Origin of the sequence: Sphingomicrobium aestuariivivum (assembly GCF_024721585.1) — a bacterium.
Taxonomy (GTDB): domain Bacteria; phylum Pseudomonadota; class Alphaproteobacteria; order Sphingomonadales; family Sphingomonadaceae; genus Sphingomicrobium; species Sphingomicrobium aestuariivivum.
Map to the genome: position 1 here is coordinate 226,257 of NZ_CP102629.1, position 112,698 is coordinate 338,954.

General features: G+C 66.1%; 102 protein-coding genes, 3 tRNA genes and 1 other RNA gene (1 of these 106 cut by a window edge). 47 read left to right on the forward strand and 59 right to left on the reverse strand.

Annotated features, from left to right (window positions below; all coding sequences use genetic code 11):
• The 3 genes in view from NUW81_RS01050 to NUW81_RS01060 are tightly spaced (at most 60 nt apart) and all read left to right on the forward strand, a layout consistent with a single transcriptional unit that may run on beyond the window.
• Positions 1 to 163 carry the 3' end of an NYN domain-containing protein gene (locus NUW81_RS01050; protein WP_245109436.1) on the forward strand. The gene continues 569 nt to the left of window position 1, outside the view, so the window shows 163 of its 732 coding nt (coding positions 570-732); the start codon falls outside the window, past its left edge; the stop codon is at positions 161 to 163.
• 60 nt (positions 164 to 223) lie between these two features.
• Positions 224 to 751, forward strand: a complete 528-nt coding sequence (locus NUW81_RS01055) for a pyridoxamine 5'-phosphate oxidase family protein (protein WP_245109438.1) — start codon at positions 224 to 226, stop codon at positions 749 to 751.
• Positions 752 to 762: 11 nt separating this feature from the next.
• Positions 763 to 1,020, forward strand: a complete 258-nt coding sequence (locus NUW81_RS01060; RefSeq protein ID WP_245109440.1) for a hypothetical protein — start codon at positions 763 to 765, stop codon at positions 1,018 to 1,020.
• Between the two features lie 56 nt (positions 1,021 to 1,076).
• Here the strand turns inward: NUW81_RS01060 and NUW81_RS01065 are convergent, their stop codons facing one another.
• Both NUW81_RS01065 and NUW81_RS01070 read right to left on the reverse strand, forming a co-directional pair.
• Entirely contained in the window at positions 1,077 to 1,364 is a 288-nt protein-coding gene (locus NUW81_RS01065; RefSeq protein WP_245109443.1) for a DUF1905 domain-containing protein, read from the reverse strand.
• Positions 1,361 to 1,696 (reverse strand): hypothetical protein, encoded by a 336-nt coding sequence (locus tag NUW81_RS01070; protein WP_245109445.1) that lies wholly within the window; start codon positions 1,694 to 1,696, stop codon positions 1,361 to 1,363. Before NUW81_RS01070 ends, NUW81_RS01065 begins: the two co-directional genes overlap by 4 nt.
• Positions 1,697 to 1,767: 71 nt before the next feature.
• Between NUW81_RS01070 and NUW81_RS01075 the strand changes: the two genes are divergently transcribed.
• The 4 genes from NUW81_RS01075 to NUW81_RS01090 all read left to right on the forward strand — a co-directional run bounded on the left by NUW81_RS01075 (position 1,768) and on the right by NUW81_RS01090 (position 4,472).
• Entirely contained in the window at positions 1,768 to 2,352 is a 585-nt protein-coding gene (locus NUW81_RS01075) for a pyridoxamine 5'-phosphate oxidase family protein (RefSeq protein ID WP_245109448.1), read from the forward strand.
• 138 nt (positions 2,353 to 2,490) lie between these two features.
• Positions 2,491 to 2,988 (forward strand): hypothetical protein, encoded by a 498-nt coding sequence (locus NUW81_RS01080; protein WP_245109451.1) that lies wholly within the window; start codon positions 2,491 to 2,493, stop codon positions 2,986 to 2,988.
• Between the two features lie 129 nt (positions 2,989 to 3,117).
• A complete protein-coding gene (locus NUW81_RS01085; RefSeq protein ID WP_245109454.1) occupies positions 3,118 to 3,882 on the forward strand; it encodes a transporter in 765 nt (254 codons plus the stop codon).
• Positions 3,883 to 4,034: 152 nt separating this feature from the next.
• A complete protein-coding gene (locus tag NUW81_RS01090) occupies positions 4,035 to 4,472 on the forward strand; it encodes a hypothetical protein (RefSeq protein WP_245109458.1) in 438 nt (145 codons plus the stop codon).
• Between the two features lie 6 nt (positions 4,473 to 4,478).
• Here NUW81_RS01090 and NUW81_RS01095 read toward each other — a convergent pair whose 3' ends face one another.
• From NUW81_RS01095 to NUW81_RS01120, 6 genes are all read right to left on the reverse strand, one after another.
• Complete coding sequence (locus NUW81_RS01095) at positions 4,479 to 5,894, reverse strand: GGDEF domain-containing protein (RefSeq protein WP_245109461.1); 1,416 nt, start codon at positions 5,892 to 5,894, stop codon at positions 4,479 to 4,481.
• 174 nt (positions 5,895 to 6,068) lie between these two features.
• Complete coding sequence (gene ettA, locus NUW81_RS01100) at positions 6,069 to 7,748, reverse strand: energy-dependent translational throttle protein EttA (RefSeq protein WP_245109463.1); 1,680 nt, start codon at positions 7,746 to 7,748, stop codon at positions 6,069 to 6,071.
• A gap of 246 nt (positions 7,749 to 7,994) precedes the next feature.
• Positions 7,995 to 9,629, reverse strand: a complete 1,635-nt coding sequence (locus tag NUW81_RS01105) for a long-chain fatty acid--CoA ligase (protein ID WP_245109465.1) — start codon at positions 9,627 to 9,629, stop codon at positions 7,995 to 7,997.
• Positions 9,630 to 9,697: 68 nt separating this feature from the next.
• Complete coding sequence (locus NUW81_RS01110; RefSeq protein ID WP_260508518.1) at positions 9,698 to 9,823, reverse strand: hypothetical protein; 126 nt, start codon at positions 9,821 to 9,823, stop codon at positions 9,698 to 9,700.
• A 9-nt stretch (positions 9,824 to 9,832) separates the two neighbouring features.
• Complete coding sequence (locus tag NUW81_RS01115; RefSeq protein ID WP_245113608.1) at positions 9,833 to 10,156, reverse strand: YbaB/EbfC family nucleoid-associated protein; 324 nt, start codon at positions 10,154 to 10,156, stop codon at positions 9,833 to 9,835.
• Between the two features lie 8 nt (positions 10,157 to 10,164).
• Entirely contained in the window at positions 10,165 to 11,949 is a 1,785-nt protein-coding gene (locus tag NUW81_RS01120; RefSeq protein WP_376741963.1) for a DNA polymerase III subunit gamma/tau, read from the reverse strand.
• A gap of 142 nt (positions 11,950 to 12,091) precedes the next feature.
• On the opposite strand from NUW81_RS01120, the gene NUW81_RS01125 reads away from it, so the two are divergent.
• Positions 12,092 to 12,976, forward strand: a complete 885-nt coding sequence (locus NUW81_RS01125; protein ID WP_245109471.1) for a hypothetical protein — start codon at positions 12,092 to 12,094, stop codon at positions 12,974 to 12,976.
• Between the two features lie 85 nt (positions 12,977 to 13,061).
• Here the strand turns inward: NUW81_RS01125 and ffs are convergent.
• From ffs to NUW81_RS01150, 5 genes are all read right to left on the reverse strand, one after another.
• An RNA gene (gene ffs, locus NUW81_RS01130) (signal recognition particle sRNA small type) lies at positions 13,062 to 13,155 on the reverse strand.
• Positions 13,156 to 13,192: 37 nt separating this feature from the next.
• Positions 13,193 to 14,080, reverse strand: coding sequence for a serine hydrolase (locus NUW81_RS01135; protein WP_245109474.1), 888 nt, complete (start codon positions 14,078 to 14,080; stop codon positions 13,193 to 13,195).
• A complete protein-coding gene (locus NUW81_RS01140; RefSeq protein ID WP_245109477.1) occupies positions 14,077 to 14,406 on the reverse strand; it encodes a 2Fe-2S iron-sulfur cluster-binding protein in 330 nt (109 codons plus the stop codon). Before NUW81_RS01140 ends, NUW81_RS01135 begins: the two co-directional genes overlap by 4 nt.
• Positions 14,403 to 15,494, reverse strand: coding sequence for a cysteine desulfurase family protein (locus tag NUW81_RS01145; protein ID WP_245109480.1), 1,092 nt, complete (start codon positions 15,492 to 15,494; stop codon positions 14,403 to 14,405). The genes NUW81_RS01140 and NUW81_RS01145 overlap by 4 nt, the downstream gene beginning before the upstream one ends.
• Positions 15,491 to 16,564: a cysteine desulfurase family protein gene (locus tag NUW81_RS01150; RefSeq protein ID WP_245109482.1), complete on the reverse strand. Its 1,074-nt coding sequence runs from the start codon at positions 16,562 to 16,564 to the stop codon at positions 15,491 to 15,493. Before NUW81_RS01150 ends, NUW81_RS01145 begins: the two co-directional genes overlap by 4 nt.
• A 114-nt stretch (positions 16,565 to 16,678) precedes the next feature.
• On the opposite strand from NUW81_RS01150, the gene NUW81_RS01155 reads away from it, so the two are divergent.
• Positions 16,679 to 17,335 carry an alpha/beta hydrolase gene (locus NUW81_RS01155; RefSeq protein ID WP_245109484.1) on the forward strand — a complete coding sequence of 219 codons (657 nt, stop codon included), beginning with the start codon at positions 16,679 to 16,681 and terminating at the stop codon, positions 17,333 to 17,335.
• Positions 17,336 to 17,351: 16 nt separating this feature from the next.
• On the opposite strand, the gene NUW81_RS01160 is transcribed toward NUW81_RS01155, so the two are convergent.
• Complete coding sequence (locus tag NUW81_RS01160) at positions 17,352 to 17,525, reverse strand: hypothetical protein (protein WP_245109486.1); 174 nt, start codon at positions 17,523 to 17,525, stop codon at positions 17,352 to 17,354.
• Positions 17,526 to 17,579: 54 nt separating this feature from the next.
• Here NUW81_RS01160 and NUW81_RS01165 point away from each other — a divergent pair, with 54 nt between their 5' ends.
• The gene (locus tag NUW81_RS01165; RefSeq protein WP_245109488.1) at positions 17,580 to 17,828 is read left to right on the forward strand and encodes a hypothetical protein; all 249 of its coding nucleotides are present in this window, start codon (positions 17,580 to 17,582) and stop codon (positions 17,826 to 17,828) included.
• On the opposite strand, the gene NUW81_RS01170 is transcribed toward NUW81_RS01165, so the two are convergent.
• Positions 17,825 to 18,763 carry a threonine ammonia-lyase gene (locus NUW81_RS01170; RefSeq protein ID WP_245109490.1) on the reverse strand — a complete coding sequence of 313 codons (939 nt, stop codon included), beginning with the start codon at positions 18,761 to 18,763 and terminating at the stop codon, positions 17,825 to 17,827. The two genes, NUW81_RS01165 and NUW81_RS01170, sit on opposite strands and share 4 nt — an antisense overlap.
• A 190-nt stretch (positions 18,764 to 18,953) precedes the next feature.
• On the opposite strand from NUW81_RS01170, the gene NUW81_RS01175 reads away from it, so the two are divergent.
• The 4 genes from NUW81_RS01175 to NUW81_RS01190 all read left to right on the forward strand — a co-directional run bounded on the left by NUW81_RS01175 (position 18,954) and on the right by NUW81_RS01190 (position 22,202).
• Complete coding sequence (locus NUW81_RS01175; protein WP_245109492.1) at positions 18,954 to 20,141, forward strand: type III PLP-dependent enzyme; 1,188 nt, start codon at positions 18,954 to 18,956, stop codon at positions 20,139 to 20,141.
• Positions 20,142 to 20,195: 54 nt separating this feature from the next.
• On the forward strand, positions 20,196 to 21,272 hold the full coding sequence (locus NUW81_RS01180) for a 1,9-bis(guanidino)-5-aza-nonane synthase (protein WP_245109494.1): 1,077 nt from the start codon (positions 20,196 to 20,198) through the stop codon (positions 21,270 to 21,272).
• Between the two features lie 61 nt (positions 21,273 to 21,333).
• Complete coding sequence (locus NUW81_RS01185) at positions 21,334 to 21,759, forward strand: MAPEG family protein (protein ID WP_245109497.1); 426 nt, start codon at positions 21,334 to 21,336, stop codon at positions 21,757 to 21,759.
• Between the two features lie 14 nt (positions 21,760 to 21,773).
• A complete protein-coding gene (locus NUW81_RS01190; protein ID WP_245109499.1) occupies positions 21,774 to 22,202 on the forward strand; it encodes an MAPEG family protein in 429 nt (142 codons plus the stop codon).
• Here NUW81_RS01190 and NUW81_RS01195 read toward each other — a convergent pair.
• The 5 genes from NUW81_RS01195 to NUW81_RS01215 form a co-directional block, all read right to left on the reverse strand.
• The gene (locus tag NUW81_RS01195; protein ID WP_245109502.1) at positions 22,199 to 23,386 is read right to left on the reverse strand and encodes a class I SAM-dependent RNA methyltransferase; all 1,188 of its coding nucleotides are present in this window, start codon (positions 23,384 to 23,386) and stop codon (positions 22,199 to 22,201) included. The genes NUW81_RS01190 and NUW81_RS01195 overlap by 4 nt on opposite strands.
• Complete coding sequence (locus NUW81_RS01200) at positions 23,383 to 24,732, reverse strand: NAD(P)H-hydrate dehydratase (protein WP_245109504.1); 1,350 nt, start codon at positions 24,730 to 24,732, stop codon at positions 23,383 to 23,385. Before NUW81_RS01200 ends, NUW81_RS01195 begins: the two co-directional genes overlap by 4 nt.
• Positions 24,733 to 24,742: 10 nt before the next feature.
• On the reverse strand, positions 24,743 to 25,558 hold the full coding sequence (locus tag NUW81_RS01205; protein WP_245109507.1) for a 4-(cytidine 5'-diphospho)-2-C-methyl-D-erythritol kinase: 816 nt from the start codon (positions 25,556 to 25,558) through the stop codon (positions 24,743 to 24,745).
• Positions 25,559 to 25,562: 4 nt separating this feature from the next.
• Complete coding sequence (locus NUW81_RS01210) at positions 25,563 to 27,047, reverse strand: tetratricopeptide repeat protein (protein WP_245109509.1); 1,485 nt, start codon at positions 27,045 to 27,047, stop codon at positions 25,563 to 25,565.
• A gap of 163 nt (positions 27,048 to 27,210) precedes the next feature.
• Positions 27,211 to 28,863, reverse strand: a complete 1,653-nt coding sequence (locus tag NUW81_RS01215; protein ID WP_245109513.1) for an electron transfer flavoprotein-ubiquinone oxidoreductase — start codon at positions 28,861 to 28,863, stop codon at positions 27,211 to 27,213.
• 338 nt (positions 28,864 to 29,201) lie between these two features.
• Between NUW81_RS01215 and NUW81_RS01220 the strand changes: the two genes are divergently transcribed.
• From NUW81_RS01220 to NUW81_RS01245, 6 genes are all read left to right on the forward strand, one after another.
• Positions 29,202 to 29,705 (forward strand): uracil-DNA glycosylase family protein, encoded by a 504-nt coding sequence (locus tag NUW81_RS01220; protein WP_260508519.1) that lies wholly within the window; start codon positions 29,202 to 29,204, stop codon positions 29,703 to 29,705.
• Complete coding sequence (locus NUW81_RS01225; protein WP_245109518.1) at positions 29,702 to 31,390, forward strand: lytic transglycosylase domain-containing protein; 1,689 nt, start codon at positions 29,702 to 29,704, stop codon at positions 31,388 to 31,390. The genes NUW81_RS01220 and NUW81_RS01225 overlap by 4 nt, the downstream gene beginning before the upstream one ends.
• Positions 31,391 to 31,431: 41 nt before the next feature.
• Positions 31,432 to 32,502 (forward strand): PA0069 family radical SAM protein, encoded by a 1,071-nt coding sequence (locus NUW81_RS01230; RefSeq protein ID WP_245109520.1) that lies wholly within the window; start codon positions 31,432 to 31,434, stop codon positions 32,500 to 32,502.
• Between the two features lie 43 nt (positions 32,503 to 32,545).
• Entirely contained in the window at positions 32,546 to 33,910 is a 1,365-nt protein-coding gene (locus NUW81_RS01235) for a M20/M25/M40 family metallo-hydrolase (protein ID WP_245109522.1), read from the forward strand.
• 43 nt (positions 33,911 to 33,953) lie between these two features.
• Positions 33,954 to 34,030, forward strand: a tRNA-Pro gene (locus tag NUW81_RS01240).
• A gap of 83 nt (positions 34,031 to 34,113) precedes the next feature.
• Positions 34,114 to 34,422 carry a hypothetical protein gene (locus tag NUW81_RS01245; RefSeq protein WP_245109524.1) on the forward strand — a complete coding sequence of 103 codons (309 nt, stop codon included), beginning with the start codon at positions 34,114 to 34,116 and terminating at the stop codon, positions 34,420 to 34,422.
• Positions 34,423 to 34,591: 169 nt separating this feature from the next.
• Here NUW81_RS01245 and NUW81_RS01250 read toward each other — a convergent pair whose 3' ends face one another.
• The 5 genes from NUW81_RS01250 to NUW81_RS01270 all read right to left on the reverse strand — a co-directional run bounded on the left by NUW81_RS01250 (position 34,592) and on the right by NUW81_RS01270 (position 39,628).
• Positions 34,592 to 35,131, reverse strand: coding sequence for a hypothetical protein (locus NUW81_RS01250; protein ID WP_245109526.1), 540 nt, complete (start codon positions 35,129 to 35,131; stop codon positions 34,592 to 34,594).
• A gap of 135 nt (positions 35,132 to 35,266) precedes the next feature.
• The gene (locus NUW81_RS01255; RefSeq protein WP_245109528.1) at positions 35,267 to 36,127 is read right to left on the reverse strand and encodes a DUF2971 domain-containing protein; all 861 of its coding nucleotides are present in this window, start codon (positions 36,125 to 36,127) and stop codon (positions 35,267 to 35,269) included.
• A gap of 382 nt (positions 36,128 to 36,509) precedes the next feature.
• Positions 36,510 to 36,586, reverse strand: a tRNA-Ile gene (locus tag NUW81_RS01260).
• A gap of 56 nt (positions 36,587 to 36,642) precedes the next feature.
• On the reverse strand, positions 36,643 to 38,223 hold the full coding sequence (locus tag NUW81_RS01265; RefSeq protein WP_245109532.1) for a histidine kinase dimerization/phospho-acceptor domain-containing protein: 1,581 nt from the start codon (positions 38,221 to 38,223) through the stop codon (positions 36,643 to 36,645).
• Positions 38,224 to 38,398: 175 nt separating this feature from the next.
• Positions 38,399 to 39,628 carry a hypothetical protein gene (locus tag NUW81_RS01270; protein ID WP_245109534.1) on the reverse strand — a complete coding sequence of 410 codons (1,230 nt, stop codon included), beginning with the start codon at positions 39,626 to 39,628 and terminating at the stop codon, positions 38,399 to 38,401.
• Positions 39,629 to 39,809: 181 nt separating this feature from the next.
• Here NUW81_RS01270 and NUW81_RS01275 point away from each other — a divergent pair, with 181 nt between their 5' ends.
• From NUW81_RS01275 to NUW81_RS01285, 3 genes are all read left to right on the forward strand, one after another.
• Positions 39,810 to 40,574: a YaaA family protein gene (locus NUW81_RS01275; RefSeq protein ID WP_245109536.1), complete on the forward strand. Its 765-nt coding sequence runs from the start codon at positions 39,810 to 39,812 to the stop codon at positions 40,572 to 40,574.
• Positions 40,575 to 40,706: 132 nt separating this feature from the next.
• A complete protein-coding gene (gyrA, locus tag NUW81_RS01280) occupies positions 40,707 to 43,493 on the forward strand; it encodes a DNA gyrase subunit A (protein ID WP_260508520.1) in 2,787 nt (928 codons plus the stop codon).
• A 59-nt stretch (positions 43,494 to 43,552) separates the two neighbouring features.
• Entirely contained in the window at positions 43,553 to 44,026 is a 474-nt protein-coding gene (locus NUW81_RS01285; protein WP_245109538.1) for a host attachment family protein, read from the forward strand.
• An 80-nt stretch (positions 44,027 to 44,106) separates the two neighbouring features.
• On the opposite strand, the gene NUW81_RS01290 is transcribed toward NUW81_RS01285, so the two are convergent.
• Together NUW81_RS01290 and NUW81_RS01295 are read right to left on the reverse strand one after the other, a co-directional pair.
• Positions 44,107 to 45,432, reverse strand: a complete 1,326-nt coding sequence (locus NUW81_RS01290) for a S41 family peptidase (RefSeq protein ID WP_245109540.1) — start codon at positions 45,430 to 45,432, stop codon at positions 44,107 to 44,109.
• 47 nt (positions 45,433 to 45,479) lie between these two features.
• Positions 45,480 to 46,979, reverse strand: a complete 1,500-nt coding sequence (locus NUW81_RS01295; RefSeq protein ID WP_245109542.1) for a S41 family peptidase — start codon at positions 46,977 to 46,979, stop codon at positions 45,480 to 45,482.
• Positions 46,980 to 47,084: 105 nt separating this feature from the next.
• Here NUW81_RS01295 and trmFO point away from each other — a divergent pair, with 105 nt between their 5' ends.
• A complete protein-coding gene (gene trmFO / locus NUW81_RS01300) occupies positions 47,085 to 48,452 on the forward strand; it encodes a methylenetetrahydrofolate--tRNA-(uracil(54)-C(5))-methyltransferase (FADH(2)-oxidizing) TrmFO (protein WP_245109544.1) in 1,368 nt (455 codons plus the stop codon).
• Here the strand turns inward: trmFO and NUW81_RS01305 are convergent, their stop codons facing one another.
• The 6 genes from NUW81_RS01305 to eno all read right to left on the reverse strand — a co-directional run bounded on the left by NUW81_RS01305 (position 48,453) and on the right by eno (position 53,879).
• A complete protein-coding gene (locus NUW81_RS01305; RefSeq protein WP_245109546.1) occupies positions 48,453 to 48,911 on the reverse strand; it encodes a CREC-EF hand family protein in 459 nt (152 codons plus the stop codon).
• Between the two features lie 59 nt (positions 48,912 to 48,970).
• On the reverse strand, positions 48,971 to 49,621 hold the full coding sequence (locus NUW81_RS01310; protein ID WP_312025064.1) for a squalene/phytoene synthase family protein: 651 nt from the start codon (positions 49,619 to 49,621) through the stop codon (positions 48,971 to 48,973).
• On the reverse strand, positions 49,614 to 51,005 hold the full coding sequence (locus NUW81_RS01315) for a pyruvate dehydrogenase complex E1 component subunit beta (protein ID WP_245109550.1): 1,392 nt from the start codon (positions 51,003 to 51,005) through the stop codon (positions 49,614 to 49,616). Before NUW81_RS01315 ends, NUW81_RS01310 begins: the two co-directional genes overlap by 8 nt.
• Positions 51,005 to 52,060, reverse strand: coding sequence for a pyruvate dehydrogenase (acetyl-transferring) E1 component subunit alpha (gene pdhA, locus NUW81_RS01320; RefSeq protein ID WP_245109552.1), 1,056 nt, complete (start codon positions 52,058 to 52,060; stop codon positions 51,005 to 51,007). Before pdhA ends, NUW81_RS01315 begins: the two co-directional genes overlap by 1 nt.
• 128 nt (positions 52,061 to 52,188) lie before the next feature.
• A complete protein-coding gene (locus tag NUW81_RS01325; protein WP_245109554.1) occupies positions 52,189 to 52,500 on the reverse strand; it encodes an FtsB family cell division protein in 312 nt (103 codons plus the stop codon).
• A gap of 89 nt (positions 52,501 to 52,589) precedes the next feature.
• Positions 52,590 to 53,879 carry a phosphopyruvate hydratase gene (gene eno, locus NUW81_RS01330; RefSeq protein WP_245109556.1) on the reverse strand — a complete coding sequence of 430 codons (1,290 nt, stop codon included), beginning with the start codon at positions 53,877 to 53,879 and terminating at the stop codon, positions 52,590 to 52,592.
• Between the two features lie 160 nt (positions 53,880 to 54,039).
• Here eno and NUW81_RS01335 point away from each other — a divergent pair, with 160 nt between their 5' ends.
• Genes NUW81_RS01335 through NUW81_RS01355 form a run of 5 tightly spaced genes read left to right on the forward strand, consistent with a single transcriptional unit; the run spans position 54,040 to position 56,254 of the window.
• Positions 54,040 to 54,588 (forward strand): hypothetical protein, encoded by a 549-nt coding sequence (locus tag NUW81_RS01335; RefSeq protein WP_245109558.1) that lies wholly within the window; start codon positions 54,040 to 54,042, stop codon positions 54,586 to 54,588.
• A 13-nt stretch (positions 54,589 to 54,601) separates the two neighbouring features.
• Positions 54,602 to 54,952, forward strand: a complete 351-nt coding sequence (locus NUW81_RS01340; RefSeq protein ID WP_245109560.1) for a phage holin family protein — start codon at positions 54,602 to 54,604, stop codon at positions 54,950 to 54,952.
• Positions 54,949 to 55,458 (forward strand): hypothetical protein, encoded by a 510-nt coding sequence (locus NUW81_RS01345; RefSeq protein ID WP_245109563.1) that lies wholly within the window; start codon positions 54,949 to 54,951, stop codon positions 55,456 to 55,458. Before NUW81_RS01340 ends, NUW81_RS01345 begins: the two co-directional genes overlap by 4 nt.
• A complete protein-coding gene (locus NUW81_RS01350; protein ID WP_245109565.1) occupies positions 55,458 to 55,967 on the forward strand; it encodes a hypothetical protein in 510 nt (169 codons plus the stop codon). Before NUW81_RS01345 ends, NUW81_RS01350 begins: the two co-directional genes overlap by 1 nt.
• Before the next feature lie 53 nt (positions 55,968 to 56,020).
• The gene (locus tag NUW81_RS01355) at positions 56,021 to 56,254 is read left to right on the forward strand and encodes a DUF4170 domain-containing protein (protein ID WP_245109568.1); all 234 of its coding nucleotides are present in this window, start codon (positions 56,021 to 56,023) and stop codon (positions 56,252 to 56,254) included.
• Between the two features lie 77 nt (positions 56,255 to 56,331).
• Here NUW81_RS01355 and NUW81_RS01360 read toward each other — a convergent pair whose 3' ends face one another.
• The 5 genes from NUW81_RS01360 to carA all read right to left on the reverse strand — a co-directional run bounded on the left by NUW81_RS01360 (position 56,332) and on the right by carA (position 62,500).
• On the reverse strand, positions 56,332 to 56,970 hold the full coding sequence (locus NUW81_RS01360; RefSeq protein ID WP_260508521.1) for a rhomboid family intramembrane serine protease: 639 nt from the start codon (positions 56,968 to 56,970) through the stop codon (positions 56,332 to 56,334).
• Positions 56,971 to 56,975: 5 nt separating this feature from the next.
• Complete coding sequence (greA, locus tag NUW81_RS01365) at positions 56,976 to 57,452, reverse strand: transcription elongation factor GreA (protein WP_245109573.1); 477 nt, start codon at positions 57,450 to 57,452, stop codon at positions 56,976 to 56,978.
• A gap of 76 nt (positions 57,453 to 57,528) precedes the next feature.
• A complete protein-coding gene (gene carB, locus NUW81_RS01370; protein ID WP_245109576.1) occupies positions 57,529 to 60,882 on the reverse strand; it encodes a carbamoyl-phosphate synthase large subunit in 3,354 nt (1,117 codons plus the stop codon).
• Positions 60,882 to 61,310 carry a hypothetical protein gene (locus NUW81_RS01375; protein WP_245109578.1) on the reverse strand — a complete coding sequence of 143 codons (429 nt, stop codon included), beginning with the start codon at positions 61,308 to 61,310 and terminating at the stop codon, positions 60,882 to 60,884. Before NUW81_RS01375 ends, carB begins: the two co-directional genes overlap by 1 nt.
• 32 nt (positions 61,311 to 61,342) lie before the next feature.
• Positions 61,343 to 62,500, reverse strand: coding sequence for a glutamine-hydrolyzing carbamoyl-phosphate synthase small subunit (carA, locus tag NUW81_RS01380; protein WP_245109580.1), 1,158 nt, complete (start codon positions 62,498 to 62,500; stop codon positions 61,343 to 61,345).
• 148 nt (positions 62,501 to 62,648) lie between these two features.
• Here carA and NUW81_RS01385 point away from each other — a divergent pair, with 148 nt between their 5' ends.
• The 8 genes from NUW81_RS01385 to NUW81_RS01420 all read left to right on the forward strand — a co-directional run bounded on the left by NUW81_RS01385 (position 62,649) and on the right by NUW81_RS01420 (position 71,017).
• Positions 62,649 to 63,107 (forward strand): GatB/YqeY domain-containing protein, encoded by a 459-nt coding sequence (locus NUW81_RS01385; protein ID WP_245109582.1) that lies wholly within the window; start codon positions 62,649 to 62,651, stop codon positions 63,105 to 63,107.
• Positions 63,108 to 63,113: 6 nt separating this feature from the next.
• The gene (gene dnaG, locus NUW81_RS01390) at positions 63,114 to 64,964 is read left to right on the forward strand and encodes a DNA primase (protein ID WP_245109585.1); all 1,851 of its coding nucleotides are present in this window, start codon (positions 63,114 to 63,116) and stop codon (positions 64,962 to 64,964) included.
• Between the two features lie 16 nt (positions 64,965 to 64,980).
• On the forward strand, positions 64,981 to 66,981 hold the full coding sequence (gene rpoD, locus NUW81_RS01395) for an RNA polymerase sigma factor RpoD (RefSeq protein ID WP_245109587.1): 2,001 nt from the start codon (positions 64,981 to 64,983) through the stop codon (positions 66,979 to 66,981).
• Between the two features lie 80 nt (positions 66,982 to 67,061).
• Positions 67,062 to 68,423, forward strand: coding sequence for a hypothetical protein (locus NUW81_RS01400; protein WP_245109590.1), 1,362 nt, complete (start codon positions 67,062 to 67,064; stop codon positions 68,421 to 68,423).
• Between the two features lie 280 nt (positions 68,424 to 68,703).
• Positions 68,704 to 68,991, forward strand: a complete 288-nt coding sequence (locus NUW81_RS01405; protein ID WP_245109592.1) for a PspC domain-containing protein — start codon at positions 68,704 to 68,706, stop codon at positions 68,989 to 68,991.
• A 172-nt stretch (positions 68,992 to 69,163) separates the two neighbouring features.
• Entirely contained in the window at positions 69,164 to 69,838 is a 675-nt protein-coding gene (locus tag NUW81_RS01410) for a DUF6975 family protein (RefSeq protein ID WP_245109594.1), read from the forward strand.
• Between the two features lie 11 nt (positions 69,839 to 69,849).
• On the forward strand, positions 69,850 to 70,116 hold the full coding sequence (locus NUW81_RS01415) for a hypothetical protein (RefSeq protein ID WP_245109596.1): 267 nt from the start codon (positions 69,850 to 69,852) through the stop codon (positions 70,114 to 70,116).
• Between the two features lie 55 nt (positions 70,117 to 70,171).
• Positions 70,172 to 71,017, forward strand: coding sequence for an AAA family ATPase (locus NUW81_RS01420; RefSeq protein ID WP_245109600.1), 846 nt, complete (start codon positions 70,172 to 70,174; stop codon positions 71,015 to 71,017).
• Here the strand turns inward: NUW81_RS01420 and NUW81_RS01425 are convergent.
• The 3 genes from NUW81_RS01425 to NUW81_RS01435 form a co-directional block, all read right to left on the reverse strand.
• Positions 71,014 to 71,235: a helix-turn-helix domain-containing protein gene (locus tag NUW81_RS01425; protein WP_245109615.1), complete on the reverse strand. Its 222-nt coding sequence runs from the start codon at positions 71,233 to 71,235 to the stop codon at positions 71,014 to 71,016. The two genes, NUW81_RS01420 and NUW81_RS01425, sit on opposite strands and share 4 nt — an antisense overlap.
• Entirely contained in the window at positions 71,235 to 71,678 is a 444-nt protein-coding gene (locus NUW81_RS01430; protein ID WP_245109617.1) for a DUF2975 domain-containing protein, read from the reverse strand. The genes NUW81_RS01425 and NUW81_RS01430 overlap by 1 nt, the downstream gene beginning before the upstream one ends.
• A 107-nt stretch (positions 71,679 to 71,785) precedes the next feature.
• Positions 71,786 to 73,192, reverse strand: a complete 1,407-nt coding sequence (locus NUW81_RS01435; RefSeq protein ID WP_245109619.1) for a methyl-accepting chemotaxis protein — start codon at positions 73,190 to 73,192, stop codon at positions 71,786 to 71,788.
• Positions 73,193 to 73,327: 135 nt separating this feature from the next.
• On the opposite strand from NUW81_RS01435, the gene NUW81_RS01440 reads away from it, so the two are divergent.
• The gene (locus tag NUW81_RS01440) at positions 73,328 to 74,509 is read left to right on the forward strand and encodes a vWA domain-containing protein (protein WP_245109621.1); all 1,182 of its coding nucleotides are present in this window, start codon (positions 73,328 to 73,330) and stop codon (positions 74,507 to 74,509) included.
• A gap of 3 nt (positions 74,510 to 74,512) precedes the next feature.
• Here NUW81_RS01440 and NUW81_RS01445 read toward each other — a convergent pair whose 3' ends face one another.
• Together NUW81_RS01445 and NUW81_RS01450 are read right to left on the reverse strand one after the other, a co-directional pair.
• Positions 74,513 to 75,718, reverse strand: a complete 1,206-nt coding sequence (locus NUW81_RS01445; protein ID WP_245109623.1) for an exo-beta-N-acetylmuramidase NamZ family protein — start codon at positions 75,716 to 75,718, stop codon at positions 74,513 to 74,515.
• Positions 75,715 to 76,227: a DOMON domain-containing protein gene (locus tag NUW81_RS01450; RefSeq protein WP_245109625.1), complete on the reverse strand. Its 513-nt coding sequence runs from the start codon at positions 76,225 to 76,227 to the stop codon at positions 75,715 to 75,717. The genes NUW81_RS01445 and NUW81_RS01450 overlap by 4 nt, the downstream gene beginning before the upstream one ends.
• Positions 76,228 to 76,292: 65 nt before the next feature.
• Here NUW81_RS01450 and tyrS point away from each other — a divergent pair, with 65 nt between their 5' ends.
• Positions 76,293 to 77,519, forward strand: coding sequence for a tyrosine--tRNA ligase (gene tyrS / locus NUW81_RS01455; protein ID WP_245109628.1), 1,227 nt, complete (start codon positions 76,293 to 76,295; stop codon positions 77,517 to 77,519).
• Here the strand turns inward: tyrS and recG are convergent.
• Positions 77,516 to 79,558, reverse strand: coding sequence for an ATP-dependent DNA helicase RecG (gene recG / locus NUW81_RS01460; RefSeq protein WP_245109630.1), 2,043 nt, complete (start codon positions 79,556 to 79,558; stop codon positions 77,516 to 77,518). The two genes, tyrS and recG, sit on opposite strands and share 4 nt — an antisense overlap.
• The gene (locus NUW81_RS01465) at positions 79,558 to 80,451 is read right to left on the reverse strand and encodes a LysR family transcriptional regulator (RefSeq protein WP_245109632.1); all 894 of its coding nucleotides are present in this window, start codon (positions 80,449 to 80,451) and stop codon (positions 79,558 to 79,560) included. Before NUW81_RS01465 ends, recG begins: the two co-directional genes overlap by 1 nt.
• A 121-nt stretch (positions 80,452 to 80,572) precedes the next feature.
• Between NUW81_RS01465 and NUW81_RS01470 the strand changes: the two genes are divergently transcribed.
• The 3 genes from NUW81_RS01470 (at position 80,573) to mfd (ending at position 85,086) form a co-directional block, all read left to right on the forward strand.
• A complete protein-coding gene (locus NUW81_RS01470; protein ID WP_245109652.1) occupies positions 80,573 to 81,181 on the forward strand; it encodes a hypothetical protein in 609 nt (202 codons plus the stop codon).
• A 135-nt stretch (positions 81,182 to 81,316) separates the two neighbouring features.
• Positions 81,317 to 81,589, forward strand: a complete 273-nt coding sequence (locus NUW81_RS01475; RefSeq protein ID WP_245109654.1) for a succinate dehydrogenase assembly factor 2 — start codon at positions 81,317 to 81,319, stop codon at positions 81,587 to 81,589.
• Entirely contained in the window at positions 81,586 to 85,086 is a 3,501-nt protein-coding gene (gene mfd / locus NUW81_RS01480; RefSeq protein WP_245109657.1) for a transcription-repair coupling factor, read from the forward strand. The genes NUW81_RS01475 and mfd overlap by 4 nt, the downstream gene beginning before the upstream one ends.
• Here the strand turns inward: mfd and NUW81_RS01485 are convergent.
• On the reverse strand, positions 85,083 to 85,889 hold the full coding sequence (locus NUW81_RS01485) for an EAL domain-containing protein (protein WP_245109659.1): 807 nt from the start codon (positions 85,887 to 85,889) through the stop codon (positions 85,083 to 85,085). The genes mfd and NUW81_RS01485 overlap by 4 nt on opposite strands.
• A gap of 133 nt (positions 85,890 to 86,022) precedes the next feature.
• Between NUW81_RS01485 and NUW81_RS01490 the strand changes: the two genes are divergently transcribed.
• The gene (locus NUW81_RS01490) at positions 86,023 to 86,805 is read left to right on the forward strand and encodes an NAD kinase (protein ID WP_245109662.1); all 783 of its coding nucleotides are present in this window, start codon (positions 86,023 to 86,025) and stop codon (positions 86,803 to 86,805) included.
• Positions 86,806 to 86,863: 58 nt separating this feature from the next.
• Positions 86,864 to 86,938, forward strand: a tRNA-Asn gene (locus NUW81_RS01495).
• Positions 86,939 to 87,078: 140 nt separating this feature from the next.
• Here NUW81_RS01495 and putA read toward each other — a convergent pair.
• The 4 genes from putA to addA form a co-directional block, all read right to left on the reverse strand.
• Positions 87,079 to 90,222: a bifunctional proline dehydrogenase/L-glutamate gamma-semialdehyde dehydrogenase PutA gene (gene putA, locus NUW81_RS01500; protein WP_245109665.1), complete on the reverse strand. Its 3,144-nt coding sequence runs from the start codon at positions 90,220 to 90,222 to the stop codon at positions 87,079 to 87,081.
• 8 nt (positions 90,223 to 90,230) lie between these two features.
• Positions 90,231 to 92,984 carry a preprotein translocase subunit SecA gene (gene secA, locus NUW81_RS01505; protein ID WP_245109667.1) on the reverse strand — a complete coding sequence of 918 codons (2,754 nt, stop codon included), beginning with the start codon at positions 92,982 to 92,984 and terminating at the stop codon, positions 90,231 to 90,233.
• Positions 92,985 to 93,103: 119 nt separating this feature from the next.
• On the reverse strand, positions 93,104 to 93,424 hold the full coding sequence (trxA, locus tag NUW81_RS01510; protein ID WP_245109670.1) for a thioredoxin TrxA: 321 nt from the start codon (positions 93,422 to 93,424) through the stop codon (positions 93,104 to 93,106).
• 72 nt (positions 93,425 to 93,496) lie between these two features.
• Complete coding sequence (gene addA / locus NUW81_RS01515; protein ID WP_245109672.1) at positions 93,497 to 96,898, reverse strand: double-strand break repair helicase AddA; 3,402 nt, start codon at positions 96,896 to 96,898, stop codon at positions 93,497 to 93,499.
• 59 nt (positions 96,899 to 96,957) lie between these two features.
• Here addA and NUW81_RS01520 point away from each other — a divergent pair, with 59 nt between their 5' ends.
• On the forward strand, positions 96,958 to 97,128 hold the full coding sequence (locus NUW81_RS01520) for a hypothetical protein (protein WP_245109674.1): 171 nt from the start codon (positions 96,958 to 96,960) through the stop codon (positions 97,126 to 97,128).
• A gap of 4 nt (positions 97,129 to 97,132) precedes the next feature.
• Here NUW81_RS01520 and addB read toward each other — a convergent pair whose 3' ends face one another.
• The 8 genes from addB to NUW81_RS01560 form a co-directional block, all read right to left on the reverse strand.
• On the reverse strand, positions 97,133 to 100,063 hold the full coding sequence (gene addB / locus NUW81_RS01525) for a double-strand break repair protein AddB (RefSeq protein WP_245109676.1): 2,931 nt from the start codon (positions 100,061 to 100,063) through the stop codon (positions 97,133 to 97,135).
• Complete coding sequence (locus tag NUW81_RS01530; protein ID WP_245109679.1) at positions 100,056 to 100,808, reverse strand: nucleotidyltransferase family protein; 753 nt, start codon at positions 100,806 to 100,808, stop codon at positions 100,056 to 100,058. The genes addB and NUW81_RS01530 overlap by 8 nt, the downstream gene beginning before the upstream one ends.
• Positions 100,808 to 101,797: an aminoglycoside phosphotransferase family protein gene (locus tag NUW81_RS01535; RefSeq protein ID WP_245113610.1), complete on the reverse strand. Its 990-nt coding sequence runs from the start codon at positions 101,795 to 101,797 to the stop codon at positions 100,808 to 100,810. The genes NUW81_RS01530 and NUW81_RS01535 overlap by 1 nt, the downstream gene beginning before the upstream one ends.
• Positions 101,794 to 102,225: a tRNA (adenosine(37)-N6)-threonylcarbamoyltransferase complex ATPase subunit type 1 TsaE gene (tsaE, locus tag NUW81_RS01540; protein WP_245109681.1), complete on the reverse strand. Its 432-nt coding sequence runs from the start codon at positions 102,223 to 102,225 to the stop codon at positions 101,794 to 101,796. Before tsaE ends, NUW81_RS01535 begins: the two co-directional genes overlap by 4 nt.
• Positions 102,222 to 104,561: a PAS domain-containing sensor histidine kinase gene (locus NUW81_RS01545; RefSeq protein ID WP_245109683.1), complete on the reverse strand. Its 2,340-nt coding sequence runs from the start codon at positions 104,559 to 104,561 to the stop codon at positions 102,222 to 102,224. The genes tsaE and NUW81_RS01545 overlap by 4 nt, the downstream gene beginning before the upstream one ends.
• A gap of 144 nt (positions 104,562 to 104,705) precedes the next feature.
• Positions 104,706 to 107,747, reverse strand: coding sequence for a TonB-dependent receptor plug domain-containing protein (locus tag NUW81_RS01550; RefSeq protein WP_245109685.1), 3,042 nt, complete (start codon positions 107,745 to 107,747; stop codon positions 104,706 to 104,708).
• A 183-nt stretch (positions 107,748 to 107,930) separates the two neighbouring features.
• Positions 107,931 to 109,328 (reverse strand): adenosylhomocysteinase, encoded by a 1,398-nt coding sequence (ahcY, locus tag NUW81_RS01555; RefSeq protein ID WP_245113611.1) that lies wholly within the window; start codon positions 109,326 to 109,328, stop codon positions 107,931 to 107,933.
• An 89-nt stretch (positions 109,329 to 109,417) separates the two neighbouring features.
• Positions 109,418 to 109,984 carry a YqgE/AlgH family protein gene (locus NUW81_RS01560; RefSeq protein WP_245109687.1) on the reverse strand — a complete coding sequence of 189 codons (567 nt, stop codon included), beginning with the start codon at positions 109,982 to 109,984 and terminating at the stop codon, positions 109,418 to 109,420.
• A gap of 111 nt (positions 109,985 to 110,095) precedes the next feature.
• Between NUW81_RS01560 and NUW81_RS01565 the strand changes: the two genes are divergently transcribed.
• Both NUW81_RS01565 and NUW81_RS01570 read left to right on the forward strand, forming a co-directional pair.
• Positions 110,096 to 110,575 carry a peroxiredoxin gene (locus tag NUW81_RS01565; RefSeq protein ID WP_245109689.1) on the forward strand — a complete coding sequence of 160 codons (480 nt, stop codon included), beginning with the start codon at positions 110,096 to 110,098 and terminating at the stop codon, positions 110,573 to 110,575.
• A gap of 98 nt (positions 110,576 to 110,673) precedes the next feature.
• On the forward strand, positions 110,674 to 111,030 hold the full coding sequence (locus tag NUW81_RS01570) for a hypothetical protein (RefSeq protein ID WP_245109692.1): 357 nt from the start codon (positions 110,674 to 110,676) through the stop codon (positions 111,028 to 111,030).
• Between the two features lie 67 nt (positions 111,031 to 111,097).
• On the opposite strand, the gene NUW81_RS01575 is transcribed toward NUW81_RS01570, so the two are convergent.
• Positions 111,098 to 112,669, reverse strand: coding sequence for a tetratricopeptide repeat-containing sulfotransferase family protein (locus tag NUW81_RS01575; RefSeq protein WP_245109694.1), 1,572 nt, complete (start codon positions 112,667 to 112,669; stop codon positions 111,098 to 111,100).
• Positions 112,670 to 112,698: the final 29 nt, after the last annotated feature.

Below are 112,698 nucleotides of genomic sequence, written 5' to 3' on the forward strand. Positions count from 1 at the left end.
CTATACCCCGCTCGCCGAACTGGGGCAGCGCGCCAAGGCGGTGTCGAGCTTTGCCGTGCGCAATTACGGCTTCACCCGCCTGTCCGATCTCGTCCGCAGCCTCGACCACTATGACGTGAAGAAAGGCGCCGACGGACGACTGGTGGTGAAACGGCTGCGGTAGGACGCGGAACGGCGCTCCTTTTCCACCCGTTTTAGGAGGGAATGGAAAAAGGAGCGTTTGATGTTTTTCAAGAATGACAAGAGCGACGCAGAAGTACGCCGCGACCTCGAGGCCAAGCTGTGGAAGGCGCTCGGCTCGTCGAGCCCGTTCGTCATGCTCGGCCTGCAGGGTGTCGAGGACAGCCGCACGCGCCCGATGACGGTGCAGATCGATGGCGAAGGCGCGGGCCGCAAGATCTATTTCTTCGCCGACAAGCGCGAGAGCCTCGTCGAAGGGCTTGGCCAGAGCCACCGTGCGATCGCCAGCTTCCAGGACAAGGGGCATGACCTGTTCGCCCATATCCACGGCAATCTCGTCGTCGATAACGACCGTGTGGTGATCGACCGCCTGTGGAACTCGATGATCGCGCCCTGGTATGAAGGCGGCAAGGATGATCCCAACCTCGTCCTCCTGCGCTTCGATACCGAGACCGCGAATGTCTGGGAAAATGCGGGTGCCGAACATCTCGTGCAGGCGGCCGTGGACTTCCTCGGCGGTGACCCCGAGCAGCCCGATTACGAGAACCACCGCGCCGACGTGAATTTGTAAGGAGAGCCAGGATGAGCGAGCAGGACCTCAATCGCCGCGCAGAGACGGCGAAACAGAATGACGACAGCGACATTCTCGAGCGTAGCCTCGAGACGCCCAGCTTCCAGGGTCGCTTCCAGGGCGACCTCAACACCGATGTGGGCACGCAGGCCGCGCTCGAGCGGGTCGATGACCCCGACGCCACCGAGGGTGTGACCAAGCAGGACGATATCAATCACGGCCTGCGCACGCCGGTGCAGGACGTGCCGGGCGGTCGTGGTAGCGGCTGAGCCGTTATCGCCATCTGATCGCGGAGGGGCTGGCATTTGCCGGCCCCTTTTTCGTGTCAGCCGCAGACCTCGAGGCTGATGGCGACCACGCTCCCCTCTCCCAGCCCCTCGGCGTCGCGGACGGCCTTTTTCAACGGCAGCAGGAAGCTTCCCGACTGGCGGTCGGGAAAGAGCGAGGTGCGCCAGACGCTGGCTCCCAGGCGGACGGCGACCTTGATGGAGCCGAAGCCGCCGCGGCGTCCTTCGGCCTCGAAGCGCGCTTCGGCGGCCGCCTCTTCGGGCAGCGTGACAAAATACCAGTTGCCGCCCGACCAGCGGTGCACGCGTGCCTCGAAGCCGATCATCGCGCGGCGCGCGGGGCGAACATCTGCGAGACGGTGCAGTCGGGATAGCGGTCGCGCGTCACCTCGAGCGCGGCAGTGTCGAGGAGGCGGTGGTCGAGGACATAGACGTGGCGTGGCAGCGCGCCTTCGCAGGCGATCCGCATGTGCGCATAATCCTCCGCCGCGAGCCGGTGGACCATGAAACGGGGCCAGAGCTCCTCACCGAGCCCGCGCCACTCGTAGGCGGGGATCGACAGGCGCGCGCCGAGCGCCTTGGCGCCGGGCACGGCCACCATCATGGCTGCGGCGGTCGCAACCGCGCCGCCGATCGTCTTGAGCGATCCGTCCATCATGGCGCGCTGCACTAGACGAAAAGGCGGCGCCAAGGCTAGTCCCGAGGACGCGCTGCTGACAGGAGACCCGCATGGCCCAGCCCGATACGCTCGACGCGGTCCTCGCCGACGCCCTCGACCGGCTCGAGGAAGGCGCGCGCAATCGCAAGAACGCCATGCACCTGCCGGTTGTCGCGACCGCCGATGCCGATGCGCGGGTGATGGTGCTCCGCCATGTCGACCGCGAGGCGCGGGCGCTGCGCTTCCACACCGACCTGCGCGCGCCCAAGGTGGCAGCGCTGGCCGCCGATCCGCGGATCGGGCTGCTCGCTTATGATCCCGAGGCGCATGTGCAGCTTCGCATGCGCGGGGAAGGACGGATCGAACGCGACGGCGCCGAGGTGGAGGAGGCCTGGGGCGCGAGCAGCAATTTCGCGCGGCGCTGCTATCTTGCCCCCCACCCGCCGAGCAGCGCGCATGGGGCCCCCCTCCCCAACCTTCCCGAGGATGTCCGCGATGCCGAACCCGACCCGGCGCGGCTCGAGGAGGAGGCGCGCGCCAATTTCGCGATCCTCAAGGTCCGGCTCGACGAGATCGACTGGTTCAGCCTCGCGCATGACGGCCATCGCCGCGCCCTGTGGCGGCGCGAGGGTCAGTCGACATGGTTAGCGCCCTAGCAAGTCCGATCAGTTCGTCGCGGCGCTAGCTTCGGTTCGCCGATAACCGTTCACCCCGCCTATACCCCCAGATTGACCCGGCACCCGCCTCGGGGCTCAACCTGCGGTCCTAGTAAGTATCCCGGGGAGTGGACGATTATGACCAAGAAGACGATGCTGGTGGCTGCGGCCGCCGCGATGTTCGCGATCACGCCCGTCATGGCACAGGATGCCGGCGGCGAGGATCCCGACACCGAAACCGACGGTGACACCGAAACCGACACCGACACCGAGGCGGACGAGGGCACCGAGCCCGACACCGATACCGAGGAAGGCGAAGCCACCGAAGGCGAAGAAGCCACCGAGGGTGAAGAGGTTGAAGACGTCGAGGACGGTGAGGAAACCGCCTCGAACGGCCTCGGCGCGACCGTTAAGGAAATGGCGCAGGGCGAACGCGACCCCGAGCGCAATGGTATCGGCTATGCCGTGCGCGAGCTCGCCCGTCCCGAGCATGTGAGCGAAGCGCGCGCCGCCGCCGAGGAAGCGCGTGCGCAGGCCCGCGTCGCCCGCGAGGAAGCCCGTGCTGCCCGCGAGGAAGCGCGCGAAGCTCGCCGGGCTGCCAAGGAAGCCCGCGAGAACGGTCGCGGTCGCCCGTAAGCTCTCACGTCATGAGACAAGGTCGGTCGCCTTCCCGAGCCTGGCTCACCGGAAGCCGACCGATCGCGAAGGGGCACCGCCTTAAGGGAGATGGCGGTGCCCCTTCCCTTTTTCAGAAAGACAGATTCGATGTTCCGACTTCTCACGCTTGCCGCGGGGGCGAGCATGATTGCCGCCGGCCCCGCTGCCGCCCAGCGCGTCACCGTGTCGACCGGGGTGGACTATTCCTCGGGCGACTATGGCACCGATACCGACACCAGCATCCTCGTCATCCCCTTCAGCCTGCGGGCCTCGAAGGACCGCTGGACCTTCGGCGCCTCCATGCCCTTCATCTCGATCGACGGGTCGGACAGCGTCGTCGGCGGCGGCGGCGGCCCGATCGTCGGTGGCGGTAACGATACGAGCTCGAGCCGTTCCGGGCTCGGCGACCTGTCGCTGCGCGGCGGCTATGAGATCTTCGACCGCAATGGCGCCGAATTCTCGGTCGGCGGCAAGGTCAAGCTGCCCACCGGGAGCGAGGAGGACAATCTGTCGACCGGCGAGGCCGACTTCTCGCTCGGCGGCGAATTTGCCCTGACGCGCGGCGATGTCACGCCCTTCGTCGAGCTCGGTTATCGCTGGCTTGGCGATCCCGAGGGCCGCAACCTGCGCAACGGCAGCTACGGCACGCTCGGCGCGAGCGTCATCCTGCCGTCCGACATGGTGGGTATTGTCAGCTATGACTATAGCGCGGCGAGCACCGGCGGCATCGACGACAGCCATTCGCTGTTCGGCGGGCTCGTGACGCGGCTCAACCGGCGCCTCAGCCTGACCGGCTATGGCACGGTCGGCCTGTCCGAAGGCGCGCCCGACTATGGCGTTGGCGTGCTGCTCAGCGTTCGCGCCAAGGACTGAGCGGGGCGGGGCCCGGGCCCCGTCCCCTTACCCCTCGCCTTTTCGCAGGCCATTCGTCGCTTCTACGAACGGCGGGTTGAACCCGCGCGTCAGCCTTCCCATTTCCACTGTATTGCTGTAACCATACAGCAGGTCGGAAAGGAAGGTCCATCATGAACGAACAGGCCGAGGCCCGCGAAAGGGCAAAGGAGCATATCGCGCGCTTCAAGGAGTTGGCGATGCAGGCGCGCGACGAGTTTCTCGCCGCGATCGGCGAGATGCGCGACATGTCGCAGGACGACTGGAAGTGCCGCGCCGAGCATGTCCGCGACAATATGCAGCACCAGGCCGCGCAGATGCGTGACCGGGCCGCGCGGCAGGCCGAACGGGCAGCGCATCAGGCGCGCAAGGCTGCGGAGCGTGCCGAGCGGCAGGCGCAGAAAGCCGCCGAACGTGCGGCGCGGGCCGCCGACATGCCCGATCCCGCCCAGCGTGCGGCGGAAAAGGCGCAGGCCCGGGTCGACCGGCTCGAGGCCAAGCTCGAGGCTGCGAAGCAGGCTGCGCGCGACGCCGCCGAGCGCGCGGGGCGCAACGAGGACGACAAGAGCTAGGGCGAGCTAGGGCGCTAGCGCGATGTTGACGCGGTCGCCCTCGTGGGGCGCTGCATCATCGTCGCTGAAAGCCGCGAGCTCGCAGCGGTTCCGGCCGCCATCCTTGGCGCGGTAGAGCGCGGCGTCCGCATCGCGCAGCATCTCGCCCGGAAGCCGGTGTTCGGGACCGAAATCGGCAAGCCCGATGCTCAACGTCACCGCGTCGGGACCGTCCGACGGCCACGGCGTGGCCGCCGCCGCCTCGCGCAGGAGTTCGCACAGGTCGAGGCGGTCGCGCGCGCTGACCCCTTCGAAGATGACGAGGAATTCCTCGCCGCCGAGCCGCCCGAGTTTGCCGATGGGGCCGAGCTGGTCGCGCATCAGCGAGGTGATGGTGGCGAGGATCTGGTCGCCTTTCTCGTGGCCGAAGCGGTCGTTGATGCGCTTGAAATGGTCGAGGTCGATCATCGCGATCGACAGCGGGCGCTTGGTCCGGCGCGCGGACTTCATCGCGGCATCGAGCTGCGTGAGGATCTTGCGTCGCGTCGCCAGCCCCGTGAGGGCGTCGGTCTCCGCCAGTTCGAGATTGGCTTCCGCTTCGGCCTCGCGCTGCGTCAGCAGCACCGCCAGCGGCAGGGTCGAGGCGATGAGGCAGAGCAGATAGGCCTGGAAATAGAGGACCTGGCTGACGATATTCTCGAAGGCGAGGCTGACCGGCCCCTCGCCCATCGCAGTGAATAGCGAGCCGATGGCGGTGACGATGACCATCGCCACGGCGGTGCCGCTGACCCCGATGGCAAAGGTAGCGAAGGCGAGCCCCGCCATCGGCAGGAACAGCAGCGGATAGTCGGTCTGGCCGAAGGCGGCGACCGATAATCCCGCGACCATCGCAAGCACGGCAAGCGCCTTGAAGCTGGCGAGGCGGCGGCGTCCGCGCCGGTCCTGCACGAGGAACATGATGGTGGGCGTGACCGTGGCCATGCCGAGGAGAACGGTGGTGGCCCAGCTCGACAGGAAGGTGGGCGACAGGTTCATCGACAGGCCCGCCGCCATGACCGTGCTGGCAGCAGTGCCGGCAGCCATGGCGATGAGGAAGCGGAGCAGCGTCTCGGGGGTGACGAAAGAGGTGCCGCGGCGCGGCCCCATGATGCGCCAGACGACGAGGCCCTCGATGATGTTGGCGATGGTGTAGCCGCCCGCCTCGAGCCAGCTGATGCCGCCCCAGAGGTTCGCGCCGAGGCTCGCGGTGGCGACGCCGGCGATGAGCGGGCCGCGATAGTCTCGGGAGGTAAGGAGGAGCCCGGCGATGAAGACGCCGCTGGCGGGCCAGATGGCCGCGATGCCGTCCTCGCCGCCCGTGACGTAGAGCGCGGCGATGGCACAGCCGAAATACAGCACCGAAAAGATGGCCACGCCGCCAAGGGCGCGATACCGATCCGTCATCAAATCCCCCAGATTGGCGGACGCCCCCGTCCGCGATTGTGCTCCTGTTTAGCGCGAACGAGGCGACTTGTCAGCCGCGTTGCGAAAGCTTGTTGTCATGCGTTGCAAAAGAGAAAGGCCCCCTTCCCGTGGAGGAAGGAGGCCTTTGCTTTTTGCGCTCGCGGCCGGTCGGGCCTAGCGCGTCAGCTTTTTGTAGGCGAGGCGCGTCGGGCGGTCGGCGGCGTCGCCGAGGCGGCGGCGCTTGTCTTCCTCATAGGCCTCGAAGTTCCCTTCGAACCATTCGACATGGCTGTCGCCCTCGAAAGCGAGGATGTGCGTGGCGAGACGGTCGAGGAAGAAGCGGTCGTGGCTGATGACCACGGCGCAACCCGCGAAATTCTCGATCGCTTCCTCGAGCGCGCCGAGCGTCTCGACGTCGAGGTCATTGGTCGGTTCGTCGAGCAGGAGGACGTTGCCACCCTCCTTGAGCATCTTGGCGATGTGGACGCGGTTACGCTCACCGCCCGACAGCTTGCCGACGTTCTTCTGCTGGTCCGCGCCCTTGAAGTTGAAGGCGCCGACATAGGCACGGGTCGAGGTGTCGTGGCCGTTGACCTGCATGTAGTCGAGGCCGTCGGAGATTTCTTCCCAGACGTTGTTCTTGGGATCGAGGTCATCGCGCGACTGGTCGACATAGCCGAGGCGGACGGTCTCGCCGACCTCGATCTTGCCGCTGTCGGGCGTTTCCTGGCCGGTGATGATCTTGAACAGCGTCGACTTACCCGCGCCGTTGGGGCCGATCACGCCGACGATGCCGCCGGGCGGCAGGGTGAAGCTGAGGTTCTCGAACAGGAGCTTGTCGCCATAGGCCTTGGAAATGTTCTCGGCCTCGATGACCTTGCCGCCGAGGCGCTCGGGCACCTGGATGACGATCTGCGCCTTGCCGGGCTTGCGATCGCCCTGCGCGTCCTGCAGTTCCTCGAACTTGCGGATACGCGCCTTGGACTTGGTCTGGCGCGCCTTCGGCGATTGGCGGATCCATTCGAGTTCGCGCGACAGGCTCTTCTGACGGCCGCTTTCCTCGCGGGCTTCCTGCTCGAGGCGCTTGGCCTTCTTCTCGAGATAGGTCGAGTAATTGCCCTCGTAGGGGAAGTATTTGCCGCGATCCAATTCGAGGATCCAGCCGACGACATTGTCGAGGAAGTAGCGGTCGTGGGTGATCATCAGCACCGCGCCGGCATATTCCTTGAGGTGATTTTCGAGCCACTCGACGCTCTCGGCATCGAGGTGGTTGGTCGGTTCGTCGAGGAGCAGGATGTCGGGCTTCTGGATGAGCAGGCGGGTGAGCGCGACACGGCGCTTTTCACCGCCCGACAGGTTCGACACCGAGGCATCGGACGGCGGGCAGCGCAGCGCTTCCATCGCGATCTCGAGCTGGTTGTCGAGGGTCCAGCCGTCGACCGCGTCGATCTCTTCCTGCAGCTCGCCCATCTCGGCCATCAGCGCGTCGAAATCGGCGTCGGCGGGCGGGTCGCCCATCAGCGTGGTGATCTCGTTGAAGCGGTCGACCTTGTCGGCGATCTCGCGCGCACCGTCCTTGACGTTCTCGAGCACGGTCTTGCTCTCGTCGAGCTGCGGCTCCTGCGGGAGATAGCCGACGGTGATGTTCTCGCCCGGCCAGGCCTCGCCCTGGAAGTCCTTGTCGATGCCGGCCATGATCTTCATGAGCGTCGACTTGCCCGCGCCGTTGGGGCCCACGATGCCGATCTTGGCACCCTGGTAGAATTGCAGGTTGATATTCTCGAGCACCGGCTTCTGGGCACCGGGGAAGGACTTGGTCATGTCCTTCATGACGAAAGCGTATTGAGCGGCCATGGGTCGCAAATGTCCTTGAATAGGAGTGGAAAATTCGAAGTGGCGGTTAGCCCAACTTAGCCGGAGACGCTACCCCTTAGTGATTGGGACAGTAGCCGTCCTCATAAAGCGGGGAGGCCGCCGGATTATCGAAGCACTCGAATATGAGCCGCTGACGTTCGAGGCGTTTGTAGTCTCGATACTCATACCCTGCCCCCACGAGTAACCCGCCGAGCACCATCCCGAGAGCGAGGTTTTTCCAGCGCATCAGTCGCGTCCCGTCATCGCCTCCACGCCCTCGAAGCGATAGTCCTTGAACTGCTCGCGCAGCGTCTTCTTGGACAGCTTGCCAGTGGCGGTGTGCGGGAGTTCGTCGACGAACTCGACGGCATCGGGCAGCCACCATTTGGCGACGTCGCCGCGGATGCCCTCGACCACGTCCTCGCCGGTGACGTGATGGCCTTCCTCGCGCACGCACACGAGCAGCGGGCGCTCGTCCCACTTGGGGTGGAAGATGCCGATGCAGGCGGCCTCGGCCACCCCGTCGACGCCGATGGCGGCATTTTCAAGCTCGATGGAGGAAATCCATTCGCCGCCCGACTTGATGACATCCTTCGAGCGGTCGGTGATCTGCATGGTGCCGTCGGGATGGAGCGCGGCGACATCGCCGGTCGAGAACCAGCCGTCGGCATCGATGGCGGGTTCGTCTTCCTTGAAATAGCGCTCGATCACCCAGGCGCCGCGCACCTGCAGGTCGCCGCTGGCCTTGCCGTCGCGGGGCAGCACATTGCCCTCGTCATCGACGATGCGCATTTCGATGCCGAAGGGCACCCTGCCCTGACGCGCGGTCCATTCGATCTGCTCTTCGTCGGACATGTCGTCCCAGCCTGCTGGCTTGCCGGCGAGGCTGCCGATGGGGCTGAGTTCGGTCATGCCCCACGCATGGCCAACCTCGATGCCATGCTCGCGGAACCACTTGATCATGGCGCGCGGTGCGGCCGAGCCGCCGATGGTGACGGTCTTCAGATTGTCGAGCGTGTCGCCGGTCTTCTCGATATGCGCGATCATGTCGACCCAGATGGTCGGCACGCCCGCCGAATGGGTCACCTTTTCGTCGCGGAACAGATCGACCATGCGCTTGGCGGTATAGTCGGCCGAGAGCACCATCTTGCAGCCAACGAGCGGCGCGGCCCAGGGCAGGCCCCAGGCATTGGCGTGGAACATGGGCACGATGGGGAGCGCGCAGTCGCGCTTGCCGAGATCGAAGCAGTCGGGCTGCACCTCGGCGAGGGCGTGGAGGACCATGCCGCGATGCTCGTAGATGACGCCCTTGGGATTGCCGGTGGTGCCAGAGGTGTAGCACAGGCCGATGGGATCGCGTTCGTCGGCCTCGACCCACTGGTAGTCGTCATCCTCGGCGCCGATCCATTCCTCGAACGAGGGGTCGCCTTCCCAGCCTTCGGGCGGATCGTAGACGATGTAATGCTCGATGGTCTTCCATGCGGGCTTCATCGCGTCGACGAGCGGTTTCATCATCGCATCGTAAAGAAGGACGCGGTCCTCGGCATGGTTGCCGATGTAGGCGAGCTGCTCGGGGAACAGGCGCGGGTTGATGGTGTGGAGCACCCCGCCCATGCCGATGGCGCCATACCAGCTGATCAGGTGGCGCTCGTGGTTCATCGCCAGCGTGGCGACGCGGTCACCCTTCTTGAGTCCGAGCTTTTCGAGCGCCTTTGCCATCTTGCGCGCCTTGGAGGCGATCTCGCCCCAGGTCGTGCGGGTCATCGAGCCGTCGGCCCAAGCCGAGACGACTTCGCGATCCCCATGTTCGCGCTCGGCGTGATCGACGAGCCGCATGACATTGAGCGGCCAGTCCTGTTGGGTTCCGAGGCGAATGGTCATCTTGCGTCTACTCCTGCTCCTGACAGGAATGTACGCTAAGCGGGATTTCCGTGGCCCGCAACGGGCCTTTAGGCGCTAGCGGGGATGGTCGCCCTGCCCCGCCGCGACAGGAACTGGGCATGCAGGAGCGGCAGCATCGTGCCGGCGAGAGTGGCGCGCGTCGCCTGCCGCCTCCGGCGGGCGACGCGCGCCATATGCTTGGCCTAGAAAGGCATCTTCATGCCGGGCGGAAGCGGAAAGCCCGACGTGGCCTTCTTCATTTCCTCGGCGGCGGCCATGTCGGCCTTGGCCTTGGCGTCGTTGAAGGCGGCGGCGACAAGGTCTTCCACCATGCCCTTTTCCTCGGGCTTCATCAGGCTCTCGTCGATCTCGACGCGGATGATGCGGCCTTTTGCCGAGGCGCGGACCTTGACGAGCCCGCCGCCCGCCTGACCCTCGACCTCGATTTCGTCGAGCTTGTTCTGGGCGTTGGCGAGGTCTTCCTGCGCCTTCTGGGCCATGGCGAGGATGTCGTTCATATCGGGCATGTCGGGCATTAGCTTGCGTCCTTGATCTCTTCGAGGCTGGCGTCGGGGAACGCCGTGGTGACGGCCTTGACCATCGGGTCGGCCAGCACGCGTTCGCGGTCGGCCTGTTGGCGCATTACCTCGGCTTCGGCAAGGCTCGGTGCGCCGCCATGTTCCTGTAGCACGATTTCCCAATTCTCGCCCGTTACCTGCTTGGCGGCGGCGGCGAGGTCGCGGGTGAAGTCGCTGTCGAGCGGCGCCTTGGGCTGCAGCACGAGGCGGCCGGGCGCATAGTCGACGAGCCCGATCTTGTCATGAAGGTCCACCCCGAGGCGCGGGCGCGCATCGTCGATGAGGTGATAAAGCTCCATGAAGTCGCCGGGCAACGAGGGCGCGAGTGGCTCGGGCTCGGGCGCGGCAGCCGGGGCCGTCGGGGTCGGTGCTGCTACTGCAGGCTCTGCCGCTTCGGCTTCCCACGGGGCCGGTTTGGGTGCCGGCTCCGGAGCGGGCGCTTCGGCTTCGACTGTCGGCGTCCGCGCGGCAGGGCTTTCTGCGGGCGCGGGCGTCGGCGCGGCGGCGGGCGCATTGCCTTGCTGCGGCTTGGGCGGTGCCTTGCCGCCGGCCAGCGCGTCGATGATCGCGCCGGGATCGGGCATGCCCGCGGCATGGATGACGCGCAGCAGCGCCATGTCGGCGGCCTCGCGCGGGTCGGGCGCGACCTCGACATCCTTCAGCCCCTTGAGAAGGAGCTGCCAGAGCATGTGAAGCTGCGGCCAGCCGAGCGTCCCGGCATCCCTCGCGATCGCTTCCTGCTCCTCGGCGGAGCGCAGGACATCGTCGCTGCCACTCGCCTTGCGGCGGCTGATGGCATGGAGGCTGTCGAGCAGGCCGCGCAGCAGCGCGCCGGGCTCGACGCCCAGTTCATGCGCGCGGTCGAGACCCTCAAGCATGGCACCCGCATCGCCCTCGAGGATGAGATCGAGCAGCTTGCGCACGCTGCCGCGGTCGGCGAGACCGAGCATGTCGCGCACGTCGGCGGCCTTCACCATGTCGCCGCCATGGGCGATCGCCTGGTCGAGCAGCGACAGGCCGTCGCGCACCGATCCTTCAGCGGCGCGCGCGATGATGGCGAGCGCATCGGGTTCGACGCCGATGCCTTCCTTCTCGGCGATGCCGGCGAAATGGTCGGCGAGCTGGTCGGCGGAGATGCGGCGCAAGTCAAAGCGCTGGCAGCGCGACAGCACCGTCACCGGCACCTTGTCGACCTCGGTCGTGGCGAACAGGAATTTGACGTGGGGCGGCGGCTCCTCGAGCGTCTTCAGGATCGCGTTGAAGGCGCTCTTGGAGAGCATGTGGACTTCGTCGATGATGTAAATCTTGTAGCGCGCCGAGACCGAGGCATAGCGCACCGCCTCGATGATCTCGCGCATGTCGTCGACGCCGGTGTGGCTGGCGGCGTCCATCTCCACGACGTCGATATGACGCCCCTCGGCGATCGCCTGGCAGGGCTCGCAGACGCCGCACGGGCTGATCGTCGGGCCGCCATTGCCGTCGGGACCGACGCAGTTCAGCGCCTTCGCCATGAGACGCGCGGTCGAGGTCTTGCCGACCCCGCGCACGCCGGTCATCAGGAAGGCATGGGCGATGCGGTCGGTCTCGATCGCATTGGCGAGCGTGCGGACCATCGCGTCCTGCCCGATCAGCTCGTTGAAGCTCTGCGGGCGGTATTTGCGCGCGAGGACGCGGTAGGCCTCGTCCTTCTTTGCCGGTTCGAGCGGCTGTTCGGGCTCGTCGAGGCCAAGGCCGGGGCCCATGTCGACTGGCGGCTCGTCCTGCGGCGATTCGTGATCGTTCATGGAGCGAGCCTAGGCAAAGGCGCGGTGGATTGCGAGTGGCTGTCTACGTCGTCGCAAGGGCTAAAGGATTTGGCAACATCCTATAGCCTAATCGTCAAACATGAACAGAAAATCGCTCTTTCCGGCGCTTGCCGCCGCTCTCGCTTTCGCTGCCACGCCTGCCCATGCGGCTGCGGCGCCCGTGGATTTCGGCGACGACGAAGGCGTCTTTGCCAATGACGACGAGTGTGACGATCCGCGTTTCACCGGCGAGGGGTCCTCGGACATCGCGCCGATGCGCGCGCTGGTCGGCCATGACGCGACCGACTGCAAGACGGCGTACGAGGCCGGCACCATCCGTCTTGCCACCGCCGAGGAACTGCTCGCGGCCGAAGCCGCCACCGGCTCGCGCGACCTGCCGGTCGGCGATTTCGGCGATGACAGCTCGACCTGGGCGAATGACGGCGAATGCGACGATCCGCGTTTCCGCGGCACCGGCATGGCCTCGACGCTGAGCGACGATGACAATGGCCGCGACGCGACCGATTGCTCGACGCTTCTCGAGGCGGGCAAGATCCGCTGGTTCGACGCCGAAGAGGAAGCGCGGCTCCAGGCCGTGCCGGGCCCCGGCGGTTTCTTCTTCGGGTCAGACGGCAGCTCGCTCGCGAACAACGGCATTTGCGACGACATGCGTTTCATCGGCGAAGGCACCCACCCGATCCAGCTCGGCGAGGACATCCGCGCCGATGCTTCCGACTGCCGCGCGGGCTTCGAGGCGGGAACGGTGCGCCACCGCGTGCTTGAGACGGGGCCGTTCACCGCGCGTCCCGACGTCGCGAGGATCGATTTCGGTGACGACAGCAGCGATTATGCCAAGAACGACAAGTGCGACGATGCGCGCTTTGCCGGCGCCGGCATGAACCCGCCGCTCCTGCAGGACGATATCGGCCGCGATGCGACCGATTGCCGCGCCCTGTTCGAGGCGGGCCGCGTCGAGCTGCACTAGACGCAGCAACAGGCGATGATGGAGGGGTCGGCGCGTCCGGCCCCTTTTTCATTGCGCGGCGATGTCGGGAAAAGTCGGGTCGGGAAAAGGTGGAAGCCGACGACCCGACCGAAACCGCTGTGGCTGCTCCCTTCCGGGCCTGACCAGGTTCACGGGCAAGTCGTCCGCCGACTTCCGAGAGGCCATATGGCGAGGAAGTCGCGGCGGTGCAAGACCCTAGTCGCCGATGGTCGCGGCGAAATGCGCGCCGATCTCGGCGATGATGGCCTTGGCCTCGCGGACCGGCACGCTCGGGCGCTGGGCCATCACCGCGAAATAGTAGCGATCGCGGCCGTTGGGATGGTCGATGAAGCCGACATCGTTGACCTGCTGGTCGGGGTGGCCATCGGGGTGGCAGGTGCCGGTCTTGTCGCCCGCGCTCCAGCCGTCGGGGAGCCCCGCGCGGACGCGGTCGAGCCCGGTGGTCGAGCGTTTTGCGAGGTCGAACAGGCGATCCCGCTGATCGTCGGTGAGCGCGCGGCTTGTCTCCAGCCGCCGCCAGAAGTCGGCCATCGCTTTGGGAGTGGACGTATCGCGCAGGTCGCCTTGCGCATTTTCGTTGAGCGCGGTCTCGCGCCGGTCGAGCCGCGCGCCGAGCTGCCAGCGCTCGAAGGTTTTGTTCACGGCGGCGGGCCCGCCGAGCGCGTCGATCATGAGATTGGTCGCGCCATTGTCGCTTGCCAGCATGGCGGCATCGAGCGCGGCGCCGAGGCTGGTCGTGCCCCTGCCCCGCGCCAGTACGGGGGAATGGCCCGGCAAGGCGCCAGGGTCGTAGCGGACGGGCTGGTCGAGGTGGACCGCTCCTGCGTTGCTTTCTGCCATGACCACCGCGGCGAGCATCGGCTTGAAAGAGGAGCAGAAGGCCATGCGCTCCTCGGCACGATGACCAAGCAACAGGCGGCCCGAACCGTCCATGAGGACGAGGCCGAGCGGCCCGCCGAGGCGCTCCTCGAAAGCGGGTATGGCGTCGATAAAGGCGGAAGGCTCTTCAGCGGGCGCCGTAGGGCCATCGCTCGCGGCCGAGGCGCAGGTGGCAAGGCCAAGGGCGAGAAACGCGGCCTTCATCGGCTCCAGTCCTTCGAGGCGCCCGGCATGCGGACGGTGAGCGTGCCGGTGTCGGGCACCTCGACCTGGCAGGCAAGCCGCGAGGTGGCGCGGACGTGCGGCGCAAAGTCGAGGAGGTCGTCCTCTTCCTCGCTCGCTTGCGGAAGGCGGTCGAAGTCCTCGCGGGCGAGGATGACGTGACAGGTCGAGCAGGCCATCGCGCCCTCGCAGGTGCCCTCGAGGGGCTGGCCGTTCTGCTGCGCGACATCGAGGAGACGCGCGCCCGGTTCGGCCTCGACCTCGCGGTCGACGCTGCCATCGGGGCGGAGGAAGCGGACGAGGGTCATTGCGCCTTCGCCGCCGTGTCGATGCGGTCGAGCGCCTCGGCGAGCTCGTCGGCGGTGGTGTAGCGACCGAAGCCGATCCGGATCGAGGAGCGGGCCTCGCGGTCGGACAGGCCGAGCGCGCGCAGGACATGGCTGGGGCGTCCTGAACCGCTGGCGCAAGCCGATCCCAGGGAGAAAGCCACTCCCCTCACCTCGCTCATGAGACGCGCGGCGTCGAGACCGTCGCGTCGCAGGTTGAGATTACCGTGATAGCGCTGCGCCGCGCTGCCGTTCAATGTCCAGTCGCGCATGCGCTCGTGCGCCATTTCCCACAGGGACTCGACATGGTCGTGGTCGGCGGGGGCGCGTTCGGCGATCAGGCTCGCCGCGGCGCCGAAACCGGCACAGAGCGCGGGGCTGAGCGTCCCCGAGCGCAAGCCGAGCTCTTGCCCGCCTCCGTGAATGAGCGGGGCGGGTTCAACGCTGTCGGCCATCCACAAGGCGCCGATCGCCTTGGGGCCGTGCACCTTGTGCGCGCTGATGGCGATCAGGTCGGCCTGCTCGGGCACGGCGATGCGGCCTAGCCCCTGCACGGCGTCGCACAGCATGAGTGCGCCAGCCTCATGGGCAATGGAGGCGATCTCGTCGACGGGCTGGAGCACGCCGATCTCGTTGTTGACGAGCATGGCCGCGACGAGCGCGGTGCGCGGGCCGACGGCGGCGCGCAGGGCGTCCAAGTCGACGATCCCTTCGTGATCGACCGGAAGGATATGCACCTTGTGGGTGCTGCCGAGAAACTGGACCGTGTCGAGGACGGCGGCATGTTCGGTGGCGATGGTGACGATCTCGTCGCGCCCCTCGCGCCCGACGCTACCCTTCAGCGCCCAGTTGAGCGCTTCGGTGGCGGAGCCGGTGAAGGCGAGCCTGCCCGAGGTCTTGCCGAGCGCCCGCATGACCTGCTTGCGCGCGACCTCCACCGTCGCGGCCGCCTCGCGCCCCGCCGTATAGGGAGCATGAGGGTTGGCGAATTTCTCGCCGAGCCAGGGCGCCATCGCCGCCTCGACCTCGGGGGCCAGCGGGGTGGTCGCCTGGTAGTCGAGATAGATCATGCGGCGCGGGCGCGGGCGAGGATCGTGTCGAGCCGTCCAAGCAGGGCGTCGACATCCGCTTCGCTGGTGTCAGGGCCGAAGCTGATGCGGACGAAGCCGCGGGTAACGTCCTCGGGAAGGCCCATTTCGCCGACGACGCGGCTGCCCTTCATCGCGCCCGAGGAGCAGGCCGAGCCCGCCGATACGGCAACGCCCGCGAGGTCGAGTTGCACGAGCAGCGTCGGTGCCTCGATGCCGGGGAAGCTGTAGCCGCCGATGGTGGCGGTGCGCGGCGCGTCCTTGGCGATGACGGTGCCGCCACGCGCCTCGATCGCGGCCTCGAGCTTCTCGCGCAGCGCGGCAAGGCGCGGATAGGCGTTGCGGTAGCGCTTGGCCTCGACCGCGGCGGCGAAGGCGGCGGCGGCAGGCACGTTCTGCGTCCCGCGACGATAGCCCTTCTCCTGCCCGCCCGCGGCGCGCAGGGTGGTGAGGTCTTTTACCAGCAGCGCGCCGACGCCGATGGGGCCGCCGAGCTTGTGGCCCGACAGTGCGATGAAATCGGCGTCGGGCAGGTCGATCTTGCCGGCGGCCTGTGCGGCGTCGACGAGGAGGAGCGAGCCCGCCTCGTGGACCTGCACGGCAATGGCGGCAATATCCTGGATGACGCCGGTCTCGTTGTTGACCTGCTGGATGGCGACGAGCGCGGGACCCTTGGCGAGGGCATCGGCCAGCGCGTCGCGGTCGATCGCGCCTTGCGCGTCGACAGGCAACTTGATGCTCCCCTCGCCCATCGAGGCACCGACGACATCATGCTCGGTTGCGCCGTGGATGCGTCCTTCGAGCGGACAGCGCGCGGCGCAGATGGCGATGGCTTCGGAGGCGCCGCCGGTGAAGACGAGGTCATGGCCCCAGCCGAGCTCGGCCTTGAGCGAGCGGCGGGCTTTTTCGAAGAGGGCGTTGCAGGCGCGGGCCTCGGCATAGGGGCTGTTCGGATTGGCCCAGCAATCGAAGGCGGCGACCATGGCCTCGCGCGCTTCGGGATGCAGCGGCGTGGCGGCAGCGTGATCGAAATAGAGTCGTGTCGCGTTCACCCTGTCAAATCTCCCGTTTCCAGCGATTGCACGTTGATACGCTTTGCCTATATAGGAGCCACGCCCGCACGGAAGCCCTTCCGTGCAACTTTATATCATAGAGATTGAGCGCGAATGCCCGAAGTCATTTTTCCCGGCCCCGAAGGACGTCTCGAAGGACGTTTCACCCCCGCCCCGCGCCCGCGCGCCCCGGCAGCGGTGATCCTCCACGCCCATCCGCAGGCCGGCGGGACCATGAACAACCGCATGGTCCAGATGCTGCACAAGGATTTCGTGCGCCGCGGCTTTGCCACGCTGCGCTTCAATTTCCGCGGTGTCGGACGCAGCCAGGGCACCTTCGACAATGGCATCGGCGAACTGTCGGACGCGGCCGCCGCATTGGACTGGATGCAGCAGATCCATCCCGAAGCCGAGGTGACCTGGGTTGCCGGCGTGAGCTTCGGTGCTTGGATCGGCATGCAGCTCCTGATGCGCCGCCCCGAAGTGCGCGGCTTCATCTCGATCTCGCCGCCCGCCAACATGTATGATTTCAGCTTCCTTGCCCCCTGCCCCGCCTCGGGCATCATCATCCAGGGGCTGGCGGACGAAGTGGTGACGCCGAGCGCGGTGCAGAAGCTTGTCGACAAGCTGCGCACCCAGAAGCACATCACCATCGAGCATAAGGAAATCCCGGGCGCGAACCATTTCTTCGAAAATGAAATGGACGACCTGTTCAAGGTGATCGACGAATATCTCGACTATCGCCTCGATCCGGACTGCCCGATCCGCTGAGGCAAGCGCTGCCGGCCTAGATCGTCCAGATTGCCACGTTCGCGACGAGGATGACGGCCATTGCGATCATCAGCCAGCCGCGCTGTTTGACGGCGCGGTCGGGCTTCCTGACCTGCGTGATGCCGACCCCTGCGAGCAGGAAGGCGGCGAGCATGGCGATCCCGAGGGCGGCGCTGGCAATTGGCGGCATTCGGCGAAAAATCCTTCATCTAATCTTTACCCATTGCGCGCTAGGGCAATGGGCATGGCAACGACTAGCCCCGAAAAACGGCTCGAGGAAGCCTTCGAACGGATCGAGGAAACGATCCTGCCGTGCATTTCCATGATGCTCGACACGCTGCTTGACGCCTCGGCGGGTCTCGAAGAGGCCGATCCGAAGGTGCTGGTGGCCGAATTGCAGATCCTCGCCGCCGAACTGGAAGAGCTGATCCAGGCGGTCGAAAAGTCGAGCCCCGCCAAGCTCGACGCCGGCCCCTATCGCGCCACCGCCTAGGCAATCAGCTGCGCGTGCAGCGCAGGGTCGACATTCCCGCCACTGACGATCGCGACATCGCCTTCGCGAGGGCTGACGACGCCGGACAATAGAGCCGCGAGTGCGGCCGAACCGCCCGGCTCGACGGTCTCGCCGCATTCCTCCCTTGCCCATTTTACCGCCTGCCTTACCGCGGCGTCGCCGACCTGTACCGCCGTTGCACCGGCATCGCGCAAGATGGCGACGGTGGCCTCGGCGGGCCGGAAGGTCTGGATCGCATCGCAGATGGTGGGCGGCGGGTTGTCGCCGACCGATTGCGGTGTGCCGACTTCGAGACTGCGGGCCATGTCGTCCCAGCCCTCGGGCTCGACGATAAGTATTTCGGCTTGCGGACAGGCCAGCGCGATCCCGCCCGACAGGCCGCCGCCACCGCAACAGGCGATGATCCGTTTCACCGGCTCTTCCGCCTGTTCGAGCAGTTCGAGCCCGACCGTGCCCTGCCCCGCGATGATGTACGGGTCATCGAAGCTGGGGACGAGCGTGGCGCCGCGTTCCTTGGCGAGCCGTGCGCCGATTTCCTCGCGGCTCTCGGTCATGCGATCGTAGAGGATGATCTCGGCGCCCTCGGCGCGGGTTGCCTCGATCTTCACCCCCGGCGCGTCGGCGGGCATGACGATCGCGGCCCGCATCCCGAGCCGCCGCGCGGCGATGGCGACACCGCGGGCATGATTGCCGCTCGAGAAAGCCACGACGCCGCGGGCGCGTTCTTCTTCGGTCATGGCAAGGAGGCGGTTGGAGGCGCCGCGCAGTTTGAAGGCGCCGCCTTCCTGCCGGTTCTCCCATTTGATGCCGATCCGCGTGCCGCCGAGCGCGGCATAGGTCAGCGGCGTGCGGCGAATCGCGCCACGAATACGCTCGGTCGCCGCCTCCACGGCCTTGAGATCGGGAACGTTCATCGCCAGCTAAGCCTTTCTAGAGTAAAGGAAGTTCCCGTATTGAAAGTGCCCGCGAAACGAGGCGCATTTTCACCTCTTTACAAGAGCGTCCAGACGGACATATAGCGCCGTCCGCTGCCCCATGGGACTTCCGCAAGGCAGCAAGTGTTGAACAGGCTGAAGAAGCCGGACATTTCGGAGGTCCCGTGAATTGCACGACCATCATTCTGCGCTTGGGCTAGTCAAGGCCCGCAAGCCCATTCTCCCGGTAACCCTGGTTCGTCCCCACGCGGCTTTCCGCGCGGCGCGTTTCTTCGTGGAGAATTTCCCCGGAAAGAGCCTCTATGCGGTGAAGGCCAATCCCGATCCGGACCTCCTGAAGGTCCTGTGGGACGCCGGCATCACCCATTATGACGTCGCCTCGATGGGCGAAGTGCGGCTCGTCGCCGAGACGCTGCCGGATGCGACCTTGTGCTTCATGCACCCGGTCAAGGCAGTGGAAGCGATCGAGGAAGCCTATTTCTGCCACGGGGTGAAGACCTTCAGCCTCGACAGCCTGCACGAGCTCGAGAAGATCCGCCGCGCCACCCGCGGGGCGACCGATCTCAACCTCCTCGTGCGCCTGCGCGTGTCGTCGGATCATTCGAAGCTCAGCCTCGCCACCAAGTTCGGTGCCGAGCCCGAGGAACTGCCGCAGCTTCTCATGGAAGCGCGCCAGATGGCCGATGCGCTCGGCATCTGTTTCCACGTCGGCAGCCAGGCGATGAGCCCGATGGCCTATGGCGAGGCGATGGAGCGCGTGCGCCAGGCGATCATCGACAGCTCGGTCACGCTCGATATCGTCGATGTCGGCGGCGGCTTCCCTTCGGCCTATCCCGACATGGAGCCCCCTGCCCTCGACGCCTTCTTCAAGATGATCCACGAGAAGTTCGAGGACCTGCCGATCAGCTATTCGGCGGAACTGTGGGCCGAACCCGGCCGTGCGCTGTGCGCCGAATATAGCTCGGTGCTGGCGCGCGTCGAACAGCGTCGCGGCAACACGCTCTACATCAACGAGGGCGCCTATGGCGCGCTGTTCGATGCCGCGCATATCGGTTGGCGCTACCCGACCCGCCTCGTGCGCGAGGAAGACAGCACCGCTGAACTCGCGCCGTTCCGCTTCTTCGGCCCGACCTGCGACGACATGGACAAGATGGAAGGCCCCTTCTTCCTGCCCGACGACGTGGGTCCCGGCGACTATATCGAGATCGGCATGCTCGGCGCCTATGGCTGCGCGATGCGCACCGGCTTCAACGGCTTCGGCATCGAGGACAAGGTCCGTGTGTCGGACGAGCCGATGCTCACCCTTTATGGCCAGCGTTCGGAACAGGACGAGGCCTCGAACGTGGTACGCCTGTAAGGCGCGTTCACCCGCCAATTTTGGCCGCTAATTTTTGGATTCCAGGAGACGACTATGAGCGAGGAACTCGCCACCCATCCGGCCGAGGAACAGATCGACCGCCAGCGCAAGGCGGAGCTGCTCCAGCACCAGGTCGAGCATATCGACATCACCTCGTTCGACGCGCGTCCGATCGTCGATGCGATGGGCAAGATGAGCTTCACCAGCCGCGACCTCGCCCGCGCCACGCGCATCTACAACCAGATGCTCGAGGACAAGGACTGCTCGATCATCCTCGTGGTCGCGGGTTCGACCTCGGCTGGCGGCTGCATGGACCTCTATGCAGAGCTGGTGCGCAACAACATGGTCGATGCCATCGTCGCAACCGGCGCGACCATCGTCGACATGGATTTCTTCGAGGGCCTCGGTCACAAGCATTACCAAGCGCTCGAGATCCCCGACGACAAGGTGCTGCGCTCGCTCTACATCGACCGCATCTACGACACCTATATCGACGAGGAAGCGCTTCAGGACACCGATCACACGATCGCCGAAATCGCCAATTCGCTCGAGCCCAAGGCCTATTCGAGCCGCGCCTTCATCCGCGAGATGGGCAAGTATCTCGTCGAGAACGGCAAGAAGGACAACAGCCTCGTCAAGCTCGCTTACGAGCATGACGTGCCGATCTTCTGCCCGGCCTTCGTCGACTCATCGGCGGGCTTTGGCCTCGTCAAGCACCAGGTCGACCGCGCCAAGGCGGGCGAGGACTATATGGTGCTCGACGCCATCGCCGACTTCCGCGAACTGACCGACATCAAGATCAAGGCTGGCACCACCGGCCTCCTGATGATCGGCGGCGGCGTGCCCAAGAACTTCGCGCAGGACACCGTCGTCTGCGCCGAGATCCTCGGTCACGAAGACGTCGAGATGCACAAATATGCGGTGCAGATCACCGTCGCCGACGTGCGTGACGGCGCCTGCTCCTCCTCCACGCTCCAGGAAGCCTGCAGCTGGGGCAAGGTCGACACCGCGCTCGAACAGATGGTCTATGCCGAGGCGACCTCGGTGCTGCCGCTGCTCGCCAGCGATGCCTATCATCGCGGCGCGTGGAAGGATCGCGCCAAGCGCGCCTTCGGCAAGATGTTCGACTAGTTTCCTTTTCGAAACCGAAACGATAAAAGCCCCTCACGAGAAACCGTGGGGGGCTTTTTTCTTGGCACTACTCGTTCAACCCGTGGCCGTGCTTGCGGCATGGACCATGATCGTCTGGCTGTGGCTCTATGCCACCCGACTGCCGGCGATGAAGCGGGCGGGCATCGATTTGTCGAAGCGGCGCGGGGGACGCGGCAAGGACCTCGACGGTGTGCTGCCCGACAAGGTCCAGTGGGTCAGCCACAATTACAATCACCTGCTCGAACAGCCGCCGCTCTTCTATGCGGTGGTGATCGCCCTCGCCCTGCTTGGCGATGCGAGTGCCACCTCGCTCGGGCTGGCGTGGGGCTATGTCGCCCTCCGCGTGGCGCACAGTCTTGTCCAGATCCTCAGTAACCGTGTCCCGCTGCGTTTCCTGTTGTTCGCGCTGTCATCGGCATGCCTGCTCGTGCTGGTCGTGCGACTGGTTGGCGCGGCATTCGCCTAATTCCCGGAGGTCATATGTTGGAAGTGCATCATCTTCTCGCGCCGCTGGTGGCGCTTGTCGCCTGGACGATCATCATGATGTTCGTCGCCGTCTACAAGATCCAGCGCGGCATCAAGGGCGCGGACCTTTCGGGCCTGCGCAAGGCGGCGCGAGCGCGCGATCTCGACGGCCATGTCGACGGGCGCATCCTTTATGCACGCGAGAATTACGAGCATCTCGTCGAGCAGCCGACGCTTTTTTACGCGATCGTGCTGGCGCTGGCGCTGATGGGCGCGACTCATCCGTTCAACGTCGGGCTCGCCTGGGCCTATGTGCTGCTGCGCATCGGCCATTCGGTCGTGCAGACGATGGGCAGGAGGCGCGGTTTCTTCTTCGTCACCTCGACGCTGGCGCTCCTGCTCCTAGTCATCCACGCTGGCATGGAGCTGGCGCACCACCTTTAGCGCGAGAAGCGGCTCACCAGCTCGACGTGGGTCGACCAGCGGAACTGGCCGACGGGGCGGACCCAGTCGAGGCTGTAGCCGCCCTCGATCAGGATGGCGGCATCGCGGGCGAAGGTGCCGGGGTTGCAGCTGACATAGGCGATGGTCGACACATCGCTCTTTGCCAATTCGCGGCACTGCGCCTCCGCGCCCGAGCGCGGCGGATCGAGTACGACCGCGCCGAAATCCTCGAGCTCCTTGGCATCATAGGGTCGGCGGTAGAGGTCGCGGTGGGTGGCCTCGACCGAGCGGCCCGAGCGGCGTGCCGCCTGCATCAGCGAGAGGATCGCCTCGCGCCCGGCTTCGGCGGCGATGACGGGGCATTCCAGCGCCAGCGCGAAAGTGCCGAGCCCCGCGAACAGGTCGAGCGTCTTGCCCGTGCCTCCCTCGAGCGCCTCGATGACCCCGGCGACGAGCGCCTGCTCGCCATCCTTGGTGGCCTGAAGAAAGGCACCTTGCGGGAAGGGCACGGCCACGTCGCCGAGCGTGATGGTCACGGGCTGCGGCTCGTAGCGCGCTTCGGCGCCATAACCATCGTCGATCGATAGCCGCGCGAGGCGATGCCGCTCGGCAAAGGCGGGAAGCGCCTCGGCCGCCTCGAGCCCGTCGGTCTCGACGCCGCCGAGGAGGAGGTCGACGCCTTGGTCGGTAAGCGTCATCTGGACGCGGCCCGTGCGGCGCTGCGGGAGCATCGTATCGAGAAGGTCGCGGAGCGGATCTAGGAGGGCGAACAATTCGGGCGCCAGCACGTGGCACTCGGCCATGTCCACGATCTGGTGCGATTTCTCGCGCGTGAAGCCGATCAGCCGTTTCCTGCCGAGGCGGAGCGCCTTGAGGTCGGCACGGCGACGACTGCGCGGCGGCGAGACATGCGCGGGGCGATAGTCGGTCGAAATGCCCTTCTGTGCCAGCGCACCGGCGATGCGGTCGCGGCAATAGTCGGCGAAGGCGGCGGCGGTGAGGTGCTGGAGCTGGCAGCCGCCGCACTGCGGGAAATGGCGGCAGGGCGGGTCCTGGTAGCCGGCGCCGCGCGCGACGACCTCTCCGTTTTCGACGCGGTCGCCGGGGGCGGCGAGCGCGACATAGGTGCCCGCATCGGTGACGCCGTCGCCGCGGCCGGCGATCTTGAGGACGGTCTCGGTCACATCACCACCGCGATGGCGGCGACCAGGTCGTCGGCGATGAAGGGCGCCTTGCAGGCTTCGGCCGCGCGGCCGTGGATCCAGACACCGGCGCAGGCGGCCTCGAACCGGTCGAGCCCGCGCGCTCGGCAAGCGGCGATGATGCCGGCGAGCACGTCCCCTGCCCCCGCGGTCGCAAGCGATGCGGGTGCCGGCGGCGCGAAACCGAGGCGTCCGTCGGGCGCGGCGACGAGCGTGTCGGCGCCCTTGTAGACGATGATGCACTGGCTCGCGGCGGCGGCCTGCAGAGCACGGTCGGCCTTCGAGCCTTCGAGGTCGCCGAACAGCTCGACGAATTCGCCTTCGTGCGGGGTGAGGATGGCGTCGTGGCCGTTGAGACGCTCGGGTTCGCCGACATGGCGAAGCGCGTCGGCATCGAGCACGAGCGGGTGCGTCTTGGTCAGTGCGACGGTCAGCAGCGGCGGGATGTCACCCATGCCGGGGCCGACGAGGAGGCAGCCGATGCGCTCGTCGTCGAGCGCGGTAGCGTCCTCGGTCTGGACGATTGAGGACGGGAGCCCGTCGATCATGCGGCTCGTCGAGACGCGGACATAGCCTGCACCCGCGCGAGCGGCGGCATGGGCGGACAAGGCGATGGCGCCGGGCATGGCGCCCGACAGGCAATGCACCATGCCGCGGTCGAACTTGTGGCCGTCGGGGTCGAGGGCGGGCAGCGCGGGCGCGGCGATCTCGTGCCAGTCGCCCTGCGCCCCGAGGCCGATGCCCGCGCTGGCGACGCGGCCGCAATGGTGGATGGCGGGGGCGAGGCGATGCGCGGGCTTGAGCGCGCCGAGCGCGAGCGTGAGATCGAAGCTACCGAGATCGGTCAGCACCTCGCCGCTGTCGGCCTCCACGCCACTCGGCAGGTCGCAGGCAACCGTGCGGCGCGCGGCGGTGAGGAGGCGACGCGCGGGGGTTGCGACCTCCTCGTCGATCGGGCGCGACAGGCCGGTGCCAAACAGGCAGTCGATCACGAGATCGGCCTCGGCCGTGTCTTCTCCGAGCGCCTCGACCTCGCCGGTCCAGTCGGCGCGGGCAGTCTTGGCGGCTTCGGTGCCGGGCTCGCCCAAGGCGGCGATACGGACGCTCGCGCCCGCTTCGGCGAGATGGCGCGCGGCGACATAGCCGTCACCTCCATTATTGCCCTTGCCGCACAGGATGAGCGTATCGCGCGGGCCGAACATGCGCAGGCTCGCGGTGGCGAGCGCCTTGCCGGCGCGCTCCATCAGTTCGCGTTCGGAGATGCCGGCCTGCATCGCCTCCTGTTCGAGGTGGCGGAGTTCGGCGGCGGGAAGGATGGGACGGGTCATGGCCGCGCCCTTAGCGCAGATGGGTCGCCAGATGCCACCATTTGTCGGGGCAGGCCGCAGCCGCCGTGTCACGCGATGCTTCGTCGGCGAACAGGGCGAAGCAGCTGGCGCCGCTTCCCGACATGCGGGCGATGTCTACGCCGGGCCGCGCGCCGAGCCATTCGAGCACCTCGCCGATGGCGGGCACGAGGTCGCGGGCGGGCGGTTCGAGGTCGTTGCGACCGCGACGCCAGTCCTCGCCCAGCGGCCCGCGATCGCCACCATCCCACGCCTTGAAGACGGCGGGCGTCGACAGGGGCACGAGCGGATTGACGAGCAGCACGGGGGCGCCTGCAAGTTCGGGGGTCGGGACCGGCGAGAGCTTCTCCCCTACCCCTTCGCCGCGCGCGCTCATCGACAGGAGGCAGGCAGGAACGTCGGCGCCGAGCGCGGGCGCGGCCTCCTGCGCGATGGCGGGATCGAGCTTCCACAGGCTGGTGAGCAGGCGCAGCGCGGCGGCGGCATCGGCCGAACCGCCACCAAGTCCGCTGGCGACCGGCAGTCGTTTGTCGAGGCCGAGCCGGACATGCGCGGGCGGCGCGGCGACCTTCAGCGCCTGCCAAGCACGTTCGACGAGGTTGCCCGCTGCGTCGAGGCCCGCGCCGAACGGCCCGGTGATGTCGAGAACGAGCCTGTGTTCGGCGGCTGCCTCGCTGCTCCCCGTCAGTACATCGCCATCGATGCAGAAGGCGAACAGCGTCTCCAGCTCGTGATAGCCGTCATCGCGGCGGCGACGGACGTGGAGCGCGAGATTGAGCTTGGCGGGCGCGGGCTCGCGCAGGGGCACCGGCTCAGGGCGCGGCGTTGGAAGGCTGGAGCCCATAGGTCATCTTGTCCTCGATGCGGGTCGTCATGGCCGCGTCGGGCGCGTAGTAGCGCGCCACTTCCCACGCGAAGCGGGCCTCGATGCGGCGGCTCGCGGCGTAGAGTGCATCGCCATAATGCTCGTGGATCTCGGGGTCGGACGGGGCCTGTCCGGCGGCGCGCGACAGGGCCGCGACCGCGCCGTCGAGGTCGCCCAGTTTGTAGAGCGCCCAGCCGAGGCTGTCGGTGATCGCCGCGCTGTCCGGTTCGAGCCGCGAGGCCTTGCGGATATAGGCGCTGGCGAGCGGCAGGTCGCCGCCCTCCTCGAGCATCGAATAGCCGAGATAGTTGAGGAGGATTGCCTGGTCGGGCGCCTGGCCGAGCGCCTGGTTCAGCAATGCCTCGGCATGCGGCCAGTTGCCCGACTTGTGGCGCGACACCGCCTCGAGGAAGAGTAGCGGCCAGTCGTTCTCGCGATCGAGCCGCACCCGTTCCTGTGCGTAGGCATTGGCGGCTTCCTCGTGGCGCTCGAGTGCGGCGAGCGCATCGGCCATGCGGGCCCAACTTCCGGGCCGGTCGGGGCTGCGGCGATGCGCTCGGCGCGCCATCTCGAGCGCCTCGGCGGCACGGTCGTCGGTGACGAGCAGCTGGATGATGCTGTCCTCGGCCTGGAGCACGAGCGGGGAATTGCGGTCCACGGCGCGGTAGAGGTCGAGTGCACGTTCCTTGCGGCTGTCGCGTTCGAGCATGGCGCCGGTGATGATGTCGGCGCTGTCATTGTCGGGATCGGCGAAGCGGGCGACCTGCGCGATGCCGAGCGGCAGCGCGGTGTTGCGGCCCTCGGCAAGGTCGACGGAAACCGCGAGGAGGAGCTCGGAAAAGCCCTGTGCGGGGGTGAGGATCGCCTGGCCGAGGCCGTCGCCCTCCTCGAGACGGCGGCGGGCGGCGACGAGGATCTCGTCTTCGCCTGCGAGCAGCACGGTGGCAAGGTCGGGGCGCCCGAGGGTCGTCAGCCGGTCGGCGAAGGCCAGACGCAGGCGCGCCTCGCGGGGGCCGGCGCGCGACAGGGCCGGGTCGATCAGCGCGAGCGCGGGTTCGACCTCGCCGATGGCAAGGTAGAGGAAGGCAGCCTGTTCGTCCTTCTGGCGTGACAGCGGGCGCTGTTCAGCCATGCCGGTGACAAGTGCGGGGCCGCGCTCCTCGGTGCCCGGGCGCTGGTCGGCGGCGGTCTCCACCCAACCGCGCACGAACGGGCTGAGAAACTCGATCTGTACCCGCGCGCGATCGTCCTCGAGCATGGCGAGGGCCTCGCGGTAGCGTTCCTGCCTGAGCGCCTCGGCGAGGAGCAGCAAGCGCAGGTCGAGGTTGAAGCTCTCGGGCTGCGATGAATTGCGTGCGATCGAGAGGGCAAGGTCGAAGCGCCCCGCGGCGATCGCCTCGGTCGCAGCCCGCGCCTCGACGTCCGCGTCCACGGGCCCTGCCGCAATCAGCCGCTCGTAGAGGGTGGCGGCGGTGTCGGCATCGCCGAGGAGGTCGGCGGTGCGCGCGGCGACGAACAGCTCGCGCCGCTCCTCGGGCGTGTCGGCCAGGACGGGGCTCGCGGCACAGAGCGCGACGAGCCCGACGAGGGCAAGCTTACATGTTCGGATAGTTCGGGCCTCCCCCGCCTTCGGGCACCACCCAGTTGATGTTCTGGGTCATGTCCTTGATGTCGCAGGTCTTGCAGTGGACGCAATTCTGCGCGTTGATCTGGAGCTTCGGGTCGCCCTCTTCCTCGCCAACGATCTCGTAGACGCCCGCGGGACAGTAACGCGTCTCGGGGCTGGCGTAGAGGTTGTAGTTCACCGCGATCGGGACTTCGGCGTCCTTCAGCGTGAGGTGGATCGGCTGATCCTCCTCATGGTTGGTGTTCGACAGATAGACCGAGCTCAGGCGGTCGAAGGTCAGCGTGCCGTCCGGTTTGGGATAGTCGATTTTCCGCGCCGCGGCGGCGGGCTGCATCTGCTTGTGGTCGGCATGGTGCTTCAGCGTCCACGGCGAGCCGATCTTGAGCTGGTTGAGCCACATGTCGACGCCGGCGAGCAGCGTGCCGATCTTGCCACCGAACTTGGCGACGAAGGGCTGCGCGTTGCGAACCTTCTTGAGCTCGGTGCCGATCCAGCTCGAGCGCACGTCGGGTTCATAGCCCTCGAGGACATCGTGATGGCGGCCCGCCTTGAGGGCATCGGCGAGATGCGCGGCAGCGATCATGCCAGACTTCATGGCGGTGTGAGTGCCCTTGATACGGGGTACGTTGACGAAGCCCGCCGAGCAGCCGATCAGCGCGCCGCCCGGGAAGGCGAGCTGCGGGATGGCCTGCCAGCCGCCCTCGTTGATCGCGCGCGCGCCATAGGAGACTCGGGTGCCGCCCTCGATCTCGGCGCGGATGTCGGGGTGCGTCTTCCAGCGCTGCATTTCCTCGAAGGGCGAGAGATAGGGGTTGTCGTAGTCGAGCGCGACGACGAAGCCCAAGGCGACCTGGCCATTGTCCTGGTGGTAGAGGAAGCCCCCTCCCCACGCCTCGTCCAAGGGCCAGCCCTGCGTGTGCACGACCTTGCCCGGCACATGCTTGTCGGCGGGGATGTCCCACAGTTCCTTGATGCCGATGCCATAGACCTGCGGCCCGCTGTCCTTGCGCAAGTCGAACAGGTTGGTCAGTTCCTTGGTCAGGTGCCCGCGCGCGCCCTCGGCGAAGAGGGTATATTTGGCGTGGAGCTCCATGCCGGGCTGATAGTCGGGGCCATGCTCGCCGCCGCGCGTCACGCCCATGTCGCCGGTCGCCACGCCGCGCACCGAGCCATCGTCGTTGAAGAGGATTTCGGCGGCCGCGAAGCCGGGGAAGATCTCGACCTCCATTTCCTCGGCCACGCCCGCGAGCCAGCGGGTGAGATTGCCGAGGCTGCCGGTATAGGTGCCCTTGTTGTGCATGAAGGACGGCGTGAAGAGATGCGGGATCTCGAGCTTGCCGGTGTCGCTGAGAATCCAGTGATGATTCTCGGTGACCGCGACCTTCAGGGGGCAGTCGTCCCGCTCGCGCCAGTCGGGGATGAGCTCGTCGAGCGCCTTGGGATCGATGACCGCGCCCGAGAGGATATGCGCGCCGACCTCCGAGCCCTTCTCGAGCACGACGACACTGATCTCTTCCTCGCGTTCGGCCGCCAGCTGCTTCAGCCGGATCGCCGCCGAAAGGCCCGCCGGGCCGGCCCCGACGATGACGACATCATATTCCATCGACTCACGTTCGCTCATCACGCATCCCTTGATCGCATTTTGCCGTCATTTCGGCTTGAGAGACCCCTGCCAATTTATTGACCGCGCCGTCAACATGGCCGAACGTTACCGGAATGAACGACGGGGTGGGATTCGAAATGTCGGGCGCGAGCGCCCTGTTGGCCTGGTGGCGCGATGCCGGGGTCGATGTGGCGGTGCGCGAAAACGCTCCCAGCTGGCGCAGCCTGCAGCCGGCGGCCCCCACGCAGCGGGGTGGCGCGACGGCCGATCCGCCGCAGGTGACCGCTAAAAATGCGCCTTCCGGGCCGACACCGGCCCCGGCACCAGCACCGACACCCGCTCCTGCACCGGCGCCGATGCCCGGGACGTTGGGCGATATCGAACAATGGCTGGCGGCGCGGTCGGAGAAACTCGATGCCCGTCACTTGCCCGCGGTTATTCCGGAGGGCGCGCCGTTGCTTGTCATCGGCGCGCGGGGTGATGGCGAGGACGGGCTGCTGCCGCCCGCAAGGGTTCTGTTCGACCGGATGATGGCGGCGATCGGGATCGAGGCGCCGCCGCTGGCGATGATCGATCCGGCGTTCCGGCCGGGACAGCCGGCGCGCGCACCCTTCGACCCGATGCTCGTCGAGGCGATGCGCAGGCGGATCGCGCTGGCAAAGCCCGAGCGCCTGCTCATCCTTGGCGACCAGGCCGCGCGTGCGTTGCTCGATGCGCCGCTCCTCAAGGCGCGGGGCAAGGCGCAGATGGTCGAGGGCGTCCGCTGCGTGGCCACCTTCCACCCGCGCTGGTTGCTCGACCGGCCCGGCGACAAGCGCATGGCCTGGCAAGATCTCCAGATCCTCACGGGGGACGAATGAAGCGTATCGGCCTGGCGGTGGTAACGGCCGCCCTGTTCTGTGGGCAACCGGCAGCGGCGCAGGACGATCCCCTCGCGCCCCGCCCGTCCAATGGCGACGCGCAGGCAACGTCGCTCGTCTCGAGCTGGGGTGGCATCCTCGGGGCGATCGACCGCCAGCAGTGGACGCTCGCCGAGCGCTCGATCGCGGCGATGGGCAATAATGTGATGGCCCCCTATGCGCTGGCCGAACTCTATCTCGCGCCCAATTCGCCGCGCGTCAGCGGCGCGCAGGCCGCGGCGCTGGTGCGCGCGGCGCCCGAATTGCCGCAGGCCGAACGGCTTGCCGCGCTTGCCGCCGAACGGGGCGGCGACCGCGTCTCGGCCGCGCCGACGCAGGCCGTCGTCAGCCTCGGCGGCGCGCCGCGCCGGACGCGGGCGCGCTCGACCGGCTCGGCCGTTGTCGGCGATCTTCGCACCGCCCTGCGCCCCTCGATCGAGGCCGACGACGGGCGGCAGGCGGAAGCGCTTTATCGCGAAGCCCTGAGCCAGGGGCGACTGCGCGGCGAGGAGCAGGCCGAGATCGCGCAGCTCGTGGCGTGGATCCATTATGTCGCGGGCGACATGCAGTCGGCGCGGCGGGTCGCGGCCGAAGGCGTCGCCGCTGGCGGCGGCGAATGGCGAGCGCAAGCGGCCTGGACGCAGGGGCTCGCCAACTGGCGCCTCGGTGACTGCAATGCGGCGTCATCGGCCTTCCGGACGACTGCCGCCGGAACGAGCGACCGCGAACTCCGCAGCGCGGCGCATTACTGGACCGCGCGCGCCGAGCAGCGTTGCCGCCGTCCGCAGGGCGTCGCACCCTATCTCGGTGCGGCAGCGCGCGATGCCGAGACGTTTTACGGACAGCTGGCCCGCGAACGGCTCGGCGTGACCCGCCGGCTCGGCCAGCGGGTGGGCCCCAGCGATCGTGCCACGCGGGCACGGGTCGAGGCGCTGCCCAATGTCGTGCGCGCCCGCTCGCTCGTCGCGCTGGGCGAGCGCGAACGGGCGACCGAGCTGCTGCGGCACCAGGCGCGGATCGGCGACCCGCGCGATCACAAGGCGCTGGTCGAGGTGGCGGGCGCGCTGAAGCTCGGCCTGCAATATTGGCTGGCGACCAACGGGCCGCGCGGCGCGAGGGTCGATCCGGCCGATCGCTATCCCTCGCCGGCGTGGCAGCCCGACAACGGGTGGCGGATCGATCCCTTCCTCGTCTACAGCCATATCATCCAGGAAAGCGATTTTCGCGAGCATGTGGTGTCGCCGGCCGATGCGGTCGGGTTGATGCAGGTGCGCCCCGGCACGGCCGCCGACCAGGCGCGCAAGCGCGGGCAGAGCGTCACCGCGGCGCAGTTGAAGCGGCCCGAAACCAATATCGACCACGGCCAGCAGTTCCTCGAGAATATGCGCCGCAACCGTGCGACGCGCGACGAGCTGATGCGCGTGATCGCGGCCTATAATGCGGGGCCGCTGCCGGTGTCGCGCTGGGCGAGCATCCCGGGCAATGATCCGCTCCTGTGGATGGAGAGCCTGCCCTATTGGGAGACGCGCTTTTACATCCCCGCGATCCTGCGGAACTATTTCGTCTATCATGCCGAGGCGGGCACGACGCCGCAGGCGCTGACCGACATCCTGCAGGGCCGCGCGCCGCGCTATCCCTCGCGCTAGACGTTCTTGATTTGTTCTCATGTCCGGACTAGCTTGGCGCCATGCCGATCGAGTCCACCAGGGGGCGCGGTGCCACCCGCAACGACAGCCCGTCGCGCTTCAACCTGCGCGCCCATGTCGCCGACGGCGACTGGCTCGACGAGGTGGAGCGGATAGACGGGGTCGCGCCGCGGCGCACGACCGTATCGATCGAGCGCCCGAAGACCATCCTGACGAAGAACAATTCGCCCGACATCGGCTTCGACCGCTCGGTCAATCCCTATCGCGGCTGCGAGCATGGCTGCATCTACTGTTTCGCGCGGCCCACCCATGCCTATCACGACCTGTCGCCGGGCGTGGATTTCGAGAGCCGCCTGTTCGTCAAGCCCGACGCGCCGCGCCTCCTCCACGAGACATTGGGCCGCAAGGGCTACGCCCCTGCCCCCATCGCGCTCGGCACCAACACCGATCCCTACCAGCCGATCGAGGGGCGGTGGAAGGTGACGCGCGGGGTCCTCGAGATCCTCGCCGAATGCGACCATCCCTTCACCATCACCACCAAGTCGGACCGCGTGCTGCGCGACATCGACCTCATCGCCGGGGCGGCGCGCAAGAAGCTGGCGGCCGTGGCGCTCTCGGTGACGAGCCTCGAGGCCGGGACCCATTCCACGCTCGAACCGCGGGCGCCCGCGCCGCGCAAACGGCTCGAGGCGATCCGCCAGCTGTCGGCGGCGGGCGTGCCCGTGTATCTCTCGGTCTCCCCTGTCGTGCCGCATATTACCGACCATGAAATGGAGGCGATCGTGGCAGCAGGTGCCGAGGCGGGCGCGCGCAGCGCCTTCTTCCTTCCCGTGCGGCTGCCGCACGAGGTCGCCCCGCTGTTCAAGGACTGGCTCAAGACCCATTATCCCGACCGCGCGCGCAAGGTGATTGCGACCATCCGCGAGTTGCGTGGCGGACGCGACAACGACCCCAAATTCTTCAGCCGGCTGCGCGGCACCGGCGTCTGGGCCGAGCTGTTCCGGCGTCGCTTCGAGAAAGCCTGCGCCGACCATGGCCTGTCGCGTGCCAAGTTCGCGCTCAACTGTGCGCTGTTCCGGCCGCCGTCGGGCGATCAGCTTCGCCTGCTCTGACAAGGTGGTGACAGCGCTGCATGGCCTCGCTAGCGTCGCCGCCATGACACGCACCCTCGCGCTTGCAGCGCTCGCCGCCCTCCCCCTGATTGCCACGCCTGCCGCCGCGCACGACCTCGAGCGGGAGGAGCTGTTCGCCGCGCAGCACAATGCCATGCAGGACGATACGGCGTGGGAAATCCTCAGGGACCTGACGACCGAGGTCGGGCCCCGGCTCGGGGGCACGCCCGCCGAAGCGCGCGCGCGCGCCTGGGCGGTCGAGCAACTGACCGCGCTCGGTTTCGCGAACGTGCGGGTCGAGGACTATATGATGCCGACATGGGTGCGCGGGCACGAGCGCGCGCACATCCTCGCGCCTTTCCCGCAGGAGCTCGTGCTGACCGCGCTCGGCAATTCGGGTGCGACCCCGCCCGAGGGCCTCACCGCCGAGGTCGTCGGCTATCACGACTATCAGGCGTTTCTCGATGACGATCCGTCGAACCAGGCGGGCAAGATCGTCTTCATCTCCAACCAGATGCCGCGCAACATGGACGGCTCGGGCTATTCCATGCCGTTCGGCGCGCCGCGCTGGGTCGGCCCCAACGAGGCCGCAAAGCGCGGTGCCGCGGCCATCGTCGTGCGCTCGATCGGCACCGACAACAACCGCACGCCGCATACCGGCAACACCAATTTCGAGGATGGCGTGACGCCGATCCCCGCGGCCGCGCTGGCGGTGCCCGATGCCGAACAGCTGATGCGCATCGTCAACCGCTATGACGAGCCGGTGAAGATGCACCTCCTGCTGACGCCCAGACAGATCGGTGAGCAGCCGTCGGGCAATGTCATCGCCGAAGTGCCGGGACGCGATCCCGACGCCAAGAAAGTGATGGTCGCCTGCCACCTCGACAGCTGGGACAATGCGCCCGGCGTGTTCGACGATGGCGCGGGCTGTGCGATCACCGCGGCGGCGGCCAAGCAGATCATGGAAATGGGCCAGCCCGAGCGGACCATCGAGATCGTCTGGTTCGGCGCCGAGGAAGTCGGCCTGTGGGGCGCCCGCGCCTTTGCCGAAGCCCATGACGGCACCGATTATCATGTGGTCGCCGAGAGCGATTTCGGCGCCGACCGCGTGTGGAAGGTGACCACCGACCTCGGCGAGGAGCGCAAGGCGGAGGCCGATGCACTGCGCGCCGCGCTCGCGCCGCTCGGGATCGCGTCGGGCGAGTATGACCGGGCGGGCGGTGCCGACGTCGGGCCGCTGCGCGCCGAAGGGGCTCCGGGGCTGTCGCTGCGACAGGACGGGACGCGCTACTTCGACCTCCATCACACTTCGAACGACACGCTCGACAAGGTCGACCCCGAACAGCTCCGCCAGAATGTCGCGGCATGGACGACGATGCTGATGGTCATGGCAGGGCCGGTCGAATAGGCTTGGCTTATGCGGGCGCCTTCCGTTAGAGGGCGTCCCCAGTCGGGGAGTGGCGCAGCCTGGTAGCGCATCTGCTTTGGGAGCAGAGGGTCGCAGGTTCGAATCCTGTCTCCCCGACCATCCTCTTCCTTCGCCGGCACGGTCGATTTCTGCTATGGCGTCCGCGTCGCGGTGCCTGTGGCGTCGCGCTGGAGGAGACGGACATGTCGAAATGCATACCCCTGTTGTTCGCTACCGCTGCCTTGGCGCTGGCCTCTTGCGGCGAGGTCGACGACGCCGACATGGAACTGGAAACCGAAGCCGAGATCATCGAGGAGCCGACCGCGACCGCGGCCGCCGAACCCGATGCGACTGCAGAGGCCGGCGAGGAGGCTACAGCCGACAGCGCGGACAGTGAGGACAGCTATGAAGTCTGCGACGAGGACGGCAATCGCTATCCTTCCGAGCAGGCCGCCAAGGATGCCGGCCTCGAGGAAGCGCAATATGGAGCGACTTACTGCGACTATCTTTAGGGGTTGGTAGGCGCGGCAGGATGGGCTTAGCCCAAGGCTTTCAAGGACTTAAGGTGGCTCCACCCGCCCAATCGGGGCGTTTTCGTCCCAAGAGGGACACGAAAAATTGGCTCCAGATTTAGGCCCCTCCAACACTTAGGTATCCTTATAGTGGTGGGGCTCCCAGCACCTAACCCATCGCAGCGCAATAATTGGTAATCGTAGCCACCGTATTGTCGAGAATCTGACGATGGCCCTCCTCATAGTGATGGCTGCGCTCGTCGAGTAGCCGGAGGGTCAGCCTTGCTGCTACTGGCAGCGTCAACGAAATGAACTGTGGTTCGATCAGCCACGTATCGGGTCTAGGATGCTCTATGCGGTCGCGAAGGAAGGACAGCCTTTCAAGCGCGTCCCGTTCGTCATCAGAAACTTCGAGCGAGCGACCACTCCATTCCATCGGCTGTTCCGTCGCCTTTGCGAGCAGCCTGTTGAAGCTCATAACGCGGTCGCTCTTTGGCAGATCGGCTAGGCCTGCGCGCGTGTTCTCGAAGTAGGATAAATACTGAGATCGCAGCTTCTCGTCATAGGCGCCGATGCTGGCTGATCCTGCCAGCGCATCAATCAGTGCTGATTGTAGCGCGAGGTGTGCAGACTTCGCTGCCTGCGCCAGTCTCAGAGGCTCGGTCTTCGCGCGCCCCAATTGCTCTTCGCAATCGTGCAGGCTGATCATTGCGAGAAGGCGAGGCGTGACTTCTACGTAATGTGCCCAAGAGTTGCCTCCCCTCCGATTGACAGCATCTTTAGCAAGTATCTCGGATAGAGTCGGTATGTTGGTGTCACCACTCACGAATTGCACTCCGGACAGTCAAAAGATCTTTTCCTCGATTAGCGAAGCGGTCGTTCGATCGGCTCTAACCCTTGAAAGACCGACCCCCGGGTAATCTCGTTCCAGCAACTCGCTAAGTTCCGCTTCCAGGCTGGCGGCCGCTCGAAGTCCTAGCACCACCCGCTGCACAGCTGTCTTCTGGAACTCGACGAGATGAACTAAGTCGTTGCCGACTTCCCGAATTTCAGCGGCCTCTTCTGCTTTGAGGTAGAGACGCCACTCTCGTTCGTATTGCCAATCCAACTGCTTTGACATCAGCGCGGCGTACGGGTCGTCCATCAACTCTGGAATCGTGCCGTCGAAATAGGTGATTTTTTGGAGCCCTTGTCGGCTGCCCTCCTCACCTCGCAGGAATAAAGCGTCATTGGTGTCAAATGCGATGACAAAACCTGATGAATTACCTGCATAATGCGCCCACATCGGTGAGCTATCAAAGCGCTCCGTAAGCGATAAGCAAATGAGGTCGCTGCCAAGCTTGGTCAGCATGTTATCGATTGATTGGGAGGCGTTTATCGTGGGGAAAAATTGATCGTTTAAGAAGCTGCCGATCTGAGCTCGCAGCATGCTGTCCATATCTCCCCCGACGGTAACGCTGAATAGTGTCCTCACCGTTTCTGCGGTCATCCCAGCTAATGGTGTACCCTTGAGGGCTTCCGTAATCTGCTCATCCACATCAATCTCATCGACCCTTTCAGCGAAGAATTCTTTGAGCTTTGGCCCTGCCAGTAAATCGAAGGTCTGGCGAACCTCAAAAATGTCATTTGTATTTACCGGAGGCGTGAAGCGAATTTTTCGATGTTTGAGGACATCGAGGCGTTCCGCTGTGACGTATTTGTACACGATGGGAGGAACTGAGGGACGATTATGATCAGGTTGCGACTTTTCTGATATCATCCAACGACCCTAGCTTCCGGTGCGGCTGGTGCAAATACCATGAAAGCCAATCAGCCCTCACTGAACGTTGCTGTAGATAGTGATCAGCATTCGGCATCTAGATTGATTAGGATCGGTACCGAAAACCGAAATTCTAGAAAACAATTTCAGGCCTTGCTTCCGCATGCAGCTGGTGGGGGGGGTAGAAGTCCAGATATTTCAAAAACTTAACCATCAAATGGCTTGCAGACTCAGCCAAACCAATGGAATCAACCACTTAGGCTGGCTCCATGTGGAGCCAATGGCGCAATGCCTATGCTATTGATTTTACTCGATATTTGCTTCGGGGTGGTAGGCGCGGCAGGACTCGAACCCGCAACCAAGCCGTTATGAGCGGCCGGCTCTAACCAATTGAGCTACGCGCCCCCCGGGCACAGCCCTCCCCTAGCGAGACGCTGCGGGGGCTGGCAAGCGGCTTGGTGTCAGCCCGCGCGCGGCAGGACGAGGCGGGCGCGCCCGTCCTCGAACAGCAGGTCGCCGCCGCCGACGCGGGCGAGGCCGCGCGCGAGCCGCAGCGAGAAGCCGGCGCCGAGGAGCGCCTTGCCTTCGCGGTCGACCACCAGCGCGGGGTCGACGAGATCTTCCTCCGGCGTGTCGGCAAGGCTGCGCGGCAATGCGGCCTCGAGGGCGCAGCCATCCGTTCCGCTGGCAAGGCCGATGCGGAGTTCCTCGCCCTTGGCACCTGCGTCAATCAGCGCACCCACGAGCCGCTCGACGAGGCGGGTGGCGAGCGCGCCGTCAGTGGTGCAGGTCGCATCACTCTCGCTTGGCGAGGCGATGTCGAGCCGCACGCCGCAGCGGTCGGCTTGGGCTTCGAGCTGCTCGCGCAGATTTTCGAGCAGGGCACCCATCGCCATCGGCTCGGGACTGCGGTCGCGCGACTGGAGCCGCGCGGCGAAATCCAAGTCCTTGATGGCCTCGAGGAGGATGCGCGCCTGCGCGACGATTTCGGCGGCCCGCTCGCGGTATCGACGGTGCGCGGGGCCGAGATACTGGCCGTCGATGATCTCGGCAAAACCGATGATCGCATTGAGCGGCGTCTTGATCTCGTGGACGAGCTCGCGGAGCATCGCGGGATCCTGCGGCAGGCCGGCGGCGATGGACGGCGTCGGAGCGGCAGGCTGGTCCCCTGCCCCGTCCTCCGCTCCTTGGGCGCGGTCGCTGCGACGCGCATGGCCGCGATAGCCGAGGAAGATACCGCTTTCCTCGTCATGGTGAGGGGTCGCCGCCATCCGCCATTTGCCGGGCAGGCCCGGAAAAGCGATCTCCATGCCCTCGACGGGTTGGCGCATCCCCACGGTCTCGGCCAGCGAGCGGTCGGCGAACAGGGAAAAACCGATGAGCGCGCCGCGCGGTGCGCCCTCGACCCAGATGAGCGCGCCGTCGGGGCCGCTTTCCCAGTCGAAGGACGTGATGGTCTCGGGATCGAGCAGCGTTACATCGGCGGCGCGGTGCGTGATCGGCGCGGGGTCGTGGCGCGGCGCGATGACGGGCGTATCGACCGCCTCGTCCACCTTGTCGGCGAGCCGGTCGCGCGCGGCCTTGAGCTGTTCGACAACCTCGCCGAGCCGGCGACCGGCGCGCGCCTCGGGCGGCGGCGGCGCGGGCGGGGCTTCGGCATCGGGCCATAGCGCCTCGAGGAAACGGCGGGTGTCGTCGCGGGAAGCCTCTAGCAGGCGGCTGCGCGTTTCGCTGTCGGCGTCCACGGCGGCGAGCACTGGCGCGGCGACCGCCAGCTCCTCTTCGGCGAAGAGGAGGAGCATCTTCGGATCGAGGGCGCGTCCCGCCACTGCGCGTGCCGCGGCGCTGCGGACACCCAGCGGGATCGCCTCGCGTTCGGAGCGGATCACTGCCAGTGCGGCGACCATCGGTGCGCTGTCGACATCGCCCGCCTCGCTCATGCGCGCGGCAAGCTCGACCAGCTGACGCCAGCGCACGCTGCGCGAATGCGGCCCCGCCACCGGCAGGGTGAGCAATGTCGCAAGGCGGTCGTCGAAGCGCACGCTTATTCCATTCTCCGTGTCGAGGGATTCCGACAGGGAAGAACTGGCCTGAACGCGCCATCACGGGCCAGTAAGACTCCGTTAACCATCCCGTTTTGGAACAGGCGTCCCACGAACGCAAAAAGGGCGCCGGACCGCGTGGTCCGACGCCCTTCCCGTCTCGATCTGCGTCCGATCAGCCCTGGCTGTCGATCCACGCGAGCCAGAATTTGGCGAGCGTTTCGTATTTGCCGGTGATGCCTTCGAGCGGCGCACGGGCACCGGCGAAGTCGCCGGCACGGGCACGGGCCGCACCGAGGCGCAGATTGATGAGGTCGGCATCGACGCCATTCTTCGACAGCGCGACCTCGTAGAGGCTCGCGGCATTGGCGAAGTCGTCATAGCCATAATAGAGGTCGCCGGTGGCGATGGCGCGGGTGGCCTCCGCCGCCGAACGCGCGGCCTGCGCGTCGGAACCGATGCCGTCGAGGTCGCCCGAAGCGGCGCTGCGGGCACGCGAGAGGCGATCCTTCATCGACTGCTTGTTGGCGTCGATCGCACCGGCGGCGACACCTTCCTCGAGCACCTTCAGCGCTTCACCGGGATAGCCGGCTTCGAACAGCTCGTCCGCGAAGGAGGCATATTCATATTCGCTCTTCAGCGCTTCGACCGCGCGCTGGTAGCGCCACAGGTCGATGAGTTCCTTGCCCGAGAAGCCCGAGGCGCGGCCGTAGATGCGCACCGAGCTGCCGAGTACGTCGGCATTGGGGTGGTCGGCGGCCCAGCCCAGGAGCAGCGGGGCCGGAACGGCCATGTCGGCTTCCTGCAGCGTCTGGATGGCGCGGCGGTACCAGTTGTCGGCAACCGGCTGGCCCGAGGCGCGCTGGAGCGCGATCGCCTTCTGGAAGGCAGTGGCGGCTTCGCCCGGCATGTCTTCCTGGTAATAGGTCTCGCCGATCAGCACGGCGACCGACGGGTTGTTCGGGGTGAGTTCGTCAACCTTTATCAGCATCTCGCGGGCAAAAGCGAGATTGCCCTCGCCGAGGTTGCTGTTGGCGACGGTCAGCATGTCACCGGCCAGCGCGGCGGGATCGCCCCAGCCCGAGCCGGCCATGCCCATGAGGCCTTCGCCCTGCATCTTCACGTCGCTGGTGTTGATGCCGGCCTGCAGCTTGAGCACGTTGGCGTAATAGACGTCATCGGGACGCACCGAGGCGGCGATGGCAGCGTCATAGAGCCCGGGAATGGCGGCGGTGTTGCCGGCATCGACGGCTTCCTTGAGTGCCACGATCGCACCCTGTGCTTCCTTCGACAGCGTCACCTGCGGCTGCGCGGCTTCTTCCTGCTTGGCCACGGTGGCCGAGGCGGTGGCGGGAAGCGCCACGCTGGCGAGGCCGAGGGCGAGTGCTGCAAGACTGGTCTTCATGAAATTCTCCTGGATTCTCGTTGCGGGTCCGTTAGCCGAGGTTCCCGCCCGGCGAAAGGCCCGCTTGGCGACGGATATAGCTGTTGCCGCCTGAACGCGCGTTGAAAGCCCCGTTATCCTCGCTTCAGCGGGACCAAAGGCCTTTTTGACGCTGGCGCGGCGATCGGCTAGCGCTCGGGCCATGCTGATTATCCTGTCGCCTGCCAAGTCGCTCGACGAGACGAGCCCCTACCCCGAAGAACCCACCGTCCCCCGCTTCGAGCGGCAGGCGGCGCAGATCGCGCGCGCCGCGGCCAAGCTGTCGGCCGATGATCTCAAGCGGATCATGGGGATCTCGGACAAGCTCGCGACCCTCAATGCCGAGCGTTACGACGGCTTTTTCGACAATGAGACGCGCCCCGCGATCCGCACGTTCTCGGGTGACGTCTATCGCGGTTTCGACATCAAGAGCGCCGACGAGGACACGGTCGCCTTCGCGCAGGACCATGTCCGCATCCTGTCGGGGCTCTACGGCATGCTGCGCCCGCTCGATCGCATGCGCCCCTACCGCCTCGAGATGGGCACGGGTTGGAGTCCGGCCGAGGGCGAGAAGGGCAAGCTCACCGACCATTGGGGCGATGCGGTGGCCAAGGAGCTGAAGAAGCAGCTTCGCGAGGAAGGGTCGATGACCCTGCTCAACCTTGCCTCCAACGAATATTACGAGGTGGTGAAGGGGCAGCTTCCCAAGACGGTCACCATCGTCGAGCCCGATTTTCGCGTGCGCACCGCCAAGGGCCTGAAGTTCCAGAGCTTCGCTGCCAAGGTGGCGCGCGGGAGCATGGCGCGCTGGGTCTGTGACGAACGGATCGACAGCGTCGCGGCGCTCCGCGGCTTCGACCGCGATGGGTGGGCCTATGACGAGGACGGATCGTCCGAAAACGCCCCGCTGTTCGTCCGCGAAGGCTGATCTGCTTTCCGTTAACGTCAACCCTGACGATTGTTCTTGGCCCTCCTGAGGGCTCCTGCTAGCTTTTCAGGTGAATCGACGGCGGTCCTCGCCGTTCGACTGTTCGTACAGATTAGCTGACAGGAACTGCCCGTGGCCGATACGCCCGTCGACACCCTCGAACCCCGCCGCGACATCGAGCCCATCTCGATCGTCGACGAGATGAAGTCGAGCTATCTCGACTATGCGATGAGCGTCATCGTCAGCCGCGCGCTGCCCGACGTGCGCGACGGCCTGAAGCCGGTGCACCGCCGCATCCTCTACGCCTGCCAGGAAGCGGGCTATGTCGCGGGTCGTCCCTACCGCAAGTCGAGCCGCATCGTCGGTGACGTGATGGGTAAATATCACCCCCACGGCGACAGCGCGATCTATGACGCGCTCGCGCGCATGACGCAGGACTGGAGTCTGCGCGTGCCGCTCATCGACGGCCAGGGCAACTTCGGCTCGATGGACCCCGATCCGCCCGCCGCCATGCGTTACACCGAAGCGCGCCTTGCCAAGGTGGCGAACTTCCTGCTCGGCGATATCGAAAAGGACACGGTCGCCTTCCAGGACAATTATGACGGTTCGGAGAGCGAGCCGACGGTCCTTCCCGCCCGCTTCCCCAACCTCCTCGTCAATGGCGCGGGCGGCATCGCGGTCGGCATGGCCACCAACATCCCGCCGCACAATCTCGGCGAGGTCATCCAGGCCTGCAAGGCCTATATCGAGGATCCCGCCATCAGCGTCGAAGGGCTGATGGAATATGTGAAAGGCCCCGATTTCCCGACCGGCGCGCAGCTTCTCGGCGCGAGCGGCATCCGCTCGGCCTACACCACGGGCCGCGGCTCGATGGTGCTGCGTTCCAAGTACGAGATCGAGGAAGGCCGCGGCGACAAGCGCCAGATCGTGCTGACCGAAATCCCCTTCCAGGTCGGCAAGGCGGGTCTCGTCGAGAAGATCGCCGAAGCGGCCAAGGACAAGCGCATCGAGGGCGTCGCCGACATCCGCGACGAGTCCAACCGCGAGGGCGTGCGCATCGTCATCGAGTGCAAGCGTGACGCGACCCCCGACGTGGTCCTCAACCAGCTGTGGCGCCACACGCCGGCGCAGAGCTCGTTCGCCGCCAACATGCTGGCGATCCGTGGCGGCAAGCCCGAGACGCTCGACCTGCGCGACATGATCGAGGCCTTCGTGAAATTCCGCGAAGAGGTCATCACCAATCGCTCGAAGTTCGAGCTGAACAAGGCGCGCGAGCGGGCGCACCTGTTGCTCGGCCTTGTCGTCGCGGTCACCAACCTCGACGAGGTGGTGGCGATGATCCGTGGCTCGGGCACACCGGCAGAGGCGCGCGAAAAGCTGATCACCAAGGAATGGCCGATCGGCGAGATCCTGCCCTACATCGAGCTCGTCGAGGGGCAGAAGTCCGACCATATCGGCGATGTCTATCGCCTGTCCGAAGCGCAGGTGAAGGCGATCCTCGAACTGCGCCTGCATCGCCTTACCCAGCTCGGCCGCGACGAGATCGGCAGCGAGCTCGAGGAACTGCGCGCCACCATCGAGGAACTGCTCGAGATCCTGTCGAACCGTGCCCGCCTCTACGAGGTGATGCGCGAGGAGTTCGACGAGGTCGAGGAGCAATATGCCACGCCGCGCAAGACCGAACTCGCCCCCGCCGCCGACGGCATCGAGGACGAGGACCTCATCGAGGTCGAGGACATGGTCGTGACGGTGACCCACACCGGCTACATCAAGCGCACCGCGCTCGCCCTGTTCCGCGAACAGAAGCGCGGCGGCAAGGGCCGTAGCGGCATGAGCACCAAGGACGAGGATATCGTCACCAACTTGTTCGTGACGACGACCCACAATCCGGTGCTGTTCTTCTCCAACCTCGGCAAGGTCTACCGCATGAAGGTGTGGAAGCTGCCCGAGGGCGGGCCGACCGCCAAGGGGCGCCCGATGATCAACCTCCTGCCGCTGGCGGATGGCGAGAAGATCACCACCGTCCTGCCCCTCCCCCGCGACGAGGAGGAATGGGCCGACCTGCACATCATGTTCGCCACCGAGGGCGGCACCGTCCGCCGCAACGCGATGGACGCCTTCACCAACGTGCCGTCGAACGGCAAGATCGCGATGAAGTTCGACGAGGGCGAGGATGGCAAGCCGGTCGATCGCCTGATCGGCGTGGACCTCTTGACCGAGGATGACGACGTGCTGCTCGCCACCCAAAACGGCAAGGCGATCCGCTTCGAGGCGACCAAGGTACGCGAATTCGCCAGCCGCGCCTCGACCGGCGTGCGCGGCATCAGGCTGCTCGACGACGACAAGGTCATCTCCATGTCGATCCTCACCTCGACCGGCTCGACCCGCGAGGAGCGTGATGCCTACCTCAAGTCGCCGATCTGGCGCGACAATGACAGCGCGGAAGGGCTCAGCCCCGAACGCTATGCGCGCCTTGCGGAGAAGGAGCAGTTCCTCCTCACCATCACCGAGAACGGTTATGGCAAGCGTACCTCGACCTTCGAATATCGCGTCACCGGTCGCGGCGGCCAGGGCGTGGCGAACATCGTCACCTCCGAGCGCAACGGCGGCGTGGTGGCGAGCTTCCCGGTGGAGCCGGGCGAGCAGCTCATGCTCGTCACCGACCAGGGCAAGATGATCCGCACCACGGTTGCCGACATCCGCATCGCGGGTCGCAACACGCAGGGCGTGACCATCTTCAAGGTCGCCAAGAACGAGAAGGTTGTCTCGGTCGCGCGGATCGACGAGGAAGAAGAGCCCGAGAACGAGGCCGAGGAAGCGGCGGCTGCCGACCTGCAGGGCGATGACAAGACCGTGTCGCCGACGACGGGTGCGATGACCGACAGCGACGACGCGGCGGGGCCTGCCGACGGCGAATGACAGGAACGGCACATGGGGCCTCTTCGTTGACTGGGAAACCAGTAGAATGAGGAGGCCCCATGGGTATTGCCAACGACACGCTTGTCCTCGTCACCGACGGACGGAAAATGCTGTTCCTTCGTAACGAAGGCGACGGCGAATATATGAAACTGCAGGTCGAGAAGAAGGCGGCGCGCGAGGATGCGCCCGACCGCGACCTGTCGACCGACGAGCCGGGAAGCGTCTTCATGTCGGGCTCGCCCGGCCGCTCCTCCTACGAGGAGACCGATTTCCACCAGCTCGAGGAAGACCGCTGGGCGCATGAGGCGGCCGACCGGATCAACAGCCGCGCGCTGTCGAACGATTTCGAGAAGCTGGTCATCATCGCCCCGCCGAAGACGCTCGGCGAGCTGCGCAAGAAGCTCCACAAGGAGACCGAGAAGCGCACCGTGCTCGAGATCGACAAGGAAATGACCAACCAGCCGCTCGGTGAAATCGAGAAGCTGATCAACGAGGAGACCAAGGTCGAGGCACCGCCCGAAGTGCTGAGCTGAGGTCCCTCGCCTGCCGAATGAAAAAGGCCCGCGTGTCACGGCGACACGCGGGCCTTTTCCTTGGCCGGTTTAGACGCGTCCTAGCGGGCGTCCTTCTCGAACCCGATGTGCCGCATCGCGGCCTCGAGGAGGTCGTCGCCGGACAGCCCCATGTCGGGGGTGACGCCCTCGCCCGTATCGTCGCCGCTGGCACGCAACATGTAGCGCGTCGGCATGCTGAATTTCACGCCGCTGTTGGCCAGCGTATGGCGTGCCTTGCCGGCAAATCCCGAAGCAAGGTCGACGGTCGGGCGACCGAGGATGGTGGCGAGGCGCTGGTCCTGCGCGGCGGCGGCGACGCGAACGGTCTCGCCGCGCGTGCTTTCGTCGACGAGGATCCAGACGGTGCCGCCGAAACCGCCCTCCACGGGCTGGAAGGTCGTGGCGCCCTGCTCGGCGAGCGTGCCGTCCTCCAGCCGCTCGCTGACGGCGCCGGTCATCACGAAGGGCGCGCCTGCGATATGGGCAAGGACGGGGGCGAAGCGGTCGAGATCGCCGCCAAGACTGTCACGAAGGTCGATCAGCAGGTCGCTGGCTCCCGCCGCGTTGATGGTCGCGAAGGCGTCCGACACCGCGCCCTCATTGGGGGCGAAGGAGGGGCGGAAATAGGCGATGCCGCTGTCGTCGACGAAGAGCTTTTCGGGTTTGTCGGCCTCGGGTGCCTCGTCGCCACGCGCGGCGGTGATCGCCTCGAAGGTCGCCATGTCGACGGCGGCCACGGTGACGGTCTCGTTGGTGCCGTCACGGTCGACGGTCAGTTGGAGCGTTTCAGCACCCTCCAACAGGAACGGAAGGTACATCGGCAGCCCATTGGCAAGCTGGGCGCGGATCACGTCATTGTTCTCGGCCGACACGAAGGGGTCGAAGTACATGCCGAGCCAGTTGGTCTCGATGTCATTGATCGCGACGATCTCGGTGCCGGGAGGGAGGCTGTCATCCTCGGCCGCATGGGACTTGAGGACCATCTTCATGCCGTCGAACCGCACGTTGAGCGGGAACAGCTTGCCACCCCCGGCGAGGGCGGCGAACAGGTCCTCCATATGGGCGCTGGTGAAGGTCGTCGCGGTGCGCGCCTTGGCGAGCAACTGCTGGAACATGAAATGCGCCTCGGCCTTGGGCATCGGGCCGGTCACGTCATCGATCAGGCCCTCAACGAACATGTCGTACTGCGCCTTGTCGGTGCGCGCGTAGAGGTTCGGGTGACGCGCCTGCAGCACCGCGTAGAGCTCGGTAATGTCGGCACGGACCGCTTCGGCGCTGTAGCAGCTCTCGGCGGTGCACTCGGCCGTTTCGTCCTGCGCGGTGGCGGGAAGGACAAGGGTGGAGGTGCCGGCAAGCAACGCCAGCGCGAGAAGTTTTGAACGCATGATACCTGTTGTTTTCAGTGGTTGGTGTTCGGTGGGGTCGGGGTGCCCTAGCGCGATGCCTCGATTTCGGCGATGGCGCGCTCGAGCATGTCTGCTTCCTCGCGGCCCAGGGCGAGGTCGAAAAACTCCTCGTCGGGCTCGATGTAGCTATCGGACTCCAGTCCGCTCGGGCGGACGATGAAGCTCTTGGGATAGGTCACGACGATGCCGGTTTCGGGAAGCGTGAACTGTTCGGCCGAGCCGAAGGTCGTGGCAACGTCGCGGGTCTCCTCGCCGAGGACGGTGGCGAAGCCATGATCCTGGAGCGTGGCGGCGGTGACGACGGCGTTGGAATAGCTGTGGCGGTCGACCAGCACCCAGACGCGGCCGTCGAAACGGTTGTCGGCGCGCGGCGCGACCTCGGGCAGTTCGACCGAATAGATGGCGCCATCGGCGGTCGCCAGTTCGAGGTCCTTCATCTGGGCCGACAGGCTGCCCGGCTCGGGGCTCGTCGCATTGACGCGCGCCTTGTTCTCGGCGCTGGCGCGGACCTCGAAGCGCGAGGCCCAGCGGAAGGGCTTGTCGGCGATGCGTGCGACGAGCAGGTCGGAGAAGCTGTTGTCGCCGCCCGGGTTGTCGCGCAGGTCGATGAGAAGGTCGGTCGAGCCCTCGGCGGCGATCCGGTCGAACGCATCGGTCAGGAACGCCTCGAAGGCGGTCGGGTCGTAAGCCACGCCCTCGGGACGCGGTTCGCCCTCGATATTGCCGAACGGCCCGGGTCGCAGATAGGCGATGCCATTGCCGGGGAAGCTGACCTCGCGGGTCGAGAAGTCCACCGCGTCCGGGTCTTCCTCGGTAACGCCGGCACCCAGTTCCTCCATGTCGCGGATGGTGCCGCCGACATAATAGTCGATGCTCGCCTTGGTGCCGTCGGGGCGGATGATGTCGAGCTGGAGCTGGCTGACCTCGCCCTCGAGGAGGTAGTAGTAGAAGGGAAAGCCCTGTTCGGCGATGGCATAGACCATGTCCTCGGTATCGGCGGCGATGAGCGCGCCCATCCGGTCGAGGACGTCATAAGTGGCCTCGCCATTGATCGAGGTGATGATCGACCCGTTGGGAAGCGTGTCGCTGCCGATCAGGAAGGGCGTGACGAGAAGGCCGTCGTCGACCACGCGGATGTTGAACGGCAGGACGCGCCCGCCTTCCTGGAAATGGGTGATGGCGTCAGCGATAAGCGCGTCGGTCTTGAGATGGGCCATTTGCGCGGTGGTGAGGTAGCGCTGGAACAGGAGATGCGCCTTGGCCTTGGGCATGTCGGTCAGGATCGCGCGGCGTGCCTCGGCATAGGCTTCCTCGAACTCTTCCTCCTCGGCCTGCGCGTAGAGGTTATGCACCATCGTCGGCAGCTTGCGGTGCAGCCGCAGGAGATCCTTGCGCAGCGCGCCCGCCTCGTAGCAGCTCTCGGGCGTGCAGGGCTGCACGGCAGCAGCCGCAGCCGCCTGCGGGGCGATGAGGGGGGTCGTGGCGGTCGTGGCGAGAAGCACCGCTGCGGCAGTAAGGAAGCGCATGAAAACACCTTGTAGTCGTAGATTTGGGACGGGCTTAATCCGGCGGTCGCGCCGTGCAAGCTTTTTCTCGACGAACGACCTTAAGAAACGCTAAAGCGCCGCCCCATGACAAGCCAAGTGACGATCATCGGTGGCGGGCTCGCGGGCTCGGAGGCGGCCTGGCAGCTTGCGCAGGCCGGCGTGAAGGTACGCATGTTCGAAATGCGCGGCGGCGGCGACACCACGCCAGCGCACGAGAGCGACCGGCTCGCCGAAATGGTCTGCTCGAACAGCTTCCGCTCGGACGATGCCAACTCCAACGCGGTCGGGCTGCTGCACCAGGAAATGCGGCGCCTCGGCTCGCTTATCATGGCCAAGGCCGACGAGCATAAGGTGCCCGCGGGATCGGCGCTGGCCGTTGACCGCGAGGCCTTTGCGCAGGCCGTGACCGATGCGGTTGCGGGGCATCCCGACATCGAGGTGGTGCGCGAGCGGGTCGATGTGCTGCCCGAGGAAGGGCTGACGATTGTCGCGACCGGCCCCCTCACCGGCTCGGCGCTCGCCGACAGCATCGCCAAAGCGACCGGCAAGGACGCCCTCGCCTTCTTCGATGCCATCGCGCCCATCGTCCACAAGGACAGCGTCGACATGGACGTGGCCTGGTTCCAGTCGCGCTGGGACAAGGGCGATGGGAAGGACTATCTCAACTGCCCGATGGACAAGGCGCAATATGAAGCCTTCGTCCAGGCGCTGGTCGACGGCGACAAGACCGAGTTCAAGGACTGGGAGAAGGACACGCCCTATTTCGAGGGCTGCATGCCGATCGAGGTGATGGCCGAGCGCGGGGTGGACACGCTGCGCCACGGGCCGATGAAGCCGGTCGGTCTCGATGATCCGCGGACGGGGCGCTGGCCCTATGCGGTGGTCCAGCTGCGGCAGGACAATGCGCTTGGCACGCTATGGAACATCGTCGGCTTCCAGACCAAGCTCAAATATGGCGCGCAGACCGAGATCTTCCGGATGATCCCGGGGCTCGAGAAGGCCGAATTCGCGCGCCTCGGCGGGATCCATCGCAACAGCTTCATCCGCTCGCCCGAATTGCTCGACGAGCAGCTGCGGCTGAAGTCGATGCCGCATATCCGCTTTGCGGGACAGATCACGGGCTGCGAGGGCTATCTCGAAAGCGCGGCGGTGGGGATGATGGCGGCGCGCTTTGCCGCGGCGGAGGCCAAGGGCGAGCGCTTCGAGGCACCACCGGTCGAGACCGCCTTCGGCGCGCTCCTGTCGCACATCACCGGCGGCGCGGAGGCCGAGACCTACCAGCCGATGAACATCAATTTCGGGCTGATGCCGCCGATCGAAGGCAAGATGAAGAAGGCCAACCGCCGCCTCAAATATACGGCGCGCGCCCGCGAGGCTTTCGCGCTCTGGCTTGGCGAGCAGGGGCTCGACGACAAGGCACCGCCGGTCCTCGAGACGCAAGCCGCCGAATAGTCAGCAGTCGCAGGCGGGTCGCGGCTTGCGCGGCTTGGGAGCGGTGGTCGCATATTCACTGCGGCTGAGCTGGGCGTCGCCGTCGGCATCGGCGCCCTCGAACTTCTCGATGGTGGTGATCGCCCATTCCTCGAAGCGGAGCGTGCCGTCACCGTCGAGGTCGAGACTGGCGAAGCGGTTCCGGCGCGGATGGACCATCTCCGACAGGGTGATGATCTCGTCGCCGTCCTTGTCGACACGGTTGAACCGCTTTTCTTCCTTGCTCAGCGGGTCGGCGGCGGGAGGCTCGCTGATCTCGGGGATGATCGGCAGGTCGCGCGGCTCATCGCCGGGAACCTGCGCCGGCGCCTCGGGCGCTTCGGCTAGCAGAGGTTCCTCGCTCGGTTGCCCGCGGGCGATGAGCACAGCGCCCGTGGCAGCGACTAGCGTGGCAGCAATACCGGTGATCCAGCGAAGCATAAGCGCTTCCCCCTCTGGCGATCCGGCGATGCCGTCCTAGCCCAGTGGCGCTGCCGCGGTCAATTCGCTCCCGATACGATCCCCGAAAGACGGTGGCTCAGCATGGCGAACGCGCGTCCCGGGGTGGCCTCGGGTTCTGGCTCGGCGCGCAGGAAGTCGCGCGCCGCGAGCCGGGCCAGCAGCGTGAGCGGGCGCAAAGCGCGTGGAAAACGATGGCCCTTGAGCTCGCGCATCAGGGCATGGGCCCTGGGCGTCACCTCATCGGGCACGAGGCCACGCACTCGCGAGAGCATCGCGAGCGCGCCGGCCTTGCCAAGATAGGGGTCGTCCTTGCCGATGAGGGTGGCAATCGCCTCGAAAAGCGCGGCGCCCCCCTGCCCCACCCGATCGAGGTCGACGGGATTTTCGAGGAGGGTCGCATAGCCGTCCTCGATCCGGGACAGCATCGCGCCGGTCACGCCGCGCGGCAGGACATGGGTCCCTAAGGCGGCGAGGCGCGGCTCGGCGGGCGCCGTCTCGCGGTCGAGTTTTTCCAGCGCCTCGCGCCACCAGGCGAGCCGGATCGTCCCGATCATCGGCTCGGTGGTGGCAGCGACGACTTCGGCCAGCGTGGCGTCGAGACGGAGGACCGCCTCGACCGCATCACGCAACGGTGCCGGAAAATGGGTGAGCGCCAGCGCCCGGTCGGGCGTCAGCGCGCCCTCAGCGATAGGTGACCTTCTTTACCGCCTCGACAACCTGCTCGGGCTTGATCAGCGCGAGCTTTTCGAGGTTGGCGGCATAAGGGAGCGGCACATCCTCGTTGGTCACGCGAAGGACGGGGGCGTCGAGATCGTCGAACCCTTCCTCCATCGCGATGGCGGCGATCTCGGACGAGATCGAGCAGCCGGGCCAGCCTTCCTCGACGCAGACCATGCGATTGGTCTTGGCGAGGCTGGCAAGCACCGTGCCCTTGTCGAGCGGGCGCAGCGTACGAAGGTCGATGACCTCGGCGTCCACGCCCTCGTCAGCAAGCTTCTTGGCCGCATCGAGCGCGACGCCGACACCGATCGAATAAGAGACGATGGTGACGTCCTTGCCTTCACGGGCAATGCGGGCCTTGCCGATGGGCAAGACATAGTCGTCGACCTGCGGCACGTCGAAGTTCTGGCCATAGAGCAGCTCGTTCTCGAGGAAGACGACCGGGTCTTCCGAACGGATCGCGGCCTTGAGAAGGCCCTTGGCATCGGCCGCGCTATAGGGCGCGATGACGATGAGGCCGGGGACCGAGGCGTACCACGGGCCATAGTTCTGGCTGTGCTGCGCGGCGACGCGCGAAGCTGCGCCATTGGGGCCGCGGAAGACGATCGGGCAGCGCATCTGGCCGCCCGACATGTAATTGGTCTTGGCCGCCGAGTTGATGATGTGGTCGATCGCCTGCATGGCGAAGTTGAAGGTCATGAACTCGATGACGGGGCGAAGGCCGCCCATCGCCGCGCCCGACCCGATGCCGGCAAAGCCATATTCGGTGATCGGCGTGTCGATGACGCGGCGGGCGCCGAATTCGTCGAGCAACCCTTGGGTGACCTTGTAGGCGCCCTGATACTCGGCGACTTCCTCGCCCATCACGAAGACGCGGTCGTCGGAACGCATTTCCTCGGCCATCGCATCGCGCAATGCCTCGCGCACGGTGGTCGCCTGCATTTCCGTGCCTTCGGGAAGGTCGGCGTCGACGTGGCTGACCTTCTCGGTAGCGGGCAGGTCCTGCGTGATCGGCGCGGAAGTCTCCTCGCGGCCGATCGCCTTGCCCTCGCCCTCGCTCGGCGCGGGCGCGGGGGTTTCGGGGGCGGCGGCAGGCGCGTCGGCCTCCTCGCCTTCCTCGCCGATCATCGCGATGGCGGTGCCGACCGCGACATTGTCGGTGCCTTCGGGCACGAGAATCTTGAGGAGGACGCCTTCGTCAACGGCTTCGAATTCCATCGTCGCCTTGTCGGTCTCGATCTCGGCGATGATGTCGCCGGCGGCGACGCTGTCACCTTCGGCCTTGAGCCACTTGGCGAGCGTGCCCTCTTCCATCGTGGGCGAGAGCGCGGGCATTTTCAGTTCGGTGGCCATCAGTAATTCTCCACCAGAACGTCGGTGTACAGCTCGGAAGGTTCGGGTTCGGGGGCGTGCTCGGCGAAGTCGGCCGCCTCCTTCACGCGCTCCTTGATCTCCTTGTCGATCGCCTTGAGATCATCTTCGGAGGCGCCCATCGACAGCAGTTCTTGCTTGGCCTGCTCGAGCGGATCGCGCTCGCCGCGGAAGCCCTCGACCTCGTCGCGGGTGCGATATTTGGCGGGATCCGACATGGAGTGGCCGCGATAGCGATAGGTCATCAGCTCGAGAAGGATCGGGCCCTTGCCCGAGCGGGTCCATTCGAGCGCGACTTCTGCCGCGCCGCGCACCGCGAGCACGTCCATGCCGTCGACCTGGATGCCGGGGATCTGGAAGCTTTCACCGCGCTTGTAGAGCTCGGGCTCGGAGCTGTGACGCTTCACGCTCGTACCCATCGCATAATGGTTGTTCTCGATCGCGTAGATGATCGGGAGGTTCCAGAGCTCGGCCATGTTGAAGCTCTCGTAGACCTGGCCCTGGTTGGCCGCGCCGTCACCGAAGTAGCTGAGGTTGACGCCGCCATCCTCGCTATACTGGTGCTTGAAGGCGAGACCGGTGCCGAGCGACACCTGCGCGCCGACGATGCCGTGGCCACCGTAGAAGCCGTGCTCGACCGAGAACATGTGCATCGAGCCGCCCTTGCCCTTGGAGATGCCGGCGGCACGGCCGGTCAGTTCGGCCATGATGACGTTGGGATCGATGCCGTAGGCCAGCATGTGACCATGGTCGCGGTAGCCGGTGATGACGCTGTCCTTGCCGACGGTCATCGCCGACTGGAGGCCGACCGCGACCGCTTCCTGCCCGATATAGAGGTGGCAGAAGCCGCCGATCAGGCCGAGGCCGTAAAGCTGGCCGGCGCGCTCCTCGAAGCGGCGGATGAGCAGCATCTGCTTGTAGAATTCGAGCAGTTCGTCCTGGCTTGCCTGATAGCGCGTCGGCTGCGGCGGACGTTCGAAATTTTCCTTGGGCGCTGCGGTCTTGGCCGGCGCCTTCTTGGCGGGTTTCTTCGCCATGATCTCTCCTGTTGGTCGCGCGCTCTATAGAGGCGACGACAGGCGCTTGGCAATCGCGGATTGACGTAACGGAAGCCAGAACGTGTGAACGTTCACGCACGCCGTGTCGAGGCCGGCCGGAAAGCGCCCTAGTCGAGCGAGATGATGATCTCGTCCTCGCGGATCAAACCAAGATCGCGGCGCACCAGTTCCTCCGCCATGTCGGGATCGGCGGCGCGCGGGTCGAGGAGATCTGAGCGGTGGCGCAGCGCATCGCGCGTGGCCTCGAGGTCGGCGAGTTCGGCGCGGCGTTCCTCGAGCGCGCGATAATAGCCGCCCCAGGCCATCAGCCCGTTGTCGCCGATCACGGCCGCACCGGCGAAGTTGCCGATGAGCACGACGGCGCAGAACGGGCCGATCACCCGCCGCATCAGTCCAGATGTCTTGGCCCCCACGCTCATGGCATTACTTAAACCATATAACGCGGCGTTCACCAAGTCCTTTTATCGCCGGAACGACCTGATTTTTCGGGCTGAATTCCCGATTTGAATCAGTTGCCGAGCGCGACCTTGAAGGCGTCGCGGCCGGGGTAGCAGCCGTTGTCGCCCAGCTCTTCCTCGATGCGGAGCAGCTGGTTGTACTTGGCGGTGCGATCCGAGCGGGCAAGGCTGCCGGTCTTGATCTGGCCGCAGGCGAGCGCGACGGCGAGATCGGCGATGGTCGCGTCCTCGGTCTCGCCCGAACGATGGCTCATCACCGAGGTGTAGCCGGCGTTCTGGGCCATGCGGACGGCCTCGACGGTCTCGGTGAGCGTGCCGATCTGGTTGACCTTGACGAGCAGCGAGTTGGCCATGCCGTCCTTGATGCCCTGCGACAGGCGCTGGGTGTTGGTGACGAACAGATCATCGCCGACCAGCTGGACCGTCTTGCCGATCTTGTCGGTCAGCAGCTTCCAGCCTTCGAAGTCGTCCTCGCCCATGCCGTCCTCGATCGAGGCGATGGGATAGTCGGCAGCCAGCTTGGCAAGCTCGTCGACCATCTCGGCGGGGGTGAGCGAACGGCCCTCGCCCTTCAGCTCATATTTGCCGTCGTGGAAGAATTCGGTCGCGGCGCAGTCGAGCGCGACGAGGATTTCCTTGCCCAGTGTGAAGCCGGCCAGATCGCAGGCCTCGCCGATGAGGTCGAGCGCCTCGCGGCTCGAGCCGATGGCGGGGGCAAAGCCGCCTTCGTCGCCGACGGCGGTCGACAGGCCGCGCTCGGACAAGGCGCCCTTCAGCGCGTGGAAGATCTCGGTACCGTGGCGCAGCGCATCGGAGAAGCTGTCGGCGCCGACGGGCATGATCATGAATTCCTGGAAGTCGATCGGATTGTCGGCATGGGCGCCGCCGTTGAGGATGTTCATCATCGGCACCGGCAGGATGGTCGCGCCGACCCCACCGACATAGCGGTAGAGCGGCAGCGCACAGGCTTCGGCGGCGGCCTTGGCGGTGGCGAGGCTGACGCCGAGGATCGCGTTGGCGCCGAGCTTGGCCTTGTTGTCGGTGCCGTCGAGGTCGACCATCACGGCGTCGATCTCGGCCTGCTCCTCGGCCTCCATGCCCATCAGCGCGTCCGAGATCGGGCCGTTCACCGCGGCGATCGCCTTGGTCACGCCCTTGCCGCCCCAATAGGCTTTGTCGCCGTCACGCAGTTCGACCGCCTCGTGGGCACCGGTCGAGGCGCCCGAGGGGACGGCGGCGCGGCCCATCGAGCCATCTTCGAGCGTGACATCGACTTCGACCGTGGGATTGCCGCGGCTGTCGAGGATCTGGCGGGCGAAGATATCAATGATGGCGGGCATGGTCGTTCCTCTAGCGAAATGAGTTCATCCGGCGTAGGATGTCGGTTCGTCGCGGGGCTTAGTCGCACAGGCTGTGCAGCGCAACATTTCAGGTCGTTTCGGGGGAACGACGAACGGGGGTCGCGGGTTGGTCGGGAAACACAAAGTACAGGAGTGTTCGATGGCCACCGAGACGCAAAATCTGCCCGAAGGCACCGACCGGATCATCCCCGGCGCGGCCGCCACGGGAAGCGAACTTGAAGCGGAGTTGATCGTGGAAGAAAGTGAAACCACCCAGACCAAGAAGGACAAGGTCGTCGCCAAGGTGAACGAGGCACGGCAGAATGTGGCGCGCGAGGCGGCGGGCAAGACCCGCGGTGTGATCGGCGAAGGGCTCTCGAAGGGCTCGGAAGCGGTCGGTTCGATGTCGCGCCTCGTCGGCGATACCGCCGGCAGCATCGACGAGCAGCTTGGCGCCGAATATGGTGACTATGCCCGCTCGACCGCGCGTTATCTCGACGAGACCGCGCAGAAGATCGCCGCAAAGGATCCTGACGAATTGGTCGAGGACGTGCGCGCCTTCGTGAAGAAGAGCCCTGCCCTCGCGCTCGGCGCTGCCGCCGTGGTCGGCTTTGCGCTGGCCCGCGTGATCCAGTCGGGCTTCGATGCCGAGCGCGATAGTGACGACCTGCCCGCCGGCGGGCCGGGCGATCCCGACCTGATCGACTGACGGGAGACTTTCGTTGAGCGTTGCCGAACGGCCCGATCCGCAGAATTTCGATCCTGACGACACCATCGGCGACCTGATGGGCCGTGTGGTGGAGGACGCGCGCGAGCTCGCCGAGGCCGAGGTCAATTACATCAAGGTCAAGGTGAAGAGCGAGGCGCGGCCCTACAAGGAGGCGGCCATCTGGTTCGGCATCGCGGCGGTCTTCGCCATTGCCGCGCTAGTCGCCTTCGCGGTCGGCATCACGCTGGCACTGGCGACGCTGATCGGCCCCTTGGGCGGCGGCGTCGTGGCCACCGTGCTGCTTCTCGGCGCGGCGGGGCTGTTTGCCACCGTCGGCAAGAAGAAGCTGGAGGGCCGGTCATGAGCGTCGACCCCGAACTGATCGACGCCAAGAACGCCGTCGAGGCCAAGCGCGCACAGCTGATGCACTCGGTCAAATATACGGTCGGCGAGGCCAAGCGCCGTCTCGCGCCCGACCTCCTCGCCGAGCAGGCGTGGGAAAAGGTCAAGCGCAAGTCGAGCGATACCGCGCACAGCGCCTATCTCGAAGCCAAGGCCAAGCCGTGGCTGGTGGGCGGGATCGCGGCGGCGATCGGCCTGTTCCTGGCTCGCAAGCCCGTCGGCGAGATGGCGGTGAAGGCCTATCAATCGGCGCGCGGCGAAGAAGAGGCTCCGGCCGCTGCAACGCTCGGCGAGACGCCGGGCGCCAAGCCCCCGCCGCGGCGCAAACGCCGCTCGCCTGCGAAGGCACCGAGCATCGCCGAATTCCAGGAAGCGACCAAGCCGATCGAGGACAAGAAGAAACCCGAAAAGAAAGCGCCCAAGGCGACAAAGGGGCGCTCCAAGGACAAGAAAACGGAGGATGTGTGATGAGTGTGAAGGACAAGGCCCAGCGCGCCGGCGACAAGGCACGCGAGACTGCAGACAAGGCCAAGGCGAAGGCGAGCAAGGCTGCAAGCGATGTTCGCGACGGTGCCAGCCGCGCCTATGAAACGAGCCGCGCCAATGCTGTGCGTGCCTATGACAAGACCCGCCAGGGCGCGCGCACCGGTGCCCGCAAGACCGGCGAAGGCATCGAGAACAATCCCCTCGTCGCGCTGACCGGCGGCCTTGCCCTCGGCCTCATCATCGGCTCGCTCATTCCGCGCAGCCGCCGCGAGAAGGAATTGCTCCGCGACGTCGGCAGCAACATCAACAGCCGCGCCCACAGTGCGTTCGACGCGGCGCGCGAGGCCGGCCAGCGCCAGCTCGAGCAGCGCGGGCTGACCGCCGATGCCGCCGAGAATGCGGTGCGTGACATCGCCCGCGGCGTCAGCGAAGCCGCGCGCAGTTCGGCCGAAGCGGGCGCCCGAGCGGCCCGTGGCACGAGCGAGGCCTAAATGTTTGATCGGGCGGCTTTGCTTGGCGGACAACTTCTGCTAGCGGGCCGCCCATGAGCAAGCTTCATCTCGTCTTTGGCGGCCGGGTCAAGGATCCGCGCGGCCTCGAATTCACCGATCTCGACAACCTCGATCTCGTCGGCCTGTTCGACAGCTATGCGGCTGCAGAGGACGCCTGGCGCGGCGCCGCGCAGCGCACCGTCGACGATGCCGAAATGAAATATGTGGTGGTGCACCTGCACCGCCTGCTCGAGCCCGATACCGCCGCGCTCGAAAGCGAGGGCTGAACCGGAGCGGCCATGAAAGCCGCGATCCTGCGATCGGATAAAAGGCGTCCCGAGCGGCTCGGGGCGCCTTTTTCGTATCAGTATTCGATCGTTGGAGGCGCCGCGGAAACCGGTGCCGGAGGCACCAGCCAGCGCGCGAAGACCAGTCCGGCAAGGAAGCCGCCGATATGCGCGGGCGTGGCGATCAGCGTATTCTCGAGCGCAGCGGCAAAATCGATCGCATATTGGACCGCGACCCAGAAGGCGAGCAGCCACAGGGCGTTGAGAAAGCGGTTTAGCGCAGGCGATGCGACCAACTGGCGTCGACTACCGAAGGTCATGGCGTAGGCACCGATGAGCGCGCTCACCGCACCGCTGGCGCCGATCATCGGGAGGGCGGCGGCAGGATCGGTCCACCATTGGGCGACGGCGGCAAGATAGGCGCCGACCACGAACAGGATCACGAGACGTGAAGGCCCCATCCGTCGTTCGAGCGCATTGCCGCAGTAGAGGAGCACCACCGTGTTGAAGAGCAGGTGGTAGAAATCGGCATGCAGGAAGGCCGCGGTCAACGGCGTCAGCCAGGCGGGAACGTTGCTCTCGAGATTGATGCCGCTCCAGCGCGCCGGTACGAAACCGCCGAAATAATGGGCGTCGACGACGTCCCAGAGATAGCGGGCGAGGAAATAGCCGAGGACGGCGACGGCAGCCAGGACATTGGTTGCCGTCAGCCGCACCGGCATTATTTGAACTCGACCTTGGCAATCTCGTAATATTTCTCGCCGGCCGGGGTGGTCACCTCGACCTCGTCACCGACCGAGCGGCCGATCAGCGCGCGCGCGAGCGGCGAGTTGAAGTTGATACGACCCTTGGAAGCCTCGGCCTCATTCTCGCCGACCAGCTGGTAGGTCTTTTCGTTATCGTCCTCGTCGAGGAGATGCACGGTCGCGCCGAACACGACCTTGTCGCCCGACAGGGTCGCGGGGTCGATGACCATCGCGCGGGCGAGCTGGTCCTCGAGGTGGCTGATCGTCGCTTCGATCTGGCCCTGGCGCTCCTTGGCGGCGTGATATTCGGCGTTTTCCGACAGGTCGCCATGGGCACGCGCTTCTTCGATCGCGTCGATTACTGAGGGGCGCTCGACCATCTTGAGCTGCTTCAGCTCGGCCGAAATCTTGGCATGGCCTTCGGCCAGCATCGGCACCTTTTCGCTTGCCATCGCTCGGTATTCCTTCGTCAAAACCGCGACCTCATCGCCGGTGGCAATGCCCAAGTCGCGGTTTTTGGTGAAAAGTTCAGGTGCCGGAATAATAGGACTGAAGCGAGCGAACATCAAGGGTTTCGGGGTCGGCACGCCCGACGATGCGCGCGATCGCAAGGCTCGCCCCCACCGTCGTATAGTAGGGAATGCGGGCCTTGAGCGCGGCTTCGCGGATGTCCTGGCTGTCCTTCAGCGACTGCCAGCCCTCGGTCGTGTTGAAGACGAGGTTGACCGCGCCGTCCTTGATCTTGTCGACGATGTGGGGGCGTCCCTGCGCGACCTTGTTGACGCGCGAGACGCGCACGCCCTGGTCGGACAGATAATTTGCCGTGCCGTCGGTGGCGATGATGGTGAAGCCGGCCATGTCGAGGTCGCGCGCCGCCGCGAGGATGTGCGACTTATCGCTTTCCTTCACCGAGATGAAGACGCAGCCCTCGCGCGGGTGGCGGGTGCCGGCGCCGAGCTGCGCCTTGGCATAGGCGGCGTCAAAACTGCGAGCAATTCCCATGACTTCCCCGGTGCTCTTCATTTCCGGTCCGAGGACAGGATCGGTGCCGGGGAAGCGCGCGAAGGGGAAGACGGGCTCCTTGATCGCATAATGGTCGACCTTGCGGTCGATGGTGGCGAAATCGGCGAGCTTGGCCCCTGCCATGACCTTGGCGGCGATCTTGGCGAGCGGTCGGCCGATCGCCTTGGCGACGAAGGGCACGGTGCGCGAGGCGCGCGGGTTGACCTCGATGAGGTACACGGTGCCGTCCTTGATCGCATATTGGACGTTCATCAGCCCGCGTACAGAAAGCGCGGTGCCCAGCGCCTCGGTCTGGCGCTCGATCTCGGCGATGATCTTGGGCGGCAGGCTGAAGGGCGGGAGCGAGCAGGCGCTGTCGCCCGAGTGCACGCCGGCTTCCTCGATATGCTGGAGGATGCCGGTCACCGCGACCGCATCGCCGTCGCAGATCGCATCGACATCGACTTCGACCGCATCGCGCAGGTATCGGTCGATGAGGACGGGCGAGTTGCCCGACACCGAGACGGCGGTGTTGATATAATGATCGAGCTGTTCGGGCCCGTCGACCACCTCCATCGCGCGCCCGCCGAGCACGTAGCTCGGGCGCAGGAGCACGGGGTAGCCGATGCGGCTCGCCACCGAGAGCGCCTCGTCGCGGCTGCGCGCGATACCGTTCTCGGGCTGGGTCAGGCCGAGCTTGTTGACGAGCGCGGCGAAGCGCTCGCGGTCTTCGGCAAGGTCGATGCTGTCGGGGCTGGTCCCGAGGATCGGAATGCCCGCTTTTTCGAGGTCGGCGGCCAGCTTGAGCGGGGTCTGGCCGCCAAGCTGGACGATGACGCCCTTGAGGGTGCCGGCCTGCTTCTCGGTCTCGAGGATCTCGAGCACGTCTTCGGCGGTCAGCGGCTCGAAATAGAGGCGATCCGAGGTGTCGGGGTCGGTCGACACCGTCTCGGGGTTGCAGTTGACCATGACGACCTCATGGCCTTCGGCCTTGTGGTCGGGGTCGGTCTCGCCGCGGTCACGGCCGAGCGCGAAGGCGGCATGGACACAGCAATAGTCGAACTCGATGCCCTGCCCGATGCGGTTGGGACCGCCACCGAGGATGACGACCTTTGTCCGATCCGACACGCCGGCCTCGTCGACGGGCTCGTCGAACAGCGGGGCCTCGTAGGTCGAATAGAGATAGGGGGTGACCGCGTCGAATTCGGCGGCGCAGCTGTCGATGCGCTTGAACACCGGACGCACGCCGAGCTTGTGCCGCAGCGCGCGCACCTCGCTCTCGGTGGTGCCGCCGTGCATGGCCTTGAGGACGTCATGGACGATCCCCCTGCCCTCCACCGCTTCCGAGACGGCATGGGTCGACTGGGCCGACAACTGGGCGAGGCGAGCGTCGGAGAAGCCGAGGCTCTTCAGATAGCGCATGCCATGGGCGGTGCCGGGCAGGCCGTCCTCTGCGACGGCGCGCTCGGAGGCGATGATCGTCTCGAGCTGGCGCAGGAACCAGGGGTCGAAATGGGCGATCTTGTGGATGCGCTCGACCGAGAAGCCCTCGCGCAGTGCCTGCGCGGCGGCGAGGATGCGGAACGGCGTGGCGCGGCCCAGCGCATTCTCGATGTCGGCCTCGGTCGCGCCTTCGAGATCGGGCAGCGGGTCGAGGCCGTTGAGTCCGGTCTCGGTGCCGCGCAGCGCCTTCTGGAAGCTCTCGGCGAAGTTGCGGCCGATCGCCATGACCTCGCCAACCGACTTCATCGCGGTCGAGAGGAGCGGCTCGGAGCCCGCGAACTTCTCGAAGGCGAAGCGCGGGATCTTGGTGACGACATAGTCGATGGTGGGTTCGAACGAGGCCGGGGTCGCGCCGCCGGTGATGTCGTTGCGAAGCTCGTCGAGCGTGTAGCCGATGGCGAGCTTGGCAGCGACCTTGGCGATGGGGAAACCGGTGGCCTTTGACGCCAGTGCCGAGGAGCGCGACACACGCGGGTTCATCTCGATCACGACCATGCGGCCGTCCTTGGGGTTGATCGCGAACTGGACGTTCGAGCCGCCCGTCTCCACCCCGATCTCGCGCAGCACGGCGATCGAGGCCGAGCGCATGCGCTGATATTCCTTGTCGGTGAGGGTCAGCGCGGGGGCGACGGTGATGCTGTCGCCGGTGTGCACGCCCATCGGATCGACATTCTCGATCGAGCAGATGATGATGGCATTGTCGGCGCGGTCGCGCACGACTTCCATCTCATATTCCTTCCAGCCGACGATGCTCTCTTCGATCAGCACCTCGGTGGTGGGCGAGGCCTCGAGCCCGCCCTTCACGATATTCTCGAATTCTTCCTTGTTATAGGCGACGCCGCCGCCCGTGCCGCCAAGGGTGAAGCTCGGGCGAATGATCGCGGGAAGGCCGATCTTCTCGAGGATGCGGGTGGCGTCCTCCATGCTGTGCGCGATGTCGCTGATCGGGCTTTCGAGGCCGATCTTGGTCATCGCCGCCTTAAACTTCTCGCGGTCCTCGGCCTTGTCGATCGCCTCGGCGGTGGCGCCGATGAGCTTGACGCCATGCTTCTCAAGGATGCCGAGCTTGTTGAGCGACAGCGCGCAGTTGAGCGCGGTCTGCCCGCCCATGGTCGGCAGGATGGCGTCGGGCTTTTCCTTCTCGATGATCTTCTCGACCACGCGCGGATTGATTGGCTCGACATAGGTGGCGTCTGCGAGGCCCGGGTCGGTCATGATCGTGGCGGGGTTGGAGTTCACGACGATGACGCGATAGCCCTCCTCCTTCAGCGCCTTGATGGCCTGGCTGCCCGAATAGTCGAACTCGGCGGCCTGCCCGATGACGATGGGCCCCGCGCCGATGACGAGGATGGTTTTGATGTCGGTGCGTGCGGGCATTAGTTGCTTTCCGGGGTCTGGACGCGGGGTTTGAGAGCGATCGTGTCGAGTTTGATGCCCTCGACGAGCAACGGGCAGACGCGCGGGCGAACTTCTCCGAAGGGCATGACGCCAAGGTCGATCCGCGCAGCGTCAAAATTATCGGCGCCGAAAATCACCGGAAGCTTTTCATGCGTCGCCGCTTTGAAATTCTCCAGTGCCAGCGCCGGGTCGGCACCTTGATGAACGACGAAGGCTTGAGCCGGTTGCCCCCGCTCCTCGAGCCAGGTGCGGGCCGCGGTTTCGGACTCTTCGAAACGCAGCAGCACCTCGACCGCGACATCCTGATCCAGCGGGATCGAACTTTCGGCGAGGTTTGGAAGACACACATCGGTCGGCTCGCCAATCTCGGTCACCATCGGGCTGGGGTCACAGGCGGCAAGGAGCATGGAAGAGGCCGCAAGCGTCAGCGTTCCCCGCATCACTTCATCATCCCCACGAACTTCTCGAACAGGTAAAAACTGTCCTGCGGGCCGGGGCTGGCCTCGGGGTGATATTGAACGCTGAACGCGGGGCGGTCGGTGAGTTCGATGCCGCAATTGCTGTCGTCGAACAGGCTGACGTGCGTCTCGGTGACGTTGGCGGGGAGGCCCTCGCGCTTGACCGCGAAGCCGTGGTTCATGCTGGTGATCTCGACGACCCCGTCCTCGCAGCGCTTGACCGGATGGTTGGCGCCGCGGTGGCCCTGGAACATCTTTTCGGTCTGGCCGCCCACGGCGAGCGCGAGGAGCTGGTGGCCGAGGCAGATGCCGAACAGCGGCTTCTTGGTTTCCAGGAGCTGCCGGATGACGGGGATGGCATATTCGCCGGTCGCCGCCGGATCGCCCGGGCCATTCGACAGGAAGATGCCGTCGGGATCGTGGGCGATGATCTCTTCATAGGAGGCCGTCGCGGGGACGACGGTCACGCGCGCGCCAGCCTCGACGAGATTGCGGAAGATGTTGTGCTTGGCGCCATAGTCCACGGCGACGACATGCGGTGCGTTGGCATTGGCATGGCCGATCTTGTAGCCCTGCCCCAGCTCCCAACCACCATCGCTCCACTGGTCGAGCTGGCGGCGCGAGACTTCCTTGGCGAGGTCCATGCCCTCAAGGCCGGGCCAGTCCTTCGCCATCTGCTGGAGCTTGGCGAGATCGAACTTGCCCTCGGGGTCGTGCGCGATGACGACGGTGGGCGGGCCTTCTTCGCGGACAAGACGCGTCAGCGCGCGGGTGTCGACACCCGAAATGCCGATGCGGCCATGCTCGGCCATCCACTCGCTGAAATCATCGCGGGCGCGGAAATTGGACGGCGGGGTGACGATCTCGCGGGTGATGCAGCCGAGTGCATGGGCAACGGGTGCCTCGACATCCTCGGAGTTGGTGCCGACATTGCCGATGTGCGGGAAAGTGAAGGCGATGACCTGCCGCGCGTAGCTCGGGTCGGTCATCACTTCCTGGTAGCCGGTCATGGCGGTGTTGAAGCACAGTTCGCCGACCGCTTCGCCGGTGGCGCCGAAGCCCTGTCCCCTGATGATGCGGCCGTCGGAAAAGACGATGATGCCGGTGGCGGTGTCGAGGGGGTGCGCGCGTTGAGGCATCGGCAGCTGAGGCTCCGTTGGTCAGGTGGGTGTCGGCGATGTTGCTAAGCCACAGCCGCTACGCTTGTTCCCCCTCCCCGTCAACGGGTGGGAAAGGGGCAAAAGCACGGCTAAACCTTTTTCTTTTTCCATTGAACGAGAAGACGCGATGATTCGGGACGATCTCAAGGCGGCGATGATCGCCGGCATGAAGGCGGGCGAGAAGGACAAGGTGGCGACGATCCGCCTGATCCAGTCCGAGGTGAAGAACAAGGACATCGAGGCGCGCACGCAGGGCGAGGTCAAGGACGATGACGCCCATGTCACCGCCGTCCTCCAGAAGATGGTCAAGCAGCGCCGCGAATCGGCCGAGATGTTCCGTAAGGGCGGCGCCGAGGATCGCGCCGCGACCGAGGAAGCCGAAATTGCCGTCATCGAGACCTTCCTGCCCGCGCAGATGAGCGACGAGGAAATCGAGGCCGCCGTCGCCGCGATCATCGCCGACACGGGCGCGACCGGCATGAAGGACATGGGCCGCGTGATGGGCGAAGTGCGCGGTCGCCACGGCGCCGCGATCGAGCCCGCCAAGGCGAGCGCTGCCGCCAAGAAACAGCTCGCGGGCGGCTAAGCTTCCTTGTCGCTCCCTCCTTCCTTCCTTGATGAGCTCAGGGCACGCACCCGTGTGTCCGCGGTCGTCGGCAATGACGTGAAGCTCCTCAAGGCGGGCAAGGAGTTTAAGGCCTGCTGCCCCTTCCACGACGAGAAGACCCCGAGCTTCTACGTCAACGACCAGAAGGGGTTTTACCACTGCTTCGGCTGCGGGGCGCATGGCGATGCGATCAGCTATCTCGTCGACGGGCGGGGCATGGGCTTCATGGATGCGGTCAAGGACCTTGCGGCCAAGGCCGGGATGGAGGTCCCCGCCCCCGACCCGCAGTCGCAAAAGCGCGCAGAACGGCGTGCGGGGCTGGTCGATGTGACCGAGGCCGCTGCCGACTGGTATGAGGAGCAACTGGCGGGGATCGAAGGGGCGCAGGCGCGTGCCTATCTCGAAAAGCGCGGGCTGTCGGCGGCAATCATCACGCGGTTCAGGCTCGGCTTCGCGCCCGATGACCGCGGCCGGCTGAAGCGCGCGCTCGACCGCTTCGGCGTGCCCAAGCTCGTCGAGAGCGGCATGCTCATCGACCCCGAAGACGGGAACCGCGAGCCCTATGACCGCTTCCGCGGGCGGTTGATGATCCCGATCCGCGATCCGCGCGGGCGGGTCATCGCTTTCGGGGGGCGCATCCTCGGCCAGGGCGAGCCCAAATATCTCAACAGTCCCGAGACCCCGCTGTTCGACAAGGGGCGCCAGCTCTACAATCTCGACCGCGCCCAGGCCGCGGCGCGCAAGGCGGGCCGCGTCATCGTGGTCGAGGGCTATATGGACGTTATCGGGCTCGACCGTGCCGGTATCGGCGAGGCGGTCGCCCCGCTCGGCACCGCGCTGACCGAGGACCAGCTGCGGCTCCTGTGGCGCCTCACCCCCTCGCCCATCCTCTGCTTCGACGGCGATGCGGCGGGGCAGCGCGCCGCGATCCGCGCCGCCGAGCGCGCGCTGCCGCTGCTGGGCCCCGACCATAGCCTCAGCTTCGTCGAACTGCCCGAGGGGCAGGATCCCGACGACATCGTCCGTGACGGTGGTCCCGGCGCGTTCGAGAAACTGCTGGAGACCCCCGAGCCGCTGGTCGAGCGGCTGTGGCGCCACGAAATTGCCTCGGGTCCGCTCGACACGCCCGAACAGCGCGCCGGCCTCAAGCAGCGCCTGTTCGACCACGCCCGCTCGATCCAGAACCCCAGCCTGTCGCAGCTGTATCGTGACGACTGGCTCGCGCGTTTCGACAAGCTGGTCGGGCGCGAGCGCTCGCCAGGCCAGGGTGGCGGCGGCGGCGGTTTCCAGCGCAAGCAGTGGAAGAAGGACCGGAACGGGCGCTGGCAGCCCCCTGCCCCGCCCGTCGGCGAAGCCGCGCGAAAGGTCTCGGCCGAAGGGGTCGAGCGGCCGCTGCTCGAAGCGCTGCTGATCGGCTATGCGCGCTATCCCGATCGGCTCGTCGAGGACGCGGAAGACCTTGTCCGCCTCGAGTTGCCCGACCGGAAGCTCGCGGACCTGCGGGAAAAACTGCTCGATGCAGCCTTTTCCGCCGAGTCGCTTGATCCCGACGCCCTTCTTCCCATATTGGCGGACGAAAGGCTGGACAGCCCGTCCCGTCCGCTCATGGGGTATAGTTTCGTAAAGGCAGACGCAGACCGTGCCCAAGCCGCGCACGACCTGTCCGCCAGTCTCGAGACCATATTGGCCGCTGCCGAGATCGAATCGGCACTAGGTGCCGCCACCGAGCGTTTGGAACGGGAGTTCAGTGACGAGGCTTTTGCAGAGCAGCAGCGGCTGCTGAAGCTTCGTGGGGATGCAAAAGACAGGCTGGCAATGCTGGCCCGCATGGAATGATTGAAGTCTGAGATATATGGCCAAGACCGACAAAGACACCAAGGAAGACGGCGACCAGCCGCTGATCGACCTCAACAATGCCGCGATCAAGAAGCTGCTCGCGCGCGGCAAGAAGCGCGGCATCCTCACCTATGACGAGGTGAACGAGGCGCTGCCGTCGGACCAGATGAGTCCCGACCAGATCGAGGACGCGATGACCGCGATCTCGGAGATGGGCATCAATATCGTCGACCAGGACGAGGACGACGAGGACGGGGACGACGTCGAGGAAATCGCCGCCGACGACGCCAAGCCCGAGAAGGTCAAGGCCACCACCAACACCAAGGAACGCGCCGACCGCACCGACGACCCGGTGCGCATGTACCTGCGCGAGATGGGCGCGGTGGAACTCTTGAGCCGCGAGGGCGAGATCGCCATCGCCAAGCGCATCGAGGCGGGCCGCGACTTCATGATCTGGGGCCTGTGCGAAAGCCCGATCACCTTCAACGCCATCATCGAATGGTCGAACAACCTCAACGAAGAGACCATGCAGCTGCGCGAGATCCTCGATCTCGAGGCGATGATCTCCAAGGGACCGACGCAGGAGCAGCTCGAGAAGAGCGAGGACGAGGACGACGACGGCGAGATCTCGGAAGAGAATGCCGGCCCGACCATCTCCGAGGACGAGGAAGACGACAGCGAAGAGGGCGAAGAGGAAGGCGAGGACGGCGCCGCCGCTCGCAAGCGTCGCGAAGAGGAAGAGGAAGACAACACCCTCAGCCTCGCGCAGATGGAAGAGGCGCTGAAGCCGACCGCCATCGAGAAATTCGCCGAGATTACTGCGGTCTTCAAGAAATTCTCCAAGCTCCAGGCCGAGCGCCTCACCGCGCTCGAGGCGGGCGAGGAGCTGACCGCTGCCAAGGAAAAGAAGTACCAGCAGCTGTCGGGCGAGCTCACCGCGCTCGTGGAATCGATGCAGTTCCACAATGCCAAGATCGAGATGCTCGTCGACCAGCTCTACGGCTACAACCGGCGCCTGATGACGCTCGGCGGCCAGATGCTGCGCCTTGCCGAGCGTCACCGCGTCAGCCGCAAGAGCTTCCTCGAGGAATATGAGGGCAACGAGCTCGACGACGCCTGGCTCGACCGTGTCGCCAAGATCGACAAGAAATGGGCGAGCTTTGCCAAGACCGAAGGCGAGACCGTCGAGCGCATCCGCGGCGACATCGCCGAGATCGCGCAGCTCACCGGCATGTCGCTGCCCGAGTTCCGCCGCATCGTGAACCAGGTCCAGAAGGGCGAGCGCGAGGCGCGGATCGCCAAGAAGGAAATGGTCGAGGCCAACCTGCGCCTCGTCATCTCGATCGCCAAGAAATACACCAACCGCGGGCTGCAGTTCCTCGATCTCATCCAGGAAGGCAACATCGGCCTGATGAAGGCGGTCGACAAGTTCGAATATCGCCGCGGCTACAAGTTCTCGACCTATGCGACCTGGTGGATTCGCCAGGCGATCACCCGCTCGATCGCCGACCAGGCGCGCACCATCCGTATTCCGGTCCACATGATCGAGACGATCAACAAGCTCGTGCGCACGAGCCGCCAGTTCCTCCACGAGACCGGCCGCGAGCCGACGCCGGAAGAGCTGGCCGAACGCCTGTCGATGCCGCTCGAGAAGGTCCGCAAGGTGATGAAGATCGCCAAGGAGCCGATCAGCCTCGAGACGCCGATCGGCGATGAAGAGGATTCGCACCTCGGCGATTTCATCGAGGACAAGAATGCCGTCATCCCCGTCGATGCTGCGATCCAGTCGAACCTTAAGGAAACGGTCACCCGCGTCCTCGCTTCGCTCACCCCGCGCGAGGAACGCGTGCTGCGCATGCGGTTCGGCATCGGCATGAACACCGATCATACGCTCGAGGAAGTCGGCCAGCAGTTCTCGGTGACCCGCGAACGTATCCGCCAGATCGAGGCCAAGGCGCTCCGCAAGCTCAAGCATCCGAGCCGCAGCCGCAAGATGCGCAGCTTCCTCGACCAGTAAAACCGCGCTCATCGCCGTTTGACCATGCCGGTCGATCAGCTATTCATGAGCCTTGTTCGTCGTGGCATTGGGAGGCCGGCTTGGAAAATGTGATCGTCGTCGATGTCCAGACGACCGAGACCAAGATCATGTTTACCTGCTCGGGCGACCGGGCGGGGGAATTGTTTCGCGGTCCGGCGACGATCGAATATTCTTTCGACATCGGCGACGTGCCTGCGCAGGACGTGGTCTTCTGCCTCCTAGCTCCGCTCGCCGTGACGGTGTTTGGAGAGGAACGCGTCAGGCTCGAGTTCAACCGTCCGGTGACGCGCGCAGCCATTGGCTACTTCACCCTCTTCCACCTGCTCGACACGGTCTATGTCGCCGAGGATTCGATCAGTGACGAGGAGAATTGGACCTTCTCGAAGAATAACGGAGAGGTGGTTGCCCATCTCTATGGGGGCGGCAAGGATTCGCTCGCGGCGTACGGCATGCTGGACGAAATCTATCCCGACGCCGAGCACCACCTCCTGCGGCTCCATTGGAGCCCTTACGGCGCAGAGAAGCATCAGAAGGCGTTCGATGAGGGCGCGTTGAAATTCCTCCCGGAGAAGTTCGCGAAGAACTACTTCTGGGCGCGGTCGGACCTGCACAAGCAGCTACGCACCTGGGATAATTGCAACTGCTGGCACATGGCGCTCTACTTCGCCATCTTCCTTCCCTATGTCCTGAAGTTCGCCCCGCGCACCATGAACTTCGCCTATGACGCGCTCGAATATTACGATCCGGTCCGCGACCCTGCGAAGCCTTTCCGTTTCCGGCGCGGTCACCCGGTGACGACCGAATTGTTCGAGCAATATTATCGAACGCTCGGTGCCGATACGCGGATCACCGATATCTCGTTCGGGATCACGCCCAACGCGCATTTCCGCATTGTCGCGCGTCGGTACCCCGAACTCTTCAACGCAATGTACATGTGCGAGGGGACTGACGAGCGCTGGTGCGGCTTCTGCCAGAAGTGCTTCCAGTTCATCATCTACTGCCTCGCCAACTCGATCCGGCCCGAAGGCTTCCCGACGGAAATCCTGTTCAAGGAGGGGAATCGCGGCGCGAAGGTCGCGGAGCTTCTGGAGAGCGGCGAAACGAACAAGTTGCTGCCGACGATTTGCGCGCCAATCCACTTCGAGGCCGTGCGTTCGATGCTGCAGAACCTCGATCTCGAACTGGCCAAGGAATGTTTCCCCGATCACTGGCAGGTGTTCGAAAAGCTGCGTGATGCTGTCGCGGGCAATTACGAGCCGCGCTATCTCGGCGTCTGGAAGCGTGCTCTCGACTATGCCCTGCCGCCGCTTCTCGCGCGGGGTGTCGGAACGATCTGCATGGAAGCCGGCGTCGATGTTTTCGATCGTGTTGATATCGAGCGACAAGTCGGCAACGAGCGCTGGGTCTACGACTGGAAATAGCCGCCGGCCGCCCATGGCCCAAAGTCGGTATCAACCCGCTACTGATCTGATGGTGCCGCCCGTTCGTCGAAACGGGCGGCACCTTTTCATGCGGCCTTCATTGAAATGATGCGATGCACAACTAGGTGTCGTGCGCCGACAGGCGGTGGGATTTCCCACCAACTTGACGGTGGCTTGATGACGGAAAGTCTAGAAATCCGCCATTGAGCGCAACTGGCACGATGAATGCAAAGTGTTCGGCGAGGCGGAATTCACCGCCAGTCGATGAGGGAATGACCAGATGAGCAACATGTTTCTGCGCAACGATACGATCTTCGGTGTTTGCGAAGCGCTGGGCGAGGACTTCGGGTTCAACCCCAACTATCTGCGCGTTGCGCTGATCCTGCCGATCTTCTGGTTCCCGACCGAAGTCGCGATCACCTATGCTGCGCTCGGCCTTGTCGTCCTGGCCTCGCGTTTCCTGTTCAAGGACAACAAGGTCGCGGTCGAACAGGCTGAAGCGAGCGCCCCGCTCGTCACCGCCAACCCCGCCAACCAGCCCGACGGCGCGATTGCCGAAGCCGCGTAATCATTCCCTTGCGCTACGGGACGGGCCCCCTCGCCTGTCCCGTTTCGGCGCAGATATTAACCCGTCTGACCAAAAGGTTTCCGCCTTGGTAACCGCCTCTTAATTGGCAGATGCTAGCGCTTTTCATCCCACCACCAGATGAAGTGCTAAACAGGTTAAGAGGGGAAAGAATATGGTGGCGCTTGCGAAAGTCGGACAGGATGGACCTGCATCGGCATTTGCTCCCTATGACCTGGCAGCCAAGGGCTGTGCGGCACATCCCTATTTCGAGAAACTGCGCGACGCCGAGGGGCCCTCGACGGCCCGCGACCTTGCCGATTTCGTGCATTGCCTGTGCAAGCTCTACGCCTGCCACCCGACAATGATCGAGACCGCGCTCGGCCGTGTCGGCGCGGGTCCCCAGCGCGACTGGATGATGGAGAGCGTGTCGGCGTTCGAACATGAGCGCCACTATCTCGTCAGCCTTGTCGCCGCCGTGGGTCCCCTGCCCTCGACCAGCGGTGCGGTGCAGACCGAAAATGCGCTGAAGAGCCAGCATCATGCGATCGAGACCCTCGGTCGTTCTGAGCGCAACGGCTGTGCGCTCGGCGCGGCCGCCGCGCTGGTCGCCGACTGGGCCCAGCTGCGCGTGCTTCTCGACCGCGTCGCCCAACGTCATGGCGGCGAGGTCCCCGAGTGCAGCCTGCCCGATGCCGCCGACGCGAAGATCGATGCGGCACTCGAAGGCGTTGGCCCGCGCCGTGCCTTCGCCTTCGGTGCCGAGCAGCTCCTGCTCCAGCACGAGGGCCTGTTCGACCTTCTCGAGGCCCGCGCCGAAGCGCGCGACAAGGCCGACGGTATCGCCTGAGGAGAATGAGTATGCGTATCGAGCTTTTCTACGGCCTGTTCGGCCTGTCCATGCTGGCCAACGCCCTCCTTGCCACCGAACTGGTCGACGGCTTCGTTCATTCGTCGGCCGCCGAGGAACTCGCCGCGGCCGATCGCAGCGCCAATGCCGTGGAAGCGGCCGTCCGCCTGTCCAAAATCGACCAGGACGTGCCCGCGGCTGATGACAGCAGCGCGATCACGGTCGAGCAGGTCTCGCGCGACAGCCTCGCCTTCGTCTACGACCGCCGCGACCTCTAGCCCTCGCCGACTGGCACGCTTGCGCTGGCGCCCCGCTTTGCCATAGGCAGGCGCCATGAAATTCTCCGGCACCGAAAATTACGTCGCCACCGACGACCTCAAGGTCGCGGTCAATGCCGCCGTCGCGCTGCGCCGCCCGCTTCTCGTGAAAGGCGAGCCGGGCACCGGCAAGACCGTGCTTGCGCATGAAATCGCCAAGGCCATCGACGCGCCGCTGATCGAATGGCACGTCAAGTCGACCACCCGCGCGGTGCAGGGGCTATATGAATATGACGCGGTGGCGCGGCTGCGCGACGGCCAGCTCGGCGAGGACCGCGTCCACGACATTTCCAATTACATCCGCAAGGGCAAGCTTTGGGAGGCCTTCACCTCCGAGAAGCTGCCCGTCCTGCTGATCGATGAGATCGACAAGGCCGACATCGAATTCCCCAACGACCTCCTGCAGGAGCTCGACCGGATGGAATTCCATGTCTACGAGACCGGCGAGACGGTGAAGGCGGCCGAGCGCCCCGTGGTCGTCATTACGTCGAACAACGAGAAGGACCTGCCCGACGCCTTCCTGCGCCGCTGTTTCTTCCATTATATCTCCTTCCCCGATGCCGAGACGATGGAAGAGATCATCGAGGTGCATTTCCCCGGGATCCAGAAGATGCTTGTGCGCCGCGCGCTCGAACTCTTCTACCAGGTGCGCGAGACGCCGGGGCTGAAGAAGAAGCCCTCGACCAGCGAGCTGATCGACTGGCTCAAGCTCATCCTCCACGAGGACATGCCGCTCGAGGTGTTGGCCGATGCCGACCCGCGCAAGGCGATCCCGCCGCTCCACGGCGCGCTCCTCAAGAACGAGCAGGACGTCATGCTCTTCGAAAAGCTGGCGTTTCTCGCGCGGCGCGAAGGGCGCTAATATTCGCCTTCGCTCGCGGCATCATAATCGATGAGGTCGCCGGGCTTGCATCCCAGCACTTCGCACATCGCGGACAGGGTGGAGAAGCGGATGCCCTTCACCTTGCCCGAGCGGAACAGGCTCATCTGCGTCTGCGACAGGCCGATCGCCTCGGCGAGGTCCTTGCCGGTCATGCCGGCGCGCTCCAGTTGAGCATCGAGAGTGATCCGGATCCCCATCAGATGAAGCTGTCGAGTTCATCGCGCATCTCGATGCCGCGCTCGATGAGGCCGGCGACCGAATAGAGGCCGAAGCCGACCACCGAGATGGTGATCGCAGTGATGTCGAAGTCGGTCAGCGAGCGGCTCGTGACGAGATAGCTGTAAAGGTTGAGGCCGAGCACCTCGACCACCCCGCCCGCCAGCAGCGACAGGCCGACCCGGCGCAAGAGCCGCGCCACCGCGGGGGCGAGCCCCTGCCCGTGCGCGATGCGCCGCAACGACCACCAGATGGCGCCGACCGCATAGAGATAGAAGGGGATCGGCAGGAGCCGCGCCCAGGCGCTGGTCTCGCCCGCCTCGCTCACGGCGTAGAATTGCGCCGCGCTCAACACCATCAGGATGGCGAAAACCACAAGCGCGGCCATCGCCAGCCACGCGGTCATCCGCTTCCACTTGTCCATCGACCTGCCCCCTTCGTCGACCGGGCGCCGCTACGCACGCCGGATCAATGTACTCCAGCAGCAAAATGGCGCGACCGCAAGACGCGGCGGTCGCCGCCGCCGGCGGCTCAGCCCGCGGCGGTGTCGCGGTAGGCGAGCTCGAAATTGCCCCAGCGCTGCCCCTTGATGTGGAGCGGCACGAAGACGTTTTTCACGGGGAAGCTCTCGTCGCCCATCTGCATCTGGTAGGTGTAGAGTGTCGCCGCCTTCTCGCTCTCGACCGCACGGCGCGTGGCCTCGTCCATCAGGATGCGCCGGTTGCGGCAATGCTTGTCGTTCCACACGGGGTCATGGCCCTGGGGCTGGCTGCGCTCGGACAGGTGCGTGGGCAGATAGCCGTTCACGTCGGTCATGGCGCAGGCGATGATGCGGTTGTCGCTGGCCTTGAAGGCATCGAGGATCGCCTGCAGGTGGCGGTCGGCGAAGTCGCAGAAGCCGTTGCGATACTGTTTGGGATTCGAGCCCTCGATCTCGACATAATTGCGGTCGAGCACGTTCTCGAGATCGATCTCGCCCGCATCGATCGCCGCCTCGACGACCCGCTGGATGTCGCGCATCGCGTCCTGGGCGCGGGCGATGAAGGGCGTATCGTCGATCTCGGCGCCCGAATTGGCGAGCGTGTCGAGCATTTCGTTCGCCATTTCCTCGAGATGGTCGAGCCGCTTCTTGGCCTGGACGAGCTCGCCATTGTTGGCGCGCGCACCGCCCGAAAATTCGCTGAGGCCGGCCTTCACGCTGTCGACGCTGGTCTGGATGAGGCTGGTCGACTGGGCGATGCCCTCCGACTGCGAATCCACCATGCCGACGATCTCGGACACTTCGCGCACCGTCTCGCTGATGGTGGCGATGCCCGACTGGGCGGCACGGCTGCGGTCGACGCCGCTCGTGATCTCGTCGTTGACGGCATTGGCCTCGCGGGTGAGCTCGCCGAGCGTCTCGGCGATCTGGCCGGTGGCGTTGCGGGTGTCATGGGCGAGCTTCTTCACCTCGGCCGCGACGACGGCGAAGCTGCGTCCCGCATCGCCCGCGCGCGCCGCCTCGATGGTGGCATTGAGGGCGAGCATGTTGGTCTTGCGGGCGATGGTCTCGATGGTCGAGGACACCGACTGCACCTGGTTCATCGCGCTGGCAAAGCCCGCCATGCGCTCGCCGAGCTGGACGACCAGTTCGGTGAGGCCGTGGAAACCCTCGATGGTGCTTTCGATGGCGACACGGCCGCGGTCGAGCTTTTCCTTCGCCTGCTGAGACAGGAGGCGGGCCTCGTCGGTCGAGTCCGACACGCGGGCCTGGTCGCGCATCAGCTGTTCGGTGACCTGTTCGAGCATGTCCAGCGTCTCGAGGCTGGCCGACACGCGCTCGGTGACCGTCTCGACATATTGCGCGACGTCACTGCACTCGAGGCTCAGCGACCCGCAGTCGCGCGCCACCGTCCGGATGGCGTTTTCGGTGACTTCTTCGATGCCGTGCGTGGCCATGCTCGCTAATCCCTTTTCACCCCATTTGACACCGGGCTTAAACGATCATCTGTCACCAATTCGTTAACCAAGTCACCTTTCCGACATTTGCATGTCATTTGCCCGCCGCCTGCCCGCGCGCTAGAGCCTCGCCTTATGTTCATTTCCTTCCTCGATGCACTCCGGCAGGCCGGGTTCAAGGCCAGCCTCAAGGAGCATCTGATGCTGCTGGAGGCGCTCGACCGCGAGGTCATCGAGGCCGACCCCACCCAATTCTACTATCTCGCCCGCGCCACCTATGTGTCCGATGAGAAAATGCTCGACCGCTTCGACAAGGTTTTCGCCGAAACCTTCAAGGGGCTGACCCGCGCCGAGGGCGAAGTGTCGCCGGTGGATCTGCCCGAGGAATGGCTGAAGGCCGTCGCCGAGCGCTTTTTTTCCGAAGAGGAAATGGCGGCGATCAAGGAACTGGGCGACTGGGACGAGATCATGGAGACGCTGAAAAAGCGGCTCGAGGAGCAGGAAGGCCGCCACCAAGGCGGGTCGAAGTGGATCGGCACGGGGGGCACCTCCCCCTTCGGGCATTCGGGCTACAATCCGGCAGGCGTTCGCATCGGCGGCCCCGGCAAGCATGGCCGCGCGGTCAAGATCTGGGAAAAGCGACTGTTCAGGGACTTGGACGGCGATGTCGCGCTCGGCACGCGCAACATCCAGGTCGCTTTGAAGCGCCTGCGCCGTTTCGCTCGCGAGGGCGCGGCCGAGGAACTGGATCTCGAACGCACGATCGAGGGCACTGCACGGCAGGGCTGGCTCGACGTGAAGATGCGCCCCGAGCGGCACAATGCGGTCAAGCTCCTCCTCTTCCTCGATGTGGGCGGGTCGATGGACCCGCATATCAAGCAGGTCGAGGAGCTGTTCTCGGCGGCGCGCTCGGAGTTCAAGCACCTCGAGCACTACTATTTCCACAATTGCATCTACGAGGGCGTGTGGAAGGAGAACCGGCGGCGCTGGGACGACCAGACGCCGACGCTCGACGTCATCCACAAGTTCGGACCCGACCATAAGCTGGTGATCGTCGGCGACGCCTCGATGAGCCCTTACGAGATCACCCACCCGGGCGGGGCGATCGAGCATTATAACGAGGAGGCCGGCGCCACCTGGATGCAGCGGCTGACCGACCAGTATAAGAGCGCGGTGTGGCTCAACCCGATGAACGAGGGCTATTGGAACCACAGCTATTCGACGCGAATCCTCAAGGATTTGATGGACGACCGCATGTACCCGCTGACGCTCGACGGGCTCGACGCGGCGATGCGCGAGTTGAGCCGCAAGCAGTAAGAATCAGTAGAGGAGGTGCGCGGCGCGCTCCTCTTCCCATGCCTTTTCGTCAGGCACGGTCAGCGCGTCGAGATCGCTCGGCTCGGCGCTCTCGTCGTCGACCCATTCGCGAAGCCCGGGCCCGCCGTTGATGATGTCGATGGCGAGATGGCCTTCGGTATATTCATATTTGAATTCCTCCCCGCGCCACAGGTCATATTCGGGGAAGATGGTGCGGATCGCCTTGAAGCCCAGCGCCTGCACGCGCCACGGCTTGAAGGCGTGATGGTCGTAGAACTTGCCCTCGGCGTGGATGTGGACGCCGTGGCACAGTTGGCCGACATGCTTGTGGAAGGTCGGCTCGAACCATGTCTCGCGCAGCGCGCAGCCGGTGAGCCATTGCGGGGCGAGGCGCTGCATCTCGGCGATGACCGTGCGCGCGTTGATGTCGGGCGCGCCGAACAGCTCGAGCGGGCGGGTCGTCCCCCTGCCCTCGCTCAGCGTCGCACCCTCGAGCATCACCGTGCCGGCATAAACGCGCGCCATGTTGAGGTTGGGCGCGTTCGGCGACGGGTTGATCCACAGGCGCTCGGTCGGCCAACCGAAGCCGGGGCCGGCCTCGGGATCATAGCCTTCCATCTCGATGACCTTGTAGGCGACGTCGAGCTTGAAGTGCTTGATGAACCAGTGGCCGAGCTCGCCGAGCGTAAGGCCGTGCCGCATCGGGATGGGCCCCGCGCCAACGAAGCTTTCGTAGCCCGGCAGCAGCGTCAGCCCCTCGATCGGGCGACCGGCGGGATTGGGGCGGTCGAGCACCCACACTTCCTTGCCGTGCCTTGCCGCCTCCTCGAGGATGTAAAGCAGCGTCGTGATGAAGGTGTAGATACGGCAGCCGAGGTCCTGCAGGTCGATGAGGATCACGTCGAAAGTGCCCATCGACTGGCCGGTCGGGCGGCGCACCTCGCCATAGAGGCTGAAGACGGGGACGCCGTGAACGGGGTCCACCTCGTCCTGCGTCTCGACCATATTGTCCTGCTTGTCGCCTTTGATGCCATGCTGCGGCCCGAAGGCGGCGGTCAGCTGTACGTCATCGAGCATGGCGAGCGCATCCATCGAATGGACGAGGTTTTCGGTGACCGAGGCGGGATGCGCGCAAAGCGCAACGCGCCGTCCCTTGAGCTCGCGGCGAAGCGCGGGATCGGCGAGCAGTCGGTCGATACCGAATTTCAAAGATCGTCTCCTGACAGGGTGAAGCAGTCGTCGTGATGGAAGTCGGCGGGTCCCTCGGGGTGCGACAGGGCCCAATAGCTCATCGTGCCATCCTCTTCCTCGACAATGGTCGACAGGCCGATCTCGTGGCCCGCGACCTTCTGTCCCATGACATGGGCGGACAGGACGAACAGCCCCTCCTCTGCCCGCGTTTCGATGAGACAACGGTTGGGCAGGTTGGACCGCGCATGGCGGTAGCGGGCGAAGCGATAGGCCGACCAGCGGCCGTCGGAGGCGAAATTGTACTCGCGGTAACCGACGGGGCCGTGTCGCAGGAAAATCTCGAAACAGGTCGAGCGCCACAGGCGGTCCTCGCGCCTGAGCTTGCCGAGCGCGGGCAGTCTGATCTTCGAAAGGTCGCCGCGCATCCTGTAGGTCAGCCCGATGCGCTCGTCATCGGCGACGAGCGCGACCGAAATCCCGCGCACAGCGCGCGGCGGATGGTCGGGATGCGGGGCAAGCGTGAACATCGCTCCCGCATGCCCCCCTCACCTTCCTGTGGCAAGGGGCGATAGCTCTTGCTATCGGAGCGGCCATGACGACCTACAAGAGCAGCCTCCTCGAGCTTCTGTCGAGCCGCGACTATATCCACCAGACCACCGACGCCGAGGGTCTCGACACCCTCGCGACCAAGGAGGTCATCACCGGCTATGTCGGCTTCGACGCTACAGCGCCCTCGCTGCATGTCGGCAGCCTCGTCCAGATCATGCTGCTGCGCCGTCTCCAGCAGGCTGGCCACCGCCCCATCGTCGTGATGGGCGGCGGCACCACCAAGGTCGGCGATCCTTCGGGCAAGGACGAGAGCCGCAAGCTCCTCGACGAGGCCGGCATCGAGGCCAATATCGCCTCGATCCGCAAGGTGTTCGAGCGCTTCCTCGATTTCGACGACAGCGAAACGGGCGCGATCATGATCAACAATGACGAGTGGCTCGGCTCGCTCAACTATCTCGACCTGTTGCGCGACGTCGGTCCGCATTTCACCATCAACCGGATGCTGACCTTCGACAGCGTGAAGCTGCGGCTCGAGCGCGAGCAGCCGCTCACCTTCCTCGAGTTCAACTACATGATCCTCCAGGCCTACGACTTCCGCGAGCTCAACGAGCGCTACGGTTGCCGCCTGCAGATGGGCGGGTCGGACCAGTGGGGCAATATCGTCAACGGGATCGAACTCACCCGCCGCATGGGCGGCGCGGAGGAGCTGTTCGGCATCACCACCCCGCTCATCACCACTGCCGACGGCAAGAAGATGGGCAAGACGGCCGCAGGCGCGGTGTGGCTCAATGCCGACCAGCTCGGGCCCTATGATTACTGGCAGTTCTGGCGGAACACCGCCGATGCCGACGTCATCAAGTTCCTCAAGCTCTTCACCGACGTCGAGCTCTCGGAAATCGACCGCCTGTCGAACCTCACCGGCGCCGACATCAACGAGGCCAAGATCGCGCTCGCCAATGCGACCACCGCGATGCTCCACGGCGAGGAAGCGGCGAAGGAAGCCGCCGAGACCGCGCGCAAGACATTCGAGGAAGGCGCGAGCGACGAGAACTTGCCGAGCATCGCCACCGGTGGCGAGATCGGCATCATGGCGGCGCTGGTCGGCCTCGGCTTCTGCGCGTCTAACGGCGAGGCCAAGCGCAAGATCAAGGAAGGCGCGGTCAAGCTGGACGAGGTTGTCGTCAACGATCCGCAGCTGCTCGTCACGGTCACGGGCGACCCGGTGAAACTCAGCCTCGGCAAGAAGAAGCACGGATTGCTGACGGCCTAGCCGCCCTTGAGCAGCCCCACCGCGGCGTCGCGTTCGAACAGGTAGAGACAGGTGCGCGCGGCCTGGCCGCGCGGGCCCTCGAGGCCGCCGTCGCGGTCGAGAAGCAATTGCGCATCGGCCTGCGCGGCGGGCGCAAGCGCGGCGATGTCCTCGGCTTCGGCGAGCTTGAACACATGGTCGCCCGACTGGCGCGTGCCGAGGATCTCGCCAGGCCCGCGTAACCGTAGATCCTCCTCGGCGATCCGAAAACCGTCATTGGTCTCGCGCATCAGGGCGAGCCGCGCGCGGCCCGTTTCCGACAGGTTGTTCCCGCGCAGCAGGAGGCAGCGGCTCTTGCCGGTCCCTCGCCCGACGCGCCCGCGCAGCTGGTGGAGCTGGGCAAGGCCGAAACGCTCGGCCCCCTCGATGATCATCAGTGTGGCATTGGGCACGTCGACACCGACCTCGATGACGGTGGTCGCGACGAGGACGGCGAGGTCGCCGCGCGCGAAGCGCTCCATCACCGCATCCTTCTCCTCGCCTTTCATGCGGCCATGGACGAGCCCGACCTTGTCGGGGAAGCGTGCCTTCAGAACCTCGGCGCGCTCCTCGGCGGCGGCGGCGTCGGACTTGTCGCTCTCCTCGACCAGCGGACAGACCCAATAGGCCTGCCCGCCGCTGTCGATGTGGCGACCGAGGCCGGCGAGGACGTCGGCGATCTTTTCCTCGGACACGACCAGCGTCTCGATGGGTTGGCGGCCGGGCGGCAATTCGTCGATCCGGCTCACGTCCATCTCGCCATATTGGGTCAGCGTCAGCGTGCGCGGGATCGGCGTCGCGGTCATGGCGAGGAGATGCGGCGGACGCTTGCCCTTCTCCGACAGCATCAGTCGCTGCGACACGCCGAAACGGTGCTGTTCGTCGACCACGACGAGGCCGAGGTCATGATAGGTGACGGCCTGCTGGAAGATCGCGTGGGTACCGACGAGGATGTGGATCGATCCGTCGGCGAGCCCCATCAGCGTGGATTCGCGCACCTTTCCCTTGTCGCGCCCGGTGAGGATGGCGACGCGAACCCCGATCGGCTCGGCGAGCTTCCTGAGCCCCTCATAGTGCTGGCGCGCGAGGATTTCGGTGGGGGCCAGCATCGCCGCCTGCGCGCCCGCTTCCACGGCCTCGAGCATGGCGAGCAGTGCGACGAGCGTCTTGCCCGAGCCGACATCGCCCTGCAGCAGGCGCAGCATGGGGCGCTCCTGCGCCATGTCGCCGCGGATCTCGCCAACGCAGCGCGCCTGAGCATTGGTCAACTCGAAGGGGATTTCCAGCTTCCCCGACAGGCTACCGTCGCCCTCGAGCGGGCGCGTGGCGCGCCGCCGTGCCGACTGGCGCACGAGGAGGAGGGTGAGCTGGTTGGCAAAAATCTCGTCATAGGCGAGCCGCGCCTTGGCAATCTCTTCCTTGGGGTCTCGATGCGTGGCCGCCAGCGCTCCCCGCCAGTCGGCAAAGCCGCGCTCCGATTTCACCGACGGCTCGATCCATTCGGGCAGTTCGGGCGCCCGCTCGAGCACCTGCCGGACAAGATCGCGCATCCGCTTGTTGGTCAGTCCCTCGGACAGGGGATAGACAGGCTCCGACAGTGGCGGGTCCTCGTCGACCTTCTCGGGATGGACGATCTGCAACTCCTCGCCATAGGCGTCGAGCTTGCCCGTGATCCGCACCGGTTCGCCGAGCGGGAACTGCTTTTTCGCCCAGCCCGGATGGTTGAAGAAGGTCAGCCCGACCATGTTGCCGTCCCTGTCGGCCGCGAAGATGCGCATCGGCGCCCGTCCCCTGCCCTCGCGCAGGTCCATCGGGGTCAATGTGATAACGATGCGGCGCCCGACAAGGTCGTGGCCGAGCCGGTCGGTCGCGACACGCTCGATGGTGCCTGCGGGCAAATGGAAGGCGAGATCGACGCAGCGCTCGAGCTTCAGCTTGGCGAGCGCCTTGGCGATCTTGGGACCGACGCCGTCGAGCGCGGTGGTTTCGGCGAACAGGGGCTGGAGGATTTCGGGCCGCATCAGTCGGGCCGTCCCGTGAGCACGGCGCGCTGCTCTTCGAAGCTGGCGAGGATGCCGTCAAAAAGGTCGCGTACGGGGCGACGCCGCAGCGCGCTGCGACGGCCGACGAGGAAAAGACCTGGCAGCACGGCTTCGTCCTCCTCGATCAGGAAGGCGCGCTGCAATTCGCTCTCCGGATCGCCCATCGCGACCGGAAGCGCGGAGATGGCGACACCCGAGGAAATGGCCGAGACGAGGGCGCTATAGCTCGGATATTCCATCACCGACTGCCCGGCGCCGCGAGCGACGGCGCGGATGCGTTCGAACGGCAGCAGCCGTCCCGGCGGTCCGTCGAGCCCCGCGACCAGCTGCGGGTCGATCTCGCCCAGCGTGGCCGGCACGCTCTCGACGCCGGCGCTCACATAGACCGCCCAGCCCGGCGTGGGCAGCGCCTTCACGACGACATCGTCATCTTCGGGCGCCGTGCGGCCGCGCAGGGCAATGTCGGCTTCCCCGCGGGCGAGATCGACCATCCGGTAGGACGGAATGAGCTGCAGCCGCGTCTCTGGCCAGCGCGCGTTGAAGGCGCGGAAGGCGGGCAGCATCTGGCGGCGGAAATCGTCGAGGAAGGTGACGCGGATGGTGTCGTCACCGGCATCGGCCAGCGCTCGGGCGTGGTCCTCGAACCGCTGGCGCGCGATGGCGACGCGCTGGGCATGCGGTTCGAGCGCGCGGGCATGGTCGGTCGGGACATAGCCCTGCGCGCTGCGCTCAAAGAGGTTGAGGCCGAGGCTGTCCTCGAGCGCGGCGATCCGGCGCACCACGGTGGGCTGGCTGCAGCGCGCGCGCTCGGCGGCGCGGCCGGTCGTGCCCTCCTGCATCAACGCGATGAAGATCGACAGGTCGTCCTGCAATCTCGCCCCCTATTCAAAACTGAATAGCCTGTTTCGACCATTTCTATTGGCGAGGTCAAGCGCTTCGCGGACACTCCCGGCCAGCGAGCGTGATAACGCAAAGTTAACAGGGGAATGTTCGATGACCGTAAAATTGCTCAGTGCCGCCGCGGGCGTGGCGATGATCGCCTCGATGGCGCAGGCGGTGCCGCCGCGCAGCCAGCCCGATCCCTCGGTGCACCAGATCCGCGCGATCACGGAAAAGTATAAGGACGTCGCGGTGGCCGAGGCCGAGGGCTATGTCCCCGCGAGCCCGTGCGAGACCGCCGCGATGATGGGCAAGGATCCCGCGCTCGGCGCGATGGGCGTGCATTATGCCCGCCCCGACCTTCTCAAGCTGACCGCCTTCGAGCCACGCGTCGATGGCGTCGGCACCCATACCGACTTCAACCAGCCCGCTGTCCTCGTCTACGAGCCGCAGGCCGATGGCTCGATGAAGCTCGTGGCGGTCGAGAACCTCGTCTTCAAGGCAGCATGGGATGCGGAAAATGGCGGGCGCCGACCGAACTTCCGCGGCCGGCTCTACAATTACATGGCCGACGATCCTGCGACCGAGCTCGACGAGGCGCACGGTTTCATGCCGCATTACGATCTCCATGTCTGGGTCCACGAGCCCAACCCCAATGGCCTTTATGCGCAGTACAATCCCAATGTGACCTGCGAGCATGCGCCCGGCATGGGCGATCACTAGACGCGACGCGAGGGAGCCGGTCCCTCCCCACCCCCGACCGGCTCCCTAGCTTTTCGCGAACCCAGTCCTTACATGGGCGGCAACCGACCCGCTGGCGATGCGCCTAGCGGGCTTTTTCCGTGTGAAGGATGAGCCATGGACGAGCGTTTGAAGAGCAAACTGGGCGCCCTCAAATATCGCAGTCACCATCGCGGCACACGCGAGGCCGACATGATGATCGGCGGCTTCTTCGACGCACATCATGAAAGCATGACCGAGGCCGACATGGACTGGTTCGAGGCGCTGCTGCAGGAACAGGACGTCGATATCATGGCCTGGGCGATCGGCACCCTGCCCGTGCCCGAGCGTTATCAGGGTCCCATGCTCGAAAAGCTCCAGAAACTCGACTTCATCCGGATCGCGCGTTGAGCGAGACCGTCCCTGCCATCCTCAAGGCGTCCGCGCCGCTCACGCTGGCGAGCGCGCCGACCGGCTACCTGCCGTGGCTGGCGGGCGACCTTGCCCGCGCCGCCGCCGACCGCGGGGGCCGGGCGTGGATCATCGCTGCCGACGAGGCCGCGCTGCGTGCGATCGCCGACACCGCGCCGATCTTCGCGCCCGAGGTTCAGGTCATCCAGCTGCCGGCATGGGACTGCCTGCCCTATGACCGTGCCAGCCCCGCGCTGAAAGTCATGGCCGACCGCATGGGAGCGCTTGCCCGCATCGCCCGTTCGCCGAAAAAGCCGCAGCTCGTCGTCACCACCGCCACCGCAGTCGCCCAGCGCATGCTCTGTCCCGACCGCATCAAGGGTCTCGTGCGCCGCCTCACCGAAGGCAGCGAAATCGAGCGCGACACGCTGGTCAGGCTCCTCCAGGCCAATGGCTATGCGCGGGTCGACGCGGTGCATGACGCGGGTGAATTCGCCGTGCGCGGCGCCATCGTCGACCTCTTCCCCGCGGGCTTTTCCTCGGGGGTGCGCCTGGACTTCTTCGGCGACGAGATCGAGACGATGCGGGCCTTCGATCCGACCGACCAGCGCTCCACGGGGCGGGTCGAGGGCTTCACCCTCATGCCCGCCTCCGAGGCGCTGCTCGACGAGGAGAGCATCAAGCGCTTCCGCTCGCGCTACCGCGAGAAATTCGGCGCCACCGCGACGGGCGACCCGCTCTACGAAGCGGTGAGCGACGGGCGCCGCCTCGCCGGCATGGAGCATTGGCTGCCGCTGTTCGAGGAGACGCTGGCGACGCTCGAGGACTATGTCGGCGAGCATGACGTGGTGATCCGCGATGCCAATGCCGACGCCGCATTGGGCTCGCGGCTCGAAGCGGTGGAAGACTATTTCCAGAACCGGCGCCGGGTCGAGGCGCAGGAAGCGGGCAGCTATCGACCGTTGCCCCCCTCCGCGCTCTACCTCACCGATGAGGAGTGGTCCGGGGAAAAGCAGTCGCTCCCCGTCCATCTCGCCACCCCCTTCCCCGCGCCGTCGGGCGACGACACGATCGATGTGGGCGTGAACGGCCCACGCGATTTCGCCCCCGAGCGTGCACAAAACGCCAATGTCTACGAGGCCGTCGCCGACCATATCGCCAACCTGTCCAAGGGCGGGCGCACGGTCGTGCTGGCGAGCTACTCCGAAGGCGCGCGCGAACGCCTCGACGGTCTCCTCAAGGATCATGGCGTCGAGGCCCGCCGCATGGCGGCAACCTGGCAGGAAGCGCTCGGCGGCAAGGCGCCCGCGCTCATGGTCCTGCCGCTCGACCATGGCTTCACCACTGACGAGGTCGCCGTCCTGTCCGAACAGGACATGCTCGGCGACCGTCTCGTCCGCCGCGCCAAGCGCAAGAAGTCCGCCGACGCCTTCATGGCCGAACTGTCGGCGATGACGCCGGGCGACCTCGTCGTCCACGACGAGCATGGCATCGCCAAATATAAGGGCCTCGTCACCATCGAGGTCGGCGGCAGCCCGCACGATTGCGTCTCGCTCGAATATGCGGGCGAGGACAAGCTCTACGTCCCCGTCGAGAATATCGACGTTCTCTCGCGCTACGGTTCGGGCGAGGAAGGCGTGACGCTCGACCGCCTCGGCGGCGAGGCGTGGCAGCGGCGCAAGGCGAAAATGAAGGAGCGGATCCGCGAGATTGCGGGCAAGCTCATCAAGGTCGCCGCCGAACGCGCGCTCCGCGAAGGCCAGCCCGCCCCCGTCGACAGCGCCTATCCGCAATTCGTCGACCGCTTCCCCTATGAAGAGACCGACGACCAGGAGAGCGCCATCGCCGACGTCCTCGCCGACCTCGAGAGCGGGCGGCCGATGGACCGGCTCGTCTGCGGCGATGTCGGTTTCGGCAAGACCGAGGTCGCGCTCCGCGCCGCCTTCGTCGCGGCAATGGCCGGCTTCCAGGTCGCGGTCGTGGCGCCCACCACCATCCTCGCGCGCCAGCATTTCCAGAACTTCTGCGAACGCTTCCAGGGCTTTCCTGTCGAGATCGGGCGCTTGTCGCGGCTCGTGACCCCCGCCGAGGCCAAGAAGACCAAGGAAGGGCTGGAGAAGGGCAGCGTCGACATCGTGATCGGCACCCACGCCCTGCTCGGCAAGTCGGTGAAGTTCAAGAAGCTCGGCCTCGTCATCGTCGACGAGGAGCAGCATTTCGGTGTCGCCCACAAGGAGCGCCTGAAAGCGCTGAAGTCGGACGTCCACGTCCTCACCCTCACCGCCACGCCGATCCCGCGCACGCTGCAGATGGCGATGACGGGCCTGCGCGACCTCAGCGTCATCCAGACCCCGCCGGTCGATCGCCTCGCGGTGCGCACCTATGTCATGCCGCACGACCCCGTCGTCGTGCGCGAGGCGCTGCTGCGCGAACATTATCGCGGCGGGCAGAGCTTCTATGTGGCGCCCCGGATCGCCGACCTTCCCGCGATCGAGGAGTATCTGCGCGACGAAGTGCCCGAGGTGAAGTATCTGGTTGCCCACGGCCAGATGAGCCCGACCGAGGTCGAGGAGCGGATGAGCGCCTTCTACGATCGCAAATATGACGTGCTGCTGTCGACCACCATCGTCGAAAGCGGGCTCGACATCCCGAGCGCCAACACGCTGATCGTCCACCGCGCCGACCGCTTCGGCCTCGCCCAGCTCTACCAGCTGCGCGGGCGCGTCGGTCGCTCCAAGACGCGGGCTTATGCCTATCTGACGACGCCCGAGCCGCACCTTGTCTCGGACAGCGCGGAAAAGCGCCTCCAGGTGCTCGCCAATCTCGACAACCTCGGCGCGGGCTTCCAGCTCGCCAGCCATGATCTCGACCTGCGCGGCGCGGGCAACCTGCTCGGCGACGAGCAGTCGGGCCACATCAAGGAGGTCGGTTTCGAGCTTTACCAGTCGATGCTCGAGGAGGCGATCGTCCAGATCAAGGCCGACGGCGGCGGCGATGTGTCGGGCGACAGCCTCAACCCACAGATCAATGTCGCGGCGCCCATCCTCATCCCCGAGGATTATGTCTCCGACCTCGACCTGCGCATGGGCCTCTACCGCCGCCTCGGCGATCTCGAGAGCCGTGCCGACATCGACGCCTTCGCCGCCGAGCTGATCGACCGCTTCGGCAAGCTTCCGCAAGAGACGCAGAATTTGCTCGAGGTCATCGAGATCAAGGTCAATTGCCGCAAGGCACGCATTGCCAAGATGGATGCTGGCGCCAAAGGCGCGGTCGTCCAGTTCGCCAAGGAAGGCTTTGCCGACGTGCCCGGGCTCATCGCCTATGTCGAGCGGCTCAAGGGCCGTGCGCGCCTTCGTCCCGACGGGAAGCTCGTCGTCTCGGGCAACTGGCCGGGCGAACATGACCGCATCAACGGCGCGCTACAGCTCAGCCGCGGCCTGTCGAAGGTCGCGAGGGCAGCGGCGAAGGAAGCGAAGAAGGAAGCCGAACCGGCCTAGTGGCGCTCGCGGTTGGCGAAGGCGACGAAGCGGCCGAGCGCATCCTCGTCTAGCGGGCCCGAACCGAGGAATCCCTGGTAGAGATCGGCGCCCCATTCGCCGAGCAGGTCGAGCTGCGCGGCATTCTCGACGCCTTCGACCACGGTGCGCATGCCGAGCTCCTGCGCCATCTTGAGGAGCGCGCGCACGACGATGCGGTCCTTGTCGCCGCCGACGATGTCGGCGATCAGCCCGCGGTCGATCTTGAGCGTGTCGATCGGCAGGCTGGTGAGATAGGCGAGGCTCGAATAGCCGGTGCCGAAATCGTCGACCGCGATGCGGACGCCAAGCGTGCGAAGCTTCATGAGCCGCCGCGCCGCCTCCGGATGCTCGGTGACATGGCCGTTTTCGACCAGTTCCAGCGTCAGCCGTTCGGGCGGAAACCCGCTGTCGCGCAGCATGTCCATGAAGCTTTCGGGAAAATCCCGGTCCATCAGCTCGTCGGGGAGCAGGTTCAACGACAGGCCGATTTCGCCCAGCGGCCCTTCCCACTGAGCGGCCTTCTCGAGCGCATCATATTGCACCGAGCGCGACAGCGGGCCCTCTAGCTGGGCCGCGCGAGCCCTCTGGAACAAAGCATCGGCGCCCGTTCCCGTGGGCTCCCAACGCGCCAGCGCCTCGGCCGCGATGACGCGTCCGGAATGCAGGTCGATCATGGGCTGGTAGTGGATCGAGATCGCGCGTTCGGTCAGGGCCTCGAACAGGTCGGGGTCGTGTTCGTGAACGTCCATATCGTTCGCCGCGGGATCGGAACGGTGCAACATGGCCCCTAATCCACTCTCCTCTTCCTCGAGGCGCAATGGACCATCTGTCCCCTGCCCCTCTATGAGACAGTAGCCTAAAGCGGACCATTCTCCTATGCCTTGGGCCAAGACCCACGCAAAAGAGGGATTTTCGATGGATAAATCGCCCCGGATCGGCCTCGCCGTGTCGCGCCGCGCCAGTGCGGCGGCAGCGGGCGACTCGTTGCGGAAGCGATTCGATTTCGCACCCATCGAGGAGGCCGACACGGTGCTGGCCATCGGCGGCGACGGCTTCATGCTGCGCACGCTGCACCAGATGCTCGAGCAGGAAATTCCCGCCCGTCCCGTCTTCGGGATGAACCGCGGGACCTACGGTTTTCTTATGAACGAATGGCGCGAGAACGACCTCGCGGCGCGGATCGCGGCGGCCAAGCCGATCGACATCCTGCCCCTCAAGATGAAGGCGACGATGGTCGACGGCACCGTCATCACCCGGCCCGCCATCAACGAGATCAGCCTGCTCCGCGAGACCGGTCGAACGGCCAAGATCGCTATTCGTGTGGCGGGACGCCCCGCCATCGAGGAACTGGTGTGCGACGGGGTGATGGTGGCGACCCCCGCGGGCTCGACCGCCTACAACCTGTCTGCCGGCGGACCGATCCTGCCCCTGTCCGCGAACATGCTCGCGCTCACCCCCATCTCGCCCTTCCGCCCGCGCCGCTGGCCCGGCGCCATCCTGCCCGAGGACACCGAAGTCACCTTCCGAGTCCATGATCCGGAGGACCGTCCGGTCTCGGCGGTGGCCGACCAATTTGAGGTGCGCGACGTCGCCGAGGTGACCGTCACGCTCGACCGCGCACGCCCGATGACGCTGCTTTTCGACCCCGATCATGCGCTCGATGAACGCATCGCATTGGAGCAGTTCGAAACCGGATAAAAAGCGGTTGCATCACGAAAATCACGCGCTATACGCATTGCCACTGCCTTCGGGCTGCTCCCCGATAGCTCAGCGGTAGAGTAGGTGACTGTTAATCACTTGGTCGTTGGTTCGAATCCAACTCGGGGAGCCATTTTTCCTTCGCAGGCAGTAGGTTGAGGCGCGGTCTTCGGATCGCGCCTCAAGTCGTTTGGGCCTACCGAAACGGACATCGCCCAGCAAAAAGGGGACGGGTTGCCCCATCCCCTTCAGGTTACGGAACGTCTCTCCGAGCTAGCCTTCGAGGCTCGCCATCAGGCTCGCGTTGCCGCCCGCCGCCGTCGTGTCGACGCAGGTCACGCGTTCGGTGGCGAAGCGTTCGACATAGTTGGGACCGCCTGCCTTGGGGCCGGTGCCGCTGAGGCCCTCGCCGCCAAAAGGCTGGCTCTCGACCACCGCGCCGATCTGGTTGCGGTTGACGTAGAGGTTGCCGACGCGCGCATGCTTTTCGACATATCGACGGTTGAGGTCGATGCGGCTCTGGAGGCCCAGCGTGAGGCCGTAGCCGGTCGAGTTGATCGCCTCGACGACCTTGTCGAGTTCACCCGCCTTCCAGCGGATGATGTGCAGGATCGGACCGAAATTCTCGCCCTGCAGCTGGGCCAGCGATTCGATCTCGTAGATGCTCGGGCTGACGAAATAGCCGAATGCGTCCAGCTCCTCGGGCACGTCGCGGCGAACCACGCATTTGGCATGATGATCGAGCCAGTCGAGGTGGCGACGGAGCGCCTGTCGTGCCTGCGCATCGATGACGGGGCCGACATCGGTGGTGAGCAGCCTCGGATCGCCGATATGCTGCGCCTCCAGCGCGCCCTTGATCATCTCGATCATGCCGTCGGCGACATCGTCCTGGATATAGAGGACGCGCAGCGCCGAGCAGCGTTGGCCCGCCGACTGGAAGGAGGAGGCGACCACGTCGCGCGTCACCTGTTCAGGCAGCGCCGATGAATCCACGATCATCGCATTCTGCCCGCCGGTCTCCGCGATCAGCGGGACGATGGGGCCGTCCTGCCGGTCGGCGATGGTGCGGTTGATGATGCGCGCGGTCTCGGTCGAACCGGTAAAGGCGACGCCGGCGGTAAGCGGATGCGCGACCAGCGCGGCCCCCACCTTGCCGTCGCCCGGCATGAACTGGGCGATATCACGCGGGATGCCGGCCTGGTGCATCAGGTCGATGGCGAAATCGGCGATCAGAGGCGTCTGCTCGGCGGGCTTGGCCATCACCGCATTGCCCGAGGCGAGCGCGGCGGCGACAGGTCCCGTGAAGATCGCGAGCGGGAAATTCCACGGGCTGATGCAGGTCCATACCCCGCGGCCGTGAAGGCGCAGCTCGTTCAACTCGCCCGTCGGGCCCGGCAGCGGGATCGGGTGGCTGAATTTCTGCCGCGCCTCGGCGGCATAATAGCGAAGGAAGTCGACCGCCTCGCGCACCTCGAGGATCGCGTCGGGCAGCGTCTTGCCCGCCTCGCGGATACACAGGCTGAAGAAGGTCTCGGCATGTTCTTCGAACAGGTCAGCGGTCTTGTCGAGGAGCTGCGCGCGCTTCTCGCCGCCGAGCTGGTCCCAGGCGGGCTGGGCCGCAGCGGCGGCTTCCATCGCGCGGTCGATCGCGCCTTCGGTCGCCTCGTGGACGAGGCCGATCTCGATGCGGTCGTCATGCGGGCTGGTGATGCGGCGCACCGGGTGCTCGTCCTTCGAGCGCTCGGTGGGGATCGCCTCGTAGCTTTCGTCCTTGAGCGCTTCGAGGCGCGCCATCAGCGGTTCGCGCACGAGCGGATCGGACAGGTCGACGCCCGCGCTGTTGCGGCGCCCGAGGCCGAAGATCTGGTTGGGCAGCGGGATGGCGGGATTGCGCTTGGGCTCGACCGCTTCCATCAGTGCGACCGGATCGCGCACCAGTTCCTCCACGCTCACCCGCTCGTCGGCGATGCGATTGACGAAGGAGGAGTTGGCGCCATTTTCAAGGAGGCGGCGGACGAGATAGGCGAGCAGCTCCTTGTGGCTGCCGACGGGTGCGTAGATGCGCACGGGGCTATGCTCTTCGCCGAGCCCGTCCTCGAGCGCGTGAAGCTCGGTGTAAAGCTCGTCGCCCATTCCATGGAGCCGCTGGAATTCGAAGCCGGGCGCGCCGGGGCGCGGGCCGGCGATCGCCTTGATCGCGGCGATGGTGTTGGCATTGTGCGTGGCGAAGGCGGGGAAGATCGAGCCCGGCGCCGAGAGCAGCTTCCTCGCGCAGGCGAGATAGGACACGTCGGTACCGAGCTTACGGGTGAAGACCGGATAGTCCTCGAGGCCGGCGACCTGCGCGGCCTTGATCTCGGTGTCCCAATAAGCGCCCTTCACGAGGCGCACGAACAGCTTGCGGCGATAGGTCTGGGCAAGGCGAATGGCCCAGTCGCAGGTGTGAACCCCGCGCTTCTGATAAGCCTGGATCGCCATGCCGAAGCCTTCCCAGCCATCGGCGAACAGGCTGTCATCGGCCGCGATCGCCTCGATGATGTCGAGGCTGAGCTCGAGCCGGTCGGCCTCTTCGGCGTCGACGGTGAGGTGGACGTTGGCGTCGGCAGCCTTGCGTGCCAGCTTCGTGAGGACGGGGAGGATCGCGGCCTTGGCTTCGGCCGCATGGCTCCACTCGTAGCGCGGGTGGAGCGCCGAGAGCTTGACCGAGATGCCGGGGGCGCCATGGAAGCTGTCCGCCCTGCCCTCGGCGGCAAGCCGGTCGATGGCATCCTCATAGGCCTTGGCATAGCGCGCCGCATCGGCGTGCGTCATGGCCGCTTCGCCGAGCATGTCGAAGCTGTGGCTGAGCCCGCGCTTGATCTCGGGGCGGGCGCGCACGAGCGCCTCGTCGATGGTGCGGCCGAAGACGAACTGCTTGCCGAGGATCTTCATCGCCTGTCCGACCGCGGTGCGGATGACTGGCTCGCCGAGGCGGCCCACGGCGCGGCCGAGCGCGGCGCGCCAGTTGCGCGCATCGTCATTGGCTTCCTCGAGCACCTTGCCGGTCATGAGGAGCGAGAAGGTTGCGGCGTTGACGAAGGTCGAGCGAGAGGCGCCCAGATTCTCGGCCCAGTCGCGCTCCGACAGCTTGTCGTGGATGAGGTCGTCGATGGTCTCGGCGTCGGGAATGCGCAGCAGCGCCTCGGCAAGGCACATCAGGGCGATGCCCTCGTCCGAGCCGAGATCGTAAGCCTGCATGAAGGCATCGATGCCGACCGCCTTATGTTCGCGCATGGCGCGGATCAGCGCGGCGGCGGTCGCTTCGGCCTCATCGGCCTGCGACGAGCTCAGGCGGGCCTGTTCGATCCGCTCCGAGACAATGGCATTTTCCTCCGCGCGATAGGCAGCACGCAGAGTGGAGCGGTCGATGGTAGGCATAGTCGTCCTTAGGAAATGGCCCCGTGGCAGTGCTTGTACTTGCGGCCCGAACCACAGGGGCACGGCGCATTACGGCTCGACGGCGGCGTGAATTCACCTTCGGGCGCGGCGTCCATGACGGGCTGCGGCGCAGCGGGCTTGGGGCTCTGGCGCGGCGGCAGGCTCGACATGATGGCGCCGGTGGCGGCATCGACGTCGGCCGTATTGTCGTCGCCCGAGAGCGGGTCGAAATGGGAGGTGATGAAGTCGGGCACGTGCGGAACCGGCGGCGGGGTCGTCGGCTGCTCGACCTGGATCTGCGCGCGCATGATGGTCTTGGTGACCTCCTCGCGCAGCGTGACCATCAGCCGTTCGAACAGGAGGAAGGCCTCCTTCTTATATTCGTCGATCGGCTTCTTCTGGGCATAGCTGCGAAGGCCGACGACCTGGCGCAGGCTGTCGAGCGTCGCGAGATGCTCCTTCCAGTGGCTGTCGAGCGAGGAGATGAGGATCTGCTTCTCGGCCTGCGTCCAGCGCTCGGGGTCGAGTCCTTCGAGCTTCTCGGCCATCTTGGCGTCGGCGATGTCGGCGATGCGGTCGATCCACAGCTCCTGGTCGACCGTATCTTCCTCGACCCACTGCTCGAGCGGCAGGTCGAGGCCCATGACCTCCACGAAGCTCGCCTTCATCTCCTCCACTTCCCACTGTTCGGGGAAGGAGCCCAAAGGCGCGTGGTGGGTAACGAGACCGGCAATGGTGTCGTGGCGCATGTCCTCGACGACATCGCCCACGGTGTCGGCGTCCATCACGTCGGCGCGCATCTCGTAGATGACCTTGCGCTGGTCGTTCATCACGTCGTCGAACTCGACGACCTGCTTGCGCACGTCATAGTTGCGCGCCTCGACCTTCTTCTGCGCGGTCTCGATGGCCTTGGAGATCCACGGATGGGTGATCGCCTCGCCATCCTGCAGGTTCTTGTTCATCAGCTTGGCGAAGGCGGCCTGCGGCCCGAAGATGCGCAGCAGGTCATCGTCGAGGCTGAGGTAGAAGCGGCTCATGCCGGGATCGCCCTGGCGACCGGCGCGGCCGCGCAGCTGGTTGTCGATGCGGCGGCTTTCGTGGCGCTCGGTGGCGAGGATGAACAGGCCGCCGAGGTCCTTCACCTTCTGGCGCTCTTCGGCGACCTCGGCCTTGATCTTCTCGATGGCGGCGTCCTTGGCGGGACCGTCCTCCATGTCGGACAATTCGTCCTCGATACGGAAGTCGACATTGCCGCCGAGCTGGATATCGGTGCCGCGGCCGGCCATGTTGGTGGCGACCGTCACCGCACCGATGCGGCCCGCCTGCGCGACGATATGCGCTTCACGCTCGTGCATGCGGGCATTGAGCACATTGTGTGCGATGCCCTCCTTCTCGAGGAATTCGCCGAGCATTTCCGACTTCTCGATCGAGACGGTGCCGACGAGAACGGGCTGGCCCTTCTCCTGGCGCTCCTTGATCTCTTTCGCGATCGCCGCGAACTTGTCGGTGATATTCTTGTAGAACTCGTCTTCCTCGTCGATCCGCTGGACCGGCAGGTTGGTCGGGATCGACACCACGTCCATGCCGTAGATGTCGTGGAATTCGGGCGCTTCGGTGGCGGCCGTGCCGGTCATGCCCGAGAGCTTCGGATACATGCGGAAATAGTTCTGGAAGGTGATCGAGGCGAGCGTCTGGTTCTCGGGCTTGATCTGCACGCCCTCCTTGGCCTCGACCGCCTGGTGCAGGCCATCGGACCAGCGGCGGCCGTCCATCATGCGGCCGGTGAACTCGTCGATGATGACGACCTCGTCGTCCTTCACGACATAGTCGGTGTCCTTCTTGAACAGGACATTGGCTTTCAGCGCCTGGTTGACGTGGTGGACGACCTGCGTGTTGGCGACGTCATAGAGGTTCGAGCCCTCGATGAGTCCTTCGGCCTCGAGCAGCCGTTCCAGCTTCTCGGTGCCTTCCTCGGTGAGGACGACCGAACGCATCTTCTCGTCCTTCTCGTAATCCTCCTCGACGAGGTGGCGAACGATGGCATCGACCTTGATGTAGAGCTCGGACTTGTCGTCGGTCGGGCCCGAGATGATCAGCGGCGTACGCGCCTCGTCGATCAGGATCGAGTCGACCTCGTCGACGATGGCGAAGTTGAAGGGCCGGTGCACCATCTGGCTCCGGTTCATCTTCATGTTGTCGCGCAGGTAATCGAAGCCGAGCTCGTTGTTGGTCGCGTAGGTGATGTCGGCCTTGTAGGCATTGCGCCGGTCGGGCTCCATCATGTTGGGCACGATGACGCCCACCGACAGGCCGAGGAAGCGGTGGACATTGCCCATCCACTCGGCGTCGCGCTTGGCCAGATAGTCGTTCACGGTGACGACATGGACGCCCTTGCCCGGAATGGCGTTGAGATAGGCCGCCAGCGTCGAGACCAGCGTCTTGCCCTCGCCCGTGCGCATCTCGGCGATCTCGCCGCGATGGAGCGCGATGCCGCCGATCATCTGCACGTCATAGTGACGCTGGCCGAGCGTGCGCTTGGCCGCCTCGCGCACCACCGCAAAGGCTTCGGGCAGCAGGTCGTCGAGGCTCTCGCCCGCCTCGTGGCGGTCGCGGAAGACCTGCGTCATGCCCTGCAATTGCTCGTCGCCCATCGCCTCGAAGGTCGGCTCGTGACTGTTGATGACATCAACGATCTTGCGCAGCTTGGCGACATAGCGGTCGTTGGACGAGCCGAAGAGCGATTTGGCGAGGCCGGCGAACATGCAAATTCCCTACGAAGATCGGGGCGGGATCAGGTGGGCAAAGATGCCCCGCCCATAAAGAAAAACGGTCGGGCTGCGATGTAGGAGCGACCCGACCGTTCGTCAACGAAAGTGAAGGCTCAGAGCGCCCCTTCGATCCATTGCTGGATCTGCCCCTTGGGCGCGGCGCCGACCTTCTGGGCGACGGCCTCGCCATTCTTGAACAGGAGCATCGTGGGAATGCCACGCACGCCATATTTGCCGGGCGTCTCGGGATTCTCGTCGATGTTGATCTTGGCAATGGTCAGCTTGTCGCCGAGCTCTTCGGAGATTTCCTCGAGCGCGGGGGCGATCATGCGGCACGGGCCGCACCATTCGGCCCAGAAATCGACCAGGACGGGCTTGTCGGCGTCGAGGACGTCGGACTGGAAATTCTGGTCGGTGACAGCTTTGGTGGCCATGCGCGCCTTCTCCTCAATACTAGCTTGACGGCTCATATGGGGCAGCCGTGCGTCCGGCTCAAGGGTGGAGCGTCAATCCATCGAAATGAGTAGCGGGCCCGCTGTATAGAGAAGCGCGCTTTCAACCTGTTTTCCGGGGAAAATGACCTCGAGCGCAGCCTTGTAGGCCGCCATCTGTCTGGCATAGGCCTGGGGTACGTCCTCGCGGGCGTCGGGGACGAAGCGGCCGGTCTTGAAATCGACCACCAGCACGCGATCTTCCCCGACCAGCAGCCGGTCGACCGTGCCGGCGATCACCCGCCCGTCTGGCAGCGTCGCGGCGAGCGGCGCCTCCGCGAGCGCTCCAGGCCCGAACAGGTCGGCATGTTCGGGCGCCTCGATGACGCCGAGCGCGGCGGCGACCAGGTCGGCCGCCTCCGCTTCCGGCACGTCATGCGTCGTCGCGAGCCAGTGCCGCGCGGTGCCTTCGCGCCGATCCGGGGGCACGGCAGGGAGCCTTTCGAGCAGCGCATGGACGAGCGTGCCGCGCCGCGCGGCACCGCGTTGTTCGGCGGTGGCCGGCGGAAAGCTCAGCTCGTCCATCCCCTCGAAGGCCGAGGGGCTCAGCGGACGAGGCGGGCGCGCCTCGGCGGGCGCGGGTTGCTTCGCCCATTCGGGCAGTTCGATTTCCCGCCCTTCGCCCGGCAGCGCCCTCGCCGCGCTGCCCTTTGCCCGTCCGGTGCAATAGACGAGCCCGTCGCTCTCGGCCCAGTCGCGTTCGAGTGTCTCGCTCTCCATCGACTGAAGGGCCCGCGCGACCGCGGCGTGCCACGAGCCCTCGGGGACCGGTCCCAGCCCGCCACCGCGCTTGCGTGGACGCGGCCCGGCGATGACGAGCCGCTCCTCGGCGCGGGTCAGCGCGACATAGAGGAGCCGCCAATGCTCCTCGCGCTCGCGAGCTTCGAGTGCTTCCAGCGAAGCGGCAATGGGCGGCCCGCGCTCGGCCTTGCGCGGTCGAAGGAGCGGCATCTCGCCAAGATCGTCCAAGGGCAGCGTGACCGTGGGGCGCGAGCCCGGCCCGTCGGGATCCCAAGTCGCGTCGGCGAGGATGACGGTCGGCGCCTCGAGCCCCTTGGCGCCATGGACGGTCATCACCCGCACCTCGTCGCCGCGTCCGGCAGCCTCGCGCTTCACCTCGCTGTCGTCGGCCTCGATGGCGGCGAGGAAATGGTCGAGACTGCCGGTCTCGCCCCGTTCGAATTCGAGCGCGGCATTGAGCAATTCCTCGATCGGATCGCGCGCATCATGGCCGAGCCGCGCCATGAGCTTGCGGCGCCCGTCCATCGGTCCCGACAGGATCGCCTCGAGAAAGGCGCCGGGCCCCGTGAAATCGGCCATGCCGAGCAGCGGGTCGAGAACGCGGCGCGCTTCCATCGCCGGACGCGTCTCGGCGCGCTGCAAGCTCTTCCACAAGCTCGCCCCCTCGCGGTCCATCGCCAGCGCTGCCAGTTCGTCCTGGCTCCACCCGATGAGCGGCCCGACCAGCAGGCAGGCGAGACTGAGGTCATCACCGGGCTGGGTGGCAAAGCGCATCGCTGCCAGGAGGTCCTGCACCGCGAGCGGCCGCGACAGGAAGAGCCGGTCGACCCCCGCCACCGGGACACGGGCGGCAAAGAGGCGCGCGACGATGAGCGAGGCAAGTTCGCTGCGGCGCCTCAGGAGAATGAGGATGTCGCCGGGCCGCGTGCCCTGCTCGATCATCGCGCCGACCTCGTCGGCCAGCGTGCGGGCATAATGGCGGTCGCGAAGGTCGATCCAATTTTCCTCGCCCGCGCCGTCGCCGCCCTCCTCGGCTTCGAAGTCGAAGGCGGGCCACAGCTCGACCGCGCCGAAGCGATCGCTGTTATGGTCGGCGACGAAGTGGCGTGGCGGGTCGTCGGGTAGTCCCATCGCCCCTGCCCCGACCGTCTCGATCACGCGGTCGACGCATTCGAGCACGGCAGGCGAGGAACGGAAGCTGGTCGAGACCGACAGGTCCTCGAAGGCGCGCGGACGCTCGTCCACCGCGGCCGCGATGGCGTCCTCGGCGCGCTGGCGAAAGCGTTCGCGCGCGGCGACGAACTGTTCGGGCTGCGAGCCCTGGAAGCCGTAGATCGCCTGCTTGAAGTCACCGACCATGAAGAGCGTGCGGAATCGGTCCTCGGTCTCGGCATTACCGGCGAAGAATTCGTCGGCCATCGCAGAGATGATGCGCCATTGCTCCGCGTTGGTGTCCTGCGCCTCGTCGACGAGGACATGGTCGATGCGCGCATCGAGCTTGAAGCGGATCCAGTCGCCGATGCCGGGCTGGGCGAGCAGGTCGAGCGTCCATTCGATGAGGTCGGTGAAGTCGGCGAGCCCCCGCGCCTGCTTCACGCGCCCGTAGCGCTGCGTGAAGCGCTCGCCCGCGCGCAATGCGGCGGCGAGGTCCTCGACATAGACGAGCCGGTCGGGCAGCCGCGACAGCGGAAGCCACCAGTCGGCAAACTCCTTTGCGAGCATCTCGTAATCGGGATCGGCGGCGACTTGCTTCGGCGACACCTTGCATAGCTCGTCCGTGCCCTTCTTGAGGATCTTGTCGGCCAGGCCCGGCAGGAGCGCGGCGCGCTGCCCCGGATCGGCTGCCTCGAAGGCCGCGATGCGTTCGGCGATGCCCTTGCCCGTCGCGGTGCCCCACGCACGGTTGGCAGCCACCAAACGCCCGAACAATATGCCGTCGAGGTGGAACAGCTCGGCGGCGAGGATTTCCTCCGCTGTCCCCGTCGCCGGCAGTTCGGACAACACACGCAGCCACGGCTCGATCGCGCCTTTCTCCGACAGGCGCGCGAAACCGCGCGGAAAGGCCGCGCAGCCCTTGAGGAAGCCCGTCGCCCCCGCCTGCCCGAGCCTCAGGCTCATCGTCTCGAGGTCGTGGAGGAACTGGCGGTCGTTCGGCAGCGGCGAAGCGGCAGCCTCGCTGGCGAGGTCCGCGAGCACTTCGGTGACGAGCCGGTCGGCGGCGCGGTCGTCGATGGCCTCGAAGCCCGGCGCGATGCCCGCCTCCGCGGGAAAGCTCGCCAGCAGCGACTGCGAAAAGGCGTGGATCGTCTGGATGCGCAGGCCGCCGGGCGTGTCGAGCAGCCGCGCGAACAGTTGCCGCGCGCGCTTCAGCGTCTCCTCGTCGGTACGCTCGCCGAGATTGGCAAGGTCGAGCTTGAGGTGCTGCGCGTCCATCCGCACCCAGTTGGCGAGCCGCATCGAAATGCGGTTCGACATTTCGGCCGCCGCAGCCTTGGTGAACGTGAGGCAGAGGATCGCGCCCGGCGACACGCCGCGCAAAAGGAGCCGTAGCACGCGGCTTGTCAGCACCATCGTCTTTCCGGTGCCGGCCGAGGCCGACAGCGCGGCATGATGCGCGGGATCGGACGCGCGCCCTTGCGCGCCGCCGAGCCGCGGCAAGGGATCGAGCCGCTTCATGCCACGCCTCGCCGCGACAGATGCTTTGCAAAGCCGGCATCTGTGCCTAAGGAGCGGCCATGACCAAGAAGAAGACCAACGCCGCCGTCGAGACGGCGGAGAGCGCCAAGTCCAACAAGAAGAAGATCAAGGCCGCGAGCGTCGCGGTCGGCGTCGGCTCGGCCGCCATTGTTGCCGCGCTGCTCTACGCCAACCGCCGCAAGAAGTCGGGCAAGCCCAAGGCGGACTGATTTCTCAGGCACCGCGTCCATACCATTCCTCTAGCCGCATCAGCTGGTCATAGTCTCCATAAGGGGCGAAGGCCGGGTTGAGCTTGGCCACGAAGGGTTCGGTGCCGAGGAGATAGTCTCGCGCCAGTTCGGCGAACTTGGCGCCCGTCTCGGCGACATAGTCGGAGACATCGCCCTTCGTCGCGGCCATGCGCTCGCCATAGCCGCCGCGCGACTTGGCCATTTTCCAATATTCGAGCGCGACGGGGCTGGTCCCCGCGCCTTCGAAGCCGCCCTCGCGCGCGATCAGGCCGAGCAGCCCGAGCTGCATGGCAAAGCCCGCGTCGACCGCCTTGCGCTGGGGTGACGAGCCGGTCTTGTAGTCGACGATCGCGAGGCCCCCGCCCTTGCAGCGGTCGATCCGGTCGGCGGTCCCGTCGAGCATGATCCCCGCGATCATCGCCTTTCCCTTGAGCTCGGCCTTCCACGGCACGCGGCCCGAGGCGCGGTCTTTCTCCACCTCCTCGAGGATGAAGGCGACCCCCTCGCGCAGGCGCGGGCCCCACAGGGCGCGCAGCATCGGGTGGATGTCGTCCGCGCCGAGCATCTCCTCGAGCGCCGGCATCAGCGCATCGGGATCGGCATCGTCGCGCACGATCCAGGCCTCGAGCAGCGCATGGACCCGCGTGCCCTGCCACGCCGCAAGCTTCTGGCTCTCGAGCGGTTCGAGGCTGCGCAGGCGCAGGATACGCTGGGCGTAGAATGCGTAAGGGTCGGCCTTCAACCGCTCGACCGCGGTGACCGGCAGCGCCTTGGGGCGCTTGTCGGCGGGCGGCGCCGGCATGGGCTGGCCGGCAGGGCGCACCTCCTCTGGGCGGTCGAGCGCCAGCGCGAGCCGCTGGAGGTCGTCGTCGCGCTTCATCCCGCCGCTGATGGCTTCGAGCCGGAGCCAGAAGCGCGAGGCGATGGTTGGCGAACGGGCATCGCGCAGCGCCCGCGTCAGCAGCACCTCGGGCGCGCCGAGCGCGCTCATGAAGTCATGCGCGGCAAGACCGATGCGGCTGTCGAGACCCGGCAGGCCGAGCAGGCGGCGGAGGCGCGGCGCGAGCCAGGGATCGCTGCCGCTGTCGGCGGGCCAGCTGCCTTCGTTGAGGCCGCCGAGAATCATCAGGTCGCTCTGCAGCAGCCGCGCCTCGAGCAAGCCGAGGAGCTGGACGCGCGGATGCCCGCCATAGGGCTGGCGTACACTACGCCCCGCCATCAGGCTGCGCAGTAGCGCCTGCCGCTCCTCCGGCGGCACTTCGAAGGAGGCGGCGGCGGCGGACGTTTCGAGCGTTTCCACGAGCGCCGACAATTCGCGCCCTGCCGCCCCGGTCCACGCCCGCTCGCCTGCGAGGATTTCCAACGCTTCGTGCAGCGCGCGGGCAAGCGCAGCGAGCGTATTGGCGCCTTCGAGAACCTCCGCAGCGGCCTCGAGCGGCGCGCGGACGAGCGCGAAAGCGGCGCGCTGTTCCTCCCGCTCGAGCCGCTTCGACAAGCCCTCGAGACCCGGCCCGGGGCGCGGCCCGCGCAGAGCGAGATCGAGCCGTCGCACCTGCCGTAGCCAGTCGCCGCGCTCGGGGCCCTTGCCCCCGACTAGCGGATGCTTGGCGAGCGCGAGCATCGCCACCGGCGCCCAATCCTCTTCCATCGCCGCGAGGAGGAGAAGGAGGAGCGTGGCCGGCGGGCTCTGGTCGAGCGGCTGGCCAGCACTGTCATCGACGGCAATGCCCCAGCGCGTGAGGATGGCGCCGACGCGGCGGGCGAGCCCGCGGTCGGGCGTGACCAGTGCGGCGGTCTTGCCGGGTTCTTCGAGCGCGCGCCGCAGCGCCAGCGCAATCCCGGCGGCTTCGGCGGCGGGGTCGGAAAATTCGGCAGCGCGGATCCCGCCACCGAGACGCCGCTCGACCGGCATGAGCTCCTGCCACTTGTCGGTGTAGCGCGCGGCGGTCATCGCATGGGTGATGACGCGGCTGCGTTCGGGCGCGGCGGCGGGCTCGCCGCGCCGCCTCCAGTCCTGCACCTCCCCGCGCGCCACCGACATGCGGTCGAGCAACAGGCGCAGGTGATATTGCGGATGGCTCAGCATCGTGCCCGACGGTTCGGCCAGCGCCTCGCCCTCGCCCCGCACCTCGGCGAACGCCTTCCATTCCTCATCGGGCATCTCGCGTTCACGGGCGAGCGCGGGAAGCACGACCATCCCCTCGGGCAGGCGCGCAATGACCTTGAGGAGATGCGCCACCGCGGGGGCGGTGGTGGTGATGCCGGCGGCCACGGTGAAGCCGTCGGGCGGCGCTTCCTGCCAACGCTTGGCAAGACGGTGGAGGAGGCGGTTGCGCCGCTCGGCGAGGTCGATCGCTCCGCGCTCCTCGAGGATGGTGGGCCATTCGGAGAAGACGAGCCCGAGCTTGGCGTAGAGATGCTGCCAGTGCGCCTGCAACTCGCCCGCCTCGGGGGCCAGCGCGCGCAACTCCTCGGGCGTCTTTTCCTCGATGGTGAGCTGGTCGAGCGCGCGCGCGAGGTCGCGGGCCTCGCGCATCGCCGAGACTGCGCTTCCGCGTGCGTCGCTCCCGCGAAGGAGGCGGGCGAGGACCAGCAGCCGCTCCTCGGGATCGATCGAAGGCGGAAGCGGTGCCTCGTCGATCGGATCAAGCGCGAGCCCGAGCCGGTCGCCAAGCTCGGCGTCGCCGATCGGCACGAGACGCGGAAGGAGGCAGCCCTCGCCCGCCGCGCGCACGAAGGCATCGCGCAGGGAGCGCGCGGCGCGGTTGGTCGGCACGAGAATACGCCCCCGCGCCATTGCCAGCGGATCGCTGCCATATTTGTCGAGAAGCCCCGCGACGAGCGCGTCGACGAAGCTGCGGTGCGGGGGAATGGAGAAGACCGTGGGGCGCGTGGTCCCGTCCGCCTCACTCATCGCGCAGGATCGCCTCGGTCGCGGGAATGGCGGGCGGCGTGCCGACGTCGAACCACAGGCCCTGGTGGACCGCGCCGTAGAGGCGGCCTTCCTCGATCGCGCGGTCCCACAGCAGGTTGGTCGAGAACTTGCCCTCCGGCGCATCGCGCAGCAGCCGCTTGGACACCAGCTGGATGCCCGTGAAGACATAGGGCGCGACCTTGTTGGCGACGCGCCGCTTCAACCGGCCGTGACGGTCGAGATGGAAGTCGCCGCGCCCGCGATGATGGAAGGCACGCGCATGGGGCACGAGCAGGAGGAGCGCGTCCATCTTGTCCGCGTCCCACTGGCTGCTGAGGAGGCGCAGGCTGTCCGAGGGGCCGTCGACCCAGAAATTGTCGCTGTTGCAGGAAATGAAGGGGTCGCTGTCGATCATCGGCAGCGCCTTCACGAGGCCGCCGCCTGTCTCGAGCAGGGCCTCGCGCTCGTCCGAAATGGCAAATTCCATGCCTTCGCGGGTGGCAAGGTGGCCTTCGATCGCGTCGGGCAGGTAATGAACGTTGACCACGACCTTCTCGACGCCTGCCTCCTCGAGCCGGTCGAGGACATGGTCGATCATCGGCTTGCCCGCCAGTTCGATCATCGGCTTGGGCCGCGTCGCGGTGAGCGGGCGCATGCGCTTGCCCAGCCCCGCCGCCATGACCATCGCGGTCTTCGGCACCTCGACCTCGACCTTCGGGCGCAGCGACAGGCTGGTGCGCTTCATCAGCGATACTCCTCCCACGCATCGGCACGCAGTGCGGGCGGGACGTTGGCGTCGAACCAGGCCTTCAATGGTGCCAGCGAGGGATGCGCGAGGTTGCGTTCGACCAACCCCCACATGCGCGGCTGGAACTTGAGATAATGCGGCTTGCCGTCGCGCTTCCACAGGCGGGTGAAGATGCCGAGGATCTTCACGTTGCGCTGGGCGCCGAGCAGTTCGTAGTCGGCGATGAAGGTCGCGGCGTGCTCGATCCCCGACCGCGTGATGAAGCGCTCGCGCATACGCGCTTCGAGCGAGGGATCGACGTCGCGTCGGGCATCCTGCAGGAGCGAGACGAGATCGTAGCCGGCATGGCCCGCGAGCGCGTCCTGGAAGTCGAGCAGGCCGAGCCCGCCCTCCTCGAGCAGCATGAGGTTGTCGGCATGATAGTCGCGCAACACCAGCACCGGATGCGCCGCGGTGCGCGCGAGAAGCCCGGGCCAGACCGCCTTCCACGCCGCATCGAAGCTGTCGCGGTCGATGTTCTCGACGCCAAGCGCGGGCAGGTACCAGTCGACGAACAGGTCGACCTCGCGCTTCAGTGCGTCCTCGTCATAAGGCGCCACGCCGGCGGGCAGCGGCGCCTCGTGAAGCTGCACCAGCGTATCGACCGCCTCGGCATAGATCGCTCCCTCGTCGCCCTCGCCGGCGGCCAGCACGGGCGCGACGCGCTTGTCGCCGAAATCCTCGAGCAGCAGCAGCCCCGCCTCGAGATCGCGATGCAGGATCCGCGGCGCGCGCAACCCTTGCGCATCGAGATGTTCGGCGATGGCGATGAAGGGGCGCGAATCCTCATGCTCGGGCGGCGCATCCATCAGCACGGCGCGACCGTGATCGGGATGGACCACGCGGAAATAGCGACGGAAACTGGCATCACCCGCGAGCGGCAGGATTTCGGCGCCTCCCCAACCGGCGGCATCGAGGAAAGCGGGCGCCAGCGTGGGCGGGGTCATGGAAACGGACATCGTTCCTTCCAAGCTTCCGGCGCGGAGGCTGTCAAGCGACGCGTGCCCGTCCGAGGATCGGGGTCGATGACCAGTGCAAGTGCATGGTCCCAGCGCCCCGCCTGCTCGGGCCATTCCACCAGCAGCACGGCGTCGGCGAGGTCGTCGAGGCCGAGCTCGTCGAGCTCGCCTTCCTCCTCGATCCGGTAGAGGTCGGCATGCCAGACCGGCGGATCGAGATGCTCGTAGGGCTGGACGATGGCAAAGCTCGGGCTCGGCACCTCGCCCTCGTGCCCCATGGCGGCAAGGAAGCCGCGCGCGAAACTCGTCTTGCCTGCGCCCAATGGCCCCGAGAGCGTGATCACGTCGCCCGGGCGCACCACCTTGGCGAGCAGGGCGCCGGCGGCCATCGTGGCCTGTTCGTCGGCAAGGATCATGCCGCCTCTCCACGCGGGATCACGAGCGTGACGGCAGTCCCCTCGCCGGGCTTGGACGCCAGCTCGACACGCCCGCCATGGGCCTCGATGAACTGGCGCGTGAGCGGCAGGCCGAGACCCAGCGCCGCCTCGCCGCGTTCGCCCGGGTCGACGCGGTGGAAGCGGTCGAACACACGCGGTTGCTCGTCGGGGTCGATGCCGCCGCCATTGTCGGTGACGGTGATCCGCGCCTCCGCCTCGTCACCCTCGGCTTCCAGCGTGATTTCAGCACCGTGGCCGGCATAGTTGACGGCATTTTGCAGGATATTCTCGATCGCCTCGCGCAGGCGGCGGGCATCGCCCTCGACCGTCCCCGTGCTCTCGTCGATGACGAGGTCGAGCTTTTGCCCCTGTTCCTTCGCGCGCGGCAGGAAGCTTTCGCCCACGGTGGTCGCGAGCCCCGCCAGATCGACGCGATCCTGCTCGATCTGCAGTGCCCCGCCTTCGGTGCGGGTCAAGTCGAGGACGCGGTCGACCATCCGGCTCAATCGCTCCACCGACAGGAGGATGGCGTCGAGATATTCCTTGGCGCTTTCCGACAGGTCGCCCGCATAACCCGCCGCGAGCATCTGCGCGAAGCCGCCGATCGAGGTCAGCGGGGTGCGCAGCTCGTAGCTCATGTTCGCCACGAAGTCGGTCTTGACGCTGTCCGCCTCCTCCAGCGCGCGGGCGCGTTCGCGTAGCGCGCTCTCGATGCGCAGGCTGTCGGTGATGTCGACCATCGTGACGAGGACATTGCCGTCGGGCAGCGGCACGGCGGCATATTCGAAGCCGCGGCCGTCGGTCATGGTCATCCGGCCCGAGCCCGCCTGCCGTCCCGCTGTGGTCGAGCGGACGAGTTCGCGGATCTGCGCCGCCTCGGTCGGGTTGACCAGCTTCTGCGCCATCGCGGGCACCAGTTCGTCGACTCGCGGATGCTCGGACAGCCAGCCCTCCTCCAGCCCCCAGAGGCGCGAGAAACGGCGGTTCCACAGGTAGAGGCGTCCGTCCGAGGCGAACACGCTGATGACCTCGAAGAGGTTGTCGAAGGTCGCGGCGCGCACACGGAGCAGCGTGTCGCGCGCACTGGCAAGGCGAACCTGCTCGGTGCGGTCCTCGAGGATGAGGCGCAGCCCGCCATTTGGCAGCGGCTGGCCGACAACGCGGAGGTGGTCGCCATTGGCGAGGATCCAGTCCTCCTCGATCAGTTCCTCGGTCGCGGTGAACCACTCGCGCCGCTCGGCCTTCCAGCTCGGATAATCGCGCACTTCGGGCACCCGCCCCTTTTCGCGCATCGCATCGAGCAGCCGGTCGAAGGGAATGCCCTCGTCGAGATCCTCTGTGTCGAGCTGGCTCATCAGCTGGAAGGGCTGGTTGTAGAAACTGAGGCGCCCGTCGGCATCGAACTGCGCCGCGCCCGCCGCCATGCGGTCGGCCAGTTCACGCTGCGACTGGATATTCTGCGCCAGTTCGTAGCGCACATCCTCGAGATCCTGGATGTCGAGCGCAAAGCCCGCGACCGCGCCAGTGGGCAGCGGCACGTCGACGAGGCGGAGCATGCGTCGTTCGCCGCCGATGGTCGCAGGCTGGTTGCGCGAATAGGGCGCACCCTGGTCGAGCGCCTTTTGCGCGCCCGAGGCGGCGCTGCGCTCGCCGCTCGCGTCGATGAGTTCGGCGCCGCGCGCGATGACGTCGGCGGCATCCTCGCCTTCGACCGCGGCGACGAAGGCCGAATTGACGAGCCCGAGGCTCATGTCGGGGCCGCGATACCACATGGGGAACGGCGCGCTTTCGATCAGGTGCGTCAGGCTGTCGAGCGCATTTTCGGTCTGTTCGAGACGGCGCGCAAGGCGGCGCTTGCCCTCCTCGGCCTCCGAAATGTCGATCATCCACCCGAGGATGGCGCCGGGTGTCCCGCCCGCGCCGGTCAGCGCGCCGCGGATTGCAAGGATGCTGCCCTCCTTGGTCTCGAGCGTCGTGTCGAGCGGTTCACCCGAGCGACGCGTGGCTTCGATCGAGGCCTCGAGCGCTCCCACTTCCTCTTCGGGAAGAACGCCCCCTGCGGCGAGCCCGGCGAGGCTGTCGGGATCGCGCTCGAGGTGCAGGAGGTCGCGCAGCTGGCTGTCGAGTTCGACGCGGTTGTCGGGACCGATGACGAGCGGCCGCGCAGGGGAGCGCTCGATCAGGTCGTGGAGCGACCGGGCGGTCTGGAGGATGGCCTGCGCCTGCCGGACGCGGCGGGCGGCCATCGTGGTCGCGACCAGCGCGATGACGAGCCAGAGGCCGATCAGCAGCGTGAGCCCCGGAAGCTCGCTCAACGCCCCCGCTCCCGCTGCCAGTGGCGACAAGCTGTCACCTTGTTCGATGCCCCGTTCATATCCCTGTCTTAGCAGGGCCGACGCAAAGAAAAAGGGCGGGAAGCCGAAGCTCCCCGCCCTCTCTCATTTGCCGTCTAAGCGAGCTTAGAACTTGGCGGTCGCGTTGATGAAGAAACGACGACCGATGTAGTCATAGCCCGAGTAGAGCGGGGTGTTGCCGTAGGTCGAGAAGCCGACCGCAGTGATCTGCGGCAGTTCGGCGTCGAACAGGTTACGGACACCCGCGGTGAGCTGGAAGTCTTCCGTCACGTCGAACTGGACCGACGCATAGTGCGTCCAATAGTCCGGGCTCTCGAGATAGAAGATGCTGCGATAGAACTCTTCCAGATCCGGATCGAACTCACCGGTACCTTCGTCGAACGTGAAGTACTGGTAGGTGTAGTCCGGCGAACCCGAGACGAAGTCGACGCCGTAGCGCAGGGCCACGTCACCGAAGTCGAGGCCGAGCTCGGCATTGGCGCTCCATTCCGGCGCGGTGATGATGCCGTTGAAGTCGGTGAGGAATTCTTCCTCGAACAGCTTGTTCGACTGTTCTTCGAACTTCGTGCCACGCATGGTGAGCATGGCGCCGACGTCACCGAAGTTACGCGCATAACGGAGGTTGAGGTCGAAGCCACGAACCTTGTCAGTCGCAAGGTTGATGTAGCTGTTGTTGACCGTCAGCTCGTTGTTGGCGTCACGCACGACGAGGCGGCAGAAGCCGGTCGACGGGCTGAAGTTCGGATCACCGTAGCAGCGGCTCAGGATCGAACCGGCGCCGACCTGCGACACACCGTTGTTGATCTCGATGTCGAAGTAATCGACCGCGATGCTGAGATCGCCCCAGGCAGCCGGCAGACGCGGCTGCAGGACGACGCCCGCACCGAAGTTGGTCGAGGTTTCGGCTTCGAGACCGGCACCAGCGCCACCCAGGTTGAACACGGTGATACCGCTGTTCTGCTGGAAGTCGGCCGGAAGACCGATCGAGGCGCAGTTGGCGACGACGATCGGGTTGTTCGAGTTGCCGTAGTCGTCACACGGGTCGGCGCTGCTCGAAAGGAAGCCCGAGGTGGCACCGAGGAACTGCTCGAACAGGGCCGGGGCACGGTAGCTGGTACCGTAGCTGCCACGGAAGCCGAGACCGCGGATCGGTTCCCACTCACCGGCGACCTTGTAGGTCCAGTCACCGCCGTAGGAGTCATACTCGGTGTAACGGGCCGAACCGTTGAGGTTCAGCGTGTAGGCACCGGGCACGTCGCCGAGGATCGGGACGAAGACTTCGCCGAAGACTTCCCAAACGCTGTCCGAACCGACGGTCGGCGAGGCCGAGGTCAGGTTGTACAGGTTGCCGTTGACCGAGTCGGCCGGCGGCTGGTCGTCGATCGAGGCGTCGCGATATTCGGCACCCAGCGCCAGCTGGACGTCGCCACCGGGCATTTCGAAGACCGGGCCGTCGACCGCGAGGGCAACGACGGTTTCGTCATACTTGGTGGTGCCGATCACGTTGGCGAGGATGTAATCCTTGTACGCCTGCGGCAGGTCGCCGCCGATGGTCGCCGCATCGAGATACGGGGCCGGGACGCAGTTCGGATCCGAGGTCGTGTTACAGACGAACACGCCGGGTTCGACTTCGGTGACGTCGAGCGAACGGGCGATGCGGTCGGTGAGGAACGTTTCGTTCTCATAGGTCGCATCGGTGCCCGAGAAGCTCAGCCACGCGTCATAACGCCAATCGTCGAGGAGGAAGTCACCACGAAGACCACCACCGACGCGGTAGAAGTTCACTTCCTGCGCGGTGTTGGTGTTGCCGAAGCCGATGAAGGCACGGGCAGCGGCGAAGTTGCCGTTGGTGATTTCGTTGGGCAGCAGGAAGATGCCGTCACGATAGGCTTCCGGGATCAGCGGGCTGCCGGTCGAATAGTCGAGCGAGAGCTGGCGATACAGGATCGACGAGCTTTCACGACGGTTGCCGAGGACTTCGAGATACGCTTCGGCGTCGCCGAGGATGTCGAGGTCGTAGGTCAGCTGGGCGTAACCGGTGAGGATTTCTGCCGGGGTGACGATTTCTTCGAGCTGCGAACGCGGGTCGAAGCTGTCACGGGTGTAAAGGTTCACACCGAGCAGTTCGGGGGCGTCCGGGGTGCCCGCAACGCCGGGAGCCGGCACGAAGCGGTTGAAGACGCCGAGCGCACCGGTCTCACGGTCGACACCGACACGACGCGGCAGGCCGAGCGTGTTGATGGTGACACCACCGTTGAAGATGGTGAAGCACTTGGGCGCACCGGTCAGCGGGTCGATATAATCGCCCGAACCCAGTTCGCTGCCCGCACCGTCGAGATAGCCTTCGATCGGGCACGAGGTGAAATCGACGTCGTTGAGACGGACGGCGTCACGCTTGTAATATTCGACCGAGCCGATGAAGCCGAAGCGATCGCTCTGGTTACCGAACGAAGCCGAGATGCGGCGTTCGACGCCGGCACCGATTTCGGGGATGTTCGCCTGGCCTTCGAGGACGAGACCTTCGAGACCACGGTCGGTGATGATGTTCACAACGCCCGCGACCGCGTCCGAACCGTAAACCGACGAGGCGCCGGCCTGGAGGATTTCAACGCGCTCGAGCATCGCCGAGGGAAGGACGTTGGCGTCGACCGCGCCGACCGAACCACGGGTACCCGCGGGGGCCAGACGGTGACCGTTGAGGAGGACCAGCGTACGTGCCGGGCCGAGGCCGCGAAGACCGATGGTGTTCACACCGGTACCACCGTCGACGACGAAGCCGCCGTAGTAGTTGTTGATCTGGGCCGAGCCCTGCGAGACCTGGTTCGACTGGAGAAGTTCGGCAGCCGAGTTGAAGCCGGCCTGCGTCACTTCCTCGCGGGTGATGACGGTGATCGGCTCGGTGGTCGAGAATTCGTCGCGACGGATGCGCGAACCCGTGATGACGATCGCGTCACCGGCGCTGCCATCAGCGTTGGTGACGGTGTCGTCCTGGTACGGGCTGTCCATTTCTTCGACAACCTCTTCGACCGCAACTTCACCGGGTTCGTCGGTGTCGTCGGTCTGCTGAGCAAACGCGGGCGTGCTAAACAGCGCCAGCGAGACGGCGGCGAGCGAAGAGCCAGCCAGCGTACGATTAATTCTGCGCATTTGATTCCCTTTATGTGAGAAAGGCCTTTTGCCTGTCCTCCTGCATAAGGGGGCATGTCGAAAAGGGAATGCCTGCGGGGCACCTGAAGGCAAAATGAACGGGGACTGTCGCACTGGTGCAACAGTCCCCGCAGGTCGGAAAATCAGCGCCGCTCGCCCAAGGAGCGGCGGATTTGCACCAGTTTAATAACGGTAGTGTTCCGGTTTGAACGGGCCGTCCACCTCGACACCGATATAGTCGGCCTGTTCTTCGCTCAGCTTCGACAGTTCGACATTGAGCTTGGCGAGGTGCAGCTGCGCGACCTTCTCGTCGAGATGCTTGGGCAGGACATGGACGGTGTTGTCATAGTCCCCGCCGCGCTTCCACAGCTCGATCTGCGCCAGCACCTGGTTGGTGAAGCTGGCGCTCATCACGAAGCTCGGGTGGCCGGTGGCATTGCCGAGGTTGAGGAGACGCCCCTTCGAGAGGAGGATGATGCGCTTGCCGTCGGGCTTCTCGATCAGGTCGACCTGCGGCTTCACCTCGGTCCACTTGAAGTTCTCGAGCGCCTCGACCTGGATCTCGTTGTCGAAGTGGCCGATGTTGCCGACGATCGCCATGTCCTTCATCGCGCGGACATGGTCGACGGTGATGACGTCCTTGTTGCCGGTGGTGGTGACGAAGATGTCGGCGCGCGGTGCGGCCTCTTCCATGGTCACGACCTCGAAGCCGTCCATCGCCGCCTGGAGCGCGCAAATGGGGTCGATCTCGGTGACGATGACGCGCGCGCCCGCCCCCTTGAGGCTGGCGGCCGAGCCCTTGCCGACGTCGCCATAGCCGGCCACGCAGGCGACCTTGCCCGCCATCATCACGTCGGTGCCACGACGGATGCCGTCAACGAGGCTTTCCTTGCAGCCGTACTTGTTGTCGAATTTCGACTTGGTGACGCTGTCGTTGACGTTGATCGCCGGGAAGGGAAGCAGGCCCTTCTTGGCGAGCTGGTAGAGGCGGTTGACGCCGGTGGTGGTTTCTTCGGACACGCCCTTGATGTTCTTGACGGTCTCGGTGAGGTAGCCGGGCTTCTTGGCGAGGAAGGCGGTCAGCGCCTTGTTGAACTCGCGCTCTTCCTCGTTGGTCGGCTCGGGCAGCTTCTCGCCCGCTTCGACGCGCGCGCCCCAGAGCGCGAACATGGTGGCATCGCCGCCGTCATCGAGGATCAGGTTGCAGGTCTCGTCGCCCCAGTCGAACGTGCGGCCGACATAGTCCCAATATTCCTCGAGCGTCTCGCCCTTCACGGCAAAGACTGGGATATCTTGCGCGGCGATTGCGGCGGCGGCATGGTCCTGCGTCGAATAGATGTTGCAGGTGGTCCAGCGCACTTCGGCACCGAGCGCGACCAGCGTCTCGATCAGCACGGCGGTCTGGATCGTCATGTGCAGCGAGCCGGTGATGCGCGCACCCTTCAGCGGCTGCTCCTTGGCATATTCCTCGCGGGTCGCCATCAGGCCGGGCATTTCGGTCTCGGCGATGGTGATTTCGGTGCGCCCGTAATCGGCGAGCGAGATGTCCTTGACGATATAGTCGGTCACGATGGTCTCCAGCTTGGATCGGCAGGGCGGACGCCCCGCGGTTTCGCTAGGCGCCCTAGCGGGTTCGCCCCCGCCCTGTAAACTGGCGCCTGCAAACGGCCTCAGGCGGCGCCGCTGTCCGGAGAGAGGAGCGCGGGATCGATGCCCAGCGCTTCATAGGCACGCTGCCAGCGCGCGGGCGCCTTGTCCTCGAACAGGATGGCATCGCTGGCGGGCGCATCCATCCAGCCATGGCGGGTCAGCTCCTCCTCGAGCTGGCCGCCCGACCAGCCCGCATAGCCGAGACTGACGAGGAAGCGGCTCGGCCCCTCCCCGCGCCCGATGGCCTTGAGGACATCCTGCGTCGCGGTCATCCGGCACAGCCCGCCGATATCGACCGTGTCATGCCCGCCCCAGTCGTCCGAATGGAGGACGAAGCCGCGCCCGGGCTCGACCGGCCCGCCGTGCATGACGGGGGCATCGGGGGCATGTTCGAAGTCGAGGTCGAGCTGGCGCAGCAGGTCCTTCAGCTTCAACCCCTTGCGTTCCTGCCCGACGCCGATGCCGAGCGCGCCATCCTCGTCATGCGCCACCATCAGGATGATCGCCTGCTCGAACCGTGGGTCCCCCATCCCCGGCATGGCAAGGAGGAAGCGTCCGGTCAGGAAAGGCGTGGCTTTTTCGATCATTGCAGTCGGTCAACGCAGGGATGCGGCCTTCGGGACCATTGGCCGATTGCAACTCTGCCGAAGCCCGTGCTTTAGGCAAGGGACAGACAAGACAAAAGGGATCCCCACATCATGACCATTTCCGTCGGCGACCGCCTGCCCGAAACCTCGCTCAGCCTCGCCACCCCCGAGGGGCCGGTGCCGGTGAACTCGAAGGACTATTTCGCGGGCAAGACCGTCGCCCTCTTCGCCGTCCCCGGCGCCTTTACCCCGACCTGTTCAGCGCGCCACCTGCCGAGCTTCGTCGAGAAGGCGGACGAGCTGAAGGCCAAGGGCGTCGACAAGATCGCGGCCACCAGCGTGAACGATGCCTTCGTCATGGGCGCCTGGGGCAGCCAGGCCGGCAGCGAGGACATCGAGATGCTCGCCGACGGCAATGGCGATTTCGCCAAGGCGCTCGGCCTCACCATGGACGCTTCGGGCTTTGGCATGGGCACGCGTTCGCAGCGCTATTCGATGCTGGTCGAGGACGGCGTCGTGAAGGAGCTCAATGTCGAACAGCCGGGCGCCTATGAAGTGTCGGGCGCCGAGACGCTGCTTTCGCAGCTGTAAACGCCAGAACGAGGGCCGCCCGCGACGAATGAAGGAGCGGGCGGCGCCTTTAAAGCGTTGGTTCCCCGAAACAATCTTCAATCAAGGGAGCCAGTAGCATGAACAAGCAGCCGACCCATTCGCTCGACCAGACCGCGACGCAGGAAAGCCGCATCGAGGCGACGCGTCGCAATCTCGAGACGCGCGAAGATTTTCTCGGCTCGTCCTACAGGACCATCCGCGACAACCCCAGGACCAGCGCCGCCATCGCCGGTGGTGTGGTCGCGGCGGCCGGTGCGGGCGCATTCCTTCTCAACCGCCGCAACAAGATCGGCACCGCGACCGGTCACGCATCGTCGAGCGAGGACATCAACGATGCCGTGTCGGAAATGAATGACGACGCCATCTCGCAGCTCGATGACGAGCGTAGCGAAAGCATCGCCGAACAGAGCAAGGCAGGTTCGGTCGCTTATTAAGAGCTGATCACAAGCCATTGAGAAAAGGGGCTCGCAGCACGACGCTGCGGGCCCCTTTTTCGTGACGTCAGAAGAGTTCGGCGGCGGCCTCGCGCTCGCGCGCCATCCCGGCTGCGAGGCGGTCGCTGACATCGCCATAGCGGCGCCAGCGTTCGACCGAGCGACGATGCACCGGCTCGCGCACCTGCACCGAGCTGGCGGTCGTCACCGCCGCCTTGCGCCGGTGGAAATCGAGCAGGTCGTCCGACCAGTCGAGCCCGAGCCAGTCCACGATGCCCCTAGCCTCGCCCTCGAGGTCGCCGGTCATCGCCTCGTAGCGCATCGAGCGCAGCCGCGGCCCTGCGAGCCGCTTGTCGAGCAGGTCCATCAGCGCCTGCGCGCGCGCCACGAAATGGGCGGTCCATCCAAGGTCGTAATGATAGTCGTAATAGCCGAAGCTGGTGGCGAAGAGCTGGCGGTAATTGGCAATGGCCAGATCCTCGTCCCCGCGCCGCACGACCAGCACCCGCGCATTCGGCAGCGCCTCCAGAATATGCGGGACATAGAAGAAGTTGAACGGCATCTTGTCGATGAGATGCGAGCAGCCGGCAGCAAGCGGCGCGGTCTGCGCGAGATAGGCTTTTCCGACTGCGGCGAGGTCGCTTTCGGCGCCGAGTACTTCTGGCGAGAGCACCAGCGGACCGTCCGCCTCGCTGCGCCGACGCAGCGCGAAGGCAAAGTCGCTCAGCTCGCCCGCGCTGGAAATGACGTCATGACCGCCGAGCACCCGCTCGATCAGGGTCGTGCCCGAGCGCGGCATCCCGACAATGAACAGCGGCCCTTCCTGCGCGCTGGCCGTCGTTCGCGCCGCCTCCACCGCGCCGTTGATCGCGGCCGCAGCGGCCATGAAGAGGCGATCCACGCCCGCGCGGTCGTAGTCGATCCGGTCGCGATGCCGCGCCTTTGCACGCTCGAGCCAGTCCATCGCAGCGGCATCCCCCCCTCCCCGCTCGCACAGGCGCGCGGCGGCATGACCGTAATGCAGCCGCGCCACCGGATCATCGCTCGCCTCGAGCAACTCCCCGAGCATCGCGATATCGCCCTCGCCACCGCCGCCGACCTGCACGAAGCCGAGCCATGCCCGCGGCTGTTCGGGGTCGCGCGCCAGCATCGCCGCGAAAGTCTCGCGCGCGCCCTCGATGTCTCCGCAGAACTGCCGTGTGGTGGCAAGATTATAGGCAAAGGCCGGATTATCCGGCGCCGCCGCGGTCGCTTGTCGAAAAAAGGGGAGCGCCATCGAGACGAGATCGACGTGGACGAGCAGGACGCCGATCGTATCGGCCTCGAGCGCGGTGGCCGACGTCACCTTCGCCAGATCCAGCGCCCGCTCGCGTGCCTCGGCACGGCGCCCGAGCTTGAGACTGGCGCGCGCTTCGAGACAGCGCAGCGCTAGGCTGTCCCCACCGTGGGCGCGGGCCTTGGCGGCGATATCGAAGAGGCTGGCCGGATTGTCCCCCGACAGGGCGACTTCGCCGAGCTCGACCCAGGCGCTAGGGCACGCGCGGTTGCGCGAAAGCGCTTCCATGGCGGTGCGATAGCGCGCTTCCAACGATTGTTGCTGCACTGCAACATCGGACGGTCGTTCGTCGAATGTGAACATTTGGCCCTAGTCAAACAAAGTTAATCGGC

Bases quoted from the DNA above. Each gene is read 5' to 3' on its own strand.
- NUW81_RS01325 (WP_245109554.1), bottom strand. From the start codon at position 52,500: ATGAGCGTGGGGGCCAAGACATCTGGACTGATGCGGCGGGTGATCGGC.
- NUW81_RS01470 (WP_245109652.1), top strand. From the start codon at position 80,573: ATGACCGTAAAATTGCTCAGTGCCGCCGCGGGCGTGGCGATGATCGCC.
- NUW81_RS01350 (WP_245109565.1), top strand. From the start codon at position 55,458: ATGAGTGTGAAGGACAAGGCCCAGCGCGCCGGCGACAAGGCACGCGAG.
- NUW81_RS01220 (WP_260508519.1), top strand. From the start codon at position 29,202: ATGCCCGGGACGTTGGGCGATATCGAACAATGGCTGGCGGCGCGGTCG.
- trxA (WP_245109670.1), bottom strand. From the start codon at position 93,424: ATGGCCACCAAAGCTGTCACCGACCAGAATTTCCAGTCCGACGTCCTC.
- NUW81_RS01475 (WP_245109654.1), top strand. From the start codon at position 81,317: ATGGACGAGCGTTTGAAGAGCAAACTGGGCGCCCTCAAATATCGCAGT.
- NUW81_RS01530 (WP_245109679.1), bottom strand. From the start codon at position 100,808: ATGAAGCGCACCAGCCTGTCGCTGCGCCCGAAGGTCGAGGTCGAGGTG.
- NUW81_RS01570 (WP_245109692.1), top strand. From the start codon at position 110,674: ATGAACAAGCAGCCGACCCATTCGCTCGACCAGACCGCGACGCAGGAA.
- secA (WP_245109667.1), bottom strand. From the start codon at position 92,984: ATGTTCGCCGGCCTCGCCAAATCGCTCTTCGGCTCGTCCAACGACCGC.
- greA (WP_245109573.1), bottom strand. From the start codon at position 57,452: ATGGCAAGCGAAAAGGTGCCGATGCTGGCCGAAGGCCATGCCAAGATT.
- NUW81_RS01305 (WP_245109546.1), bottom strand. From the start codon at position 48,911: ATGCTTCGCTGGATCACCGGTATTGCTGCCACGCTAGTCGCTGCCACG.
- NUW81_RS01345 (WP_245109563.1), top strand. From the start codon at position 54,949: ATGAGCGTCGACCCCGAACTGATCGACGCCAAGAACGCCGTCGAGGCC.
- NUW81_RS01415 (WP_245109596.1), top strand. From the start codon at position 69,850: ATGCGTATCGAGCTTTTCTACGGCCTGTTCGGCCTGTCCATGCTGGCC.
- NUW81_RS01235 (WP_245109522.1), top strand. From the start codon at position 32,546: ATGACACGCACCCTCGCGCTTGCAGCGCTCGCCGCCCTCCCCCTGATT.
- NUW81_RS01385 (WP_245109582.1), top strand. From the start codon at position 62,649: ATGATTCGGGACGATCTCAAGGCGGCGATGATCGCCGGCATGAAGGCG.
- NUW81_RS01135 (WP_245109474.1), bottom strand. From the start codon at position 14,080: ATGAAGGCCGCGTTTCTCGCCCTTGGCCTTGCCACCTGCGCCTCGGCC.
- NUW81_RS01090 (WP_245109458.1), top strand. From the start codon at position 4,035: ATGAACGAACAGGCCGAGGCCCGCGAAAGGGCAAAGGAGCATATCGCG.
- NUW81_RS01485 (WP_245109659.1), bottom strand. From the start codon at position 85,889: ATGTTGCACCGTTCCGATCCCGCGGCGAACGATATGGACGTTCACGAA.
- NUW81_RS01245 (WP_245109524.1), top strand. From the start codon at position 34,114: ATGTCGAAATGCATACCCCTGTTGTTCGCTACCGCTGCCTTGGCGCTG.
- NUW81_RS01375 (WP_245109578.1), bottom strand. From the start codon at position 61,310: ATGCTCCTTGCCGCCTGTGACCCCAGCCCGATGGTGACCGAGATTGGC.
- NUW81_RS01165 (WP_245109488.1), top strand. From the start codon at position 17,580: ATGGCAACGACTAGCCCCGAAAAACGGCTCGAGGAAGCCTTCGAACGG.
- NUW81_RS01120 (WP_376741963.1), bottom strand. From the start codon at position 11,949: ATGGGCCCCGGCCTTGGCCTCGACGAGCCCGAACAGCCGCTCGAACCG.
- NUW81_RS01190 (WP_245109499.1), top strand. From the start codon at position 21,774: ATGTTGGAAGTGCATCATCTTCTCGCGCCGCTGGTGGCGCTTGTCGCC.
- NUW81_RS01575 (WP_245109694.1), bottom strand. From the start codon at position 112,669: ATGTTCACATTCGACGAACGACCGTCCGATGTTGCAGTGCAGCAACAA.
- NUW81_RS01440 (WP_245109621.1), top strand. From the start codon at position 73,328: ATGTTCATTTCCTTCCTCGATGCACTCCGGCAGGCCGGGTTCAAGGCC.
- NUW81_RS01355 (WP_245109568.1), top strand. From the start codon at position 56,021: ATGAGCAAGCTTCATCTCGTCTTTGGCGGCCGGGTCAAGGATCCGCGC.
- addA (WP_245109672.1), bottom strand. From the start codon at position 96,898: ATGAAGCGGCTCGATCCCTTGCCGCGGCTCGGCGGCGCGCAAGGGCGC.
- NUW81_RS01490 (WP_245109662.1), top strand. From the start codon at position 86,023: ATGGATAAATCGCCCCGGATCGGCCTCGCCGTGTCGCGCCGCGCCAGT.
- NUW81_RS01535 (WP_245113610.1), bottom strand. From the start codon at position 101,797: ATGACCCCGCCCACGCTGGCGCCCGCTTTCCTCGATGCCGCCGGTTGG.
- NUW81_RS01180 (WP_245109494.1), top strand. From the start codon at position 20,196: ATGAGCGAGGAACTCGCCACCCATCCGGCCGAGGAACAGATCGACCGC.
- NUW81_RS01295 (WP_245109542.1), bottom strand. From the start codon at position 46,979: ATGCGCTTCCTTACTGCCGCAGCGGTGCTTCTCGCCACGACCGCCACG.
- NUW81_RS01270 (WP_245109534.1), bottom strand. From the start codon at position 39,628: ATGAAGACCAGTCTTGCAGCACTCGCCCTCGGCCTCGCCAGCGTGGCG.
- NUW81_RS01155 (WP_245109484.1), top strand. From the start codon at position 16,679: ATGCCCGAAGTCATTTTTCCCGGCCCCGAAGGACGTCTCGAAGGACGT.
- NUW81_RS01230 (WP_245109520.1), top strand. From the start codon at position 31,432: ATGCCGATCGAGTCCACCAGGGGGCGCGGTGCCACCCGCAACGACAGC.
- NUW81_RS01095 (WP_245109461.1), bottom strand. From the start codon at position 5,894: ATGACGGATCGGTATCGCGCCCTTGGCGGCGTGGCCATCTTTTCGGTG.
- rpoD (WP_245109587.1), top strand. From the start codon at position 64,981: ATGGCCAAGACCGACAAAGACACCAAGGAAGACGGCGACCAGCCGCTG.
- trmFO (WP_245109544.1), top strand. From the start codon at position 47,085: ATGACAAGCCAAGTGACGATCATCGGTGGCGGGCTCGCGGGCTCGGAG.
- NUW81_RS01450 (WP_245109625.1), bottom strand. From the start codon at position 76,227: ATGTTCACGCTTGCCCCGCATCCCGACCATCCGCCGCGCGCTGTGCGC.
- NUW81_RS01420 (WP_245109600.1), top strand. From the start codon at position 70,172: ATGAAATTCTCCGGCACCGAAAATTACGTCGCCACCGACGACCTCAAG.
- NUW81_RS01085 (WP_245109454.1), top strand. From the start codon at position 3,118: ATGTTCCGACTTCTCACGCTTGCCGCGGGGGCGAGCATGATTGCCGCC.
- NUW81_RS01110 (WP_260508518.1), bottom strand. From the start codon at position 9,823: ATGGCGCGCGTCGCCCGCCGGAGGCGGCAGGCGACGCGCGCCACTCTC.
- eno (WP_245109556.1), bottom strand. From the start codon at position 53,879: ATGCCCGCCATCATTGATATCTTCGCCCGCCAGATCCTCGACAGCCGC.
- NUW81_RS01565 (WP_245109689.1), top strand. From the start codon at position 110,096: ATGACCATTTCCGTCGGCGACCGCCTGCCCGAAACCTCGCTCAGCCTC.
- putA (WP_245109665.1), bottom strand. From the start codon at position 90,222: ATGCCTACCATCGACCGCTCCACTCTGCGTGCTGCCTATCGCGCGGAG.
- NUW81_RS01200 (WP_245109504.1), bottom strand. From the start codon at position 24,732: ATGACCCGTCCCATCCTTCCCGCCGCCGAACTCCGCCACCTCGAACAG.
- tsaE (WP_245109681.1), bottom strand. From the start codon at position 102,225: ATGATCCTTGCCGACGAACAGGCCACGATGGCCGCCGGCGCCCTGCTC.
- NUW81_RS01170 (WP_245109490.1), bottom strand. From the start codon at position 18,763: ATGAACGTTCCCGATCTCAAGGCCGTGGAGGCGGCGACCGAGCGTATT.
- NUW81_RS01520 (WP_245109674.1), top strand. From the start codon at position 96,958: ATGACCAAGAAGAAGACCAACGCCGCCGTCGAGACGGCGGAGAGCGCC.
- NUW81_RS01080 (WP_245109451.1), top strand. From the start codon at position 2,491: ATGACCAAGAAGACGATGCTGGTGGCTGCGGCCGCCGCGATGTTCGCG.
- NUW81_RS01125 (WP_245109471.1), top strand. From the start codon at position 12,092: ATGAACAGAAAATCGCTCTTTCCGGCGCTTGCCGCCGCTCTCGCTTTC.
- NUW81_RS01075 (WP_245109448.1), top strand. From the start codon at position 1,768: ATGGCCCAGCCCGATACGCTCGACGCGGTCCTCGCCGACGCCCTCGAC.
- NUW81_RS01560 (WP_245109687.1), bottom strand. From the start codon at position 109,984: ATGATCGAAAAAGCCACGCCTTTCCTGACCGGACGCTTCCTCCTTGCC.
- NUW81_RS01275 (WP_245109536.1), top strand. From the start codon at position 39,810: ATGCTGATTATCCTGTCGCCTGCCAAGTCGCTCGACGAGACGAGCCCC.
- NUW81_RS01105 (WP_245109465.1), bottom strand. From the start codon at position 9,629: ATGACCATTCGCCTCGGAACCCAACAGGACTGGCCGCTCAATGTCATG.
- addB (WP_245109676.1), bottom strand. From the start codon at position 100,063: ATGAGTGAGGCGGACGGGACCACGCGCCCCACGGTCTTCTCCATTCCC.
- NUW81_RS01160 (WP_245109486.1), bottom strand. From the start codon at position 17,525: ATGCCGCCAATTGCCAGCGCCGCCCTCGGGATCGCCATGCTCGCCGCC.
- NUW81_RS01430 (WP_245109617.1), bottom strand. From the start codon at position 71,678: ATGGACAAGTGGAAGCGGATGACCGCGTGGCTGGCGATGGCCGCGCTT.
- NUW81_RS01060 (WP_245109440.1), top strand. From the start codon at position 763: ATGAGCGAGCAGGACCTCAATCGCCGCGCAGAGACGGCGAAACAGAAT.
- NUW81_RS01070 (WP_245109445.1), bottom strand. From the start codon at position 1,696: ATGATGGACGGATCGCTCAAGACGATCGGCGGCGCGGTTGCGACCGCC.
- NUW81_RS01410 (WP_245109594.1), top strand. From the start codon at position 69,164: ATGGTGGCGCTTGCGAAAGTCGGACAGGATGGACCTGCATCGGCATTT.
- NUW81_RS01065 (WP_245109443.1), bottom strand. From the start codon at position 1,364: ATGATCGGCTTCGAGGCACGCGTGCACCGCTGGTCGGGCGGCAACTGG.
- NUW81_RS01225 (WP_245109518.1), top strand. From the start codon at position 29,702: ATGAAGCGTATCGGCCTGGCGGTGGTAACGGCCGCCCTGTTCTGTGGG.
- recG (WP_245109630.1), bottom strand. From the start codon at position 79,558: ATGCGGCCCGAAATCCTCCAGCCCCTGTTCGCCGAAACCACCGCGCTC.
- NUW81_RS01435 (WP_245109619.1), bottom strand. From the start codon at position 73,192: ATGGCCACGCACGGCATCGAAGAAGTCACCGAAAACGCCATCCGGACG.
- carB (WP_245109576.1), bottom strand. From the start codon at position 60,882: ATGCCCGCACGCACCGACATCAAAACCATCCTCGTCATCGGCGCGGGG.
- NUW81_RS01290 (WP_245109540.1), bottom strand. From the start codon at position 45,432: ATGCGTTCAAAACTTCTCGCGCTGGCGTTGCTTGCCGGCACCTCCACC.
- NUW81_RS01405 (WP_245109592.1), top strand. From the start codon at position 68,704: ATGAGCAACATGTTTCTGCGCAACGATACGATCTTCGGTGTTTGCGAA.
- NUW81_RS01335 (WP_245109558.1), top strand. From the start codon at position 54,040: ATGGCCACCGAGACGCAAAATCTGCCCGAAGGCACCGACCGGATCATC.
- NUW81_RS01055 (WP_245109438.1), top strand. From the start codon at position 224: ATGTTTTTCAAGAATGACAAGAGCGACGCAGAAGTACGCCGCGACCTC.
- NUW81_RS01425 (WP_245109615.1), bottom strand. From the start codon at position 71,235: ATGGGGATCCGGATCACTCTCGATGCTCAACTGGAGCGCGCCGGCATG.
- NUW81_RS01550 (WP_245109685.1), bottom strand. From the start codon at position 107,747: ATGCGCAGAATTAATCGTACGCTGGCTGGCTCTTCGCTCGCCGCCGTC.
- ettA (WP_245109463.1), bottom strand. From the start codon at position 7,748: ATGGCCGCTCAATACGCTTTCGTCATGAAGGACATGACCAAGTCCTTC.
- NUW81_RS01115 (WP_245113608.1), bottom strand. From the start codon at position 10,156: ATGCCCGATATGAACGACATCCTCGCCATGGCCCAGAAGGCGCAGGAA.
- NUW81_RS01250 (WP_245109526.1), bottom strand. From the start codon at position 35,131: ATGATCAGCCTGCACGATTGCGAAGAGCAATTGGGGCGCGCGAAGACC.
- carA (WP_245109580.1), bottom strand. From the start codon at position 62,500: ATGCCTCAACGCGCGCACCCCCTCGACACCGCCACCGGCATCATCGTC.
- pdhA (WP_245109552.1), bottom strand. From the start codon at position 52,060: ATGGCGAAGAAACCCGCCAAGAAGGCGCCGGCCAAGACCGCAGCGCCC.
- NUW81_RS01285 (WP_245109538.1), top strand. From the start codon at position 43,553: ATGGGTATTGCCAACGACACGCTTGTCCTCGTCACCGACGGACGGAAA.
- NUW81_RS01215 (WP_245109513.1), bottom strand. From the start codon at position 28,863: ATGAGCGAACGTGAGTCGATGGAATATGATGTCGTCATCGTCGGGGCC.
- tyrS (WP_245109628.1), top strand. From the start codon at position 76,293: ATGACGACCTACAAGAGCAGCCTCCTCGAGCTTCTGTCGAGCCGCGAC.
- NUW81_RS01315 (WP_245109550.1), bottom strand. From the start codon at position 51,005: ATGGCCACCGAACTGAAAATGCCCGCGCTCTCGCCCACGATGGAAGAG.
- NUW81_RS01145 (WP_245109480.1), bottom strand. From the start codon at position 15,494: ATGATCTATCTCGACTACCAGGCGACCACCCCGCTGGCCCCCGAGGTC.
- NUW81_RS01140 (WP_245109477.1), bottom strand. From the start codon at position 14,406: ATGACCCTCGTCCGCTTCCTCCGCCCCGATGGCAGCGTCGACCGCGAG.